This window comes from Paraburkholderia caribensis (genome assembly GCF_002902945.1).
Classification (GTDB): domain Bacteria; phylum Pseudomonadota; class Gammaproteobacteria; order Burkholderiales; family Burkholderiaceae; genus Paraburkholderia; species Paraburkholderia caribensis.
Genome location: NZ_CP026102.1, coordinates 399715 through 515057 on the forward strand (window position 1 = coordinate 399715; position 115343 = coordinate 515057).

Annotated in this window: 99 protein-coding genes, 1 tRNA gene and 5 pseudogenes (2 of these 105 only partly in view); 63 read left to right on the forward strand and 42 right to left on the reverse strand. The window is 61.0% G+C overall.

The genetic code is table 11. The features are described from left to right. The 4 genes from C2L66_RS18225 to C2L66_RS18240 form a co-directional block, all read left to right on the forward strand. Window positions 1–824, forward strand: the 3' portion of a protein-coding gene (locus C2L66_RS18225; protein ID WP_060604013.1) for an efflux transporter outer membrane subunit. 631 nt of this gene lie to the left of the window's left edge; the window shows 824 of its 1455 coding nt (coding positions 632–1455); the start codon falls outside the window, past its left edge; the stop codon is at window positions 822–824. A 76-nt stretch (window positions 825–900) separates the two neighbouring features. Next, entirely contained in the window at window positions 901–2085 is a 1185-nt protein-coding gene (locus C2L66_RS18230; RefSeq protein WP_054932834.1) for a thiolase family protein, read from the forward strand. Between the two features lie 123 nt (window positions 2086–2208). Next, on the forward strand, window positions 2209–3147 hold the full coding sequence (gene panE, locus C2L66_RS18235; protein ID WP_054932833.1) for a 2-dehydropantoate 2-reductase: 939 nt from the start codon (window positions 2209–2211) through the stop codon (window positions 3145–3147). A gap of 70 nt (window positions 3148–3217) precedes the next feature. Further along, the gene (locus C2L66_RS18240; RefSeq protein ID WP_054932832.1) at window positions 3218–3517 is read left to right on the forward strand and encodes a hypothetical protein; all 300 of its coding nucleotides are present in this window, start codon (window positions 3218–3220) and stop codon (window positions 3515–3517) included. Between the two features lie 879 nt (window positions 3518–4396). Here C2L66_RS18240 and C2L66_RS18245 read toward each other — a convergent pair. The 7 genes from C2L66_RS18245 to C2L66_RS18275 form a co-directional block, all read right to left on the reverse strand. Beyond that, a complete protein-coding gene (locus C2L66_RS18245) occupies window positions 4397–5908 on the reverse strand; it encodes an OprD family outer membrane porin (protein ID WP_060604011.1) in 1512 nt (503 codons plus the stop codon). 154 nt (window positions 5909–6062) lie between these two features. Continuing rightward, window positions 6063–7058: an ABC transporter ATP-binding protein gene (locus C2L66_RS18250; RefSeq protein ID WP_036000237.1), complete on the reverse strand. Its 996-nt coding sequence runs from the start codon at window positions 7056–7058 to the stop codon at window positions 6063–6065. Next, on the reverse strand, window positions 7055–8056 hold the full coding sequence (locus tag C2L66_RS18255; RefSeq protein WP_060604007.1) for an ABC transporter ATP-binding protein: 1002 nt from the start codon (window positions 8054–8056) through the stop codon (window positions 7055–7057). Before C2L66_RS18255 ends, C2L66_RS18250 begins: the two co-directional genes overlap by 4 nt. A 1-nt stretch (window position 8057) precedes the next feature. Further along, on the reverse strand, window positions 8058–8942 hold the full coding sequence (locus C2L66_RS18260) for an ABC transporter permease (RefSeq protein WP_167352373.1): 885 nt from the start codon (window positions 8940–8942) through the stop codon (window positions 8058–8060). An 11-nt stretch (window positions 8943–8953) separates the two neighbouring features. Beyond that, window positions 8954–9892: an ABC transporter permease subunit gene (locus C2L66_RS18265; protein WP_060604004.1), complete on the reverse strand. Its 939-nt coding sequence runs from the start codon at window positions 9890–9892 to the stop codon at window positions 8954–8956. An 18-nt stretch (window positions 9893–9910) separates the two neighbouring features. Beyond that, window positions 9911–11527: a peptide ABC transporter substrate-binding protein gene (locus tag C2L66_RS18270; protein WP_054932827.1), complete on the reverse strand. Its 1617-nt coding sequence runs from the start codon at window positions 11525–11527 to the stop codon at window positions 9911–9913. A gap of 207 nt (window positions 11528–11734) precedes the next feature. Beyond that, the gene (locus tag C2L66_RS18275) at window positions 11735–12304 is read right to left on the reverse strand and encodes a cupin domain-containing protein (RefSeq protein ID WP_007743723.1); all 570 of its coding nucleotides are present in this window, start codon (window positions 12302–12304) and stop codon (window positions 11735–11737) included. A 749-nt stretch (window positions 12305–13053) separates the two neighbouring features. Between C2L66_RS18275 and C2L66_RS18280 the strand changes: the two genes are divergently transcribed. The 7 genes from C2L66_RS18280 (at window position 13054) to C2L66_RS18310 (ending at window position 23523) form a co-directional block, all read left to right on the forward strand. After that, complete coding sequence (locus C2L66_RS18280; RefSeq protein ID WP_060604001.1) at window positions 13054–14562, forward strand: peptide MFS transporter; 1509 nt, start codon at window positions 13054–13056, stop codon at window positions 14560–14562. A gap of 956 nt (window positions 14563–15518) precedes the next feature. Continuing rightward, window positions 15519–16988, forward strand: a complete 1470-nt coding sequence (gene pdxR, locus C2L66_RS18285; protein WP_060603998.1) for a MocR-like pyridoxine biosynthesis transcription factor PdxR — start codon at window positions 15519–15521, stop codon at window positions 16986–16988. Between the two features lie 340 nt (window positions 16989–17328). After that, window positions 17329–17781 carry an HU family DNA-binding protein gene (locus C2L66_RS18290; protein WP_036000261.1) on the forward strand — a complete coding sequence of 151 codons (453 nt, stop codon included), beginning with the start codon at window positions 17329–17331 and terminating at the stop codon, window positions 17779–17781. A 1349-nt stretch (window positions 17782–19130) separates the two neighbouring features. Then, window positions 19131–20540: a circularly permuted type 2 ATP-grasp protein gene (locus C2L66_RS18295; RefSeq protein ID WP_054932819.1), complete on the forward strand. Its 1410-nt coding sequence runs from the start codon at window positions 19131–19133 to the stop codon at window positions 20538–20540. Window positions 20541–20671: 131 nt separating this feature from the next. Next, on the forward strand, window positions 20672–21622 hold the full coding sequence (locus tag C2L66_RS18300; RefSeq protein WP_036000265.1) for an alpha-E domain-containing protein: 951 nt from the start codon (window positions 20672–20674) through the stop codon (window positions 21620–21622). A gap of 13 nt (window positions 21623–21635) precedes the next feature. Then, window positions 21636–22442 carry a transglutaminase family protein gene (locus C2L66_RS18305; RefSeq protein WP_054932817.1) on the forward strand — a complete coding sequence of 269 codons (807 nt, stop codon included), beginning with the start codon at window positions 21636–21638 and terminating at the stop codon, window positions 22440–22442. 160 nt (window positions 22443–22602) lie between these two features. Continuing rightward, the gene (locus tag C2L66_RS18310) at window positions 22603–23523 is read left to right on the forward strand and encodes a proteasome-type protease (protein ID WP_060603995.1); all 921 of its coding nucleotides are present in this window, start codon (window positions 22603–22605) and stop codon (window positions 23521–23523) included. 138 nt (window positions 23524–23661) lie between these two features. Here C2L66_RS18310 and C2L66_RS18315 read toward each other — a convergent pair whose 3' ends face one another. Together C2L66_RS18315 and C2L66_RS18320 are read right to left on the reverse strand one after the other, a co-directional pair. Continuing rightward, complete coding sequence (locus C2L66_RS18315) at window positions 23662–24849, reverse strand: porin (protein WP_054932815.1); 1188 nt, start codon at window positions 24847–24849, stop codon at window positions 23662–23664. Window positions 24850–25245: 396 nt separating this feature from the next. After that, on the reverse strand, window positions 25246–26571 hold the full coding sequence (locus C2L66_RS18320) for a YihY/virulence factor BrkB family protein (RefSeq protein ID WP_060603992.1): 1326 nt from the start codon (window positions 26569–26571) through the stop codon (window positions 25246–25248). 296 nt (window positions 26572–26867) lie between these two features. On the opposite strand from C2L66_RS18320, the gene fdnG reads away from it, so the two are divergent. The 7 genes from fdnG to C2L66_RS40685 all read left to right on the forward strand — a co-directional run bounded on the left by fdnG (window position 26868) and on the right by C2L66_RS40685 (window position 36158). Continuing rightward, window positions 26868–29939: a formate dehydrogenase-N subunit alpha gene (gene fdnG, locus C2L66_RS18330; RefSeq protein WP_082670403.1), complete on the forward strand. Its 3072-nt coding sequence runs from the start codon at window positions 26868–26870 to the stop codon at window positions 29937–29939. Window positions 29940–29949: 10 nt separating this feature from the next. Continuing rightward, window positions 29950–30888 (forward strand): formate dehydrogenase subunit beta, encoded by a 939-nt coding sequence (fdxH, locus tag C2L66_RS18335; protein ID WP_054932811.1) that lies wholly within the window; start codon window positions 29950–29952, stop codon window positions 30886–30888. Then, on the forward strand, window positions 30885–31520 hold the full coding sequence (locus tag C2L66_RS18340; protein WP_054932810.1) for a formate dehydrogenase subunit gamma: 636 nt from the start codon (window positions 30885–30887) through the stop codon (window positions 31518–31520). Before fdxH ends, C2L66_RS18340 begins: the two co-directional genes overlap by 4 nt. 96 nt (window positions 31521–31616) lie before the next feature. Then, the gene (gene fdhE, locus C2L66_RS18345) at window positions 31617–32549 is read left to right on the forward strand and encodes a formate dehydrogenase accessory protein FdhE (protein WP_060603985.1); all 933 of its coding nucleotides are present in this window, start codon (window positions 31617–31619) and stop codon (window positions 32547–32549) included. A gap of 36 nt (window positions 32550–32585) precedes the next feature. Beyond that, entirely contained in the window at window positions 32586–34031 is a 1446-nt protein-coding gene (gene selA, locus C2L66_RS18350) for an L-seryl-tRNA(Sec) selenium transferase (RefSeq protein ID WP_060603982.1), read from the forward strand. Then, on the forward strand, window positions 34028–35968 hold the full coding sequence (gene selB, locus C2L66_RS18355; RefSeq protein ID WP_060603979.1) for a selenocysteine-specific translation elongation factor: 1941 nt from the start codon (window positions 34028–34030) through the stop codon (window positions 35966–35968). The genes selA and selB overlap by 4 nt, the downstream gene beginning before the upstream one ends. Window positions 35969–36065: 97 nt before the next feature. Then, a tRNA-Sec gene (locus C2L66_RS40685) sits at window positions 36066–36158 on the forward strand. 197 nt (window positions 36159–36355) lie between these two features. On the opposite strand, the gene C2L66_RS18360 is transcribed toward C2L66_RS40685, so the two are convergent. Continuing rightward, complete coding sequence (locus C2L66_RS18360; RefSeq protein ID WP_060603976.1) at window positions 36356–37261, reverse strand: LysR substrate-binding domain-containing protein; 906 nt, start codon at window positions 37259–37261, stop codon at window positions 36356–36358. A 97-nt stretch (window positions 37262–37358) separates the two neighbouring features. On the opposite strand from C2L66_RS18360, the gene phnA reads away from it, so the two are divergent. From phnA to C2L66_RS42365, 4 genes are all read left to right on the forward strand, one after another. Continuing rightward, window positions 37359–38591 carry a phosphonoacetate hydrolase gene (gene phnA, locus C2L66_RS18365; RefSeq protein WP_060603973.1) on the forward strand — a complete coding sequence of 411 codons (1233 nt, stop codon included), beginning with the start codon at window positions 37359–37361 and terminating at the stop codon, window positions 38589–38591. 48 nt (window positions 38592–38639) lie between these two features. After that, the gene (locus tag C2L66_RS18370) at window positions 38640–39929 is read left to right on the forward strand and encodes an MFS transporter (protein WP_060603970.1); all 1290 of its coding nucleotides are present in this window, start codon (window positions 38640–38642) and stop codon (window positions 39927–39929) included. A gap of 276 nt (window positions 39930–40205) precedes the next feature. Continuing rightward, the gene (locus C2L66_RS18375) at window positions 40206–40505 is read left to right on the forward strand and encodes a hypothetical protein (protein ID WP_060603967.1); all 300 of its coding nucleotides are present in this window, start codon (window positions 40206–40208) and stop codon (window positions 40503–40505) included. Window positions 40506–40593: 88 nt separating this feature from the next. Next, window positions 40594–40899: a DUF6881 domain-containing protein gene (locus C2L66_RS42365; protein ID WP_060603964.1), complete on the forward strand. Its 306-nt coding sequence runs from the start codon at window positions 40594–40596 to the stop codon at window positions 40897–40899. A gap of 691 nt (window positions 40900–41590) precedes the next feature. On the opposite strand, the gene C2L66_RS18385 is transcribed toward C2L66_RS42365, so the two are convergent. The 4 genes and pseudogenes from C2L66_RS18385 to C2L66_RS18400 all read right to left on the reverse strand — a co-directional run. Continuing rightward, window positions 41591–41950, reverse strand: a complete 360-nt coding sequence (locus C2L66_RS18385) for a hypothetical protein (protein ID WP_060603961.1) — start codon at window positions 41948–41950, stop codon at window positions 41591–41593. Window positions 41951–42270: 320 nt separating this feature from the next. Continuing rightward, complete coding sequence (locus C2L66_RS18390) at window positions 42271–42885, reverse strand: hypothetical protein (protein ID WP_148654594.1); 615 nt, start codon at window positions 42883–42885, stop codon at window positions 42271–42273. A gap of 20 nt (window positions 42886–42905) precedes the next feature. Next, a complete protein-coding gene (locus tag C2L66_RS18395; protein WP_060603955.1) occupies window positions 42906–45257 on the reverse strand; it encodes a peptidoglycan DD-metalloendopeptidase family protein in 2352 nt (783 codons plus the stop codon). Window positions 45258–45333: 76 nt separating this feature from the next. Further along, window positions 45334–47829 (reverse strand): annotated as a pseudogene (locus tag C2L66_RS18400) (type VI secretion system Vgr family protein); the annotation flags it as partial. A gap of 734 nt (window positions 47830–48563) precedes the next feature. On the opposite strand from C2L66_RS18400, the gene C2L66_RS18410 reads away from it, so the two are divergent. Then, complete coding sequence (locus C2L66_RS18410; protein WP_060606957.1) at window positions 48564–49256, forward strand: alpha/beta hydrolase family protein; 693 nt, start codon at window positions 48564–48566, stop codon at window positions 49254–49256. Window positions 49257–49881: 625 nt separating this feature from the next. On the opposite strand, the gene C2L66_RS18415 is transcribed toward C2L66_RS18410, so the two are convergent. Next, window positions 49882–50625, reverse strand: a complete 744-nt coding sequence (locus tag C2L66_RS18415) for an SDR family oxidoreductase (RefSeq protein WP_060606953.1) — start codon at window positions 50623–50625, stop codon at window positions 49882–49884. Window positions 50626–50772: 147 nt separating this feature from the next. Between C2L66_RS18415 and C2L66_RS18420 the strand changes: the two genes are divergently transcribed. The 3 genes from C2L66_RS18420 (at window position 50773) to C2L66_RS18430 (ending at window position 53826) form a co-directional block, all read left to right on the forward strand. Then, the gene (locus C2L66_RS18420; RefSeq protein WP_060603949.1) at window positions 50773–51657 is read left to right on the forward strand and encodes a LysR family transcriptional regulator; all 885 of its coding nucleotides are present in this window, start codon (window positions 50773–50775) and stop codon (window positions 51655–51657) included. Window positions 51658–51834: 177 nt separating this feature from the next. Beyond that, window positions 51835–52614: an MBL fold metallo-hydrolase gene (locus tag C2L66_RS18425; RefSeq protein ID WP_060603946.1), complete on the forward strand. Its 780-nt coding sequence runs from the start codon at window positions 51835–51837 to the stop codon at window positions 52612–52614. Between the two features lie 735 nt (window positions 52615–53349). Beyond that, on the forward strand, window positions 53350–53826 hold the full coding sequence (locus C2L66_RS18430) for a GNAT family N-acetyltransferase (protein ID WP_060603943.1): 477 nt from the start codon (window positions 53350–53352) through the stop codon (window positions 53824–53826). A 944-nt stretch (window positions 53827–54770) separates the two neighbouring features. Here C2L66_RS18430 and C2L66_RS18435 read toward each other — a convergent pair. Continuing rightward, window positions 54771–55370, reverse strand: coding sequence for a TetR/AcrR family transcriptional regulator (locus C2L66_RS18435; protein ID WP_054932798.1), 600 nt, complete (start codon window positions 55368–55370; stop codon window positions 54771–54773). A gap of 155 nt (window positions 55371–55525) precedes the next feature. On the opposite strand from C2L66_RS18435, the gene C2L66_RS18440 reads away from it, so the two are divergent. The 5 genes and pseudogenes from C2L66_RS18440 (at window position 55526) to C2L66_RS18460 (ending at window position 59752) form a co-directional block, all read left to right on the forward strand. After that, the gene (locus tag C2L66_RS18440) at window positions 55526–56179 is read left to right on the forward strand and encodes a peroxiredoxin-like family protein (protein WP_060603940.1); all 654 of its coding nucleotides are present in this window, start codon (window positions 55526–55528) and stop codon (window positions 56177–56179) included. A 3-nt stretch (window positions 56180–56182) separates the two neighbouring features. Then, the gene (locus C2L66_RS18445) at window positions 56183–57163 is read left to right on the forward strand and encodes a DMT family transporter (RefSeq protein WP_060603937.1); all 981 of its coding nucleotides are present in this window, start codon (window positions 56183–56185) and stop codon (window positions 57161–57163) included. Between the two features lie 10 nt (window positions 57164–57173). Beyond that, the gene (locus tag C2L66_RS18450) at window positions 57174–57878 is read left to right on the forward strand and encodes a glutathione S-transferase family protein (RefSeq protein ID WP_060603934.1); all 705 of its coding nucleotides are present in this window, start codon (window positions 57174–57176) and stop codon (window positions 57876–57878) included. Between the two features lie 29 nt (window positions 57879–57907). Next, window positions 57908–58245: pseudogene (locus tag C2L66_RS18455) on the forward strand (glutathione-dependent disulfide-bond oxidoreductase); the annotation flags it as partial. Between the two features lie 322 nt (window positions 58246–58567). Continuing rightward, window positions 58568–59752: an FUSC family protein gene (locus C2L66_RS18460; protein ID WP_233444995.1), complete on the forward strand. Its 1185-nt coding sequence runs from the start codon at window positions 58568–58570 to the stop codon at window positions 59750–59752. 241 nt (window positions 59753–59993) lie between these two features. Here C2L66_RS18460 and C2L66_RS18465 read toward each other — a convergent pair whose 3' ends face one another. The 16 genes from C2L66_RS18465 to C2L66_RS40690 all read right to left on the reverse strand — a co-directional run bounded on the left by C2L66_RS18465 (window position 59994) and on the right by C2L66_RS40690 (window position 75753). Then, window positions 59994–60416, reverse strand: a complete 423-nt coding sequence (locus C2L66_RS18465) for a hypothetical protein (protein ID WP_233444996.1) — start codon at window positions 60414–60416, stop codon at window positions 59994–59996. Window positions 60417–60832: 416 nt separating this feature from the next. Then, window positions 60833–61402 (reverse strand): phosphatase PAP2 family protein, encoded by a 570-nt coding sequence (locus C2L66_RS18470; protein ID WP_082670462.1) that lies wholly within the window; start codon window positions 61400–61402, stop codon window positions 60833–60835. A gap of 365 nt (window positions 61403–61767) precedes the next feature. Then, the gene (galU, locus tag C2L66_RS18475; protein WP_060603929.1) at window positions 61768–62673 is read right to left on the reverse strand and encodes a UTP--glucose-1-phosphate uridylyltransferase GalU; all 906 of its coding nucleotides are present in this window, start codon (window positions 62671–62673) and stop codon (window positions 61768–61770) included. 238 nt (window positions 62674–62911) lie between these two features. After that, a complete protein-coding gene (locus tag C2L66_RS18480; protein ID WP_233444997.1) occupies window positions 62912–64069 on the reverse strand; it encodes an O-antigen ligase family protein in 1158 nt (385 codons plus the stop codon). 108 nt (window positions 64070–64177) lie between these two features. Then, window positions 64178–64795 (reverse strand): acyltransferase, encoded by a 618-nt coding sequence (locus C2L66_RS18485; protein WP_060606941.1) that lies wholly within the window; start codon window positions 64793–64795, stop codon window positions 64178–64180. Window positions 64796–64803: 8 nt separating this feature from the next. Next, complete coding sequence (locus tag C2L66_RS18490) at window positions 64804–66177, reverse strand: oligosaccharide flippase family protein (RefSeq protein WP_060603924.1); 1374 nt, start codon at window positions 66175–66177, stop codon at window positions 64804–64806. Beyond that, entirely contained in the window at window positions 66174–67448 is a 1275-nt protein-coding gene (locus C2L66_RS18495; protein ID WP_060603921.1) for a capsular polysaccharide export protein, LipB/KpsS family, read from the reverse strand. The genes C2L66_RS18490 and C2L66_RS18495 overlap by 4 nt, the downstream gene beginning before the upstream one ends. Window positions 67449–67505: 57 nt before the next feature. Continuing rightward, complete coding sequence (locus C2L66_RS18500; RefSeq protein ID WP_233444998.1) at window positions 67506–68150, reverse strand: WecB/TagA/CpsF family glycosyltransferase; 645 nt, start codon at window positions 68148–68150, stop codon at window positions 67506–67508. A 173-nt stretch (window positions 68151–68323) separates the two neighbouring features. Then, entirely contained in the window at window positions 68324–69205 is an 882-nt protein-coding gene (locus tag C2L66_RS18505) for a glycosyltransferase family 2 protein (RefSeq protein ID WP_060603915.1), read from the reverse strand. A 28-nt stretch (window positions 69206–69233) separates the two neighbouring features. Beyond that, window positions 69234–70361, reverse strand: a complete 1128-nt coding sequence (locus tag C2L66_RS18510) for an NAD-dependent epimerase/dehydratase family protein (protein WP_060603913.1) — start codon at window positions 70359–70361, stop codon at window positions 69234–69236. Next, a complete protein-coding gene (gene rfbB, locus C2L66_RS18515) occupies window positions 70358–71383 on the reverse strand; it encodes a dTDP-glucose 4,6-dehydratase (RefSeq protein ID WP_060603912.1) in 1026 nt (341 codons plus the stop codon). The genes C2L66_RS18510 and rfbB overlap by 4 nt, the downstream gene beginning before the upstream one ends. Next, window positions 71383–72270: a dTDP-4-dehydrorhamnose reductase gene (rfbD, locus tag C2L66_RS18520; RefSeq protein ID WP_054932821.1), complete on the reverse strand. Its 888-nt coding sequence runs from the start codon at window positions 72268–72270 to the stop codon at window positions 71383–71385. Before rfbD ends, rfbB begins: the two co-directional genes overlap by 1 nt. 46 nt (window positions 72271–72316) lie before the next feature. Then, on the reverse strand, window positions 72317–72889 hold the full coding sequence (gene rfbC, locus C2L66_RS18525; protein ID WP_060603911.1) for a dTDP-4-dehydrorhamnose 3,5-epimerase: 573 nt from the start codon (window positions 72887–72889) through the stop codon (window positions 72317–72319). Continuing rightward, window positions 72886–73788 carry a glucose-1-phosphate thymidylyltransferase RfbA gene (gene rfbA / locus C2L66_RS18530; RefSeq protein WP_054932783.1) on the reverse strand — a complete coding sequence of 301 codons (903 nt, stop codon included), beginning with the start codon at window positions 73786–73788 and terminating at the stop codon, window positions 72886–72888. Before rfbA ends, rfbC begins: the two co-directional genes overlap by 4 nt. 60 nt (window positions 73789–73848) lie before the next feature. Then, entirely contained in the window at window positions 73849–75264 is a 1416-nt protein-coding gene (locus C2L66_RS18535) for an undecaprenyl-phosphate glucose phosphotransferase (protein ID WP_054932782.1), read from the reverse strand. Between the two features lie 129 nt (window positions 75265–75393). Further along, window positions 75394–75753 (reverse strand): hypothetical protein, encoded by a 360-nt coding sequence (locus C2L66_RS40690; protein WP_158512169.1) that lies wholly within the window; start codon window positions 75751–75753, stop codon window positions 75394–75396. Window positions 75754–75837: 84 nt separating this feature from the next. Here C2L66_RS40690 and C2L66_RS18540 point away from each other — a divergent pair, with 84 nt between their 5' ends. The 11 genes from C2L66_RS18540 (at window position 75838) to C2L66_RS18590 (ending at window position 87887) form a co-directional block, all read left to right on the forward strand. Continuing rightward, window positions 75838–76089, forward strand: coding sequence for a hypothetical protein (locus tag C2L66_RS18540; RefSeq protein WP_054932781.1), 252 nt, complete (start codon window positions 75838–75840; stop codon window positions 76087–76089). A gap of 3 nt (window positions 76090–76092) precedes the next feature. Continuing rightward, window positions 76093–76797 (forward strand): YjbF family lipoprotein, encoded by a 705-nt coding sequence (locus tag C2L66_RS18545; RefSeq protein WP_233444999.1) that lies wholly within the window; start codon window positions 76093–76095, stop codon window positions 76795–76797. Between the two features lie 103 nt (window positions 76798–76900). Beyond that, complete coding sequence (locus C2L66_RS18550) at window positions 76901–79720, forward strand: YjbH domain-containing protein (protein WP_233445000.1); 2820 nt, start codon at window positions 76901–76903, stop codon at window positions 79718–79720. Between the two features lie 68 nt (window positions 79721–79788). Continuing rightward, window positions 79789–80928, forward strand: coding sequence for a polysaccharide biosynthesis/export family protein (locus C2L66_RS18555; protein ID WP_233445001.1), 1140 nt, complete (start codon window positions 79789–79791; stop codon window positions 80926–80928). Window positions 80929–80931: 3 nt separating this feature from the next. Then, complete coding sequence (locus C2L66_RS18560; protein WP_054932778.1) at window positions 80932–81369, forward strand: low molecular weight protein-tyrosine-phosphatase; 438 nt, start codon at window positions 80932–80934, stop codon at window positions 81367–81369. Window positions 81370–81430: 61 nt separating this feature from the next. After that, a complete protein-coding gene (locus C2L66_RS18565; protein WP_054932777.1) occupies window positions 81431–83671 on the forward strand; it encodes a polysaccharide biosynthesis tyrosine autokinase in 2241 nt (746 codons plus the stop codon). A gap of 31 nt (window positions 83672–83702) precedes the next feature. Beyond that, window positions 83703–84701: a LamG domain-containing protein gene (locus C2L66_RS18570; protein ID WP_060603905.1), complete on the forward strand. Its 999-nt coding sequence runs from the start codon at window positions 83703–83705 to the stop codon at window positions 84699–84701. Window positions 84702–84765: 64 nt separating this feature from the next. Continuing rightward, on the forward strand, window positions 84766–85635 hold the full coding sequence (gene kdsA / locus C2L66_RS18575; protein WP_060603902.1) for a 3-deoxy-8-phosphooctulonate synthase: 870 nt from the start codon (window positions 84766–84768) through the stop codon (window positions 85633–85635). Next, window positions 85632–86180: a KdsC family phosphatase gene (locus C2L66_RS18580; protein ID WP_054932773.1), complete on the forward strand. Its 549-nt coding sequence runs from the start codon at window positions 85632–85634 to the stop codon at window positions 86178–86180. Before kdsA ends, C2L66_RS18580 begins: the two co-directional genes overlap by 4 nt. After that, window positions 86164–86955, forward strand: a complete 792-nt coding sequence (kdsB, locus tag C2L66_RS18585; protein WP_060603899.1) for a 3-deoxy-manno-octulosonate cytidylyltransferase — start codon at window positions 86164–86166, stop codon at window positions 86953–86955. The genes C2L66_RS18580 and kdsB overlap by 17 nt, the downstream gene beginning before the upstream one ends. Continuing rightward, window positions 86952–87887 (forward strand): KpsF/GutQ family sugar-phosphate isomerase, encoded by a 936-nt coding sequence (locus tag C2L66_RS18590; RefSeq protein WP_060603896.1) that lies wholly within the window; start codon window positions 86952–86954, stop codon window positions 87885–87887. Before kdsB ends, C2L66_RS18590 begins: the two co-directional genes overlap by 4 nt. Before the next feature lie 44 nt (window positions 87888–87931). Here C2L66_RS18590 and C2L66_RS18595 read toward each other — a convergent pair whose 3' ends face one another. Beyond that, complete coding sequence (locus C2L66_RS18595) at window positions 87932–88957, reverse strand: GlxA family transcriptional regulator (protein WP_054932770.1); 1026 nt, start codon at window positions 88955–88957, stop codon at window positions 87932–87934. Window positions 88958–89425: 468 nt separating this feature from the next. On the opposite strand from C2L66_RS18595, the gene C2L66_RS18600 reads away from it, so the two are divergent. Next, window positions 89426–90502 carry a hypothetical protein gene (locus tag C2L66_RS18600; RefSeq protein ID WP_233445002.1) on the forward strand — a complete coding sequence of 359 codons (1077 nt, stop codon included), beginning with the start codon at window positions 89426–89428 and terminating at the stop codon, window positions 90500–90502. 497 nt (window positions 90503–90999) lie between these two features. Here C2L66_RS18600 and C2L66_RS18605 read toward each other — a convergent pair whose 3' ends face one another. Continuing rightward, entirely contained in the window at window positions 91000–91290 is a 291-nt protein-coding gene (locus C2L66_RS18605; protein WP_060603890.1) for a hypothetical protein, read from the reverse strand. Between the two features lie 923 nt (window positions 91291–92213). Between C2L66_RS18605 and C2L66_RS18610 the strand changes: the two genes are divergently transcribed. After that, complete coding sequence (locus tag C2L66_RS18610; protein WP_060606935.1) at window positions 92214–92771, forward strand: hypothetical protein; 558 nt, start codon at window positions 92214–92216, stop codon at window positions 92769–92771. Between the two features lie 54 nt (window positions 92772–92825). On the opposite strand, the gene C2L66_RS18615 is transcribed toward C2L66_RS18610, so the two are convergent. Next, entirely contained in the window at window positions 92826–93767 is a 942-nt protein-coding gene (locus tag C2L66_RS18615; protein WP_060603888.1) for a LysR family transcriptional regulator, read from the reverse strand. Between the two features lie 388 nt (window positions 93768–94155). On the opposite strand from C2L66_RS18615, the gene C2L66_RS18620 reads away from it, so the two are divergent. The 3 genes from C2L66_RS18620 to C2L66_RS18630 are packed head-to-tail and all read left to right on the forward strand — an operon-like array spanning window position 94156 to window position 96975. Continuing rightward, window positions 94156–95592: an NAD-dependent succinate-semialdehyde dehydrogenase gene (locus C2L66_RS18620; RefSeq protein WP_060603885.1), complete on the forward strand. Its 1437-nt coding sequence runs from the start codon at window positions 94156–94158 to the stop codon at window positions 95590–95592. Between the two features lie 13 nt (window positions 95593–95605). Beyond that, complete coding sequence (locus tag C2L66_RS18625) at window positions 95606–95983, forward strand: carboxymuconolactone decarboxylase family protein (RefSeq protein WP_060603883.1); 378 nt, start codon at window positions 95606–95608, stop codon at window positions 95981–95983. Next, the gene (locus tag C2L66_RS18630) at window positions 95980–96975 is read left to right on the forward strand and encodes an NAD(P)H-quinone oxidoreductase (RefSeq protein ID WP_060603881.1); all 996 of its coding nucleotides are present in this window, start codon (window positions 95980–95982) and stop codon (window positions 96973–96975) included. The genes C2L66_RS18625 and C2L66_RS18630 overlap by 4 nt, the downstream gene beginning before the upstream one ends. A gap of 71 nt (window positions 96976–97046) precedes the next feature. Here the strand turns inward: C2L66_RS18630 and C2L66_RS18635 are convergent. Then, a pseudogene (locus tag C2L66_RS18635) lies at window positions 97047–97256 on the reverse strand (MurR/RpiR family transcriptional regulator); the annotation flags it as partial. A gap of 168 nt (window positions 97257–97424) precedes the next feature. Between C2L66_RS18635 and C2L66_RS42370 the strand changes: the two are divergent. Then, a pseudogene (locus C2L66_RS42370) lies at window positions 97425–97523 on the forward strand (hypothetical protein); the annotation flags it as partial. Between the two features lie 122 nt (window positions 97524–97645). Here the strand turns inward: C2L66_RS42370 and C2L66_RS18645 are convergent. After that, window positions 97646–98683, reverse strand: coding sequence for a hypothetical protein (locus C2L66_RS18645; protein WP_233445003.1), 1038 nt, complete (start codon window positions 98681–98683; stop codon window positions 97646–97648). On the opposite strand from C2L66_RS18645, the gene C2L66_RS18650 reads away from it, so the two are divergent. After that, window positions 98670–99386, forward strand: coding sequence for a hypothetical protein (locus C2L66_RS18650; protein WP_233445004.1), 717 nt, complete (start codon window positions 98670–98672; stop codon window positions 99384–99386). The genes C2L66_RS18645 and C2L66_RS18650 overlap by 14 nt on opposite strands. A 236-nt stretch (window positions 99387–99622) precedes the next feature. Beyond that, window positions 99623–100093, forward strand: a complete 471-nt coding sequence (locus tag C2L66_RS18655; protein ID WP_054932762.1) for a ribonuclease — start codon at window positions 99623–99625, stop codon at window positions 100091–100093. A 263-nt stretch (window positions 100094–100356) separates the two neighbouring features. Here C2L66_RS18655 and C2L66_RS41680 read toward each other — a convergent pair whose 3' ends face one another. After that, window positions 100357–100845, reverse strand: a complete 489-nt coding sequence (locus C2L66_RS41680) for a hypothetical protein (RefSeq protein ID WP_227245267.1) — start codon at window positions 100843–100845, stop codon at window positions 100357–100359. Window positions 100846–100960: 115 nt separating this feature from the next. On the opposite strand from C2L66_RS41680, the gene C2L66_RS18665 reads away from it, so the two are divergent. The 3 genes from C2L66_RS18665 (at window position 100961) to C2L66_RS18675 (ending at window position 103099) form a co-directional block, all read left to right on the forward strand. Beyond that, the gene (locus C2L66_RS18665; protein WP_060603873.1) at window positions 100961–101362 is read left to right on the forward strand and encodes a hypothetical protein; all 402 of its coding nucleotides are present in this window, start codon (window positions 100961–100963) and stop codon (window positions 101360–101362) included. Window positions 101363–101790: 428 nt separating this feature from the next. Then, entirely contained in the window at window positions 101791–101994 is a 204-nt protein-coding gene (locus C2L66_RS18670; protein WP_036000361.1) for a cold-shock protein, read from the forward strand. 400 nt (window positions 101995–102394) lie between these two features. Further along, window positions 102395–103099, forward strand: a complete 705-nt coding sequence (locus tag C2L66_RS18675; RefSeq protein WP_060603870.1) for a transcriptional regulator NanR — start codon at window positions 102395–102397, stop codon at window positions 103097–103099. A gap of 182 nt (window positions 103100–103281) precedes the next feature. On the opposite strand, the gene C2L66_RS40695 is transcribed toward C2L66_RS18675, so the two are convergent. The 3 genes from C2L66_RS40695 to C2L66_RS18685 form a co-directional block, all read right to left on the reverse strand. Beyond that, window positions 103282–103419 carry a hypothetical protein gene (locus C2L66_RS40695; protein ID WP_156516666.1) on the reverse strand — a complete coding sequence of 46 codons (138 nt, stop codon included), beginning with the start codon at window positions 103417–103419 and terminating at the stop codon, window positions 103282–103284. Window positions 103420–103533: 114 nt separating this feature from the next. After that, a complete protein-coding gene (locus C2L66_RS18680; protein ID WP_231950130.1) occupies window positions 103534–103794 on the reverse strand; it encodes a hypothetical protein in 261 nt (86 codons plus the stop codon). 324 nt (window positions 103795–104118) lie between these two features. After that, on the reverse strand, window positions 104119–104676 hold the full coding sequence (locus C2L66_RS18685) for an RDD family protein (RefSeq protein ID WP_224101935.1): 558 nt from the start codon (window positions 104674–104676) through the stop codon (window positions 104119–104121). Between the two features lie 186 nt (window positions 104677–104862). Between C2L66_RS18685 and ku the strand changes: the two genes are divergently transcribed. Both ku and C2L66_RS18695 read left to right on the forward strand, forming a co-directional pair. Further along, on the forward strand, window positions 104863–105798 hold the full coding sequence (gene ku / locus C2L66_RS18690) for a non-homologous end joining protein Ku (protein ID WP_054932757.1): 936 nt from the start codon (window positions 104863–104865) through the stop codon (window positions 105796–105798). Then, window positions 105795–106637 (forward strand): tetratricopeptide repeat protein, encoded by an 843-nt coding sequence (locus tag C2L66_RS18695; RefSeq protein WP_060603864.1) that lies wholly within the window; start codon window positions 105795–105797, stop codon window positions 106635–106637. Before ku ends, C2L66_RS18695 begins: the two co-directional genes overlap by 4 nt. A 140-nt stretch (window positions 106638–106777) precedes the next feature. Here C2L66_RS18695 and C2L66_RS18705 read toward each other — a convergent pair whose 3' ends face one another. Then, window positions 106778–107089 (reverse strand): hypothetical protein, encoded by a 312-nt coding sequence (locus tag C2L66_RS18705; RefSeq protein ID WP_036000452.1) that lies wholly within the window; start codon window positions 107087–107089, stop codon window positions 106778–106780. 516 nt (window positions 107090–107605) lie between these two features. Here C2L66_RS18705 and C2L66_RS18710 point away from each other — a divergent pair. From C2L66_RS18710 to C2L66_RS41690, 8 genes and pseudogenes are all read left to right on the forward strand, one after another. Further along, window positions 107606–108343, forward strand: a pseudogene (locus tag C2L66_RS18710) (MetQ/NlpA family ABC transporter substrate-binding protein); the annotation flags it as partial. A 69-nt stretch (window positions 108344–108412) separates the two neighbouring features. After that, complete coding sequence (locus tag C2L66_RS18715) at window positions 108413–109570, forward strand: methionine ABC transporter ATP-binding protein (protein ID WP_054932754.1); 1158 nt, start codon at window positions 108413–108415, stop codon at window positions 109568–109570. Beyond that, on the forward strand, window positions 109563–110219 hold the full coding sequence (locus C2L66_RS18720) for a methionine ABC transporter permease (RefSeq protein ID WP_060603861.1): 657 nt from the start codon (window positions 109563–109565) through the stop codon (window positions 110217–110219). Before C2L66_RS18715 ends, C2L66_RS18720 begins: the two co-directional genes overlap by 8 nt. Before the next feature lie 338 nt (window positions 110220–110557). Then, a complete protein-coding gene (locus C2L66_RS18725; protein WP_060603859.1) occupies window positions 110558–112255 on the forward strand; it encodes an ABC transporter substrate-binding protein in 1698 nt (565 codons plus the stop codon). Window position 112256: 1 nt separating this feature from the next. Continuing rightward, complete coding sequence (locus C2L66_RS18730) at window positions 112257–113186, forward strand: ABC transporter permease (protein WP_054932751.1); 930 nt, start codon at window positions 112257–112259, stop codon at window positions 113184–113186. Then, on the forward strand, window positions 113183–114043 hold the full coding sequence (locus C2L66_RS18735) for an ABC transporter permease (RefSeq protein ID WP_060603856.1): 861 nt from the start codon (window positions 113183–113185) through the stop codon (window positions 114041–114043). The genes C2L66_RS18730 and C2L66_RS18735 overlap by 4 nt, the downstream gene beginning before the upstream one ends. Next, the gene (locus C2L66_RS42285; RefSeq protein WP_269465719.1) at window positions 114040–114348 is read left to right on the forward strand and encodes an ATP-binding cassette domain-containing protein; all 309 of its coding nucleotides are present in this window, start codon (window positions 114040–114042) and stop codon (window positions 114346–114348) included. The genes C2L66_RS18735 and C2L66_RS42285 overlap by 4 nt, the downstream gene beginning before the upstream one ends. Further along, window positions 114348–115343: the 5' portion of an ATP-binding cassette domain-containing protein gene (locus C2L66_RS41690; protein WP_250636842.1), read on the forward strand. Its footprint extends 492 nt past the window's final position; the window shows 996 of its 1488 coding nt (coding positions 1–996); its start codon is at window positions 114348–114350; the stop codon falls past the right edge of the window. The genes C2L66_RS42285 and C2L66_RS41690 overlap by 1 nt, the downstream gene beginning before the upstream one ends.

Below are 115343 nucleotides of genomic sequence, written 5' to 3' on the forward strand. Positions count from 1 at the left end.
TCTCCACGCAACTCGACGTGGCGCGTGCGCAGAACCAGCTGCAGGATCTGCAGGCGCAGCTTCCGAAGATCCGGTCGGACATTCAGCACGACATGAGCCTGATTGCGGTGTACTCGGGACGCACGCCGGAAAGCGTCGACAGCCTGCTGCTCAGCGAGGCGCATCCGATTCCCGTGCCCGCGCAAAGCGTGCCGCAGACGCTGCCGTCCGAAGCGCTGCTGCGCCGCCCCGATGTGCGCACCGCGTACGCCACTGTCGAGCAGCGCGCGGCTGAAGTGGGCGTCGCGCGAGCGGACCGTTATCCGAAGTTCAATCTGAGCCTGAGCGACGGCATTCTCGCGTCGTCGTATCTCGGCATGCCGACCTTGACGGACAACCTCTTTAGCGCGGCGTTGAACGCGACGAGCCCGATCTTCAACGCGGGCCGCATTACCGCGCATATTGAGCAGAACGAGAGCCGCATGCGCGAATCGCAACTCGGCTTGCAGCAGACGATGCTGAACGCGCTGAAGGAAATCGAGGACACGCGCAGCGATCTCGTCAACGGCGGCGCGCAGGTAGAGAAGCTGGGCGGCGCGCTCGGTGCGTCGGGTCAGGCGTTGAAGCTTTCCACCGAGCTGTACAAGGGCGGCGCGTCGAGCTTCCTCGATGTGCTCGATGCGCAAGAGGCGTATCTGCGCGACGCGGAATCATTGAATCAGGCGAAGCGCGAGCATGCGCAGGCGGCTGTCGCGCTGTACCGGTCGCTTGGCGGCGGCTGGGATGTGCCTGCTACTAGCGATGTCGCGAAGGCGAAGGCATCGACGGATGTCGCGGCTAATTAAGGCGAAATGAAGCGGAATGAAAGTGCCTCGTTGGCGCGAGGCACGCAAGCGTAGTCCTTCAACCTGAGGAATAGCGATGAATGCTCGCGATATTGTGATTGCCCATCCCGTCCGCACGCCGATTGGCGCATTCGGCGGGTCGTTGAAAGAAGTGCCCGCCGTGCAGCTTGGCGCGGCTGTCGTGCGCGAGACGCTGCGGCGCGGCGGGATCGACGGGAAGGCGTTGTCGTCGGTGGTGATGGGCAACGTCGTGCAGGCGGGGAACAAGATGAACCCTGCGCGCCAGGCGGCGATTGGCGGCGGCGTGCCCGTGTCGGTGCCCGCGCTGACGGTGAACCGCGTGTGCGGATCGGGCGCGCAGGCGATCGTGTCGGCGGCGCAGGAGATCGCGCTCGGACTCGGCGACGTAGCCGTCGCAGGCGGCATGGAGAACATGGACCGTGCGCCGTATCTGCTCGAAAGCGGACGCTGGGGCAGCCGCATGGGTAACGCGCAGGTGTACGACAGCATGCTGCGCGACGGCCTCGTCGATGCGTTCTCGAACGAGCACTCCGGCTGGCACACGGAAGACCTCGTGAGCAAGGCCGAACTGACGCGCGCCGCACAGGACGAATGGGCGGCGCGTTCGCAGCAGCGCTTTGCCGCCGCGCAGGAGCGGGGCGTGTTCGATGCGGAACTGGTGGCGGTCGAGATCGCGGGGCGCAAGGGCGCGGTGCAGTTCGCGCGCGACGAACAGCCGCGTCCCGACACGACGATCGAGACGCTCGCGAAGCTGCGCCCCGCGTTTCGCCCCGATGGCACGATCACGGCGGGCAACGCGCCGGGCCTGAACAGCGGTGCGGCGGCGATGATCGTCGCGGGGCGCGACTATGCGGAGGCGCATGGCCTCGAAGCGTCCGCGCGTCTGGTTTCGTTCGGCATCGCCGCCGTCGAGCCGGGCATGTTCGGCCTCGGCCCGGTGCCCGCCGTGCAGATCGCGCTCGAACGCGCGGGCTGGAAACTCGGCGACGTCGAACGTGTGGAGATCAACGAGGCATTTGCTGCCGTGCCGCTTGCCGTCGCGCAGAAGCTGGGTCTTGCGCTCGACATCGTCAACGTCGAAGGCGGTGCGATTGCGCATGGCCATCCCATCGGCGCAACGGGCGCGGTGCTCACCACGCGCCTCATTCATTCGATGCGCCGCGATGGCCTCAAGCGCGGCATCGTGACGTTGTGCATCGGCGGCGGGCAGGGCATTGCGCTCGCGCTGGAAATTGTCTGACGCGGTTTTCGTGGTCGTTTTGATGCCCGCAGCGATGCACGCAAGCCCGCTGCGGGCATCGTCGATTTGCGACATACTGCATGCGCGTGGCGTAGGCCACGCAAATGGACCCATGGAGGAGCAATGCGAATTCTCGTAGTAGGCGCGGGTGCTGTCGGCGGGTACTTCGGCGGGCGTCTTGCACAGGCGGGCCGCGACGTCACGTTTCTGGTGCGCGAAAAGCGCGCTGAAGAACTGCGGCACTTCGGGCTGGTCATTAAAAGTCCGCGCGGCGACGTGACGTTGCGCGACGTGAAGACCGTGCTCGCGAATCAGATCGCGCAGCCTTACGATCTCGTGCTGTTGAGCTGCAAGGCGTATAACCTGGACGACGCGATTGAATCGTTCGAATCCGCTGTTGGCGAATCGACGATGATTCTGCCCGTGCTGAACGGCATGCGCCATATCGACGTGCTCAAGCAGCGATTCGGCGCGACGAAGGTATTGGGCGGGCAGTGCGTGATTGCCGCGACGCTGAATCGGGAGCGCGAAATCGTGCATCTGAACGACATGCATGCGATCGGCTTCGGCGAACTCGGCGGTGGACTGAGCGAGCGTGTGCAGGCGGTGGCGTCGGCGTTTGAAGGTGCGGGCTTCGATTCGACGGCGTCTGACAACATCCTTCAGCAGATGTGGGAGAAGTGGGTGTTCCTCGCGACGCTTGCGGCCAGCACCTGTTTGCATCGGGCCGCGATTGGCGACATTCTGAAGACCCCGGACGGGCGCCGTGTGATCGAAGGCATATTGGCCGAATGCAAGGCGGTGGCCGCGGCGAACGGTCATGCCATTGGCGAGGCGTCCAATGCGCGTGCGCAGACCATTCTGTTTGCGGATGGCTCGGCGTTGACTGCGTCGATGTTGCGGGATATCGAAGGGCAGTCGCGGATCGAAGCCGATCATATCGTTGGCGATCTGATTGCACGCGGCGGCGAGGCGCAGAAGGAGGGCGTGCTGTCGTTACTGCGTATCGCGTACAGCCATCTGAAAGCTTATGAGGCGAGGGCGGCGCGGTTATCCGCGTAACGACGCGCAGGGGCCGGAACACGACGAAGCTGAAGTAGAATCGACGGCACTGAATCACGCGAGGTGGACCATGCCCACTCCCCAGGGATCGGTGGCAGCGCTCTGCACGGCTTCCGCGACGACGTTCTCGATCGGTATTATCTTTCTTGGCTATTGGGGTCTCCAGGAAGGAGGAGACTGGACGCTTGCCGACAAGTTCGTTGCTGGGCTCGCGATTGTTGGGTTTGCGTTTCTCGGGCTCGTGCCGTGGGTGGCGACCAGTCCCGTCGAGCCTGATACGAATGATAAGAAAGTGCGCTCCGCGCGGGGGATGTTTCTGGTTGGGATGATTGCGGTTTGGTTGTCGATTGTTGTGTCGGTTGTGTTTTGATTTTTTCTTCTTTTTCTTCTTCTTTGTCTGCGACGGTGGGTTAGGTGTTCGGGTCTTTGCGCTGGCATCCGCCGATTTATGTTTTCGCTGGCATCCGCGATTCGTTAGCGCGCTTCAAGCGTCGCCCCTGTGCGGGGCGGCACCTACTTTTCTTTGCCGCCGCAAAGAAAAGTAGGCAAAAGAAAGCGGCTCACACCGCCAATTCTTGACGTTTGCCCACGGGCCCCCAACGTCCCCACCCTTCACATGGCAACGCCCTTGTCCGTGTGCGTTGCCAACGCGCTGAACGAGCGCCTCACCCACTTCAAACACCCGTACATGAGCCAGCGGCAGCGAAGGGTATGTGCCGCCCAGGTGGCAAACTGTGTGTAGGTTGTCGCGTCGTATGGCTTGGCGCTCTTACAGGGTGGGACGCGTGCGCTATTGGTCCGGAGTGAAGCGTGTGGAGCACCGAGGGCCTACACACAGTTTGCCACCTGGGCGGCCGTGGACTGGCTGGCACGGCGTGCTGCGACGCGGGTGTGTGAAGCGGGTGAGGCGCACCGCAAGAGCGTTGGCAACGAAGGTGGGTCACGTGGTTGTCGTGTGAAGCGTAAGACCCTTTGGGGGCCCTCAGGCAAGAATTAGCACTGGCGGTTTGAGCCGCTTTCTTTTGCCTACTTTTCTTTGCGGCGGCAAAGAAAAGTAGGTGCCGCCCCGCACAGGGGCGACGCGTGGAGCGCGCTAACGAAACGCGGATGCCAGTGGAAAGGCCAAAACACCGAACGGCGACGCGTGAAGCAGGCAAAACAAATCGGGGATGCCAGCGCAAACGCAAATCGGCGGATGCCACCGCAAAAAAACCAGAACCCCCACCCCAGCGTCGCAGACAAAAAAAACTCAGAACACCTTCACCGGCACATTCACAACCAGCCGATATTCCATATTATCCGGGTCGGAGTAGTGCGCCGTCGACTTGTGATACATCGCGATAAACGTAATCTTCGTATCCTTGAACCGCCCGCTTTGCAGCGTATAGCTCGGAATAAAGCCGATTTCATGATGCGTGCCGTGCACATACTCCCCATTCCTCGTATACGGCCCGATCGCATTTGACGCGGCGCCAGCGGAAGCATCCGCACCCCAGCCCGTCACGCCCCACAACATGGCCTTGAATCCAGGCAGCCCGGCATACTTGCCATCAAACGTATACCGCAACTGGAACGACTTTTCATGCGGCGCGTTGTAGTCCACATCCATCGAGTTCACGAGATAAATCCCGTTGGTCTCGTTAACATAGTCGAAGAACTGGTCGCCAAGAATCTGCTGAAACCCAAGCAACACCTGATGCGGACCATGCTGCCCCGACAGCGACAGGCTATACGCATTGTTGTTGATATGCCCTTGCAGCGCCGAACCCGTCTGATGCGTCGAGTAAACGTTCGCGAGCCCCGACCACTTGACCGTGTTCACATCGCCGATCGAATGCGAGATCGCCGCGTAAAACTGATTCCATACGTCTTCCGCCTGGTCCGCGTACAGCGTGACCGTGCCGTTGGGCGAATAGTCCCAGTTGCCGCCGAAGTAGGACAGACGCTTGAACGTCGTGCCGCCATACGATGTCGTCAGGTCGACGAGATTCGTGTGGCCCCGTGCGTCGACCTTCGTGAAGCTGCCCGCCTGTAGCGTGACGTTATGGATATCGTTGCTCACGGCCGACACGCCAAGGAACGTCGGCGGCAACGCGCGGTTGTCGTGCGGTTCCATGAACGGATTGTTGTCGACGATCTGCAAGCCGTACTTCACGACCGTCTCGGAGATGCGCCCCTTGATGTCGTACATGCCCGGATACGCCCACGCAAGCTGATCCGAACCGCCGCCGCCCTTCGCCACGTGCACCATGTTGCCCGCGCCATTGCCGCCGTCGAGCTTGAGCGCGGCAAACAGCGACGCGTCGAAGCCAAGTCCCACGGGCCCTTGCGTATAACCCGACTCGAAATTCGCCTGCATGCCCTGAACCCACGCGTGACGGTGCGGCCCGCCTTCGTTGTCGAACTGGTCGGCGTAGTTGCGGAACAGCAGGTTCAGATGGCTGTCGGCGATCAGGCCTTTGCTCTTCGCCTGACTCGACAATGGCTCGGGTGGCGTCACAGCCTGGTCGGCTTCGGCATTCACGAGGGCGTTGTTGGTTTCGGGCTGCACCTCCGCGACATTCGGTGTGTGCTTCAACTTCGGCTTGGCGGGCGTCGCGGGTGCCGCGGGCGAAGGCGCCGCCTGCGCTACGGCCGTGCTGGCAGCGGCGGGCGCCGCCGCGTCGTCAGCCAGCGCGGCCGTGGCGATCGTCAATGCGGGCAGGCCCACTGCCAGCAATGCGAACTTCGATGCTCCTGATGTGGATCTTTGGGTTGTCATTGCAATTCCATTTTTTCTAGTTGATGAAACAGCGGCGCGGCGGTCGGCCTTACCGCACTTTCTCGCCCGTTCCCGCCGTCGCGCGAACGAACGCCTCCCTCGGCGCAGCGGCTAGCTGCGTCGTGGAAAAAGTTTGCGTGAAGCTAAAGGGGTGTCAGGTCATGACGGCACGTATGCAGGCGACCTGCGTGTGACCGATGCCCGTTGCGCTCGTAACGGGCCGCTCGTTCGCGCAGGCATCGATGGCATCCGGGCAGCGCGTGCGGAACGCGCAGCCCGAAGGCGGCTTGAGCGGCGACGGAATCTCGCCGCGCAACAGCACATGCTTGCGCGCGCGCTCGGCAGCCGGGTCGGGCAGCGGCACGGCCGACAGCAGCGCCCGCGTGTACGGATGCTGCGGCTCGCGATACACGTCGCGCTTGTCGCCGAACTCCATCACGCGGCCCAGGTACATCACGAGCACGCGCTGGCTGATCGCCTTCACGACGGCCAGATCGTGCGCGACGAACAGCAGCGACAGCGACAGTTCGCGTTGCAGATCGCGCAGCAGATTGACGATCTGCGCCTGGATCGACACGTCGAGCGCGGAGACCGGCTCGTCGCAGATCACCAGCTGCGGCTCGCCGATCAACGCGCGCGCGATGCCCACGCGCTGACACTGGCCGCCCGAGAATTCATGCGGATAGCGGCGCAAATGATGGTGGCTCAAGCCGACGCGTTCGAGCATCGTCCGCACGCGTACGCGTATCTCCTCACGGCCGAGTTGCGGCTGATGTGTCTTCAGCGGCTCGGCGACGATCTGTTCGATCGTCATGCGCGGATCGAGCGATGCGAGCGGGTCCTGAAAAATCATCTGCACGTCGCGGCGAATCTGCGTGGTGTCGCGTGACGTGCCTTGCACCGACTCGCGTCCTTTCCATTGCACGCTGCCCGAAGTCACAGGCGTAAGGCCGATGATCGCGCGCGCGAGCGTCGACTTGCCGCAACCGGATTCTCCGACGAGACCCACCGTCTCGCCACGACGCACATCGAACGACACGCCGTCGACCGCGCGCAGCGTCGCTTTCTTCGACCACGGATAGCCGCCCTGCGCGATGCTGAAATGCACGCTGAGGTTGTCGACCTTGAGTAGGGTTTCCTGGGCGCTCATAGCACCTCCGCGATAGCCTGGACGGGACGATGGCACGCGCGCAGCGCATGGGCATCGCCTTCGATCGGTTCGAGCGACGGGCGCGTCGCGCGGCATCGCTCGTCGGCATACGTGCAGCGCGGCGCAAACGCGCAGCCTTGCGTCGCCATGCCCGGCAGCGGCGGATTGCCCGGAATGGTTTGCAGCGGCTGGTCGTCGTCGTCGGAAAGACGCGGCAGCGCGTTCAGGAGCCCGATCGTGTACGGATGCGTCGGCGCGGCGAAGAGCTGCTGCGCGGGCGCCTGTTCGACCGTTTGCCCCGCATACATCACCATCACGTCGTCGCACAGGCCGGCGACCACGCCCATGTCGTGCGTGATCAGGATGATCGCGGTGCCGCGTTCGCGGTTCAGCTCACGCAGCAGTTCGATGATTTGCGCCTGCACGGTGACGTCGAGCGCCGTGGTCGGTTCGTCGGCGATCAGGATTTCGGGCTCCGACAACAGCGACATCGCGATCATCACGCGCTGCCGCATGCCGCCCGAGAACTCGTGCGGATACATGCCGATACGGCGCGCCGCATCGGGAATACGCACGCGTTCAAGCGTTTCGATCGCGCGCTGCTTCGCCTCGCGGCGCGACAGCTTGCGATGCAGTTGCAGCGTCTCCGTCATCTGCCGCTCGATCGTCAGGAACGGATTGAGCGACGTCATCGGGTCCTGGAAGATCATGCCGATGCGGTCGCCGCGAATGCGGTTGAGCGCGGCGTCGTTCATCGTCAGCAGGTTCGCGCCGTTGTAGAGCGCTTCGCCGCTGACCTTGCCGTTCTTCGCGAGCAGGCCGAGCAGCGCCATCACGGTCTGGCTTTTGCCCGAGCCCGATTCGCCGACGATGCCGAGCGTCTTGCCCTTGTCGAGCGAGAAGGACACGCGCTGCACGGCGTCGACGGGCGCGCTGTCGCGGCGCGAGAAGCGCACGCTCAGGTCTTTGACTTCGAGTAACGACTGTTTGTGTGCCATCTCAGCGGTCCTTCGGATCGAGTGCATCGCGCAGGCCGTCGCCGACGAAGCTCACGGCATAAAGCGTCGCGCACAGCATGAGGGCAGGGCACAGCAGCAGCCACGGCGTCGATTCGAGCTTCTGCGCGCCGTCCTGGATCAGCACGCCCCAGCTCGTCATCGGTTCCTGCACGCCGAGGCCGAGAAACGACAGCACCGATTCCGTCAATACGATGCCCGGCACCGTGACCGTCGCATAGACGACCACCACGCCGATCAGGTTCGGCACGATGTGACGCGTGATGATCGAGCGCGAATCGACGCCGATCGCTTTCGCGGCGTCGATGAACTCGCGCGAGCGCAACGACAACGTTTGACCGCGCACGACGCGTGCCATATCGAGCCACGAAAAGGCGCTGATGGTCAGCACGACCAGATAGAACGCGCGCCCGAAGAGCGTCATCATCAGGATCGCGATCAGCATGTAGGGGATGGCATACATCATGTCGACGATGCGCATCATCACGGCATCGACGCGCCCGCCCAGATAGCCGGCCGTCGCGCCCCACGCGACGCCGATCAGTCCCGACACGAGCGTGCCGAGCAAACCGACTTCGAGCGACACGCGTCCGCCGACCAGCGTGCGCACCAGCAGGTCGCGGCCGAGTTCGTCGGTGCCGAACCAGTGCATGTTGGCGAACGTCGGCGCGAGGCTGATCGCGGACCAGTCGCTGTCGATCGCATTGTTCGGCGACAACAGCGGCCCCACGAAGCACGCGAGCATGATGACGGCGAGCAGCAGCAGCGCGGCGAACGCCGCGCGATTGCGCACGAAGCGGCGCGCTGCCGTCGCGAGCGGGCTGCGCGAAGGCGGCGCGTCGACGACGGTCAATGAAACAGGTGGCATTCTCATCGGGTTCAATAGCGGATACGCGGATCGAGCCATGCGTACGCAAGGTCGACGAGCAGGTTGAACAGGACAGCGACGGCCGTCGTCAGCACGACGAGACCGAGCACCAGCGTGTAGTCGCGGTTGATCGCGCCGTTGACGACGAGCTGGCCGATGCCGGGCAGCGCGAACACCGATTCGGTGACGACAGCCGCCGTGATCGACGAAATGCACACCGAGCCGAGCAGCGACACGACGGGCATCAGCGCCGGTTTCATTGCGTGGCGCAGCACGATGGTGCGCGCGGGCAGGCCCTTCGCCCGCGCGGTGCGGATGAAGTTGCCCGACAGCACTTCGATCATGCTGCCGCGCATCACGCGGGCAATCAGCGCGACGTTGATGATCACCAGCAACACGATGGGCAGCACCCGATAACGCCACTCGCCTTCGCCCCAGCCGCCCGCGGGCAGCCAGCCGTGGCCATCGGCCGTCTTCAGCAGAATGGCGAACACCCACACCAGCAACGGGCCGAGCACGAACGGCGGCACGACATTGCCGATATTGCCGAGCACCATCACCGCGTGATCGACCACGCTATCGCGGCGCACGGCAGCAATCGTGCCGAGCGCGACGCCGATCACCACGGCGATCGGCACCGACACGCCGCCGACGCCGAGACTCACGGGCAGCGCCTTCAACACGAGATCGGTGACGGACCAGTCGGTGTAGCGAAACGACAGGCCGAGGTCGCCGTGCAGCAGTGCCCATAAATAATGCAGATACTGCTGCCACAGCGGCTCGTCGAGGTGATAGCGGGCGTTCAGGTTCGCGAGTGTGGCCGCCGACAGATGCTTCTCGGTATCGAACGGGCCGCCTGGCGTGAGGTGCAGCAGCAGATAGCATGCGGTGATCACGGCGAGTATCGTCGGGATCGCCCACAGCGTGCGGCGCAACGTGTATGCAAGCATGGGTGCGGTTCCTGCTGTTTAGTGCTTGAGCAAGTACAGGTCTTGCGACGCGCGCATGTCGAGATAGTTGGTCGATGCGTAGCCGCCGACGTACGGCTTCACCAGACGCGCCGCCGAATACTGGAACAGCGGAATCATCGGGTAATCGCTCATCGCGAGGTCATGTGCCTGCGTGAGCAGGGCCGTGCGCTGCTTGTCGTCGGTCTGCTGGTTGGCCTGATCGATCAGCGCGTCGACCTTCGGGTTGCAGTAGTGCTGGTCGTTCTGCACGCTGCCGCAGCGAATCAGGTCGAAGTAGGACATCGCATCGTTGTAGTCGACGAACCAGCCGTCGCGCGACGCCTGCACCTTGCCGTCATGACGCTGCTTGAGCAGCACCTTGTACTCCACGTTCTCCAGCTTTGCGGTGACGCCGAGCTTGGTGCGCCATTCCGACGTGACGAAGAGGGCAACCTTCTTGTGCAGGTCGTTCGTGTTGTACGTGAAGGTGAACGTCAGCGGCTTCGCATCCGAATAGCCGGCTTCCTTCAGCAGGTTGCGCGCATATTCGACGCGCTTCGCCATCGGCCACGACGCCCACTCCGGCTTGAAGACGGCGGCGCCTTCCGTGCCCTTCGAGATCAGGCCGTACATCGGCAGTTCGCCGCTCGACGTGAGTTTCGAGGTCAGCAGTTCGCGATCGACCACCATCGACAGCGCCTGGCGCACGCGCTTGTCCTTGAAGGCGGGGTCGTCGTTGTTGAGGCTGTAGTAGTACGTTGCGATCTGCAAGCCCTTTTGCAACTGCGTGCCGAACTGCTTGTCCACCTGGTTGTAGATGCCCGACGGAATGGTGTACGTGTAATCGAACTGGCCGGCCTGATACATGCGCATCGCCGTTTCGTCGCTTTCGATCGGTAGATACGTGACCTTCGAGATCGCCACCTTCGGCGCGTTCCAGTAGTTGCTGCTCTTCGTGATCACGAGGCGGTTGTTCGGCTGCCAGTCGTTCAGCGCGAAGGCGCCGTTGCCGACGAAGTTCGCCGGACGCGTCCAGTCAGTGCCGAACTTCGTCACGACAGCTTTATCGACGGGGGCCATCGTCGCCATCGCCGTCAGTTGCGGGAAGAATGCGGCGGGCACGTCGGTCTTCACTTCGAGCGTGTAGGGATCGACGGCGCGCGCGCCGAGGCTCGTGACGGGCGCCTTGCCGGCAATGATTTCCTTTGCGTTCTTCACGAACTCGACCAGCACCGTGTACTTCGATCCCGTCTTCGGATCGACGACGCGCTGCCACGCATACACGAAGTCCGCTGCCGTGACGGGCTGGCCGTTGCTCCACTTCGCATCGTGACGCAGCTTGAAGACCCACGTGTCGGGCGCGGTGCGCGTCCACGACTGCGCGACGCCGGGCACGATCGCGCCCGTTGCGTCGATGCGCGTCAAGCCTTCGAACAGATCGAGGCCGATCGTGTTGCCCGTCCACGATTCGATGTGCGCTGGATCGAGCGATTCGGTTTCGGCGGGAACCTGACGGGTGATTTCCTGGCTCGCGGCGAGCGTGGCGCCCGCCGGGACCGTGACGGCCGATGCATATTGCTGAAACGTGAGGACGAGCGCGGCCAGCGCCGTCGTGTAAACGAACGGTGTTTTCATGGTTGGATTCGCAGAAAAAGTCGGGAGAGAAACGCAAGCGGCGCGGACGCCACTAACGGTTATCCGCGTGATGAAGGCCGAGGCGGCCCTTGTTCGGTGTACGGCATGCAGGATTCCTTACAATTATTATTACAGGCATCCTACAGCGGAATGTCATGCGCCCCCGGCTTGCGGAAGCGCTTCCAATCAGGATCGAATGCCTGCCTTCTAAAACAACCTCGGCGTACCTACCCACACGACGACCGATTCCTTGCGGGCCGTGTTGGCCCAGCTATGCGGCACCGTCGATTCGTAATGCGCGCTGTCTCCGGCGCGCAGCACGAAGGTCTTGCCTTCCAGCGTCAACGACACTTGCCCTTCGATGACGTAGATGAACTCTTCACCGGCATGTGTCGTGACTTCGGAACGCTTTTGCCCGGGTGGCATCCTCACAAGGATGGCTTCCAACTGACGGCCCCCCGACAGATTGGTCATCCGGGCAAACAGGTTCGCCGAGTCTGCGAAACCAAAAAACTTCAACTCGTTCGCTCGACACACCGAGCGTTCTTCGCTTGGTGTGTCGACGAAATACTGCACCTTCACTCCCAACGCATTCGCAATGCCTGCCAGCGACGTGATGGACGGCGACGCGAGACCGCGCTCGACCTGCGACAGGAACGGCTTCGAAATGCCTGCTGCTGTCGCTGTTTCGTCGAGCGTACGCTTCAGCCTTTGCCTCAGCGCGCGGATCTTGCTCCCCAGTGCAAGTGCCGTGTCTTTCTCAAGTGTCGTGACCATAACAAAACCAAATTAGTCCGTCAAAATTAGTTTGATATAAGCAAATGTTGTTTGATGACGTGCTGCTCTTTCCCCCTCAGCCTTGCGTGACTTGACAACTCCTCCATGCTGTTCACGCCGTTCCGATCTTTTCGAGAAAGCACTCTATGTTGCCAGATCGCAAAGATCACTTATCGGATTTGCTTTAGAAGACTCGTAGTCCGTTGAGATGGATCGGGTATGGGTGGCGCGCATGTCAGTGAATTCCCGAAGCGACAAGCCGCGCTTCGATACGCACAATCGCAACCTCGCGCGGGTCGGCCCAGCCGGGCTGATCCGCCTGCACGCCCGTTTGCAGCGATCCTGCGGCGGTGTTTTGATCGGTACGTCCTGACCGGACTGCCGCCGACGAATGAAGGTGAACATCGTGTCGATTTCTTTCGCAGTCTTTCCCCATTCATCCGGCATAGCGAGCGCGCGTCTGTCGATGCAGCCGCCGAAGCGGTCCGCTCGCGCGATGCTTTATCATTGAGCCTTTCGTCACGCGCTGTTCGCGATGACGGCTTCCCGCTGAAGTCCTGGTTGTTCCGTTTTCGACGCGGACCGCGCTGTCCGTTGCTCGTATCGCACCGAACCGTCGCCCGATGCCGCTTTGCGCATCGGTCACGGCAAGGGATCGACGTTCTCCAGTTTTTGCAGCTTGGCCACGTGGCAATGCGTCCGCTCGACGCAGGCGCGCGCGGCTGCTATCGCGTAAATAAGAGGAAAGCATGAAATCACCCGTATCCCAGACCCGGTCGTTTTCGACGGTCTTTCTCATTGAGATGTGGGAGCGCTTTGGCTACTACGGCATGGCGGCGCTGCTCGTGCTGTTCATGATCGACCGGCTCGGTTTTGACGACAGCCGCGCGACGCTCACGTGGGGCGCATTCGCGGCGCTGGTGTATGCGTCGCCGTCGATCGGCGGCTGGATTGGCGACAAGATTCTCGGCGCGCGCCGCTCGATGATTTTCGGCGCGCTGGTGCTGGCGGCCGGCTACCTGATGCTTGCGCTGCCGAGCGACAGTCTCGAGTTCATGTATGCGTCGCTGGGCGTGATCGTGGTCGGCAATGGGTTGTTCAAGTCGAACGCGGCGAATCTGGTGCGCCGTATTTACGAGGGCGACGATGCGCGCATCGACAGCGCGTTCACGATCTATTACATGGCGGTGAATATCGGCTCAACCGTGTCGATGCTGGCGACGCCCTGGATCAAGGATCACTGGGGCTGGCACACGGCGTTTGCCGTCTGCTGCGGGGGCATGTCGATCGCGGTGGTGAACTACTTCCTGATGTTCCGCACGTTGACGCACGTTGGCTCCGCGCCGGATGCCGAGCCGATCCGCTGGATGCGCGTGCTGGCTGTCGTGGTGGGTGGGATCGCGCTCGGCACGGCGACGACGTTCGTGCTGCAGCACAAGGCGATCGCCGTGGCCTGCGTGTACACGGCGGGCGTTGCGATTCTGGCGATCTTTGCGTACATGCTGCTCAACTGCGAGCGGTCGGAGCGTTCGGGCTTGCTGGCGGCGCTGATTTTGACGTTGCAGGTGATTCTGTTCTTTGTGTTCTATCAGCAGATGTCGACGTCGCTGACGTTGTTCGCGCTGCGCAATGTCGATCCGACGTTTTCGCTGTTCGGCGCGCATCTGTTTACGTGGAGTGCTGCGCAGTTTCAGGCGCTGAATCCGATCTGGATCATGTTGCTCAGTCCGCTTCTTGCCGTGTTGTATACGAAGCTCGCGAAGGGCGGGAAGGACGTGCCCGTTGCCGCGAAGTATGCGTTTGGTTTTGCGGTAGTGGCGGCGGGTTTTTTCGTTTATGCGTGGAGCGGCAGTTTTGCCGTCAACGGGCGGGTGTCGTCGTGGTGGATGGTCGGCGGTTATGGCCTGTACTCGCTCGGCGAACTGCTGGTGAGCGGGCTCGGGCTCGCGATGATCGCGCGGTATGTGCCGGCGCGGATGAGCGGTTTTATGATGGGCGCTTATTTTGTGGCGACGGGCGTGTCGCAGTATCTGGGTAGTGTGGTCGCCAATCTGGCGAAGATGCCGGGTGGGGATCTTGATCCTTTGATCTCTTTGCCGCTGTATACGAAGCTTTTTGCTGAGCTCGGGTGGCTGGCTGCGGGTGGGGCGGTTGTTGCTATCTTGTTGCTGCCGCTGATGGGGCGGCTTTCGCGGGCGCATCAGCAGTGCGCTGAGCAAGCCCGCAGTGATGCGGGTGTGGCGGTCTCGGCGCGGTAAGGTTTTTTTTGCCCCTCCGGGGCAGGGTGTGCATTTAGGAAGGCGTTGTGGGTTTGCGTTTGTCGTTGCGCTGGCGTCCGGGGTTTTGTGTCTTGGCGCTGGCATCCGCGGATTGTTAGTTTTCGCTGGCATCCGCGTTACGTTAGCGTGCTTCAGGCGTCGCCCCTGTGCGGGGCGGCACCTACTTTTCTTTGCCGCCGCAAAGAAAAGTAGGCAAAAGAAAGCGGCTCACACCGCCAGCGCTAATTCTTGCCTGAGGGCCCCCAAAGGGTCTTACACTTCACACGGCGATCACGTGACCCGCGTTCGTTGCCAACGCGCTGAATGCGCGCCTCACCCGCTTCACACACCTGCGTTTCAGCACGCCGCGCCGGACAGTCCACGGCCGCCCAGGTGGCAAACTGTGTGTCGGCTTTCGCGCCATACGCGCACCACTCCGGACCGATAGCGCATGCGTCCCACGCTGTAAGAGCGCCAAGCTATACGACGCGACAGCCTACACACAGTTTGCCACCTGGGCGGCACATGCCATTCGCTGCCGCTTGCCCGGCTACGGGTATTTGAAGCGGGTGAGGCGTTTGTTCGAAGCGTTGGCAACGGGCACCAACCAAGGCGCTGGTGTGTGAACGATGGGGACGTTGGGGGCCCGTGGGTAAACGTCAAGCACTGGCGGTGTGAGCCGCTTTCTTTTGCCTACTTTTCTTTGCGGCGGCAAAGAAAAGTAGGTGCCGCCCCGCACAGGGGCGACGCGTGAAGCGAGCTAACGTAGAGCGGATGCCAGCGCAAAGACCATAACACCGAACGGCAAAGCGTAAAGAACGCTAACAAAACGCGGATCCCATCGAAAAGCCAAAACGCGGATACCGGCACAAACAAAAACACTGAACCGGCGAACGCACGCTAAGCTAACAACAAACCCAAAGCGCCGCAGGCAAAAAGAAACCCAAAACCTCAAAATGGAAATCCACTTATCGGTAGAGGGCCGCCACGACCTGGCGGGACAAATCTACAGACAACTGCGTGCAGGGATAATCGAAGGCCGCCTGGCAGGCGGCACCCGACTGCCTTCGACCCGCGATCTCGCGCTGCAACTCGGCGTTTCCCGCAAAACGACCCTCGACGTCTTCGAGCGCCTGCTCGCCGAAGGCTTCCTGCATACGCGCCCCGGCTCGGGCACCTTCGTCGCCGGAGGTTTACAGCGACTGCCCGCCGAAAAGCCAGCGCACGCCCGTGCCGCCCATGAGGCGAAAACGGCACCCAGCTCCAGCGCCCGCGCGCAACCGGTATGGCACACCGTCCCCGAGGTACTCGGGCCGCAACCCACGCCCGGCACGCCGTACGACTTCATCGGCGGCGTTACCGACAAGTCCCATTTCCCTTTCGACGTCTGGCGCCGCTGCGTGAATCACGCGCTTCGCGTGCAGTCGCGTGGACGCGGCACGTATCGCGATGCCGCCGGCGAACAGGAGTTGCGGCTCGCGATTTCGCGCTATCTCGCGTTTAATCGGGCCGTCGCGAGCAACTGGGAGGACGTCATCGTGACGCAGGGCGCGCAGCATGCGCTCGACCTCATCGCGCGCGTGACGCTGCGTCCCGGCGACGTCGCGGCGATCGAAGACCCCGCCTATCCGCCCGCGCGCGCGTGCCTCACGGCAGTGGGCGCGAAGGTCGCGGCCGTGCCCGTCGATGCCGAAGGCCTCGTCGTGAGCAAGCTGCCGAATCACGCGCGGCTCGTCTACGTGACGCCGTCGCATCAGTTTCCGCTCGGCATGCCGATGAGTCTCGCGCGGCGCGTCGAACTGCTCGAATGGGCGCAACAGCGCGATGCCGTCATCATCGAAGACGACTACGACTGCGAATACCGCTTCGAAGGACGGCCGATGGAGCCGCTGAAGAGCCTCGACCGCACCGGCCTCGTTGCGTACGTGGGAACGTTTTCAAAGACGATATTTCCCGAACTGCGCGTCGGTTACATGGTGCCGCCCGCATCGTTGTTCGAGACGCTGCGCAAGGCGAGGCAGATCGGCGACTGGCATGGTTGCTCGTTGACGCAGACGGCGCTTTCCAGTTTCATGCTGAACGGTGACTTTGCCCGGCACCTGAAGCGGATGCACAAGCTTTACGCAGCGCGCCGGGCAAGTCTGCTTGTACATCTGCAGGGCGATCTCGCGCGCTGGTTCGAGCCCATCGTGCCGACGGCGGGTATCCATATGGCTGCGTTGCTGAAGGCGCCGCTCACGGAGGCGGCCGTGATCGAAGCGGCGCGCGCCGAATCGATTGCATTGCATGGGCTCGCGCCTTTCTATGTGCGCGCAACGCCGCAGCCAGGGCTCGTATTTGGCTATGGCGGCATCGAGGCCGGACAGATCGAGACCGCGCTTGCGACGCTCGCGAAGCTGATGCCGCGTGTCGAATCAAGGACTTGAGCGTGCGTTTACGGGGTCGCGCGTGCCGTGCTGTCAGTCGTCCCCGACGCTCGTGCGCTTAACGTACGCTCGATTTCGTCACTGATACGGGCGTCTTCCTGCCACCGGACGCGTTTGAAGATTCGTGCTGGACAGGTGCGGCGAAATCGCCAGGTGATCGTGTTTACCCCTTAAAAACAGGCTCGAAATGCGCGAGGTAGTCAGCGCCACGCAACAAACCGTAACCGTTATACACAAAAGATTCGCGCAGAAAGCGAAAGCGCTTGTAGAATCCGGCGTTGAAGCGTGTGCATATCGCGTGCGCTTCTCGCAATTACTGACCCTTAGAGGTAGGAGAAATATGGCGACTTCCGCAAAAAAGGTAGCCAAGAAGGCTGCTACGGTTCCGACGAAGAAGGTTGCTGCAAAGAAAGCTGCTGCTGCTCCCGCAAAGAAAGTCACGGCTAAGAAGGTCGCCGTGAAGGCGTCCGGCGTTCCCTCGCCGATCAAGGACACCTTCACGAAGGCCTCGCTGGCTGCACACGTTGCGGAGCGTGCGGGCGTCGAGCCGAAGTCGGCGAAGGCAGTTCTGGCTGCACTCGAAGACACGATCCTCGGTTCGGTTCACAAGAAGGGCGCTGGCGAATTCACGCTGTCGGGTCTTCTGAAGATCGTCGTTCAGACTGTTCCGGCGAAGAAGAAGCGCTTCGGCAAGGACCCGTTCACGGGTCAAGAGCGCTGGTTCCCGGCGAAGCCGGCGAGCGTGCGGGTCAAGGCACGTGCGTTGAAGAAGCTGAAGGACGCAGCAGCATAAGGTTTGATGGCGGCGTGAGCCGCTGTTGAGGCTCGCTGTTGAGGCTTTATCGCGGTCCCCACATGCGAAAGTGTGTGGGGATTTTTTTTTTGTCTGCGACGCTGTGGGTCAGGTTTTGCGGTTTGTGTTTTGCGTTTTGCGACTGCGCGGCGCGGGTGTTGGGGGTGGTTTGCTCGTGGTCGTGGTCGTGCTCGCATCCGCGATTTGCCTTCGCGCGTCATGCGTCCGCCGTGCGGTGTGTTCGTTTTGACGCTAGCATTCGCGGTTTGCGTTTGCCTTTGCGTTTTTGCTGGCATCCGCGATGCGTTATCTCGCTCCACGCGTCGCCCCTGTGCGGGGCGGCACCTACTTTTCTTTGCCGCCGCAAAGAAAAGTAGGCAAAAGAAAGCGGCTCACACCGCCAATTCTTGACGTCTGCCCACGGGCCCCCAACGTCCCCACACTTCATAGGCCAGTGCCCTGGCTAGTGTCCGTTGCCAGCGCTTCGAATCAGCGCCTCACCCGCTTCGAATACCCGTACATGAGCCAGCGGCAGCGAATGGTATGTGCCGCCCAGGTGGCAAACTGTGTGTAGGTTGTCGCGTCGTATGGCTTGGCGCTCTTACAGGGTGGGACGCATGAGCTATCGGTCTGGAGTGGTGCGCGTATGGCGCGAAAGCCTACACACAGTTTGCCACCTGGGCGGCCGTGGACTATTTGGCACGGCTTGGTGCGACGCGGGGGCATGAAGCGGGTGAGGCGCATCGCAAGAGCGTTGGCAACGAACGCGAACAGGAAAGTTGCCGTGTGAAGCGTAAGACCCTTTGGGGGCCCTCAGGCAGAAAAAAGAGCTGGCGGTGTGAGCCGCTTTCTTTTGCCTACTTTTCTTTGCGGCGGCAAAGAAAAGTAGGTGCCGCCCCGCACAGGGGCGACGCGTGGGGCACGCTAACGATTCGCGGATGCCAGCACACGCACAAGCAAACCAAAACGAACGCCTGCGCCGCGAAGGCGCCAACGGGGCTGCCATAGCAAAGACCAAAACACCAAACGGGCAACGCCCAAAGCGGGGGGAAGAGAAAAAAGCGCGGCAACCAGCGAACGGACAATCCCCCTCGCGCCGCGAGCCGAAACCAGAACCAAACCAAAACCCCACGCACCGTGTACGCAACAACACGCACCGTAGTAGCGCATCGTCCCCCTCCGCGCTACGATGACATCGACAACCGAGCGCCATCGCAGTGCGCGTTCCCAGTGCATCCACCGCGCGCAGCGCACAAATCCCGAATGGCATAACGCTTGCTTGATCGAGATTGAAAAACCGAATGCGCAGCGCATTCGCCTTCTATCCGACAAAAAGAGTGGGGCGTAACATGCGATGCTATGACGAGATGCGTCAGTTCGATGACGCCGTGCGGCCGCATTATCAGCGGTTCGAACGCTGGCTCGTGCAGCAGGGCAGCGAGGCAATCGAGAGAAAGCGGGCCGAAGCCGATCTGCTGTTTCGCCGCGTCGGTATCACGTTCGCCGTCAATGGCGATCTGTCAGGCACCGAGCGGCTCATCCCGTTCGATCTGATCCCGCGCATCATCCCGCGCGGCGAGTGGCAAACGCTCGAAGCCGGCCTCCGGCAGCGCGTCCAGGCACTCAACCTCTTTATCCACGACGTCTATCACGACCGTAACATCGTCCGCGCCGGCATCGTGCCCGCCGATCAGGTCTACACCAACGCGCAATACCGGCCGGAAATGCAGGGCGTCGACGTGCCGCTCGCCGTCTATGCGCACATCGCAGGCGTCGATGTCGTGCGGGCCGGCGAGAACGGCGAGTTCTACGTGCTCGAAGACAATCTGCGCGTGCCGTCGGGCGTGTCGTACATGCTCGAGAACCGCAAGATGATGATGCGGCTCTTCCCCGAACTGTTCGTGCAGAACCGCATCGCGCCCGTTGCGCACTATCCCGATCTGCTGCTCGACACGTTGCGCTCGGTGGCGCCCGAAGGCGTCGACGATCCCGTCGTCGTCGTGCTGACGCCCGGTATGTACAACTCCGCCTACTTCGAGCACACCTTCCTCGCCCAGCAGATGGGCGTCGAACTGGTGGAAGGCAAGGATCTCTTCGTCGACGACAACTACGTGTTCATGCGCACCACGCAAGGGCCGCGGCGCGTGGACGTCATATATCGGCGGGTCGACGACGACTTTCTCGATCCGCTCGCGTTCCGCCCGGATTCGGCGCTCGGCGTGCCGGGGCTGCTGACGGCGTATCGCGCGGGGCGCGTGGCGCTTGCGAACGCGATGGGCACAGGTATCGCCGACGACAAGTCGATCTATCCGTACGTGCCCGACATGATCGAGTTCTATCTGGGCGAAAAGCCGATCCTCAACAACGTGCCGACCTACCAGTGCCGCAAGCCGGACGACCTCGCCTACACGCTCGCGCATCTGCCCGAACTTGTCGTCAAGGAAGTACATGGCGCAGGCGGTTACGGGATGCTCGTCGGGCCGGCGTCGACGTCCGCGGAAATCGAGGCGTTCCGCCAGCGGCTGATCGAAAAGCCCGCCGGCTACATCGCGCAGCCGACGCTCGCGCTGTCCGCCTGCCCGACCTTCGTCGAAGCGGGTATCGCGCCGCGCCATATCGACCTGCGTCCGTTCGTCCTGTCGGGCAAGACGGTGACGATGTGCGCGGGCGGCCTCACGCGCGTCGCGTTGCAGGAGGGCTCGCTGGTCGTCAACTCGTCGCAGGGAGGCGGTACCAAAGACACCTGGATGGTCGACTGACCACGTCCGACCGATTTTCCGAAGCGCCCGCATCCCGCGATGCGGGCGCACAGCCGACAAACCACGGGCAACCCGGCGCGCTTCGCGTCACACGGCGACGAGAGCGCGTCCAATCAACACGGAAAGCCGACATGCTGAGCCGCACCGCCGATCATCTGTTCTGGATGGCCCGTTATATGGAGCGCGCCGAGAATACCGCGCGCATGCTCGACATCAACCTGAAGGCGCAACTGCTGCCGCAGACGCCCGAGCAGGAGGAGCGCACGCAGCGCTCGGTGTTGCGCATCTCCGAGCTTGAGCACGCGTTCGCGCAGCGCTACGACGAGCCGACCCGCGAGAACGTGCTCGATTTCATGGTGGCCGATCCGACCAACCCGTCGAGCATTCATTCGTGTCTGCAGGCAGCCCGCGAAAACGCGCGTGCGGTGCGCGGCACGTTGACGACGGAGTGGTGGGAAACGATCAACGATACCTGGCTCGAATTCAACGAGCGCACCGCGCACGGCGAGGTGGCGAACAACCTGTCGGCGCTGTTCGAATGGGTGAAGTTCCGCTCGCATCTGTCGCGCGGCGTGACGATCGGCACCGCGTTGCAGGACGACGCGTTCTTCTTCACGCAGCTCGGCACCTTTCTCGAACGAGCCGACAACACGGCGCGCATTCTCGACGTGCGCTTCGCCGACGCGGAGCCGAACTCGCGCGAGGCTGCCCGGCAACTCGAAGACTTCTATTACTGGACGTCCATTCTGAGTTCGGTGTCGGCGCTGGAGATCTATCGCAAGGTGTATCGCGATGTCGTGACGCCCGCGCGCGTCGTCGAACTGATGATCCTGAATTCGCAGATGCCGCGCTCGCTGCTGGCGTCTCTCGATGGCGTCTGCGAAAACCTCGCGATGCTGCGCACGCAGGGCTCGAATCAATGCGAGCGTTTTGCGGGCAAGCTGCGCGCCGAACTGCTTTACTCGGATATCCGGCAGATTTTCGAAACCGGTCTGCATGCGTGGCTCACGCAGTTTCTCGCCCGCGTGTTCGAACTCGGCAACATGGTCGCGCGCACGTACCTGATGCTGCCCGTTGCCTGATGGAGTGCCCTCAATGTTTCTCACGATCCGCCACGACACCTTCTACCGCTACGAATCGACGGTCCATTACTCGATCCAGCAATTGCGCCTCACGCCGTCGAGCGGCGCTTCACAGATCGTGCGGCGCTGGACGCTCGATGCGCCCGGCAAGCTCGATTCGACCTTCGACGCCTATGGCAACGTGCTGCACACGCTCGTGCTCAACAAGCAGCACGACGAGATACGCGTGCACGTGTCGGGCGAAGTCGACACGTTTGCGTTGATCGACGGCCGGCTCGGCGACGATGCGGGCGCGATTCCGCTCGAGCATTTCACCTGCGCGACACGCTTGACCGACTGCGACCCTGCGATTCGCGAACTGGCGGCGTCCGTGCCGTCGCTCGACAAGCCGGCTGCGCTGATTGCGCTGGCGGAGAAGATCATCGACCGGGTGCAGTTCGAGACGGGCGCGACAGGCGTGACGAGCACGGCGTCGCAGGCGCTCGCGCTCGGCAAGGGCGTTTGCCAGGACCACGCGCATCTGATGCTCGCGTGCTGCCGCGCGCGCGGCATTCCGGCGCGCTATGTGAGCGGCTATATCGAACCGGGCGACGTCGAGCATGCGGCGAGTCACGCGTGGGTCGATGTGTGGCTCGCGGGGACCGGCTGGATTTCCGTCGACGTCACGCACGCCGCGTTCGCCAGTGAGATGTATTGCCGGCTCGCGGCCGCGCGCGACTATGAAGCGGCGTCGCCCGTGCGCGGACGGCGCATCGGCGGACTGGAAGAAACGCTCGATGTGTCCGTTGCCGTGAAGGCCCAGGAACAGTCGCCGCAGTAAGAAGCGAGCCGCGAAACCTGGGGTCTTTTCGGGCACATATCGGCTGCAGCGTGCGAGGCGCGCGCATTACAATGGCAGCGTCCCGCGGCGCTGCCCGCGGCCTGTGCCATTTTCCGGCTCGCCCAACCGTTCGTACTGGGCAGCCGTCTGGATTCCTGTCATGACTTACTGTGTGGCGATGTGCGTCGATGAAGGGCTCGTGTTCCTGTCGGATACGCGGACCAATGCGGGCGTCGATCACATCAGCACCGCGCGCAAGATGTCGGTGTTCGAAGAGCCCGGCGAACGCATGCTGGTGCTGCTCGGCGCGGGCAACCTGTCGCTCACGCAGGCCGTGCTGCACGAGTTGTCCGAACCGTCCGGGCCTTCCGGTTCGTCAAAGCCCACGCTCTGGACCGTGCCGACCATGGCCGACGCCGCGCGCGTGGTCGGTCAGGCCGTGCGCGACGTGCACCTGCGCGAGGCGAACGCGCTGCAGGAATTCGGCGTCGACTTCAATTGCAGTTTCATTCTCGGCGGACAGATCCGTGAGAACGCGGAAAACGGCAACGGCGCCGGACAACCGCGGCCGCGTCTGTTCATGATCTACGCGGCGGGCAACTTCATCGAATCGTCGCGCGTGAACCCGTATTTTCAGATCGGCGAGTCGAAGTACGGCAAGCCGATCATCGACCGTGTTCTCGTGCCGTCCACGCCGCTCGACGAGGCCGCCAAGTGCGCGCTGATCTCGATGGACTCGACGCTGCGCTCGAACCTCTCGGTCGGGCTGCCGCTCGATCTGCTCGTCTATGAGAAAGATGCACTGAAGGTGACGCGCTTCGTGTCGATCGATCAGGACAACGCCTACTATCAGATGATCCATCGCACGTGGGGCGAACGGCTTCGGCAGGTGTTCGGCGAGATTCCCGATCCCGACTGGCAAGTCACGGGCGACGTGCCGCAGAACGGGCATGTCGGCGAGATGGTGCTGTACCGGCCGCCTGGCGAGTTGCATACGGACGCACAGCGCGGCACGCCGGGTGTCGACGAGCGGCCCGCCCAGACGCTCGCGCAAGCCGACAAGCCTAAAACACGCGGCTGATCACGCCGGCACGGCGCGCCCGCTTCGGGACGCAGCCACTTTTTCCACTGCAGCAATGAAAAAAGCCAGCGTTGGCTTGCGCCGCTGCTGGCTTCAGAGTACGGCTCGACGTCTCGAGCCGTGCGTCATATTGTTCTATTAGAACTTGTGACGGATACCCAGGCTGATGATTTCCTGGTTGCTCGAACCGGCCTGGTAGCCGTACGAACCAACCGATGCGCCTGCGTCGATGATTGCGCCACCGTTGCTCGCATCGCGCTGATGGCCGCTTGCGTGCTGGTATGCGCCAACCAGGTACAGGTCGGTGCGCTTCGACAGGTTGTAGTCGCCGCCCAGCGAAACCTGGTGGTAGTTCGCCGACGTGTCGCCAGCGGCGTGCGTGTAGATGTAGCCGAGGCCGATCAACATGGCCGGCGTGACCTGGTAGCCAGCGTACGCGCCTGCAACGTGGAACTTCTCTTGTTCGGCGAAGCCAGCACCCGAGAACGCATCCGGCTTGTATTGCGCGAAGCTGTAACGGATGTTGAACGTGAACGGACCCGTCACGTATTGCGCGGCTGCCGACGTGATGTCGATTGCCTTAGCCGTCGAGTAGAACTGGTTGACGTTCGAGCCGTCGAACGTGCCGTCCGACGTCACGCCCGTGCCCCACGTACCAGCGCGGCCAGCGATCGTGTTGGCGTTCGACATGTGGAAGTAGCCAGCTGCAACGCTGAACGGACCGCCCGCCCACGTTGCTGCGCCTGCCCACGACTGACCAGCGCCCGTTGCGCCAGCGACGCCGCCCAGAGCGTACATGCCTTCGAACTGGAAGCCGCTCCACACCGGCGAAACGTACTTGATGGCGTTGTTCGTACGCGAGCTGTTGTCGTTGTTGTCAACGTCGCCCGGCGTCGTGAACGTGCTGCCGAAGTAGTTGTCAGCCGTCAGCGGCTGAACCAGGTCGACCAGCGGGTCGTACTGGCGGCCAACCGTGAACGTACCGTATGCGTCGTGCGTCACACCGACATATGCCTGGCGGCCGAACAGCTTCGTGCCCGTGCCGTACGAACCCATCTTGCCGTTGTTCGGGTTGAAGCCGCTTTCCAGTTGGAAGATTGCCTTCAGGCCACCGCCGAGGTCTTCCGTACCCTTCACGCCCCAGCGGCTACCTTGCAGGTTGCCCGCTGCGAGCTGCCACAGGTTGTCGTTCGCCGGATTGGCGTTGTGAACATACTGGATCGAGTCATCGATCAAGCCATAGAGCGTCACGCTGCTTTGTGCATGTGCTGCGCCTGCAGCGCCGAGCAGTGCCAGCGAGAGCGTCGACAGTGCGATTCGTTTCATCCATTTCTCCACGCAGATGATTGGTTATCGTTGTTGCGAAACGGAGAATAGCGCAGTGTCTCGAAGTGTAAGAACTGAAAAAAATTAAGGTGTATCGAAAAACCGACAGCCCGGTAGAAGCCTTGTATCGCAAGCATGTCAACGATTGTTTCTGTTTCAGCAATATTGAATCTTTGATCGAGGATTATTGTTCTTTTTATGACAGTGATCGACGGCATCGGTACGATTTACGCCATCGGGCGCGTGTTTCGTGTAAGAAAGTTGTCTAGTCGGGTGCGGAAATTTCCGCTTCCACATTAAGCGGTCGTAAACGCCGCGAGCGCTCAGCTTGACGGTTCGGGTAGACAGTTTCGGCCGGATGTGATCGCCGCGGGCCGGTGCTGTTGAAGCGGACGCTTAACGGCTGGCGTTGCCGGAAGGCGGCGTTTCGGCATCGTTCGAAGCGTTGCGGCGCCGGGCGAATGCGGCCAGGGCCATCGCGGTGCTGGCCGCGATCAGCATCGACTCCCATGGATGCCGCCGGACGTAGCGGTCCGCCGCGACGGCCCTGCGTCTTGCTTCGACAATCGTCACGGCGGCGGCGTGGGTCGCCTGCGTTTCGGCCTTGACGACCGACTTGCCGATCGACACGGCCTTGCCGATGCCCGCGTCATGCTTCGCCAGCAGTCTCGTTGCAAGGGAGGGACGCGGTGCCGGCGGGGTGGCAGAGGCAGACGGCGGCGGGCCGCCTGTTGCGCCGCTTATCGGGCCGCGTCTTGCGTCAGTTGCAACCGTCGATGCCGCCAGCACGGACGCCAGCATCGCGCGGCTGCCAGGCGGCGTGGCGGGCGCGAGGCCCCAGGCGCCGCGCGGATCGTGCATGCGACCGCGCGCGGCGGAGAACTCCGCGCCGAGCAGCAGCACCACCGCCGAGAAGTACAGCCACATCAGCAGCACGGCGAGCGAGCCGGCCGCGCCGAACGAGTTGGCCATGCCGGCATGCGCGAGGTAGAGCGCGAAGAGCTTCTTGCCCGCCGAGAACAGCGCGGCCGCCACCGTCCCGCCGACCAGCGCGTCGCGCCAGCGCACGGGCGCATCGGGAAGAAACTTGAGCAGCGCGGCGAACGCGACCGCGAGCACCATCCAGCCGACGGCCAGTTGCAGCAGATTGCCGATCACCACGTACGGCGAGTCGCCCCAGATCCAGTTGCCGATAAACGTGATCGCCGTGTCGAGCACCAGCGACACGATCAGCAGGAACGCCACGCCGAGCACGAGGCCGAACGAGATCAGCCGCACGCGCACCAGCGCGAACACGCTCGACGCGCGCGGCGTCACCGACGGCCAGACAATATTGAGCGCGCTATTCAACGACGAGAAGGTCGCGGATGCGCCCACCGCCAGCAGCACGAACGAGATGATGGCCGCCACGCCGCCCGCGCCGCCGCTGCGATGCGCGTTCTGTACGATCGTCGTGACGGCGGCTGCGGCGTCGTTGCCGAGCACGCTATGCACCTGTCGGAACAATTCGCCGCGTGCGGCTTCCGCGCCGAAGAACCAGCCGGAGACGGCGATCACCATCACGAGCGTTGGCGCGAGCGAGAACGCCGCGTAGAACGCGATGCTCGCGGCCATGGCCGCGCAGCGGTTTTCGGAGAACTGCCGCAACGCGCCGACAGCCCACGACGCCTGCTTCTTCGCGACCGTTTGCAGCTTGTCGGCTGACAGTGAGTCGAGTTCCATTGCGGTCCTTCATGACGAGGGTTGATACGTCGCACGCACAATGCGCATACACAACGCATGGCATCGCGGATTCATCGCGCGTCGTGACGCGCGCCAGGGGCATACCGCTGACAATGGTATTACGCAAGCGTCATGCCCATCTCTCTATGCGAGTACAACAGAAGCGCGCAACGAGATTGTGCTACGTCGAGTCATCGAGCATGGATCGTGCTGCGCATCGTGTTTCCTCTGCTTACGAACGTCCGGAAACGACTTATACTTTTTTCACCTCCCCACAAATAGAACCAGAGGCGATCATGTTGCAAATGTCCCGCCGTCAGTTCCTGAAAGTGACGGCAAGCACGCTGGCCGGATCGAGTTTGGCCCTGATGGGCTTCTCACCGGAACCCGCGCTCGCCGAAGTCCGACAGTACAAACTGGCTCGTACCACCGAAACGCGCAACACGTGTCCTTATTGCTCCGTCGGCTGCGGCATCCTGATGTACGGCCTCGGCGACGGCGCGAAGAACGCGACCGCCAGCATCATCCACATTGAAGGCGACCCGGACCACCCGGTCAATCGCGGCACGCTGTGCCCGAAAGGGGCGAGCCTGATCGACTTCATCCATAGCCCGAGCCGTCTGAAGTATCCCGAGTATCGGGCTGCCGGTTCCGACCAGTGGCAACGCATCTCGTGGAACGACGCGCTCGACCGCATCGCGAAGCTGATGAAGGAAGACCGCGACGCGAATTTCGTCGAAAACACGCCCGACGGCAAGAAGGTCAACCGCTGGCTGACCACGGGCATGCTGGCGGCCTCGGCGGGCAGCAACGAGGTCGGCTATCTGACGCACAAGACTGTGCGCAGCATGGGGATGCTCGCGTTCGACAACCAGGCGCGTGTCTGACATGGCCCGACGGTGGCAGGTCTTGCCCCGACGTTTGGCCGTGGAGCGATGACGAACCATTGGGTCGACATCAAGAACGCGGACGTGATTCTGGTGATGGGCGGCAATGCAGCCGAGGCGCACCCGTGCGGTTTCAAATGGGTGACCGAGGCGAAGGCGCACAACAAGGCGAAGCTGATGGTCGTCGATCCGCGCTTTACGCGCACGGCTTCCATCGCGGACTTCTATGCGCCGATCCGCACGGGCACTGACATCGCGTTCCTGGGCGGCGTGATCAACTATCTGCTGACCAATGACAAGATCCAGCACGAGTACGTGAAGAACTACACGGACATGCCGTTTGTCGTCCGTGAAGACTTTGCGTTCAACGACGGTATCTTCTCTGGCTACGACGCGAACGCGCACAAGTACGCAGACAAATCGACGTGGGATTACGAGCGCGGCGACGACGGCTTCGTCAAGGTCGACATGACGCTGCAGAATCCGCGCTGCGTGTACAACCTGCTCAAGCAGCACTATTCGCGCTATACGCCCGAGATGGTCGAAAAGACCTGCGGCACGCCGAAAGACAAATTCCTGCACGTCTGCGAGACGCTCGCCACCACGGCGACGCCCGGCCGCGCGGGCACGATTCTCTATGCGCTCGGCTGGACGCATCATTCGATCGGCGCGCAGATGATCCGCACGGGCGCGATGGTGCAACTGCTGTTGGGCAATATCGGCATCGCGGGCGGCGGGATGAACGCATTGCGCGGCCACTCGAACATTCAGGGGTTGACGGACCTGGGCCTGATGTCGAATTTGCTGCCCGGCTACATGACGCTGCCGAACGAGCCGGAACAGGATTTCGACGCCTATATCAAGAAGCGCGCAGCGCAGCCGCTGCGGCCCAACCAGTTGAGCTACTGGAAGAATTACCGTGCCTTCCACGTGAGCATGATGAAGTCCTGGTGGGGCGACGCGGCGACGGCCGACAACAACTGGGGCTTCGACTATTTGCCGAAGCTCGACAAGCCGTACGATCTGCTGCAGACCATCGAGCTGATGTACCAGGGCAAGATGAACGGCTATATCTGCCAGGGCTTCAATCCGCTCGCGGCCGCGCCGAACAAGGCAAAGACGTCGGCGGGCCTGGCGAAGCTGAAGTGGCTCGTCATCATGGACCCGCTGGCGACGGAAACGTCCGAATTCTGGAAGAACCACGGCGAATACAACGACGTCGATGCATCGAAGATCCAGACGGAAGTGTTCCGGCTGCCGACCACCTGCTTCGCCGAAGAACGGGGTTCGCTCGTGAGTTCGAGCCGCGTGCTGCAATGGCACTGGCAGGGCGTGGAAGGCCCGGGCGAGGCGCGCAGCGATCTGGAAATCATGTCGGGCCTCTTCCTGCGCATGCGCCGCGCGTACAAGGAGCAGGGCGGCAAGTATCCCGATCCCATCGTCAACCTGAACTGGACGTATGCGCATCCCGACAGTCCGACGCCCGAAGAGATCGCGATGGAGTTCAGCGGCAAGGCGCTCGCGGACCTGCCCGATCCCAAAGATCCCGCCAAGGTGCTCGTCAAGAAGGGCGACCAGTTGGCCGGTTTCGCGCAACTGAAGGACGACGGCACGACGGCGAGCGGCTGCTGGATCTTCTGTGGCGCGTGGACCCAGAACGGCAACCAGATGGGCCGGCGCGACAACAGTGACCCGACGGGCATTGGCCAGACGCTCGGCTGGGCGTGGGCGTGGCCGGCGAACCGGCGGGTGCTGTACAACCGCGCGTCGTGCGACCTGAACGGCAAGCCGTTCGACCCGAAACGCAAGCTGATCGCGTGGAACGGCACGAGCTGGAGCGGGCCCGACATTCCCGACTACAAAATCGACGAGGCGCCTGAAAACGGCATGGGACCGTTCATCATGAATCCCGAAGGCGTCGCGCGTTTCTTCGCACGCGACGGGATGAACGAAGGGCCTTTCCCCGAGCACTACGAACCGTTCGAAACACCGCTCGGCTACAACACGTTCCATCCGGACAATCCGCTGGCGACGAACAATCCGGCTGCGCGCGTGTTCCCGGACGACCGCAAGGCGTTCGGCAAGGCGGCCAGTTTTCCGCATACGGCGACCACCTATCGTCTGACGGAACACTTCCACTTCTGGACCAAGCATGCGCGCCTGAACGCGATCATCCAGCCGCAGCAGTTCGTCGAAATCGGCGAGGACCTCGCCAGGCAGGTCGGCGTGGTGGCGGGCGACCGCGTGAAAGTGTCGAGCAATCGCGGGTACATCATCGCCGTGGCCGTCGTGACGAAACGGATCAAGCCGCTGATGATCGACGGCAAGAAGGTGCAGACGGTCGGCATTCCGTTGCATTGGGGTTTCAAGGGGCTCACCAAGCCGGGCTACATCACTAACACGTTGACGCCTGTCGTGGCCGACGCGAATTCGCAGACACCGGAATTCAAGTCGTTCCTCGTGAAGGTCGAGAAGGCATAGGGGAGGCGTCATGGCATTTCAATCGCTTGATATCAGACGCATCTCCGCCACGACCGTGCAGCCGACGTCGGTGCGCGAGCCCGTCACCGGGGAAGTCGCGAAGCTGATCGATGTGACCAAGTGCATCGGCTGCAAGGCGTGCCAGACGGCGTGCATGGAGTGGAACGACCTGCGCGACGAGGTCGGCATCACGACGGGCGTCTACGACAATCCGCGCGACCTCACCGAGCATTCATGGACGGTGATGCGCTTCACCGAGTACGAGAACCCGAAAGGCGATCTGGAGTGGCTGATCCGCAAGGACGGCTGCATGCACTGCGAAGATCCCGGTTGCCTGAAGGCGTGTCCGTCGCCGGGCGCGATCGTGCAGTACACGAACGGCATCGTGGATTTCCACGAGGAGAACTGCATTGGCTGCGGCTACTGCATTGCCGGCTGCCCGTTCAATATTCCGCGCTTATCGAAGGCCGATCATCGCGTCTACAAGTGCACGCTCTGCTCGGATCGCGTCGGCGTGGGCCAGGAGCCGGCGTGCGTGAAGACGTGCCCGACGGGCGCGATCGTGTTCGGCACCAAGGTCGACATGATCCAGCACGCGGAGGAGCGCATCGTCGACCTGAAGGAGCGCGGCTTCGAGCACGCCGGACTGTATAACCCGGCGGGCGTGGGCGGCACGCACGTGATGTACGTGCTGCATCACGCGGATCAGCCGTCGCTCTATCACGGCCTGCCCGACGATCCGCACATCAGTCCCTTCGTGAAGCTGTGGAAGGGCGTCGCCAAGCCGCTCGCCGTCGCGGTGATGGCGCTGACGGCGCTGGCGGGCTTCTTCCACTACACGCGCGTCGGTCCGAACGAAGTCAGCGACGAAGACGAAGACGCCGCCCGCAACGCCGCGCGCGATATCCGCGAACGGCGCGAGCACAAGCCCGAGGAGCCCGTCAAATGAAACATCATCGGCATGAGAACCCGGACCTGATCGTGCGCTATACGCCTAACGAGCGCACGAATCACTGGATCACGGCAATCACGTTCGTGCTGCTTGCGCTGTCGGGCCTCGCGATGTTTCATCCGTCGATGTTCTGGTTGTCCGCGCTGTTCGGCGGCGGACAATGGACGCGCATCCTGCATCCGTTCATCGGCCTCGTGATGTTCGTGTCGTTCATGATCCTTGCGCTGCGCTTCTGGCATCACAACTACCTCGATGCCGACGACCGGCAGTGGCTGCGCCAGATCGACGACGTGCTCACCAACCGCGAAGACAGGCTGCCCGAAGTCGGCAGATACAACGCTGGTCAAAAGCTGCTGTTCTTTGTGCTGGTGCTGTGCCTGGTGTTGTTGCTGCTAAGCGGCATCGTCATCTGGCGCGCGTATTTCGCGTTCTATTTCCCGATCGACGTGGTGCGCGTCGCGGCCGTGATTCACGCGCTGAGCGCGTTCGTGCTGATCTGCAGCATCATCGTGCATATCTACGCGGCGATATGGGTGAAGGGCTCGATGGGCGCGATGGTGCGCGGCACGGTGACGCTCGGCTGGGCGCGCAAGCATCATCCGAAGTGGTTTCGCGAGAGCATCAAGTGACGTGTGCGCGGCGCGCGCCTGGCCGGTAACGCGCGCTGCGTCTGCATATCTGCTACTGTTGACGCCATCCATGTTTCTGACTAGCAGGAAGCTGAATTGGTGCAACGCATCCTCGACCCCGGCCAGATCGAATCGATCGATCATTCCGCCATTCCGCGCCTGCGCATGCCGGATCGCGCGACGCTATTCTCGACGCGCGCCGCGCGTCTTCGCCAACTGGCGGGCGCAAGTCCGATCGGCGGCTATATCCGGCTGATGGCGGCGCTAGCCGACGCGCAGCAGCAAACGCTCGCGCCGATCAGTGCGACGCTGCCTTCCGCCGAATCCATCAGCCTCGCGCAGCAGCATTCGATGCCCATCGCGCCCGCGACCACGGCGGAGCGCGATCCGTTGTGGCGCGACGTATTGCAGCGTCTGCTCGATCGCGTGGAAGCGGCGGGGCTGGTGACGCCTATGCTCGCCCGTGTGATCGACGACCTGCGCGTAAAAAGCGCGGAAGAGCTCGACGCACTCGCCGACGCGATCCTCGCGTTGCGCTTCAACGAAGTCGAGCCGGCGTCCGCGCCGTTCGTGATGGCGGCACTGCAGGTGGTGTGGACGGACATCGCGAGCCGTATCGACCCGCGCGCCGTGCCGTATCTGGACACCCCCGGCGCGTGTCCCGTGTGCGGCGTGCCGCCCGTTGCGAGCATCGTGCGCGTCGGCGGGCAGTTTGAGGGCTATCGCTATGTGCAATGCGGCCTGTGCTCGACCGAATGGCATGTGGTGCGCGTCAAGTGTACGAATTGCGACTCGACGAAGGGCATCGCGTATCACGGCATCGACGGCGGCAGCGAAGCGCTGAAGGCCGAATCATGCGACGAGTGCCACACGTATCGCAAGATCGGCTATCAGGAGAAAGACTACGACTTCGAGCCGCTTGCCGACGACCTCTCGAGCCTCACGCTCGATCTGCTGATGAACGAAGCAGGCTACAAGCGCAGCAGTCCGAATCCGCTGTTGTGGCCGGAAGTGCCTTCGGAAGAGTGAACGGTCGTTGTAGCAAACCGCGCGGGGGACGCAAGCGTGAGCGAAGTGTCGGGAAACGAGTTGAACAGGGACATGCGCGCATTGCTCGCGCGAGTGCCCGCCGTCGAACGTGTGCTGTCGTCGGCACAGGTGCAGCCTTTGATCGGGGAATACGGCCGCACGCAGGTCGTCGACGCGATACGCACGGCCACCGATTCGCTCAGGCGCGACCTTCTCGCGGGCATGTCTTTCGATGAATCGTCCAGCTTCGAAGCGAAGCTGGTCGACGATGCATCGCGCACGCTCGCCGCGCGCGCACGGCCTCATTTACGCGCGGTGTTCAATCTCACGGGCACCGTTTTGCATACGAATCTCGGGCGCGCACTGCTGCCCGACGAAGCCGTGCGCGCCGTAGTCGAAGCGCTCACGCGGCCGATGAACCTCGAGTTCGATCTCGCCACGGGCAGCCGCGGTGATCGCGACGATCTGATCGACGAACTCATCTGCGAACTGACGGGCGCCGAGGCGGCGACGGTCGTCAACAACAACGCGGCGGCCGTGCTGCTGACGTTGTCGGCGCTCGCGTCGAAGAAGGAAGTGGTGGTGTCGCGCGGCGAACTGGTCGAGATCGGCGGCGCGTTCCGCATTCCCGACATCATGTCGCGCGCGGGCGCGAAGCTGCGCGAGATCGGCACGACGAACCGCACGCATCTGAAGGATTACGACGAAGCGATCAATGCACGCACTGCGCTGCTGATGAAGGTTCACTGCAGCAACTATGCGATTGAAGGCTTCACGAAAAGCGTGTCCGTCGATGAAGTCGCGCAACTCGCGCATGCGCGCGGCCTGCCGATGGCCGTCGATCTCGGCAGCGGCACGCTCGTCGATCTCGCGCAGTTCGGTTTGCCGACCGAGCCGACCGTGCGCGAGACGGTCGAAGCGGGCGCCGGTCTCGTGACCTTCAGCGGCGACAAGCTGCTCGGTGGGCCGCAGGCGGGCTTGATCGTGGGGCGCGCCGAGTTGATCCGCAAGATCAAGAAGCATCCGCTCAAGCGGGCGCTGCGCGTCGGCAAGCTGACGCTCGCGGCGCTCGAACCTGTGCTGCAGCTTTATCGCGCGCCCGAGCGGCTGCGCGAGCGGCTGACCACTTTGCGTCTCTTGACGCGTCCCGCCGCCGACATGCAGGAACAGGCGGCGCGTGTACAGACCGTGCTGCAACGCGCGCTCGGCGAAACGTACCGCGTGACGGCCGAGCCGATGATGAGTCAGATAGGCAGCGGCGCGTTGCCTGTCGATCAGTTGCCGAGCTTCGGTCTTGCGATACGCAATGCGGCGGGCAAGCGCGGCGGGCGCGCGCTGATGAAGCTCGAAGAAGCGCTGCGCGGATTGCCGCGACCGGTGCTCGGACGGATTGCCGACGACGCGCTGCGCCTCGATCTGCGCTGCCTCGAAGCCGCCGACGAAGCCGCGTTCATCGCGCAATGCGCGGAGTTGCGGATATGATCGTCGGCACGGCGGGCCATATCGACCACGGCAAAACGACGCTGGTGCGCGCGCTGACGGGGGTCGACACCGACCGGCTGAAAGAGGAGAAGGCGCGCGGCATTTCGATCGAACTCGGCTACGCCTACACGCCGCTCGACAACGGCGACGTACTCGGCATGATCGACGTGCCGGGCCACGAAAAGCTCGTGCATACGATGGCGGCGGGCGCGTGCGGCATCGACTATGCGCTGCTCGTGATCGCCGCCGACGACGGCATCATGCCGCAGACGCGCGAGCATCTGGCGATCCTGCAACTGCTTGGCGTCACGCGCGGCGCTCTCGCTCTGACCAAGACCGATCGCGCGGATGCTGCCCGCATCGCGCAGGTGCACGGCGAGATTCGCGCGTGGCTCGCGGCGACGCCGTTCGCCGATGCGCCCATCTTCGATACGAACGCGACCTCATCCGACGATCCCGGCGTGCGCGCGCTGTCGAATCACCTGCGCGATGTAGCCGTCGCATGGCACGCGCGGCGCGACGACGGACTGTTTCGTCTCGCCGTCGACCGTGTGTTCACGCTGGCTGGGCAGGGCACGATCGTGACGGGCACGGTGTTCGCCGGGCGGGTCGCGACGGGCGACACGTTGATGCTCGAACCGGCGCACCGTGCCGTGCGCGTGCGCAGCATTCATGCGCAAAACCGCGCGGCCGATGTCGGACGCGCGGGACAGCGCTGTGCACTCAATCTTGCCGGTGTCGACAAAGATGCGATTGCGCGTGGCGACTGGATCGTCGACGGGCGGCTTGCGAAACCCGGTGAGCGCTTCGACGTCGAGCTGACGCTGCTCGCGGACGCGGACATCACGTTGCAACACTGGGCGCCGCTGCATGTGCATATCGGTACGCTGCATCGTGTCGCGCATGTGGCGCTGCTCGAAGGCGACACGCTCGCGGCGGGTTGCAGCGCACGCGTGCAACTGGTGTTCGATGCACCCGTCTGCGCGTTACCGGGCGATCGCTTCATCGTGCGCAATGCGCAGGCGACGCGCACGGTCGGCGGCGGGCGCGTGCTCGATCCATTCGGGCCGCCGCGCAAACGCAGGACGGCGGAACGGCGCGCGTGGCTCGATGCGTTGCGGGCGTGGCTCGACGACGGCCGCATCGGCCCGCTGCTCGAAGAGGCGCCGCGCGGCGTGACGCGTTCGATGCTGACGCAACTGACGGGGCTGCCCGCCGACTCACTGCCGCTGCCTGCCGACGCCGACGAGATTGCGCTGCACGGCAGGGACGCGGGCGATGCCGTCGTCGTGTTGCGCACGCACTGGGCGCGGCTGAGATCGAATGTGATCGCGGCGCTCGATCAATATCATGAGCGCTCGCCCGACGAACTGGGACCGGATGCCGCGCGCTTACGGCGCATCGCGGCGCCGCTGGTGCCCGACGCGATGTGGCGCGCGCTGGTCGATTCGCTCGTGGCCGACGGTGTGGTCGCGAGGAGCGGGCCGTGGCTGCATTTGCCAGGTCATTCGATTGCGCTCGATTCGAACGAGCAAGGTCTCGCCGACAGCTTGCTGCCGCTGCTTCTGGAAGGCCGCTTCGATCCGCCATGGGTACGCGATCTCGCGAAGACGACGGGACGGGAAGAAGATGCCGTGCGTCAGGTGTTGCGCAAGCTCGCGCGGCAAGGCGACGTGCATCAGGTGGTTCGCGATCTGTTCTATCACCGCGACGTGGTGCATGAGCTTGCGCGGCTGGTTGCAGGGATTGCGAATGGGCATGGCGGCGCGTTGGGCGCATCGGGGTTTCGCGACGCGACCGGGCTGGGGCGCAAGCGCGCGATACAGATTCTGGAATTCTTCGATCGCATCGGCTATACGCGCTTTCAACGCGACGTTCACTGGCTGAGGCCGGATTCGCAGTTGCACGAGGCAATTGTGTGCGAAGCGGGTGCGTGATGTGGAGCCGCGCGGCTGTGCGCGCCACGGATGTGGTTGTTTTTAGCGCTCGCTATAATCGGTTGCCGAAAGTTTGTGGTTGAGGTGAGGCGTCAACGGAAGGCATTCGTATCTGGTGGTGCGGCTGGGCTTCAAACCCAGTAGGGGGTGTCAGCCACTCTCTGGTCGGTTCGACTCCGGCTGCCTTCCGCCCCAAGGGTTGTGGGACTTCAAAATAGGCGGTCACAGCGTCAAACGGGCTAGGGCCAGTTGCCTTGGAGAACGGCGACGAAAAAAATGATGGACCGCATGCGGCCATGTCCAGCCAGTCGCCGCGTGTTGCTTATGGCTGCTGGAGCGTCGGTTCGGCTCTCAACAAAAGCCAGTTGCATGTACACGAACGAAGGCTCATTTTTTTTTGCTGGACTGGTCGTCCTCGCCACTTGATCGTAGCCAATCGACGAAAGCCCTCATATGCACAGGCTTATCGGCATCCAGCGGTACCAACGCAAAGTAAGTCGCTCCCTTCGAAGTCAGATCGGGAAACGGTTTCTGTAGACGCCCTGCAGTGCAATCCGCATCGAGCGTTGGAAATGGTCCGATACCAAAACCGAGGCCGTCGACCACGGCCTGCAAGGTCACAAAAAAGTGATCGAATCTCAAGGTTCGACTGGCCCGAAGCGTCGGTTGACCGACGGCTTGGGTCCATCTCTCCCAATCCCTCGGACGCGATTCCGTGGTGAGCCATGTTTCTGCGGCAAGTTGTTCGACCGACGATATCGCGGTTTGCTCGATCAGCGCCGGGCTCGCGATCACCGTGTTGCGCTCCTCAAATAATGGCCATGCCTGATATTGCCCGTCTGCGGGCACTTCGCGACGAATCGCCAGATCGAAACTGCCGCGCAGTGCGGAATCGGTCGTCAGCGTCGTGGAGACGCGCACATCCACATCCGGGCAGATGGCCGCGAACAAGGGCAGACGAGGAATCAGCCAGCGCATCGCAACCGTCGCCGCCGCGCTGACCCGAATCACTTTACGGTGCCGGCTCTTGCCATAGCGTTCCGCCGCATCCGCGATGTGGTCGAAAGCCGCGCTCACTTCTCGCGCAAAGGCTCGTGCGTGCCCGGATGCGACCATGCTTTGCCCATCGCGCACGAACAGAGGCTGGCCGAGCCAGTCTTCAAGGATGGTGATATGACGGCTCACGGCGCCGTGCGTCAGGTTGAGCTCACGGGCGGCTGCTGAGTAGCTGCCCGCGCGCGCGGCGACTTCGAATACGCGCAGGGCGTTGAGTGGGGGAAGCTTCGAGCGCATGTGTGAGTTTATTTAACGCAATCCGGATAATTTTGTCGATTGTGTGAGTAGATTGATCATCATACGCTGACGTCACTTCATTCAGAAAGGTGTCCCCATGACCCAGCAGATCACCGTCAACTCTCGAACTTATCAATTGCCCTCTGCGCCGACGATCGTGGTGTGTGTCGACGGCTGCGAGCAGGAATACATAAATCAGGCGATCCTGGCCGGCAAAGCGCCGTTTCTGGCGAGCTTGCGTTCGCTCGGCACCGTGCTGGACGGGGACTGCGTCGTGCCGTCGTTCACCAACCCGAACAATCTGTCGATCGTCACGGGCGCGCCGCCGTCGGTACATGGCATTTGCGGCAATTTCTTTTTCGACGAGGAGACGCAGACGGAAGTCCTGATGAACGATGCCAAATACCTGCGCGCGCCCACCATTCTTGCGGAGATGGCTCGCGCGGGTCAGCGCGTCGTGGTCGTTACCGCGAAGGACAAGCTGCGCAGTCTGCTCGGACACCGGCTGGAAGGGATCTGCTTTTCGGCTGAAAAGGCCGACCAGGTGACCCTCGACGAGCACGGTATCGAGAACATCGTGGCGAGAGTCGGCATGCCTGTGCCCTCCGTGTACAGCGCAGAACTTTCGGAGTTCGTGTTTGCCGCCGGGCTTTCCATCTTGTGTGAAGAGCGCCCTGATCTGATGTACCTCTCTACAACGGATTACGTCCAGCATAAGCACGCGCCCGGCACGCCAGAAGCCAACGCTTTCTACGCGATGATGGACGATTATCTGGCGCGCTATCACGCCGAGGGTGCCGTGTTGGCCATCACGGCTGACCATGGCATGAATGCGAAGACCGATGCCATCGGCCGGCCAAATATCGTGTTTCTGCAAGATAGGCTCGATGTGCGATACGGCGCGCACGCGACGCGCGTGCTCCTGCCCATCACTGATCCGTATGTCGTGCATCACGGCGCGCTGGGCTCCTACGCTACGGTGTACCTGCGCGATCGAGGCGAACAGAAACAGTGCGACGTGGCGGCGTTTCTCGAGGCTATCGATGGCGTCGAGGCGGTACTGACCCGTGCACAGGCTAGCGAGCGATTCGAGTTGCCGCCCGACAGGATCGGTGAACTCGTGGTGCTCGGCGAAAGGCTCACGGTGCTCGGCAGCGCAGCCGAAAAACATGACCTGTCCGGGCTCACCGTGCCGCTGCGCTCCCACGGCGGCATGTCCGAACAGAAAGTGCCGCTCATCTTCAATCGCAAGCTCGGTGGCAGCGACGGCAGGCGGCGCTTGCGCAATTTCGATGTCATCGATCTCGCGCTCAATCACCTCGTCCGATAACGAAAAACGGTTAGCGCGGCAAAGACCGCGCGCCCCATGGAGACAGTAATGCCCACAGATACGCCTGATGCGTTGCAATACACGTCCATCAAAAGGAGCACGACGTTCGCGCAATATAAGTGGCGTGCGTTGATCGGCGTGACCTTTTGCTACCTGTTCTACTACACCGGCCGGCAGACGCTGGGTTTTGCCGTTGCCGGTATTCAGCACGACTTCGGTCTGTCGAAGTACGAGATTGGCTGGATCAGCGCGACCATGCTCTGGTGCTATGCCGGCGGCCAGTTCATCAACGGCAATCTGGGTGACAAGCTGGGTGGCAAGACGATGATGATCGCCGGGGCTGTCCTCTCACTTGCGGCGAACTGGCTATTTAGTTTCGGTCACACATTCCTGTTCTTTCTGGTGGCGTGGGGGCTCAACGGTTATTTTCAGTCGATGGGTTTCGCGCCTGGCAGCCGCCTGCTATCCAACTGGTGGGATCACAAACATCGCGGTTTTGTCTATGGCGTTTATGTGGGCTTCTCCGGATTCTCTTCGGTGCTCGCTTACGTTTTTCCGGTCATCATTCTGGGTACGATGCAACTCGGCTGGGTCTGGATATTCCGTCTCGCGCCGCTTTCCATGCTGCTGGGCGCACTGGTGTTGTTGCTATTTGTTTCTGAACGACCGGAGGCTCTGCATCTGCCGGCTGCTGAAAAATCGGAAGAGACAACCTCTCTGGCGGAGTCGGAGAATGAGTTGACGAGCGCGCAGCGATACGCGCTTGTGATGAAGAACTGGAGGCTCTACATCACGGGTCTTGCAATCGGTTTCCAGAACGCCGCACGGTACGCGTTGGTGGTCTGGGTGCCGGTCCATTTTCTCGGCATGGACTGGAAGACTTCATCGGCGCTGATCGACCCGAAATGGATCACGGTCGCGTTACCGGTAGGCATGGCGCTCGGCTCGCTGTCGAATAGCTGGATATCCGACGTATTGTTTCAAGGGCGCCGCTATATGGCGATCGTCTGGTACATGGTGCTGGCCTGCGCGACGGCAATCTTCATGATGTTCGTGCCGCACGGTAGTATGTTTGCGATCGTGCTTCTGTTTTTGTGCGGCTTTTTTGTCTTCGGGCCGGCGTCGTCTTTCTGGGCCTTGTGTCCTGATATTTTCGGGCGCCGCGCTGCGGGGACAGCAACAGGTGTGCTAAACACCATGTCGTACATGTTCGCTGGCATCGGCGAACCGGTTATCGGCCACATTATCGATGCCACCGGCCATACGTCGATCATCTTTCCGATTGTCGCAGGGCTTTGCGCAGCAAGCGCAGTGCTTTCGATGCTGATCAAGCGCTGAGGAATCGCGTCGCCCGAGCCTGGCTGGACTTCTCGATGCTTTTGCGTTGCTGCGAGTCGATTCGTGGACGGCTGTTCTTTCTCGGGAGCGGCCGTTTGGAGCGTGCTGACTCGAACGGCCGAGTTGGGTCGACTTCTGTCGAACGCAGTCGGGCCGACGGCAGCATCTGTGGTGGGCTCACCGTCGGACCGTATGCGGCCAGGAAGAGCCAATCGACATTACTCTATAGATCGCCGACAATTGCACCGATTAGGATGCTTCGAGTCAGGTCCACTGATGAACAAAGCGGTTTGGCGGCTGCTCATGGTAGCCATCGTCTCGTGGGGTATATGCTTCGTATATCCAACCAATGTTATCCACTTTGGATGGATCGGAACCCTCTTCGTATCGACTGCCGGTTTGATTGCGACGATATCGAGCTATCACACGGAAGATGTGGCCCATACGCGCGGCGGCACCATATACAAAGCAGAATCGCCTATCAAATTCCTGCTGACTTATGTTGCGCTCGGGGTACTACTCGTCGCCTTTTTGCTTATAAGCATTTTCGGCAGCGTGGGTCGATTTGGGGCGTAACGGTCAGGAGCGGCCGTTCGACACCACCACGTGAATCGTCGACAATTGACCGTGGTGAGACCCGTTTCGGCAACCACAGGGAGAAGAGATGGGAGAGGCGTGCCAATCTATATTCATCGATGTTGTTTGGAGGCACGATTTCGAGGCCGAGCCAATTCGACTGGTCTCGCAGCTTGACTATGAGCGCTATGAAGTTCGAAAACTAGAATTTTTCCGCGACGGGCGGGTTGGATATGCCGACGACCACCGGTCGGCGATGGGAACTAAGCTTGGAAAGTTGCCTGTCCCGCAATTAGCCGAAATCAATTCGGATTTCCAGTTCAGCGCTCGTGTCATTGAATCGATGCTTTTTGAACGTCTGTGGTCCCAGCATACATCCGGTACCGCGGGATAGGGCGGCAGTCGGCCAAATTCGACCGGTCGACGGCACCATTAAATCGTCGGCGATCGGACAAAACTATTCCGTCCCGCCTATGTACTGCCCTTACTGCTCCGCACAGCTGGTTGAATCGCGTGGACGCGAGCTCCAGTGCCCGGTGACCGGATCATTATTTAGCAATTCCGTTCGAGACCAATTCGAGCAGCTTGCGTTGAACGCCGCGGTTCTGCCGTCGGGGGAAACGCCGTTCAGGCTTGGAAAATGGTTTTGTCCCTGCTGTGGCAAGCAAACTGACGATGGACTTTGCGCAACGTGCGGCCGGGTGATTACAGGTCGGCTTGCGCGCGAGTTATTGGAATTAAATCCGCACCGACGAGGATAAAGCAATACTGACGATGATCCCGCGCTGGCTGATCGACTTTAATCTTCGTGGCAACTCGGCTTTGACCAGACAGTTTCCGCTTCGTAGAAAATTCGCGCGGATGGTGACGGACCTGCCTGTTGCCTTGATTCGCGATATCGACCGACCGCTTTGCAAAGAATCAAGAGACCGCAATGGTTCGCGAGCGCGCATTGACGACCGGCCGGTATCGGGAAGCGAAATACCAATGACCGTTTTGTGGCGATGAGTTCGAAGCACGGATGGACTCAGCCCGACCCGTAGCAGCCAGTCAGCTTCCTCCGAAGCAGCCGCCCGAGGCTAAACCTACGTCCAACTCGTCCAAGCTGAAAGATAGGTTCGTGACCGAATACCGAGAAATGGCTTAATTTGTTCCCAGCACGATAGCTTTACGGAGGCATTAAATAGTCCTTCAAGAAGACCGGTGGCGACCAGCTCCACCTGTCTCACTTCCTCGCTATTCATCGCCTCTTCGATCGCGTCAAAGATTTGCACTTTCTCCGGCGTTGACAATGAAGTGAACTCTCGCGCGAGAGTTCGGCCGAGTCCGCCGTACAACACCGTCGGTGGCACATCTTCGCCGTAATCCACGACCACGTCCGATGCAGCGGCGTAGAGACGTTCTGACCGCGCCAAGACGCCGAGCAAATTTCTCCAATTTTCCATTCTGCGCGCTTCGCACTGTGAGCCAAGGGATACCGGATTGTCGCCAATTTTTCATTCGCGGTCGAACGGCTGATCATGGCCGATCCCGGCAGTTCGAAGCTCGCCGATGATCGAGCGGCGCCGGGCCGCCCCCCGACTTCCGTAGCCGCCCCTCTCCGGCCATGCTCGCTCGAAACGTCAGGACGGCCGCTTTTAAAGGTACAGCGGCCGTCCCCAAAGTCGCGTCAGCATCTTGTGCCTGATTCACTCGTGCGGGTTGCGCTTCACTTCGCCAGCCCCAAGCCCTGAAGCACAATTAAACAAGCCGCCTCACCAGGTTTTCAATTGCCGCTGCTAAAGAGATTCTCGCAGCCGTCGCTTCTGACCACTCGCTTTCCTGTCTGCAGATCCCAAACTCCCGGGTGCGAGTAGATCGCGCATTCCATCGAGCCGTTCGCGCTGACGTATCGGCCGTCCTCAGAGATCCGGCCGGGAGCCGACTCCGAATAACCGAACCCTTCTTCCTGCAGTTTGCTCATACTCTTACCCCGGGTGTACTCGCCCGGAAAATTCCCGATCGGCCGGTTGCTGCCGAGTTTGGAAACGGTCGCTGCGTAGCTGATTGTGCCTGCCGTCACGACGTCGAGCGAAAGATAGAGCTTCTTCCGGAGATTGACGTCCACCACAAAGCCTACGTGTGGGGGAATGCTTGATGGCGACGCCTTTCCGTCTGTGCATTGCTGCACATCGGCAACAGCGACGTAGTCGGTATTGTTCAGCAGAACCACCTGCTGGTTCCAGTTGAACTTCGGATCGACGTCCTTGAGCTTGCGCGCGAGCACGCATTGCCTGCTCGCGCCGTCACTTCGTTTGAGCGCGATCGAGTTATTCGAGGCGTCGTACTGCACGGAAGCGAAATCGTCGGCATGCGCTGCCGTCCCAAGCGTGAGCATCAATGTAACCAGAATCCCTTTTCTCAATTGAGCACCTTCAATGCGTTCATTGTTTCCTCATAGCGTCGGAGTTCGTCGATATGCCCACCATTGATTGCATACGTCACTGCAGAGGATATCTGTTTGGCCGCAGCATTTTGCTCGGGGGTGACGGGCAACTTTCCGCTGCCCGCGTCGATCTCCGGTTTCACATTCGGTCGCTTGAACGTAATGTAGAACCCACCGCTGTCGATACAGTTGTATGGATTCATAATAATCCGGTCCGGATCGTTGATGGGCGCGGGCCGCAGTTTCATTTGCGCGGGCTGATGCCGCTTATATGCGGGATCGTCCCACCAATGATCGTCGAAATCCGAAGCTTTCAGCCAGCTGCGATAGACCCAATAGCCGGCGTAATTGGAACGTCCCGTCAACTGCTTGAAGCCGCGACCGCGAAACTCCTGCGCATCCGTGTCGCCGACGTTACCGTTACTCCAGCTATACGAGCCGGCAATGCGTCCACCTTTGCTATTGAACTTTTCTGAACTGTAATAGCTGTCGAATTCTGGCGTTTCGCGTCCGTACCAGTGGCCGAGGTCGGATTCCGACTGCTGCGACGCCGGGTTGATCTTACCGTTGGCCATGCTCGCTTCCTGCATGTTTGTCAGCGATCCCGACTCTACGGCACCTTGTCCGAAGAAATGAGCCTGCCGGATAGGATTGGTAATCACGTATTTCTGCATTACCTGATTCAATGCGACACGATATCGTTCCCGTGTAGCTTCCGGCGTCCGCTTGTAGATCTTTGCAAGCGTGCTCTTGTCGATCCACGCGCACTTTCTCATCCAGTCGATAAATTCGATGGGATGGAAATGCCACAACGTAGGCGGAAGCGATAGTTTCGCATCGGCCCACCATTGCAGCTTGTTCGCGTGGGCCTTGAACTGCGCGTATTGGTCCTGCGTCATCGCAGTGCGCGGGGTGTGGTCACCCCACGTCCCGTCTTTCAGCAGGAAACCATACGCTGCGTCGAAATTTTCCGCTTCCCATTCGGTCCTGAATTCGCATACCAGTCGCCGCATCTTTTTTCGGACGCCGTCGTCGCGCAAGCGTGATAGAGCCTGTTGATCGGTCATTGAATCATCGACGTTCTCCTTGAGCAACTTGAGAATAGTCTTCGCGTCGCATCGCCCATCTGGCATCGCCGACGTGCCTTTCCCACCTTCATGGACCAGTTTCCATCCAAGGAATTCAGGAAAATCTGCGTCAGACAACTTGACGATTATCTTGTCGTTCAGGTCGATATAGCCCTTCTTGCCGCTATCGAAGGCGATGTACTTCCAGTTGCCCGCCTTCGATGTTTGCAGTGCATCGGGACCGATGACGCGCCCCCACCGCAGAAGTTCATATGCCGCGCTGGCTGAAGCCGGATCGATCAGGTTGGCTATCTGATTCATGTTGTATTCGTAGCGCGCGTCCGGACAATCGGCATGATCGACAACGTCGCCGGTTTCATCGTAAGACGTGGTCCGGCACGCACCCCTTGAAAACGTGACCGTGACGTTGAGCAACCTGTCCGTCGTGCCGATCTTATTGCACGTCATCGAAGGTTCCGAAACGCCATAGGGTTGCGCCTTCGTCGTAGCAGCGTCCACATGCTGATGATGCTGACGTGCCTGCTTGAGCACGTCGGCGATCCGCTTGCGCTCGGCGTGGTCGTGCTTTGCCTTGTCGCTCTCCCACGCCCTGTGTTTGATCTTTGCCATTTCGGGCGATTGATCATAGACATCGATACCGGCTCGAACGATGAAATGGCTGTCGCCCCAGAGGTCGGGATCGCCCGCCTGGACGGTGCTGTCGAATACTTTGTAGGGTTTATCGCCGCGCTTGAACAACGCATCGATGCCCGCCTGATTCGTGAAGATTTCGAAATGGATCGCCTGAAAACCGCTGATCTCGCCGCCTCGTCCGACGACGGTCTTGCGATCGACAGTTTGCCCCTGTTTGACGGACACGGCCGAGAGATGCATATAGACAGACCAGAAGGCCAGACTGGCTTTTTCCCCTGTCTCCGCGTGATGCTCGATGACGACGCACCCATTGTCGGTCCAGTTGGTTGCCTGACCGTCCGCGCTTCCGTAGTTGAGCGGATCTTTGTCGTTCGTGTTCTTCGCTTCGGCTGCCCGCACGAACGCCACTGTTCCGTCTGCGATAGATCGGATGGGCTCCATGCCGTAACGCAGATGCACGCCTCCGTGCCAGCGCATGTTGGCGCTGAGCGGATAGGCGCCGGAGCCAAATGGTGGCTCGGGAAACAGCTGATTCGAATATGCAATGTCGCGGGTTAGATCGCCGATGTCAGCGTCGGCGGTAATGATGGGGTAGCTGATGAGCATGCGCGTACGATTGAAAAAGGGGTGTTCCGCGAAGCAGAGATCATTGCGAAAAGACAAACTTCCCCGGTAAGGTCAGATCGCCCCTTGGCAGCATCGGTAGCGGATAGTTCGTCGATTCGGGACCGGCAAAACTATGCTGCGCTCCTTTAATATCGATTTTCCCGGGGGCATGAATTTCGATGTTCCCATCTTTGATCCGCACATATGCGCCACCGGACGTGAGCAGGATCCCCTGTTTCGCCGCCGCCTCGATGTTCTCCGTTGCCGACAGCAGATTCAGGACGTTCTGTGCGGTTACTTCCACGTTATCCGAATGCGCCCGAATCTCGACTTTGCCTTTCGCCGCAAAGAGCTTCATCCCGGCGTTCTGCACGAAAAGACTAAGTTTCTCGCCGACGCTCGCGATCAGCGATTTGCCTGCGGCGAGATGCGTACCTTGCCCACTGACGAAGTTGACCTGCTCTTCAGCCGACAAGTGTAACGACTGCTGCGTCGCCATACCGATGCCCGAGGGGCTCGTGAACAGCATCAAAGGCTCCCTGAATGCGTTTGCAGTCCCGGTGCCGCCGCCCGCAGTCAACCCACTCATAGACGATCCTGAGATGCCTCTTTGCGTCGCATCGGCGAACGACTGCAAGGCATCCTGACCTGCCTTCAGACCCTCAGCCTGATGCGTTTCGCTTGCAGACGACATTGCATCGATCACGCTTTGCGCGTTCGCGAGTTGCTTCTGCGCGTCGCGCGCATCCATTTGATGATCGCCGACGCTCTTCGCGTACGTCGTTATGAGCAGACCTCTCGCCGCACGGACGGCACCGTAATCATCCGTGGCGAGATCGAATCCACTGCCCAGATAGGCGCCGCGGGTGTTGCCGCTCTGCGCGATCAGATAGCCCAGGTGCAGACTCGAATTTGCGCTCGTGCTGTAAAGCTGTACGCGATTCTGCCCTGTCGCGTCGTCCATCACCATCTGGTTGTAGCCGCTGCCGCCGAACTCCTTCGATCGGTAACCCGAGAGCAGACCGTTCGAATGCCATTGAGGCAATCTTGCACCGTTATAGACGCGTCCAACCACGATCGGCCGGTCGCAATCACCATCCAAATAGTCGATCAGCACTTCTTCGCCGACGCGCGGCAGATGCACGCCACCGTATCCACCGCCCGCGTCCGATTGCGCCACACGCACCCAGCACGAAGCCCGCTCATCGCTGCCATTGAGCCGCTCCCAGATGAAGCGCACCTTGATCCGGTTCAGTTCGTCGGTGTAGACCTCTTCGTTCTGCGGGCCAACGACAATCGCCGACTCGAGCTGCACGTCCGGCTTCTCATGTTCGAACGGGCTGCGATAAGGCACATTCGTGCGCTGAGCCTCGACGTCGACACGATAGAACCCGTCCGAGCCGTCGGCGCACATCACCTTGCACGTGCGCTCACCGTCGTAGGTCGCACGAACGGCCAATACCGCGTCTTGGAGGCTATGCGGAAACATCTGTCCGTCGCCGTCGACGGGCAGATTGTTCTCGATCGTCCACGTCGTCTCGATCACGGCGAATTCGCGCTGATTCGCCAGATCACGATCGTGGTCAGGATGACCGCTCAGAGTGAAACGCCGCCCCGCGTCGACATCTCGCATGCCACCGATGCCGTGAAACCGCTTGGCGCGCGACTCCCACTCTTCAATGCGGATGCGTGAAAGCGCGTCTCCGCGGTCCTGACCGCCGTATGTGTATGCGCCCGTGTATTCGTAGACTTCGGCCTGCGCTGGCAAGGTGCCCTGCGCGGGTATCGTCGGTGTGCTCGTGCCCTTGGGGTTGTATGCGGTAGACGGGCTCTTGTAGTCGAAGGTGCGCGTTGTCAACAGCGTGCTTTGCAGCGTTCGCGTGCCCGACCATTGGATGAGCGCATCTGTTTCACTGTTCGTTCCGGCGCGAGAGAACTGCACGTTCTGTGGCGACATCGCATCGAGAGCCGAGAGGTTGTCGGTGATCACCAGCGTATGCGATTTGCCGTCGCTTTCCTGCTGCCAGAAACCAAACAGACCTTCTGATTCGAGCAGCCGATGCACGAAGTTCCAATCGTATTCGTTCTGGCGGCAGTAGGAACGCGAAGGCAGTGGCTTCATAAGCGCGAACCGGAAGCGTCCCTGCGCCTGTGGATGCGCATTGAAGACGTCAGTGATGATCTCGTCCACGCTAGCATCCTGCCAGATGCGCTGATCACGCCGGAACCTGAGGAAGTGCATCCACGACGCGAAACCGATCTGATAACTCGAGAGCGCGCCGTCGGATCCGAGGCGGCGCGCCGTGTGCACGTAGCCGTTATGGGGCAAATAGGATTTGTCAGATTGCTGGATCCACAGCGTGACCGGCTGCGCGATCAGCCTCTTGAGTTCGATGCTAGATGACGTCGAAATCATATCGACCGTGAACTCGAAATGCCTTCCGATGCGCGAATGGCCAATCACCCGTTGCGGTAGCAAAACGTTGCTACCAAGCGGCGTCTCCAGCCTCAATACCCGGTCTTGGTGTGCGAGCCCATTCGTCATGGCCGCGGAAATGTCCTGCGCCCCCATAACGCCTCTTCCTGTTTAATTCATGGCCCTCGAATTCTACAAAAAAACAGATGAATAGACCATTATCAGATTTAAAGAGTGAAATCGATTTTAAAAATTTCAATTATGCGATTTGCATTTAACATTGAAACGCATGCTTTACCGATAAATTGCGACGCGAATTACATTAAATCGCAGGCGACATTCTCGATCAAGCGTCGCATTCTGGTATGAATGCGTTCCTGATGTGCGATGTTGTGCGATTACGGCCGCGCGATTGTTAAATTGCAAAGGCAGAACTATCAATCGCTAGCCATTTTTTTGCCGCGAACGTCTCTTGTCGCGAGCGGAACCGACGCTCAAGCGTCGGTGAACAGCAGCCGAGGAGTGATCGAAACTGGCCGGACCCAGAATCTTTTGCAGCCGGACATGCTCTTCCAGAGAGCCAGATAAATGAACTGCCCTTCGAGCACTTCCTTTGACGCTGATTGCAGTGTCGTAACAGCGCGCTGACAATGATGCAGGCGTGCCAATGCGCAGTTGTCTCCAAGCGCGGATCACATTGCGACCAGCAAATCGGGCTTGTGATCGTCAACCGACACATCGCGACCGCGGCGCCGTTCACGGTGGGCGCACGCTCCATGGATCGGTCTGCAAACTGTACCGGCCCCTTGCGGAAGGCCACCACAAACGCTCCCCGAGTCCTCATTGATGCAGAATCGGCGCAAAGGCCACAACGACACGAGCTGAATACGATGGACGACCCAGAATCGCTTTCCCTGGCACTGCCCGACGGCACTAAGGTCTCCGCGCTCCTCCGAGTGCCGGAGGACGCGCGAGCCCTGTATGTCTTCGCGCACGGTGCCGGCGCGGGCATGCAGCACGCCGGCATGTCGTCATTGGCCGACGCGCTTGCGGCGGCCAATGACGCCACATTGCGCTACCAGTTTCCGTACATGGAGCGGGGCTCCAGGCGGGTGGACTCGCCGGCCGTGGCACATGCTACCGTGCAGGCAGCCGTCGCAGAGGCCCGCCGGCGGCTGCCAGCCCTGCCGCTCTTCGCGGGCGGCAGGTCGTTCGGCGGCCGCATGACGTCCCAGGCCCAAGCCATCTCGCCGCTCGACGGCGCGCGTGGCCTCGCTTTCGTCGCGTTCCCGCTGCACCCGGCGGGCGCGCCCGGCGTGGAGCGGGCACACCACCTGGCGGACGTCACGGTGCCGATTCTTTTCCTGCAGGGCACGCGCGACAAGCTGGCCGAGCTTAACCTTCTGAGGTCGGTCGTCGAGACGCTGGCGCCACGCACCACGCTGCATGTAGTAGACGACGCAGATCATTCGTTCCACGTGCGCGCGTCCTCCGGCCGGACCGACGCGGAGGTCGTGCTTGAGCTGGCGCGGACGATGTCGGCGTGGTTCTTCGCCGAAGGAGAGTTCGTGCGCGTCACCTGAGCAAGCGCAGGAATGCTTGTAGTAGCGTCGGGACGGCGAGCCGGCGACCTCGCCGTGCTGGACTTGCCCGCTCAATCCCTTCGCTATCCGCAGATGGTCTGTCGCATAGCCACCATAAGCGACGCCTGTCGCGTCGGCGACGTTTTCCCAGTGCCGAGTGAGTGAATCTGTCAGATCTGCTTGCGGCGACCCGCCCCCGGAATCGCGGAGGGCATCTGCTTTGATTTGGCCGGCGCCGATCCGTGAGTGACAGTCCAGGGATGCGGCCGGAACCAGACTGGCGGAGCGTCGAACAACGTGCATTGGCCGGTCACTGCCCGACGCGGTCGCCCGAAACCGACCCAATTCGGTCGCATGGATTCATCGTGCTAAACGTCCGCTTTCGATTACATTCGGCCAAAGCTCCCGAGCCGAGGCAAATAAGATGGGCTCACCAATCCGACCGTGCATGGCGTTACGCCAACCGATGACTTTTCCACCTTTGCTTGGTTATCCGGAGCAAAAGCAAGTCTTCGCCAACGAGCGCTGCCGATGGCTATTATCAAAGAGTCGCCGTTGCAACTATCCGCATCTCGAACCAAGCGATGAAAGGCTCAAACCTCATTGCTTGATGGGCGATACTGAATCACAGTAATTGAGCGGTAGGACGTACGACGATTTCGTTGATGTCGACTTCAATCGGTTGCTCGATGGCGAAGGTAATGGCGCGCGCGACGGCAGTTGGAGAAATCGCTTTTGTGTAGATTTCCAGAATACGCGCGCTGTCGGTGCCGGTGGTTTTGTTCTGAATACCACTGTTCACCGCACCGGGCGTGATCGAGGTCACACGGATCGAATGGCTGGCCATCTCGGCGCGCAGGCCTTCCGAAAGCGCCCGAATCGCAAACTTGGATGCGGAATGCACGGCGCCACCCGGTGAGAACACCTTTAGTCCATGCACCGAGCCCAGGTTGATCACATGGCCAAAGCCTTGCCGCAAGAACACCGGCAGCGCAGCGGCGATCCCCCATAGGGTCCCCTTCAAGTTCAGATCGATCGTGGTTTCCCATTCCTCCGTGTTCACCTCGGCCATCGGACGGATCAACATGACACCCGCGCTGTTGATCAGTACGTCGAGCTTCCCAAAATCAGCGACGATGGTACTCACGACCATCTCCATGTCTTTCTTTCGCGTGACGTCAACGTCGTATCGCTTGGCTTCGCCGCCCTCGGCACGAATGTGTTGGACCAACAAATCCGCTTTGTTTTGATCTATGTCCGCAACCGCGACGATCGCGCCGTCCGCGGCTAATGCTTTCGCCGCGGCCGAGCCTATCCCGCCCGCGCCTCCTGCGATTAGAACGACCTTTCCTTTGATCCCTTCACGCATGACGTATCCTTTCACCTTTGAGGCGCTTTAAGCCGCTTTCGTTGAGCAAATGTCAAAGCTGCCGGCCGTGCATCGACGGACGCTCTTTAATCCAGGGGTGCATGCTAATCGGCATGTCGTCGTTGAACCATTCGCTAATATCCGACAATGGCTGATCAAATTCGCACATCGTTCGATTGGGAAGACATCCGCATTTTCGTGTCTCTGGCGCGTTATGGCAGCCTTTCAGCTACGGCCAGGGCGCTATCGCTTTCGCACGCGACCATTTCTCGGCGCATTCAGACGCTCGAGAAAGCGCTAGGTGAGAAATTGGTGGAGCGTCGCCCCGATGGTTATGTGCTAACCACGGCTGGCGTGCGCGCGCTTTCGCCAGCCAGCGAGATGGAAGTGGCGGCCGCACGACTCGGACGCGGCGGTCAGCCGCAGGAGCCGAGCGGGCTTGTGCGCGTCAATGCGCCGCCAAGTCTGGCGCAATGTTTTCTTGTCGAGAAACTGGCCGGTTTGACTGCAGCGTATCCGACATTGGATGTGGATCTTGCCACCGACTTTCGAGCGGTCAGCCTCGAGCGACGCGAAGCCGACATTGCGCTGCGGTTCGGGCGGCCAACAGACGGTGAAGTCATCGCAAAGCGGGCGGCAACGCCAGGTTTTGGTTTTTATGCCGTGGACGAATGGCGGCGACGTTTGGCAGCCGGCCAAAGCCCGACCTTCGTCGGCTTCGACGATGCGAACGCTCACTTGCCGGAAGCCAGTTGGCTTCGCGAAACCTATCCACGCGCCCGCGTTGCGTTCAAAAGCAATAGTCAGGTGATGCAGGCGGCAGCGGCCCGTGCCGGCGCAGGCATCGCCCTGTTGCCTCACTTTGTCGGGCGCGGTGAAGCAACCTTGGTGCATTGCGAGATGAAGGAAGCGCCGCCATCCAGGGAACTTTGGCTATTGATTCGGCGCGATGGCGTCACCAACCTCGCAATCAAAACGGTGGTCGATTTTCTGATGAACCTCCTTTCCAGCGAGCGTGCACTGATCGAATAGGTCTTGCTGCGCCACCGCGCGCATCTCCGTTGCCTGCAACTCTTTCACGCGCATGCCCGTTATGTCCTGAATGTACTTGTGCGAAATCGAGCATCCGCTGAACAAATGTGGGGAATGCCGCGCGGAAACCCAGACCGCCATAATCGCCGCATTCCCACTTCGACATTGGACGCTGTGATGACTGGTGCAACTATTACACTGATTGGCGGACCAACCGCTTTGATAGAGGTAGGTGGCTTTCGGCTTTTAACCGATCCGACCTTTGATCCGCCAGGTACTTACCAGCCATATCCCGGCAAGCCCGTGACGTTTCATAAAACCACCGGTCCCGCGCTCACGATCGGGGAAATCGGCCCATTGGACGCCGTATTGCTAAGCCACGACCATCACTTCGATAACCTTGACACAACGGGGCGCTTGATATTGCCGTCCGTGAAATCAACCTATACGACGCTCTCCGGGCAGGCCCGCTTGGGCGGTAATGCCTTGGGCCTGACACCCTTCGAAACAAAAACGTTCGAAGGTCCAGGCTCTAGACGTTTGCTGATTACCGGTACGCCTGCGCGACATGGCCCAGTGGGAATCGAGCCGTATTCGGGCGACGTCATCGGTTTTCTGCTGGGAGAAGAAGAAGAGGGCGACGCGGTCTATGTGACCGGCGACACAGTTTGGTATGAGGGCACTGCCGAGGTCGCCCGTCGGTATTCTCCAAAGGTGGTGATCGTCTTCGCCGGCGCGGCCGAGCCGCGTGGGCGCTTCCAGATGACGATGGACGGCAACGACGCACTGGCTGCCGCCCATGCTTTCCCCAATGCGAAGATCCTGGCGGTGCACAACGAAGGCTGGAAGCACAACACGGAAAGCGCTGACGAGCTGGCTTCGGCCTTTACCGCGCTTGGCGTCGGCGATCGCTTGTTGCGCCTGCTGCGCGGCGAGCCATTGAAGATCGAGTGGTGAGTAGTATCCCGGCGAATTGCGTTGAACGTCTAAGACGGTCCGTTAACCGAGCGGAGCAGACGTTCAATTGTTTTGTTAATTCGATGTCGAACGGCCGAAGATGGCCGGCTTGCGGCAGTGCCGGGGGCAATTAGCTTACCGAACAACGGCCATTGGGCCAGGGTGGACGAGGGCTCCGCTAGCCGAATTGGATGACGACCTCAACAGGCCGGTCACGGCCGATTGGGTGAGGTCGCCAGCGGCCGCATAGTGGCACTCCAGATAGCGACCTGAATTTTGCTGACGGATCGGTTTAAAGAAAGTTGTCTGAGCGGAGTGGGTCGACTAGGGAAGTTCGGCGATCAGTCCGGGCCGCCCGTTCGTCGTCAGCCCATGGATTTCCGGGTTCGGCCATTTCGAGGCATTCTCGTCGACCGCTTACATTGGTGACAATCGTCGGTCCCCGTTGACTGTAATCTCTTAGAGAGGCAATATGTCTGCATGAACTCCGACACTTTCAAATCCATGATGTGCACCATGACTGCCGAGGGCGAGTCGTGGGAATCGTGACGTTTATACATCACATATAGACTTCCTCAACGGCCCCGCCAGTCATGACGGGGCCGAGTCTTTTTTAGTCGCTCCTAATTGCATTGGCGCAGATAGGAGTGGTTGCATGCATTACAAGAAACGTCTTGCCGTCTATCGGGGCTCTGCCCGTGTGTCGACTTGTTTGTTCGAGCCGGGGAGCGCGGCATGGTGACGATACGAAAAGCGAATCGCCATGACATCTTCGACGCTTGGGATATCCGCAAAACCTCGGTGCATGCCGCGTGCGCCGAGTATTATCCCGAGGCGGCCCTTTCTGAATGGGTCGATGGAACGCTGACCGATAAATGGGCCAGCGTTGTCGAAAACGACTTTTACGTTGCCGTCGACGAAGAACTAGTCGTTGGCACGGGAATGCTTACGGTCGCAAACGGGCAAATCGACGCAATCTTTGTGCGGCCATCTCATATGGGACTGGGCATTGGACGCAAGATGCTGCAATTTCTCGAGGCGTTGGCCGGCGTGCATGGCGTTGCCGCAATGCGTCTCGATGCAACGCTAAACGCGGCAGCGTTCTATCGCCGTTGTGGTTGGACGGGAGACTCGGTATCGACCTACCGTAGCTCGCGTGGACTGGAATCGGCTTGCGTACCAATGACAAAGCATCTGACCGTGGGAGCGTAGGTCGCTACGCTCCGACGATTGCCAGCCCCATTCGGATCGTCCGTGGGTTGAGCCGAAGCTCCCTTTCAAGTGCATGCGGTGCGAATGCAATCCGGAATCGTGACCGCTTTGAGGTTTCGATCGGCTTGTTTGATGCACAACGCTCGAGTCGCGCGAAATTCGCAGACCGCCGTCTCTCCACAGGTTATGCGATGGCGCTGAATGAAGACCTTGTTGCGCCATTCTTGCGTGGATTTAGGAACTTCGAGCGATTCGCCGTAAGTGGCCGATGTATGGAAGCGGCTGTGAACTTCTAGAAGTGGCGTGCCTACGCAACCAGGCAGCGACGCCATTTCCCGCCACGGTCGTAACGCCCTTCAACGCAAGGGTTTCGGTCACCGATTGACAATCGAGTGAGGGTAATTCAGGTTGTTCTGCAGCGGGCTGCAGAAGTCGAGACCAGGCATGCCAGTCCGCGGAAGATGACGGCTATCCCTTCACGAAACTCGGCGTCAGACGGTATACCGCGAGCGGTGCGAGCGGTTGCCGGCAATAGCGGAAATCTGCTGCGGGATTCGCCGGCCATGCATGGGTGCCGGGCCCACCCAGCGCAGCGAGTTGCCTGGGAGTGCACCGCTTAGGTAGCTCACTACGGTACGTAGCGCAATGCCCCGCTCCCCGTTTGCAATCTCATCTGCACTCGACGGCGCAAGGGCACACCGAGATCGCGTCGGCCGGCATTCTGGACGTCGCAGTGTTCCATTCCGGTGCGGATGAATTGCGGCCCTTCGTTGCGGAGTTGCCGTTTGCTGTTGTTGCCGACCGGGCAAAAAGGTCTACGCAGAAATCGGTGTGGAAGCCTCGCCACGCGCATTGCTGAACTCTGGCGCCTGGTCTCCCATCGTGCGTGGCGTGGATTGCCTGCCCGAAGTACCTGCCTGAAAGCACTCATCTTTCATGGCACGTCAGTTCGGCGCATCCTCGGGCGGTACAAGCTGGGCGAGCGCTGGCGCAATCACCCCTTCCAGCAGCGCTTTTTCCGGACGAACGCGCGCCAGGACGCGAACACCCATCAGAACGCCAAGCAGGTGCCGGGCGAGGACTGCGGCCGGCTGTGATTGCGTAATGGTCCCGTCGGCCTGACCTGTTCTGATGCACCCGAGAAAAAAGCCTTCGATACGGGTAAGAACGCCGGCGATGATCTTCTGGAACTCAGCATCGTGCGGTGCCATCTCCAGGGCCGAGTTCACGAGCATACAACCCTTATGCTGGCGATCGTTCAACGAGCGGCGCAGGATCTCGTCGAAGAACGAGTGGATCGCCTCAAGGGGAGGGAGCGCTTCGCACCGCCGTATGCGGTTGCCTATGCTTTCGCTTACGTAGCGATCGAGCGCTGCCCGGAACAGGCCGCGCTTGTCTCCGTACGCGTTGTAAAGGCTTGCGGCGGTGAGACCTGTTTTCCCGGTGAGATCTTTCACCGACGTCGCCTCGTAGCCGTGCCTCCAGAAGCACTGGACCGTTGCGTCCAGCACTGCGTCTTCGTCAAATTCCCTTGGTCTCGCCATCTCTGTCACCTGGATCCATCATGGCGCAGCGAGCTTGCCAACTTCGCTGCGATGAGCGATTATAGAATGCGCGTTCTAAAACGAAAAGGGCGCGACCTGAATATAGCGGTGGGTGCATGGTGCCCCGTGGAGGCATCGCGTGGAGGAGAAGAGTCATGGGACTGCAGGCGCAACTGGACAGCTTCAGGGCGGAGTTCGCGCGCATTGCGCCATCCGGGCGCGTCGCGCTCTACGAGGCCAGGATCGACGAACTGCGTGCCACGTTCGCGCTGGACCAGGCAGTCGGAACTGGCGATGAAGCGCCGGACTTTTCGCTACCGGACGTACATGGCAATCGGATCTCGCTTTCGGCACTGTTGCAGCACGGACCCGTCGTGCTTACGTTTTATCGCGGCGGATGGTGTCCCTACTGCAATATCCAGTTGCGGGCTTATCAGGCGATCCTTCCTGAGATGGCCGCGCTGGGCGCCCGGCTGGTCGCGATCTCGCCGCAGCTGCCCGACGGTTCGCTGACCACTGCGCAGACAAACGCGCTAACCTTCGATATCCTGAGCGATGCAGGTAATTCCGTCGCGCGCCGCTTCGGACTGGTTTATGCACTGCCCGAGGATCTGCGTGAGGCACTGCGCTCGAACAACAAGGCGTTGCCAGCGATCAATGGCGACGGGAGCTGGGAATTGCCGGTTCCCGCCACCTATGTGATTGCTCCGGATGGGCGCATTGTGCTCGCCGGTATCGAGGCCGATTACCGCAAGCGGCTCGAACCGGATGCGATTCTCGCTGCCGTGAAAGCGCTTCTAGCGGCCTGATCGATGGCAAGCGGCAAGGTATCGGTTGCGGCGGCCGTCGACCCTGAGCAGGCGCAGCGAAAAGCCTCACGCATACGACTGTCGGGATTCGCCTGGGCAGCGCTCACGGTCATGATCTTCTCGGGCTGGTTTGTCGTGACACGGCTCGGTGTCACCCGCGAGCTTCGCATCTGGGACATTGCCGCGCTTAGGTTCGGCATTGGCGGCATGCTTCTCGCGCCGACTGTCGTGCGCCGGGGCTCCCGCCTGTCTGCCGCCGCCTGGGGCGAGGGTTTGATATTTGCGGTGTTGTGGGGCGTGCCTTTCGTACTGCTCGTCGCACTCGGGTTGAAGCTGACTTCGGCGGCTCAGGCCGCGTCTGTCGCACCGACGTTGATGCCAGTCTTCGCCGGCGTGTTCGGTTGGGGTTTCCTGCGTGAGCGGCAGGGAAGGTCACGCTGGATCGGCTATGCGGCGATCATTACAGGGCTCGTTTGCCTGGCGGGTGCCGGTGTAGCAGCCCATGGCAAACCCAATCCTTTTGGCATGTTCGCACTGACGGCCGCTGCCGCGATGTGGGCCATCTATACGCTGCTGTTTCGACGCAGCGGCCTGACACCGATCCAGTCCGCTGCGCTGATCTGCCTCTGGTCGATGGCGCTTTATCTTCCAGTCTATCTGTTCCTCGGCCTCAGCCGGTTCAGCCTTGCCTCCCCGGGCGAGATCGCCTTGCAGGGGATTTATCAAGGCGTGCTGATGAGTGGCGTCGCGCTCATCACCTATAACCGGGCCGTTTCCCTGCTCGGCTCTTCGGCTGCCACTGCTGTCATTGCGCTGCTTCCTGCTGTTGCCTCGGTTCTCGCCATACCCGTTCTCGGCGAAACGCCGTCGCTGGCTGAAGGTGTGTCGATCGTCATCATCGTTTTCGGTGTACTGCTCGCTTCCAGACCCGCGCCCGCGCGCATTGCAGCAGTGCCGCGTGCATCAACCCATTCGCAAACCTGAAGGTACCGCCATGATCCGCTTTTACTTCCACCCCACGCCAAATCCGGCCAAGATTGCCCTGTTTCTCGAGGAGACGGGTCTTCCCTACGAGATGGTCCCCATCGATACGAGCAAGGGCGAGCAGCACACGCCGCAATTCCGCGCGATCAACCCCAACGGCAAGGTGCCTGCCATCGTCGATACAGACGGGCCGGGCGGCAAGGAAGCGCGTGTGTTCGACTCCACGGCGATCCTGCTCTACCTGGCGGAGAAGACCGGCAAATTGCAGGGCGCACCGGAGGACAGACCCGAGCTGCTTTCGTGGCTCCTGTTCCTGGCATCCGGTCTGGGGCCATTCTCGGGCCAGGCAGTGCACTTCCAGTTCGCCGCGCCCGAAGGGCTCGACTATGCGGTGAACCGTTATCGACGTGAAGCCGAGCGCCACTACCAGGTTCTGAACGACCATCTGGAAGGGCGGACGTACATCGTGGGTGAAACGTACACAATCGCGGATATATCGGCATGGGGATGGCTCGATCGCGCTTCGCGTGTGCTCAAGGGGGCCGACGATCCGCTGGGGTCGTTTCCCAACCTCAAGCGGCTGTTCGAAACAGTCGATGCACGCCCAGCGGCGGCCCGCGCCAGAGCAGTCGGCAAGGACTACGAGTTCAAGAAGGTCAACGACGAGGAGACCCGTCGCGCGCTGTTCCCGTCCAACTATCCGCTGGTTGCCTGAATCGGCACTGAGCCGTTACGGAGAACTGCATGGCTGATTCTCTCGACGATATTCCCCCGAAGGTCTGACCTGGAACAAACCCAACGGTGGCATCTTTGCGAACATCAACCGACCGGTCGCCGGGCCGACGCATGAAAAGGTGCTGCCTGTCGGGCGCCATCCGCTGCAGCTTTATTCGCTGGGCACGCCCAATGGCGTAAAGGTCACGATCCTGCTGGAGGAACTGCTCGCAGCCGGCTATTCGGCGGCCGAGTATGACGCCTGGCTGATCAGGATCGGCGAGGGTGAGCAGTTTGGCAGCGGCTTCGTGGACATCAATCCGAACTCGAAGATCCCCGCGTTGCTGGATCGCAGTGGGCTGCAGCCGTGTTATCGACGAAGCGGAGCGAGCAGCGCGGGCCGTGCGTGAATCAGCCGAGGGCCTGACAGGCCGGTCGATCCGTGGAAGTATGGGTACGATTATGGGTATCTGACGGTTCGTCGCGGTGGGAGTCATACCTGGCGGGGTTTTCCGGGCGGGAGTTGTAGTCGGCTGCCTTCCGCCCCAAGGGTCGTGGACTTGGTGGCTTCAGAAATTGTGGAGTTCATCAATCAATGTTGTTTGCGACACGACAGCGACCGCGAGTGCCGCCGCCTCCCATCAAGGTAGTTGCGGCTTTGGCGGATACGGACGCGGCCGAGGCAGTACTATGCATGAGCCGTCACTTGTGGACGGCGCGCGTCCCGCCAGTGCATCCGCCGACACAATGTTCGACACGTTCCTGCTCGCGTTGCGCAATACGCTCGCCGCGTTCCGTGCGGAGCTGTCTTCGCGCGCCTTCCTGGCGCGACTGCGCCGTTGCACGGAAGCGGTGCTTGCGACGCTCCTTGCCATCTATGCAAGCCGATCATTGGGGCTGCCCGAAATCTGGTGGGCCGCGATCTGCGCGTTTTCGCTGACGGGCCTCACGCTCGGCGCCGCGCTCGATCTCGGCGTGCAGCAGATCGCCGGCACATTCGGCGGGACGGTCGCCGGGGTGCTGCTGTCGCGCTTCTGCGCGAACGACGTCGCACAGTTCGTGTTGCTCGTGGCGTGCCTGTCGGCCGCCGGGCTGTATCTGGCGACGAAGCGCTCAGCGGGCTACATGTGGATTCTGTCAACAGCGCTCGCACTCTACGTCGTGGCGACGACTCATGCGCAACCCGCTGCGGACCTGCGCAGCGTCGCGCAGGCGTTGTGGCTCAATGCGCTGGTCGGCACGACGGCTTACCTGGGCGTAACGCTGCCTGGTGCGGCGGTGATGTCGGTGCTCGATGCGCGCGACCCCGAAGCCAGCGCCGTCCGTCCCGCCGTCGCGCACGCGTTCACGGACCGGACTCTCGGTCGCGTGCCGCACACAATGATCGGTGCGATCACACTGTCGGTGCTGGCGTATCTCGCGTGGCGTTATCCCACCGACGGCTTCGCTCAGGCAATGACGACAGCCATCGTCGTGCTGATGGTTCCCGTCGATGCACAGGGCACGTGGTCGCTTTACCGCGTCGTACAGCGGATGTGCCACCGGCTGCTCGGCTGCGCGCTAGGCTGCGCCGTCGTGTTCGGCGTGCTGCCACTGACGGCGGGCAGCGTCGCGTACTGTCTGCTCGCCGTCAGCGTGTTCGTGTGGCTTTCATGCTATCTGCGCTTCGGGCACTCGGACATCAGCTATGCGGGCACGCAGTTCGGCGCGGTGGTCATCCTTGCGTTCGTGCATGACCGCTTGTGGCTCAGCGACGATGTCAGCCTCGCCTACCAGCGGCTGATAGGCATCGCAGCAGGCAACGTCGCGCTGGCCGTCGTACTGCTACTGGTGACGGCGGCCTGCGCCGTGTGGGCGCGCAAGCGTGCGTCATAGCGCTTTACACGTTGCCCCATGCGCCGGACCGTTCCTCGCTGTCCGTCGTTACGCGTGGACATCAACGGAAAAGCAGCGATCTGCTCACGCTCAATAACAAGGCGAGCCGTTGCGGTTCGCCTTGTGCAGCGCCTGTTCATATGTCAACCGGTGCGGCAGTGTCGTCTGTCAATGTGGTTAAACGCCGACCTCGCCGCCCATTCAACCGAACAGGCCACGGCGTGATGCGCCGCCCTTTCGCTCAGTTCAAGTCTCGCGGCTGTGCCGCTCCGCTTTCCTCGGCGAGGCGGCGCAGCGTTGCGTTGAGCGCGGCGCTGTATTGCGGATCGTCCCATCGGCGCTCCTGCACGCCAGACAACTCCTTTACCGCTGCTATCACTTCATCGCGCTGCGGGTGCGTACGCAGTATGAGCGCGGCCGTTGTGATCAGGAGATCCGTTCGCGCATGCGCCTCGGCCTTCACTTCGTCTGCGCGTTTTTCCACCTTTGCGCGCCACCAGTCCGCGAGCAGCGCGGCGCCTATGGCGCAGACTACGAGTAGTGTGAATACGAACTCCATGGCGATTCCGTTTATCCGGGTTACTCGGGGGGCGCATGAAGCCCGGGCGTGCACCATACGTGAATCCGAACGGCCGGCACGGCGCGCGCCAAAAGCGGTGCTCATATATCTCCGGTCAATGCTGTCCCGATTGCACCAGCCACTACTTGCCTGGCAGGGAGTTTAGGCAATCATGCGTGTCAGCGAGTGACAAAGTGCGGACGATATTCGTCATGACTCGTCCTGTCCCGTTACGCGACCGGTGAGACGGCCACGCTCGCGTAACCGTACCAGTCCGATAATCAATCAATGCGTCAGGTAGGCGGCCCGTGCAAATACAGGTTATCGGAAACTTTGATAAGATCGTCCAACCGGCGGCGGGCTCGCGTGGTCCGATTAAGCCTCCTTAACGAATCTCCCATTCTTGTCGACGGAGGCGCTGGGCATCAACGGCGCGCCGTATCGGCTACCTGCTAATACTTAGGTGGTTGCACCGCGGACAATTGAGCAGAAAGCCACGCATCACCCAGATGTATTTCATTTCAAGCTGTTCGGGCACAAAAATAGTGCGAGTGTTCGTCAATTAGCCGCTGAATCGGTACATGGTGTCCATACGCCAAAGACGTAATCAGAAATAAGGTCCCAGCAGCGGCGAGTGGCCGAAATAGTTTTGTCCGGGACCGTCCGAGTGTTCCAATAAAAAGTATCCCAACCGTTGCTCCCACGGTCCAGCCGGCAACGACTTCCGACACCGTATGGGCGTGATCGAGTACTCGCGCCATTGCCGTTAGCGCGCCGATGACAAGTCCAACACCAGACGCCTTCCACATACTCGCACCCGAGGCCTGGCATACAAGTGCAAGAAGAACCGTCCAGACCGAGGTGGCAAGCATCGTGTGTCCGCTAATAACGCGGAAGCCGATCGCGGAGATGCTGATGCCGCAACCTGCATATAGAATCTTCGTTGCTCCCACTAGTGCGGCTCCAATGCTCAGCAGGAACACCCACCTACGCGCCAACATCGGATCGCAGAGCCGAAGCCAGACCGCGCACGCCATCGCGAGAGGTAAGGTCAACGCGGCGTCGCCGACATTGCTGATTGCATTCCACAGTGAGGTTTCCAATCACAGGCCCCGTGTTGTTCCGCTTTTTCGACTGCGCACAGTGGTTGACATCCGTTGGGCTCGAGATCGGTAACGAGCGTTTTCATCGATCGAGCGGATTCAGGAAAAAAAGCCCTTCATGACATGTCATGAAGGGCCGAAGTCGAACCTGCGATGGACGGGGGGGTCACGCAGGCCAGTGTCTCGAAGGACAGAGACATGCCAATGAGAGAAGGTCCTTCTACGACCATCTATGAGTCTAACGGAACTAAAGGTGCCACCAGATCTAGTCGGCATTCACCGCTAAGGTTTTGTCGGAAATAATCAATTGAATTCAGTCATCGAAACAAACTGATCTGCATTCTGGTTGCCGTCTAAGAATCAATGTGATCTATGAATGAATTGCCTGGCGTACCGACCCGAGACCTCAAATACTGATCGAACTCCCCCGCAACTTCGGGGTGACGTAACGCGAATTCAACTGTTGCTTTCAAGTATCCTAGCTTGCTGCCACAATCAAAGCGCTTTCCGTCATACTTGTACGCTAGAACCTGCTCATCTTTAAGCAAATTCTGCAACGCATCTGTGAGCTGGATTTCTCCGCCTGCGCCTGGCTGCAATGCGTGCAAATGCTCGAAAATCTTAGGTTTCAGGATATAGCGACCAACCACACCATAGTTCGACGGAGCAACAGCAGGAACTGGTTTTTCCACAATTCCGGACAATTTAAAGATATTGTCTTCCCATTGTTTTCCGTCGATTACGCCGTATGAGCCAGACATCTGGCGATCGATCTCTTCGACTCCAATCACCGAAGTATGGTAGTGGTCGAATACGCGAATCATCTGTCGCAGAACCGGTGGTTGGCCGAGCAGGAGATCGTCGGCTAACATCACCACGAAGGGACTATCGCCAATTAGCTTCTCCGCACATAACACGGCGTGCCCGAGGCCGAGCGCCTCCGCCTGCCGGACGTAAAAGCAGTCTATGTGACGGGGCTTGATACTTCTAACAAGCGAGAGCAGCTTCTCCTTACCGCGTGCCTCGAGTTCGGCTTCGATCTCGTACGACTTGTCAAAGTGATCTTCGATGGCCCGCTTGCTCCGGCCAGTGACAAAAATCATTTCCGTAATGCCCGAATCGATGGCCTCTTCGACAGCATACTGGATCAAGGGCTTGTCTACGATGGGCAGCATCTCTTTGGGGCTTGCCTTTGTCGCAGGCAGGAACCGGGTGCCGAGACCGGCAACGGGAAATACGGCCTTTGTTACTTTCAACATATGAGTCAAGCTCCGTTGAACGATGAAGATCTAAACATCAGGGATGTAAGCGCGTGATTGATGAACCTTCCGCTCGCACGGTGGGCAGCGAATACTCGACGGAGTGCCTCAGAGGGCCTCGCGCGAGCGACCAGAATCGATATTGCGTAGTTCTTCATTCGACCGTTCTTTCATTTCGCCTGCCGAAATTGTCTTGTCTGTCGGCGCCGATATTCCTGAGATGTACATGCACAGCTTCTTACACGGAGGGCAAAGCCGGAGACATATCGCCTTCACGTTTGACGACGGTCGGTTCGTTCGTGAATGAGACGTCGATCGGCGCGGGACGGTCCCTGTACGCCAGCAGCATGAACATAAAGATGGACACGCCGAGTGGTTCGATCATTAGCAAGCCACACCATGCAGCGAAGACGATCGGCGCGACACTTCCAAAGTCACGCCTGACACGCCGCCACAAAACGGCGCAATAGATTAGCCCAACGGGTATGCCGTATTTGTACACGAGCCATGTCAGCGAATTCGAAATCCCGCTGTCCTCTATCTTGACGTATCCGAATTCGTCGAGAGCGAGCGCGTTGTACGCGTCCATGTCTCCGCTCGGTCTGCCGAGCCACAGGCTGTCCGACGCGGCGCGCAAACCCAATGTCAGATCGTTGATGCGCACGAGAATGCTGGCGTCGTCGTTGACATTGCGCCCGAACAGCACGGTGAATGCGTCGCCGACAAAGCTGGGAAGAGAAATGGCCGCAACCACGAACACGACAACCAAGGTGGCAAGGAGCTTCGCGACTTTCGGCTGCCGCGAATAGATGTAGAGATAGCACGCTAACGGTAAAAGAATAGAGAGGGCACCCATCGATTGCGTCGTTATTGCTGCGAGCAGGAACACGATTCCGCGCCGCCTGCGAAACATCAACGCGTTGTAAATATAAGCGAGCGTCAGCATGACGCCATACACCCCGGCCTCCCAGAAGAAGCCCTGATTCCGATAGTGCGCAAAGCGTTCGATATCCGTGGCGCGAACGTAAAGCAGGCCGAACACCGTGCTGTATTCACCGTCGATGTGCCGCGCGATACCGGGTGCAACGTACGCAATCGGATAGAGGACCAGCGATATTAGAGCGGTGTAGTACATCACATCGACGAACAGTTCCCTGAAATCGAGGCGAGAGCGCTTGAAATGAATGCAGGCGATCATCGCGATCAGACCTTTGAGAATCACAAAAAACTCCTTATCGTCGACCGAAAGATCCTGCGCGTAGCTGGAAATAAAGACGATACCGAGCAAAATCACAAACATGCCGCTAATCGAGCGTGGAAATCGGGTAGAACCGAGAAACCCGCAAAGAAGGATGATCGATATCGCCGCAATAAGAGGTGCGTTGCCGACGCGCACGACGACTATCCAGCCGCCACTCGCCAGCAATATCGCAGTCAAAAGCAGGGCATTGGCGCCGCGGCGTCCAAAATGGATTTTCATTGGTAGCTGCTTCTAGAGCGGGGGTTAGCGATCGGTCTGCACAGCGGGCAATGAGTCCCTGACGCGTACCCAGTCCTTCGCATTCGGGTTCCAGCGTCGTATGATCCTGGCGGGGGAGCCCACGGCTATGCAGCAATCCGGAACGTCCGATGTCACAACCGAGTTGGCACCGACGACACTGTTGCGTCCAATCGTGCAACCGATCAATGCGACGTTTTCACCTATCCATGCGCCGGCCCTAATGCGGACGGGGGCGCGCGGCGTCAATCGCTGATGCTTGATCGGCGTCTGCGTGTCCTGATAGCCGTGAACATAGTCGGCAATGTATACGCGATCGGCGATCAGTACGTCAGCTTCGATGACGATCGATTGCGTTGCAATGATGTGACAGTGATTGCCGATATAGACACCTGACTGGATATCGAGTGCCGGCTCGCGGTTAAAGCATCGAATTGTCTCTATCCAGGCGCCGTTGTTGATGAAAACGCCTGAACCGATCGAGATGTTCTGGGATCCGCTGATCCTCAACGGACGGAGGATCCGCGCACCTCGCCCGAAGTTGGCAAAGAACAGGGGAAACAGCGTTGATTGGAGGCAGGTGCGGATCCGATTGCGAATCTTGAACCAGATGCCGAGGTCCATGGTCAGCCTCATGATCGTTGTCCATCGTTGCGGGCGAGCCAGTTCTTGAACTGCAGCGCATACAATCCGACGGGCGGAAAGACCGATATGCCGAGTCTGCGGCGTGCAACGACGCCTTCCACGATCTTCTCGCCCGCGAGGGAAAGTGACGTGGCGATCGCCGCTCCTACAGGTCCGATGAGGGGAAGGAGGACAGCACACAGGAAGATGCAGCACGCGGCGGCCCCGGACATCGCGTTGCGGATGGTTTTTTCGCGGCCGTGTACGACGAGCAAGGGCCTGACCGAGCCGCTCGCGACGATCACCAGTTGACCCAATGTCAAAAACACGAGCGCGCCATAGCCTTCGCCGAATTCGCCGCCGAAGAGCTTCAGGATCTCGGGACCGAACAACAGGATCAGAATGAACGCACCAGCAGCAACGACGAACAGCAGCGACGAGATGCGCTGAACCATTTCTTCTATTTCATCGCGTGTCTTGACGCCTCGCATGACTGCGATACGCGGGCCCACGAGAGCATCGATTGGCGGTATGAGAAAGCCGGACAACGTCAGTGCGACCCGTTGCGCGATCGAGTACGCACCGACTGCACCCGGCGAAGCCGACATGCCTACCGCGAAGACTGCGACCCAGAGCAAGGCCATCTGACCGACATTGCCAATCAGGAGCGGCGCAGCAGCGCTCAGCAGAGGCGGATGTGGAACAGCATATTGTGCGCTGCCCTGGACCTTGTGAGCGATAAAGCGGTGCCATTGCGCGTAGGCAAGTGCCGCATTGAAAACGCTGGCTGCGAGATAGATCTGTGCACCTTGAACTCCTGTTTGAGGATGGACAAGAAGCATCAGCGGCAACGAAATGAGGGGAATCCACAGGCTGAGTATGGCGATACTGGCTTCCGGGCGATGAATGATCTGCAGGAAAGGCACATGCAGCAGCGCAAAAGCGAGCGGAACGATCGAGGCTGCAAACCACGGCATGACATCGCGAAGGGCTTCCTGATGGAAGACGTCACGCGCGAGAGGGTCGTTGACCAGTAGCAGCAGAGCGGCAATCGCGATGCTGGCACACAGGCACAACCTCACCGTGCGATGGTAGATACTACGCAGCGCGTGCCATTGGTCGTCGCGCACGAGTGGACCACCCTCGCGAATGACGATCTGTTCCAGACCGAGCCGTCCAATCGTCGAGAGCAGCGTGGCCGCGCCCAGGCCGATCATGTAAAGGCCCGTCTGTGCGGCCCCGAGATATCTGCCGAGATAGACCACGAACGCAAGATTGGCGACGGCGCCGAGCACCCGCGACACGAAGCTCGACGCGATGCGCCGGACCACGGGATTGCGCTGGATGGAGACAGCGATGTTTGCAATGCGCGCCAGCGTCATGCCACCGCCGGCAGTGAAGCAAGAACGCGCTGCGCAATCGACCGCGTGAACGACAGGTCGATGTCCGTAAAGTGCCCTCTGATGAAATACTTTTCAATGAGCGGCCCGAGCAGTTCCGCGGGCTTTGGGCACCCCGTCTCATTCTGAGCGACGAGCAGTGCACGCAATTCGTCCTGAGACCTCGCGGTCAGGATGCCCGGAAGATGGTCGTAGAACGATTCTCCAAGCACGATGACGCGATGCTCCCTTGCAAACGCATCGAGCCCCGTCATCGAATTGACGGTGACCGTGATGCGACACCGATCGAGATCTTGCGAAAGCGGCGCAGTGCTCAAGATGACGTTGCCGGATGCCGCAACAAGGTCATAGAAAGCGGGCGAGTACTTGCGGCGGTACAGCGGATGTTCGCGGACCACGATCGTCCATGACGGATCGGCGCTTGCAAGCACGATTTGCAACAGCCCAACGTCGTCGAGCCGTAGTGGGTTGTGGTAGATATTGTTCGCGTCTTCGGGTACCTGCATGGCCACGAGGACCGTCTTGCGAGCATCCATGTTGTCGGGCGCTTTGGAACCGAGCGCCGCATAGCGCGCGCGCGAACACTTGCGGAGCCGGTATGGCAACAAATCAGGCGGCACGAAGCCGGTGATGGCGCCCTGGCCGAGAGCGAGACGGTCGAGCAAGGTGTAGAGCCTGTTACCCCATCGCGTTGCATTCGTGACCGGATTGAACGGCGTTGCCGATGCCTGCAGGCCAGCGAGTTCGTGCCGGAACGAACAATTCGCATTGACCCCTTGCCGATCGAGAACGGTAGTGCGATACGGTCCTTGTTCGAAGTACCAGGTCGCGGCTTTCGTGCGCTTCAATGCGCGCATCAGCGATTCGGCGGGCAAGCGCGTGTCGCCGCTGACAATCGCCACGTCCGGATCGAATCGCGTGACGAGCGCTTCGCAAAGCGCCATCATCTTGCGGCCCTGGCGTCGGAGCTTCTTTTCCTGCGGGTGTTCAAGGTTCGGGGCGGACGCATGGAAGCGGATCAGCGCTTGCAGCTCTTCGTTCGATAGGTCCGTCTCCGCGCTCGAGCTCGCATGGGCGCGCCAGGAAAGTGCGACGACCTCCCGGCCGTGCAGCTTGAAATAGGCCCACGCGCCGGGAAACACGGCGAGATGCAGAAACTTTGCATCCGGTTCGTACTGCTTCCACGCGTCTTCAATCGCGCAGAAGAAGCGCGCCATCGAGTGATAATAAACAAGCGTGACGATCTTTCTCATTGGTCTTTGCCGGATGCGATGATGTTTGCCTGGTGTTCCGCGTCGGTCATCGCCATGTCAGATGAGCGCTTGTTGTTCCTGCCGCACACGCCTGAACGAACGCGATATTCGTAGTGCGCGAAACAGGAAAACCGAGTTGCCCAGGACGTAGCGGCGAAACAGCCGTTTCGGTTCTTGTGCCAGGCGGAACAGCCATTCGAGATGAAGCGACTGAACGACATTGGGCGCGCGAGTGACGCGGCCCGAGATGAAATCAAGGATGGCTCCGCCATTGATGATCAGGCACGGCCAGTTCACGGCGTCTTTCAGTGCAAGCGCGATACGCTCCTGCTTGGGCATTCCCATCGCCAGAATCACGACATCCGGTTTGCCCGAAAGAACGGCGTTCACATAACAATGGTCGGGCAGAAATCCGTCGAGCTTGAGTGCGATCGATACGCCGGAAGAAGCGAGCTTGTCAGCGGCGATCGATAGATAGGGATCTCGAGTACCCATCAGCGCAACGCGGCCCGACGACTGATTCAACATCTTCGGAATCAGGTCGGTCCCGTTCATGTTGATGCCGGGATGGACGCCGAGCAGCGACAAGAGAATCGAGACCCCGACGCCGTCGCGAAGCAGCACATCAGATTCCACCAGACTCCTGCGGTAATTGGTCTCCTGCCACGCGAGATTGAAAGCATGCGCATTCAGGAACGACACGACGACCGGTCGTTGCACCTGCCGCATCGATTCGAGAATGCGCTCATATTCCCACTCGCTTTTCACGAGTGTCAGTTTCCTGATCACGCTGCTTCCACGCATGTGATATCGATACGCCATCTCTCCCCCAGTTCTCCAGTTGAGTGCGGGCGAACGCCGCCCGCGCTCTGCGATCAGGTTTGCGGCAACGACCGGGTCATCTGCAGCGCGTCGCGCATCGCGCGCATTTCGACCTTGTTGCGCACCAAAAAATGGAATCCACCCAAGGCCAGCGCCGACGTGAGCACCGCCAGGTTACGGCGACGGATGCCCCAGTAGAGCCAGTTCCGTGTCATGAAGTAGCGGGAGAACTCCGACTTCGCACCGCCCGTCGACGAACTGATCTTGTGCCAGAGATGAATTCGCGGCGTGAAGTAAATGCGGATGCCGGCCTGAGTCAGCTCATGGCAAAAGACCGTGTCGTCGTAGTAGACGAACAGTTCTTCCCACATCCTGATGCCTGAATCTCGCAGCGGCCAGCTCTTGACGATCAGCGAGCAGGTTGGCGCATAGTCCACGCGATAAAGCGCGTCGCGTGTCAGCCGATCCCGTTTGTTGTGTCCAAAATGTCGGCAGCCTCCCTTGAGATAGCTGAGCTTGCCACCCGCATACCAGACCTTTTCGGCCGGCGTGTAATAGAACATCTTTGGCGCGAGCGCATCCACTTCCGGGTGATTCGCGAGCACGTCGACCTGCCGATGCAGGAAGTCCGGATTGACTTCGATGTCGTTGTTCAGAAACAGGATATGCGTGTAAGACGGGTCACCGAGAAAGAAATCGATGCCCTGGTTATTCCCCGCCGCAACCCCCGCGTTGTCCCGATTACGAACGAAAGTAAACGGTACGGTCAGTCCCTTGCGGATCTCGTGCTCGCAATGGAAGTTGGCGACGTCATTCTCGACGAACAGAATATGGAACTCGCGGAACGTTTGCGCATTCATGCTTTTGATGAAGCCATCGATGACGCTGTCCGACTTGAACAGAACCGTCACGATGCCGATTTTCGTAGACCTCACGGCTCGACTCGCTTTTCAGGTTACGGGATTAATTCATCAAACCGCGTGCGCGCATTTCGGAGACGGAGCGTTCGTAACCCGCGTCTTCGATCGTCTGCGATCGCACCCATTCGCCGAAGCGCTCTGCGCCCTCGCGAAACGAAACGCTTGCCTGGAAGGCGAGTTCGTCGCGAATCTTCGTCACGTCCGCGAAGTTGTGGCGAATGTCACCCAGCCGGAAATCGCCTGTGATGTTCAATTCACCGGCGGCACCGTAGATCTGCTTCAAGGTCGCGGCAACTTCGAGCACGCTGGTCGCGACGCCGGAACCGACGTTGTATGCGGCTTGCTGGATGTGCTGGGCATCTAGCGCGAGAATGATGGACTCGACCACGTCATCGATGTAGACGAAGTCACGCGTTTCCTTGCCGTCTTCAAAGATGTTGACGTCTTTTCCCTGGAGCAGCAGAGTCGAGAAGATCGACAGGATGCCTGTGTACGGATTGCGCAGTGACTGCCCAGGTCCATAGACGTTCTGGAAGCGCAGCGCCGCGGCGCCGATGCCCATGCCGGCGCATACCATGAGCACCAGTTGCTCCTGTACGAGCTTCGTGATGCCGTAGACGGAGCTCGGATGGGTTTTCGACGTTTCGTCGGTGGCGACAACTGTGAGCGATTCGCCCGTGTGCGGATCGAGGCACTCGAAGCGGCCGTTGCGCATATCGTGCGCACTGCGGGTGGCGGGGTAGACGTAGCCTTGAGGGCCGAGATACTTGCCTTCCCCATATATCGACCGCGACGACGCGACCACTACCCGTTGAACGGTGTTTCCGGGCCGCGCCAGATGATCAAGAAGCACCGACGTGCCGCGTATGTTGGTCTCCACATAGCGGTCGACCTGGTACATCGATTGTCCCGTCCCCGTCTCGGCTGCGAGATGAACGACGGCATCCTGGCCGTCGAGCGCGCGGTCCCAATCGCTCGTGTTGCGTACATCGCCCTGGATGAAACGCACCTGACCCGGCAGGCTCTGGAACAGCGGAGATTCGCCCGGGTTCGATCCGTGAATCTGCGGCGAAAGATTGTCGAGCACGGTAACGGCATCGCCCCGTGCAACCAGTGCGTTAGCAAGTGCGCTGCCGATAAAGCCCGCGCCTCCCGTGATGAGTATTTTCATTGTGTCCACCCCAGTTGCCAGTCGATCGTCTTTGCGAGGCCGCTCTCGAAGTCCTCGGCGGGACCCCAGTCAAGCGCATCGGTGATCTTTGCGTTGTTGATCGCGTAGCGCCGGTCATGGCCCGCGCGGTCGTTGACGAACTCGATCAGCCGTTCGTGCGGCGCGCGTCCCGGAATCCGTTCGTCGAACAGCCGGCAGATCAAGGCGACGACATCGTTGTTACGCCACTCGTTGCAGCCGCCGATGTTGTATGTTTCGCCGAGCTGTCCGTGCGTGAGCACACGGTGAAGCGCGCGGCAGTGATCGTCGACGTAGAGCCAGTCGCGAATGTTCTGACCGTCGCCATACACGGGTATAGGCTTGCCTTCGAGGCAATTTCGGATCACCGTCGGAATGAACTTTTCGCCGTGCTGGCGCGGCCCGTAGTTGTTCGAGCAGTTGGTCGTGACGACGGGCAAACCGTAGGTGTGGAAATACGCTCGCACCAGATGGTCTGAGGCCGCCTTGCTGGCGGAGTACGGCGAATTGGGCGTATAGGGCGTGGTCTCAGCGAATGGCGGATCGTTCGGGCTCAGCGAGCCGAACACTTCGTCGGTCGAGATGTGATGAAAGCGCCGCGTGCGCGCAACCTCCAGCGGGTCGCGTTCCTGGGGGCTGAGCCACGCGGCCCGTGCGGCTTCGAGCAGCGTGAAGGTGCCGTTGACGTTGGTGCGCACGAATTCGCCGGGATGCGTAATCGAGCGGTCGACATGGCTCTGCGCGGCGAAGTGCACGACGGTGTCGATCTGATGCTCGTCGAAGAGTTGCGTGACGAGCGATGAATCGCAGATGTCGCCGTGCACGAAGACGTGCCTGTCCGGCGCGGGCAGATCGGACAGGTTGTCGAGTGTGCCCGCATACGTCAGCAGATCGAGGTTGACGATGTGCACGGCAGGGTCCGACCGCAGCATGTGGTGCACGAAGTTGGATCCGATGAAGCCGGCGCCGCCGGTCACGAGCAGGGTTGTAGGCGTATAGCGCATCAGTGGGCAGCCCAGTGGTCAAGTACTTCGATAAGGCCGTCTTTCCATGGGCGTGCGTCGAAGCCGAGCAGCGCTCGCGTCGTACCCATGTCGAGTGCGGAGTTTTTCGGTCGGGGCGCGGGCAGCGGGTACTCTTCTGTCGCAATGGGCCGCAACACGGGCATCTCGTCGATCATTCCGCGCGCTGCGGCATAAGCGAGCGTCGCGCTGGCGAGTCCGTGCCATGTCGTGACGGGCGAGCCCGTGTAGTGATAGGTGCCCCAGGGAATCGAGGTGTTGCGGCCTGCGCGAAGGTGCCGGTCAGCGAGCGCTAGCAGCACCTCGGCGATCGCGCCGGCATGCGTCGGCGCGCCGAACTGGTCGGCGACGATGCTGAGTTCGCTCCGCTCGCGCGCGAGACGCAGCATGGTCTTCACGAAATTGTTGCCGTGCGCGCCGAATACCCACGAGACGCGCAGAATCACGTGTTGTCGCAACCGCGCACGGATCGCTTCTTCGCCTGCCCATTTGCTCTTTCCATAGGTGCCGGCAGGTGTGCCGGGATCGTCCGGTGCGTATGCCTCGGGGTGCGAGCCGTCGAACACGTAGTCCGTGGACAGATGAAGCAGCGGCGTGCGCGTGCGGGCGAGTGCACTGGACAGCACCGCGACGGCATCGCAATTGACGGCGAAGGCTGCTTCGGCATCGCTCTCTGCACGATCGACAGCGGTATAGGCGGCCGCGTTGATGACGATGCGCACATCGTGCTCACGCAACGCTTCCATTACGGCGTCGCGATCCGTGATGTCGAGCGAGTGCCGGTCAAGCCCGACGACCTGGCGGTCGCCTGCGCGCAGCACGAGTTCGCGGCCTACCTGGCCGCCTGCGCCGAGTACGAGAATCGTCATCGTGCGCCTCCTGTCGGCGCGCACACACCGCATAGCCTCTCGCGCTTCATATCGTGACCTCACGCGAGGCAGCCAGCCTCAGCGGTTCGAGTTCCTTCAGGAGCGGAAGAACGCGATCCTTGCCGGACAGGGTCGCGGCGTCGGCGGGCAGCGGCCACTTGATACCGATGTCCGCGTCGTTCCAGCGCACGCCCGCATCGGATTGCGGGTCGTAGAACGTCGTGCATTTGTAGGCGAAGTCGGCGTCCTCGGACAGCACGCAAAAGCCGTGTGCGAAGCCGGGAGGAATCCACAGCATGCGGTGACGCACGTCGTCGAGCGTGACGCCGACCCAGTGGCCGTAGGTGGGTGAACTCTCGCGGACATCGACGGCGACGTCGAATACGGTGCCGCGGGCGGCGCGCACGAGCTTGCCTTGCGGATTGCGCCGTTGGAAGTGAAGGCCGCGCAGCACGCCGCGCCGCGAGCGCGACTGATTGTCCTGTACGAACTTCACGTTCACGCCTGCCGTCGCAAGCCATGTTTCGCGGAAGGTTTCGACGAAGAAGCCGCGCTCGTCGCCGAATACGCTCGGCTCGAGTATCAGCACTCCGGGAATATCGGTTTCGATGATGTTCAAAGCGCGATCTCCTGCTGCAGCAGGTTGATGAGATACTGGCCATAGCCATTCTTCAGAAGCGGCGATGCGAGGCGCTCGACGTCCTCGCCGCCGATCCATCCGCGTCGCCAGGCGATCTCTTCCGGACACGCGATCTGCAGCCCCTGACGCGCCTGCATCAGATGGACGAAGTTGGCGGCGTCGAGCAGCGATTCGTGCGTGCCCGTATCCAGCCACGTGTAGCCGCGACCCATCAGCTCGACGCTGAGCCGGCCCTGGGCGAGATACGCGCGGTTCAGGTCGGTGATTTCAAGCTCGCCGCGAGCCGATGGCCGGATCTCGCGCGCCATCCGCACGACATCGCAGTCGTAAAAATAGAGGCCCGTCACGGCGTAATTGCTGCGAGGCTCGCGCGGCTTCTCTTCGAGGCTGGTCGCGTTGCCGTTGTCGTCGAGCGTGACCACGCCGTACCGCTGGGGATCGCTTACGTAGTAGCCGAAGATGCTCGCGCCTTCCTGTCTCGCGCCGGCACGCTCGAGCAAGGCGGTGAGGCCGGTCCCGTAGAAGATGTTGTCGCCGAGGATCAGCGCGGACGGACTGTCGCCCAGAAACTTCTCGCCGATAAGGAATGCCTGTGCGAGGCCATCGGGCTGCGGCTGGACCGCGTACGAAAGACTCAAGCCCCAGCTGGAACCGTCGCCGAGGAGCGTGGAGAACGCTGCGCTGTCCTGCGGCGTCGTGATGATGAGGATGTCTCTGATCCCGGCGAGCATCAGCGTCGAGAGCGGGTAATAGATCATCGGTTTGTCGTAGACAGGCATCAACTGCTTGCTGACTGAGCGTGTCAGTGGATGCAGGCGCGAACCGGTTCCTCCGGCGAGGATCAGGCCCTTGCGGGTGACGCGGTGCGTGACGGTCATGGCAATCTCATGCGTGAGAGAGGAGAGAACACTTGATGTAGCGGCGAGGCAGGTGTTGCGTCAGTAGGCATGCAGCCCCCTGAAGCCGCGGAATATCGTCATCAGCACGATCTTCAGGTCGAGGCCGAACGTCCAGTTCTCGATGTAGTTGAGATCGAGGGCGACGCGGCCCTGCATCTTGTCGATGTGATCCGTCTCGCCGCGATAGCCGTTGATCTGTGCCCAGCCGGTAATGCCCGGCTTGATGCGGTACCGGCACATGTAGCCGTGCACGAGATCCTTGTATTGCTCATCGTGCTGAAGCGCATGCGGGCGCGGCCCGACAACCGACATTTCGCCCCGCAGCACGTTGATGAACTGCGGCAGCTCGTCGAGACTCGTGCGGCGCAGGAACGCGCCGACGGGCGTGACGCGCGGGTCGTGACGCCTCGCCTGGGTGAGCTTGCCCGGCTCTTCGTGATGCACGACCATGGTCCGGAACTTGTAGATCTGAAACTCGCTGCCGTTTATGCCCTTGCGCCATTGCCGGAAAAACACCGGCCCCGGCGATGACAGCTTCACCATGATCGCGATCGCCACCATTAGAGGCAGGATGGCGATGAGCACCAGCGCGGCGAAGAACCGGTCGAATACTTCTTTGGGCACGAACCGGTGATCGGCAGGCGGGGAGGCCAGCAGATTGATGGCTGGCACGCCAAGCACTTCGTCGACGGCATGGTTGAAAAGCGCCGGGCCTTGCACGTTCGGGATGAAGCGGATGTTGACGAACTCGTGCTTGAACTCATGCAGGATCGCTTCGATGCGCGCTTCTTCGCGGAAGGTCACGAGCCACAGTTCGTCGATCACGCCGTCGCGCACCGTGGCTGCGAGAGATTCGAGCGACGTGATGACGGGTACGCCGCAGGAAAACTGCGCGGCCTCAGGGGTATCGTCGAAGACGCACACGCACTTGAAGCCACCCGCCGGAGTACGTTGCAGCTTCTCGACCAGCTGCATGCCGAATGCGTTCGCACCGACGATTGCGACGGACTTCATCTTCACGCGCGAGCGCGACTTCGTGACGTGCAACAGGCGATGGTTGGCCGAGCGCACCGTGATCAGTAGAGCGAGCGTGACGGCGAACCATGCGCCGCACCAGAGCCGGGAAATCGAAAATGCTTGTTGAACCGCAAGCATAAACGCAATGCCAACGATGAAAACCGTTGTCCAGCCTACGGTTATGCGCATTGCAACATGCCATAACGAATCGCGATCCGACGCTTTATAAATGCCGAGTGCGGGAAAGAGAATGCCACTCATCGCCGTATTGAATGCGACAAGCACGACAATTGGCTGTGTCCATGAAGCTGAAATATCAAAACGCATAGAAAATGCGATTGCAGCACCAATGAGAACGATGCAGGAGTCGAGTGCACGCGAAAAGAAACCAAGGCGGTAAACGACGGAATTGCTTTCCAGAAAGCGAGCCGCTTGCATGACGTTTCCCCAATGGTTACTGATTTCGGAATTAACGAAAAACACCTGATCTGACTGCCACGAAAAGCATCAACCGGCTTGCTGCGCCGCCCCTGCCGTCAATTTGGGCAGGGTCACGGGCCGCGACAATCAGGTGGTCGGCGCGGCGGCGGAGGTGACGGCACAGTTGAAGAATTCAGGACGTGCATTTCCCATTAAATTTAATACGCGAGAAATAATGTTCGTTCTGGCATCAGAAGCCGTTTTAACTCTTTTGCGTCGCATCATATCCAGGTAAAAAGCGGGAAAACCCGTACTGACGTCAAACGGCAAGATATTGACGCCGTAAGTCAATGCAATTGCCCGGTGCATACGTGCGAGCTGTATTTGCGCGACAAGGGTATTTCCTTTTTTCGTCAAAACATTGCCGTTTTTGGCCGCAAGCATCGATTGCACTGCAGCAAATGTACTATTCGGCTCATTGCGAGAGCGTTGCAGCTGCAATCGCAATTACCCGGCTTCTTTAAGTGAATTCAAAGCCGCCGGTATTTAACTTTTTGCAGCGGCTTTTGCCGCCGCCCAATGAGGTGGTGTATGAAAACGCTTCTTATGCTGGTTTCGGCAGCAGCGCTTGCGTTGCCTTCACTGTCATACGCGCAGGGCGAGGAGGGTGCCGCCGCTGCTGTGTCCGCTGCGACGGCGGGCGGCATCAGTGGAACTGCACTCGTCGTGGCGGGCGTCGTCGCAACGGCGGCCGTTGTTGCCGCTGTCGCGAGTGGCGGCGGCAATGGCACGTCCTCGACGGGAACGACGGGGACGACGGGTACCACTGGCACGACGCCCTGATCCTTGCGCTTTCTCGAAATTGCGGGTCATGCCCGCTTCCGCCCCTACGCCCAGCGTTATCCGGTGACGCTCGCCCGCAGTCTGGCCTGCGCATCGATCATCTTGCTGTGCGCCTGTACCCAGCCCATGCGCGCGATATCGGACAGCTACGCCTTCCTTCGTCAAACCAGCGAAGCACAAATCGAGCGCACGGTTCTCGCGAAAGATCAGCGGTATCTGAAGGTCTCCTCGCGAGGACGCACGGCGCTTCTCGTGCTTGGTTACATCGAGCGTGATCCGCAGGGAGACGTCGAAGTGTGGTACTCAGGCGCGCGCGAAGTGTTGCGCATTCAGAATGGCCGCCTTGTCGGCGCGACGGGTCTGTCGACGGAATGGGCGAACGTACGGCTGGCGTCGCCGCCGGACTGGCTAGCAGTTGCGGGCGTGACATCGTATGTGCGCCGACGCGATGTGATGCCGGGCTACGATTTCGATGAATACGACAAGGTGACGGTGCAGCCGATCAGCATGCCTTCGGACACTCGCTACACGGGCCCGGGCGCCGCGCAGTTGCGCTGGTACGTCGAGCGCTCGCAGGGGCGCATTGCGTTGCGCGACGCGCGCTACGCAGTCGCGCAGAAAGCGGGCAAGGCTATCGTCGTGTACGGCGAACAATGTCTCGACCCAGGGCTATGCATCAGCTGGCAGCGCTGGCCCGCCGAAGCTTGACGTGATGGCCAGCGGAGTCAAGGACGCGCTCGAGCGCGGAAGAAGCTATGCGTTCTATTGCTTGCTATCGTGTACAAGCGTGCCCGCATTCGGAGCGCACGCTGTGACCATCAGCACACCGGTGCGGCTCGGCGACTGGCTGGCCGACAGGCTCGCCACGCCGCAAGCGCGCGAGCGTGATATCTACGTCACGGGCATCCAGTGGCAGTCGGCGCGCGAGCGCACCTTGCAGCAAGGTGCAAGGCAGACGCTGCTTGACCAGATCGGCTATCTGTCAGGACCGGACGTGCCGCCTCAGGCAGAGCGCGAGGGACTCGCCGCACTCGTTGCATCGCGACGGGCGACCGGCCGCGTCGTGCTCAAGCGCGCCGACCCACGCTGGCTGCAAGCCAACCCGAGCGACGATCCGATTCTGGACGCAGGCGATGCAGTCGCCATTCCGGAGCGGCCATCGAGTGTCACGGTGATCCGCGGCGACGGCTCGCTTTGCGCTGTGCCGTACGTCGCGCAAGCCGAGGCGTTGTACTACATCCGCGCCTGCAATCCCGATGCAGCCCCCGATTGGGCGTGGATCGCACAGCCGGACGGCGTCGTGCAGAAGGCGGCCGTTGCGCTGTGGAATCGCGCGCCGCAAGATCCGCCCGCACCCGGCGCATGGATCTGGGCGCCCAATCGCGACTCTGGCTGGCCCGAGTCGCTCTCAATCCGCCTCGCCGCTTTCTTCGCGACGCAGGGCCCCTCCGGACTGGACGATGAGGGACACGGCGTCGCGCCCGAGCAGCCTGCGCCCGCGGCGGCAGTGCCGCAAGCTGCGCAGTTCCGCGCGCGCGACCTGCCCGTCACGGCCAGCGATTGGGGCACGGCAGGGCTGTTGCAAACGCCTACCGCACGCATGAACGAGGCGGGCGAAGCGTCGGTGGGCGTCTCGGTCACGTCGCCTTATACGCGGTACAACGTGATGCTGCAGCCGCTCGACTGGCTCGAGTTCGGCTTCCGCTATACCGACATCAGCTCGCAACGATATGGCCCTGCAACGCTGAGCGGCACGCAGAGCTACAAGGACAAGAGCATCGACTTCAAGGTTCGCCTGCTGAAGGAAACGGCCATCAGGCCGGCGCTCGCATTCGGCATGCGCGATGTCGGCGGGACGGGCCTGTTCTCCGGCGAGTATTTCGTTGCGAGCAAGCGCACCGGGGATTTCGACTGGAGTCTCGGCGTGGGCTGGGGCTATCTCGGCGCACGCGGCGATATTCCGAACCCGCTGTCCGTGTTCAGCGACAGCTTCAGGAACCGGCCTGCGTCGGACGTGAATGTGTCGAACTCCGGAACGTTCTCGCGCGGGTATTTTCGCGGCTCGATATCGTTGTTCGGCGGTGTGCAATATCAGACGCCGTGGACACCGCTCATCCTGAAGCTCGAGTACGACGGCAACAATTACCAGAATGAACCGTTTCACCAGCGGTTTACTACGCGGTCGAGCTTCAATATCGGCGCGGTGTATCGCGTGACCTCGAATATCGATGTCACGGCCGCGTTGGAACGGGGCAACCGCGCGATGCTCGGCGTGACGCTGCATGGCAAGCTGAGCAACATCGGCACGCCGAAGGTCAGCGATCCGCCGCCGATACCGGTTGCCATGCCGTCTTCGGCCGCGTCTTCGTCTGCTGTGCCGGCGCCGGCTCCGGCCGCCAATGGGTACGACTGGAGCGCGACCGCGCGGAACCTCGAACAGCAAACCGGCTTTACGGTGCAGAACGTCTATCGCGACGGCGCGCAACTCATCGTCGTGTTCGATCAGGTCGATGCGTTCTATCTCGAGGACAAGATCGATCGCATCGTGACCGTGCTGAACCGGGATGCGCCCCCGGACGTGCGTGCGTTCCGTATCACGCTGCGTTCGCGCGGGCTGCCCGTCACCGGTTACGCCGTGATTCGCGACACGTGGGTGACGAATCACACGCGTGCATTGCCGCCCATCGACAGACAGCAGGCCGTGTACACGTCGCCCCCCGCGATCGTGCCGGACGAAGACATGCACCGCGCCGACGTCTACGAGGGCTCGCAGAAGCGCTTCTACGTCTCCGTGGGGCCTGCATACCAGCAGACCCTCGGCGGGCCGAACGGGTTCGTGCTCTATCAGATATCGGCCAATGCCTATACGGAAGCGCGTCTACGGCGCGATACGTGGCTTGCGGGCGATTTCAACCTCGGACTCGTCGACAACTACGACAAGTTCACCTACACGGCTCCGAGCAATTTGCCGCGCGTGCGCACGTATCTGCGCGAGTACCTGACGACGTCCCGCTTCACGATGCCGCTGCTGCAACTCACGCACGTGGGTGCGATCGGCCGCGACCAATACTACAGCGTGTATGGCGGATACCTCGAAAGCATGTTCGCCGGCGTTGGCGCGGAGTGGCTCTATCGCCCGTGGGGCAGTTCGCTGGCGCTCGGTGTAGACGTGAACCGCGTGCGGCAGCGAGGTTTCAGGCAGGACTTCTCGTTGCGCGACTACTCCGTCACGACGGGCAACGTGACGCTCTATTGGGACACCGGCTGGAACGGCGTACGAGTCGATCTGAGCGTCGGACAGTACCTCGCGAAGGATCGCGGTGCGACCCTCGACATTAGCCGCGTGTTCCGCAATGGCGTGACTATCGGCGCGTATGCGACGAAGACCAATGTGACGGGCGCGCAGTTCGGCGAAGGCAGTTTCGACAAGGGCATCTACGTGACGATTCCGTTCGATGCGCTGTTCACCCGTTCGACGGGAGGCGTCGCGGCAATCCGCTGGTCGCCGCTCACGCGCGACGGCGGCGCGAAGCTGGCGCGTCAATTCACGCTGTACGACATCACGGACAAAAGCAATCCGCGCAACTTGTGGTTCGCGCCGCCTTCGGCAGCGCAGACGGGTCCCGAGTAGCGCGCTTTGCGTCCGCTTGCGGATGGCTGTATGCGATGGCCGCACTCTTCAATCTGTTGACTATGACAATGATCGATTCATCCAAAGTGGCTGTTGTCCTTTTTCTCGCGCTGGTGCTAGGCGGCTGTGCGTTCGCGCCCGGCATGAATTTCGATGCATCGCGGCCGGTCGACCCGGGAGACCCGAACTCGTTTCCGATCGTCACGCCGATCACCGTTGCGCTGATCCAGCGCAATCAGCTCGACAGCCGCGAACGGGTCAAAACAGACAACACCTATGCATCGCTCGTCGGCGAGCCGCAGCCATACCGGATCGGACCGCACGACGTCCTGTCGATCATTGTCTGGGACCATCCGGAACTGGTGATGCCGAATCTCACGTACGACCTCGGGAGCGGCATGGCGGGCAGCGCGGGCATGGCCTCGCAGGCCCTACCGGGCTTCGTGGTGGACGACCGGGGTTACGTGCAATTCCCCTATGTGAAACAGCTGCGCGCCGCGGGGCTGAGCGAACAGCAACTGCAGCGTGCCTTGACCGGGAAGCTTGCCGCCGTGCTTCCCGATCCGCAGGTCAGCGTGAGGGTGGTCGGCTATCGCAGCCAGAAAGTCTATGTCGACGGCGAGGTCCGCAGTCCGGGCGTCAAGCCGATCACCGACGTTCCCAGCACACTGGCGGAACTGCTGAATCAGGCAAGCGGCATTGCGCCGACGGGCGACCCGTCGCGCATCGAGCTGACGCGCGGCTCGGCGACCTATGCAATCAGTCTGCCGGAGATGCGTGCGAAGGGGTTGAGCCTCAACGATATCGTCGTGAAGAACGGCGACGTGGTGCGGGTGCCGCTGCTCGCCGAGCATCGCGTGATCGTGATGGGAGAAGTGGGCAAGCAGACCCCCGTGCCATTTCGCACTGACGGGCGTCTGTCGCTGAGCGACGCGCTCGGCGATGCCGGCGGCGTCAGCCAGGTGACGGGCGATGCGAGCGAGATATACGTGATACGCCGCGATGCCGACGCCGCGCTGCCCGTCGTCTATCACCTCGACAGCAAGTCGCCGTCGGCGATGTCGCTAGCGAGCGGCTTCCAGCTGCGCGCCGACGACGTCGTTTATGTGGGCGCGCCCGGCGTGATCCGCTGGGACCGCTTCATCACACCGCTCGTAGGCAGCACGACGGGGGCCTATTACCTGCAGCGCACTGCACGAGGCAATTGACGCATGATCCGTTCGATCCTGACCGTTTGTATCGGCAACATCTGCCGCAGCCCGATGGCTGCGGGTCTGCTGCGTGCCCGCCTGCCGAAGTACCAGATTCTGTCGGCCGGGCTCGGCGCGCTTTCCGGCATGCCGCCCGATCAGCTCGCTCGCGAGCTGATGCATGAGCGCGGCATCGATATCGACGCGCACCGGGCAATTCAGCTCGGCGCGCTGCATTGCTCCAGCGCGGACATGATTCTCGTGATGGACACCGAACAGAAGCGAACCATCGAGCAACGCTATCGCTCGACGCGCGGCAAGGTCTTTCGGCTGGGCGAGTTTCAGGGCCTCGACATCTTCGATCCCTATCGCGGCACGCGCGCGGATTTCGAGCGTTGCCTCGAGCTGATCGCGCTCGGTGTCGACGAATGGGCGGAGCGCATCAAGCTCACCGCCTGAGTTGCGGTGGGGCTTTCACGTTTCCTGTGTATTGGCGCATTGCTTACCTTGGCGCAATTGAATGAACGTAATGACACGTCCTCCCTCACGTCCTGTCGATGACGAAGAGCAGTTCGATCTCGTCACGATTCTGGATGTCATCATCGAAAGCCGCTGGCTGATCGGCATCGTCGCCTGTGCGTGTCTCACGCTCGGGTTGCTGTACGCGTTCATCGCCGAACCCGTCTATCAGACGGACATCATGATCCAGGTCGAGGAGAGTCCCGATACGTCCGCGGCCAAGAGCATGCTGGGCGACGTGTCGTCGCTCTTCGACGTGAAATCGACGGCTGCCGCGGAGAGTCAGATTCTGGCGTCGCGCCTCGTCGTGACGCGAGCGGTAGAAAAGCTGCTGCTTTATATCGATGCCAGTCCGCGCCGCTTTCCGCTGATCGGCAGTTGGCTGGCGCGCGACAGAAGCGAGCTGTCCACTCCCGGCTTGCTCGGCTTCGGCGGGTACGGTTGGGGTGCCGAGCGTATCAGCGTGTCGCGCTTCGATGTTCCGCAGGCGCTGGAGGGCAAGCGGTTTCGCGTGACGGTCATCGACTCGACCCACTATCGCCTGACGGGCAGCGACCTCGACGATGCGTTCGTCGGTCAGCCCGGCCGGCTCGAGACCATTCCGTCCGCACACGGCAAGCTGACGCTCGTCGTGGACTCGTTGCAGGGGAAGCCGGGTGCGCAGTTCAACCTGCGGCGCTATTCGAAGGTCAAGACGATCTCGAACCTGCAGGACAAGCTCGACGTGCAGGAGAAGGTCAAGCAGTCCGGCATCCTGATCGCGAGCCTGCAGGACAAGAGTCCGCAACGCGTCGCCAGCGTTCTCAACGCGATCGCCGAGCAGTACGTCTTTCAGAACGTCGAGCGCAAATCGGCCGAAGCGGCACAGTCGCTCAAGTTTCTCGACACGCAGTTGCCCGTGATCAAATCGCGGCTCCAGGAGGCGCAAGCGCGCTATACGGCGATGCGCGATCAGCGCGGCTCCATCGATCTCACCGAGGAGGCGAAGCTCGCGCTTGCCCAGGCCGCCGACGCGAAAACGCGCCTGCTCGAGTTGCAGCAGCGGCGCGACGAGCTGATCCGTCGCTTCAGCCCCGCACATCCCGCGATCCGCACGATCGACGCCCAGATGGCGAACCTGCGCCGTTTCAACGACGAAGGCGCGGCGCGGCTCAAGGCGCTGCCCGACGCGCAGCAGGACATCGTGCGGCTGATGCTCGAAGTCCAGGTGAACACGGACCTCTACACGTCGTTGCTGAATAACTTCCAGCAGTTGCAACTGGTGAAGGCGGGCAAGACGGGCAACGTGCGGCTCGTGGATCAGGCGGACATCCCGGAAGACCCTGTCAAGCCGAAGCGGGTGCTCGTCATTGCCGGGGCAGCGCTGGTCGGGCTGTTTCTCGGCGTGGTCGTTGCCTTCGTGAGGAACATGCTGTTTCGCGGCATCAGCGATCCCAACGAAATCGAGCGACGCAGCGGACTGCACGTCTATTCGACCATCCCGCTCAGCGAATTGCAGGCCGATCTTTACCGGCGCATCCGGGCCAAGGAACCCGGCGTCAAGTTGTTGGCAGTCGATGCACCCGACGACCCGACCATCGAGAGCTTCAGAAGCCTGCGCACCGCGCTTCAGTTCACGATGTTCAACGCAAGGAACAATGTCGTGCTGATTACGGGGCCTGCGCCGTCGGTGGGCAAATCGTTCGTCTCGGCGAACTTCTCGGCCGTGCTGACGACGGCAGGCAAGCGCGTGCTTCTAATCGACGCCGACTTGCGCAAAGGCTACCTGCATCAGTATTTCGGCTTCGAGCGGGGCATTGGTCTCTCCGAGATCATCTCGGGGCAACATACGCTCGAAGCGGCGCTGCATAGCGATGTCGTGCCGAATCTGGACCTCATCACCACGGGCGCGCAGCCGCGCAACCCCGCTGAACTGTTGCTCAGCGAGCGCCTGACGACATTGATCCGCGAGGTGTCCGCTACCTATGACATCGTCGTGATCGACACGGCGCCCGTGCTGGCTGCCGCGGACGCCGGCATCCTCGCACCGGCCGCGGGAACGGTGTTCTTCGTCGCGCGAGCGACGGTGACGAAGATGGGCGAATTGACGGAATCGATGAAACGTCTCGGCCAGAACGGCGTTGCAGTGACGGGCGTGCTTTTCAACGGCCTGAATCTGAAGCATGCGAGATATGGATATGGCTCGAAGTACGGTGCCTATCGTTACGCGGCCTATGCGTATGAAAGCGACACGAAGAAGTAGCGGCGAGCGCTCCGCGATTGCGCGCAGCTGGATGACACGCGTTGTGTTGGCATGCGTGCTCGCGTCGGCAGGGGTAGCCGCTGCGCAATCGGCCAATACGCGTGAAGACGTCGTACCTCCGGCTGCAAGTAGCGCGGGCTACGTGGTCCACACGTTTCGCAGCCGCTTCACGGCGGGCGCTGTGGACTGGCAGGACGAGCGTAACGCGAATTTCCAATGGTTTCGCGGGCGCTTCTTCGGTTATCCACCCCTTGATCGCGCGGCCGTATCACGGGCCGAGCGGGAAGAGGGTGTCGTGCTGGGCGACAGCCGCCGCGCCAATTACGGCATCGCGACAGCCGCCCCGGCAAAGGACGGCGCGGGCTGGGTAGGGGTCGCATTTGGTGGCGGCGCGTATATCGAGGCGCAACTCAGGTTCGATCCCGCGGCTTCGCGCGATGCGCCGCAGCAAGGCTGGCCAGCGTTCTGGGCAATGGCGATCGAGCATCTGGCGGCGCTCCCGGCCGAGCAATGGCCCGGCCAGCCGCAGGGCTATCAGCGCTTCATCGAAGTGGACATTTTCGAATACGACCTCACTCGCTTTGGTCTTCCGGAGGCGTGGTATGGCAGTGCGCTGCACGACTGGTACGGACACTATCAGCACACGTGTACGACGGGCTATTGCGATCACTCGACTGCGATGCCGGACGTGCGCATGAAACCGCCACCAGCAACCGACTTTAACCGCTTTCACAAATACGGTTTCCTGTGGATTCCGGCGACGGCGCATACACCCGGCCGTGCGCAGTTCTTCTTTGACGGCAAGCCCATCGGCAAGCCAGCCAGTTGGGACCATCTCACGGATCGCACGCCTGAACTCGAGATGCGGTCGGCGGGGTTTAGCGTGCTGGACAGAAATCATCTCGTGCTGATTCTCGGCAGCGGCCGCGCTCAGCCGATGACTGTGCGCGCCGTCGACGTATGGCAGGCATCGGACGCGGCCAATCTGGTTTGCGGCGTGGCTGCCTCCAGGGGCTGCGGGAAAAACTGAATCATCCGTCCGGGCTTCCATGGGAGAGCGGACTGAATCACGCGTTTGATACGGGAGATACAACATGACGACTGCTAGTCAGGCAAAGATCGTAATTGCGAACACCGTGACGGTGTCCAATCAGGAGCCGTTCGTACTGTTCGGGGGCATCAACGTCCTCGAAGACCTGGATTCGACCCTCGCCGCGTGCGCGCGGTATGTCGATGTCACGCGGCGTCTGAACATTCCGTTTGTGTTCAAGGCTTCATTTGACAAGGCCAATCGCTCATCCATTCACTCTTATCGTGGAGTCGGGCTCGACGAAGGGCTTCGGATCTTCGAGGCAGTCAAGCGCGAATTCGGTGTTCCCGTGCTGACGGACGTTCACGAGATCGGACAGGCAAAGCCTGTCGCAGAGATTGTCGATGTATTGCAGGTGCCCGCGTTTCTCGCGCGCCAGACTGACCTCGTCGTTGCCATTGCGCAGACGGGGCGAGTCGTCAACATCAAGAAGCCGCAGTTCATGAGTCCCGCGCAGATCAGGAACGTGGTGAACAAGTGTGATGAAGCGGGCAACAGGAACGTAATTCTTTGCGAGCGTGGCAGTTCGTTCGGCTACGACAATCTCGTCGTCGACATGCTGGGTTTTCGCACCATGCGTGAAGTGTCCGACAACCGCCCCGTGATTTTCGACGTCACGCACAGCCTGCAATGCCGCGATCCATTTGGCGACGCGTCCGGGGGACGTCGCAAACAGGTATTCGAACTCGCGCGTGCCGGTATTGCGGCGGGTGTCGCTGGATTGTTCCTCGAGTCACATGAGAATCCCGATCAGGCACGTTGCGACGGACCGAGCGCGTTGCCGCTCGACCTGCTCGAAACGTTCCTGACGCAAATGAAGACATTGGACGATCTCGTGAAGTCCTTTGTCGCCGTCGAAGAAGACCGGCTGTGAGTCCGCAATATCGCGGGGCAATCCGGCTGGTGCTGTTCGACGTGGACGGCGTGCTGACGGACGGTTCGATCTATCTGGACGGAGAAGGCGAGTGTATGAAGCAGTTCAACGTGAAGGACGGCATCGCGGTCGCGCTGCTGCGCTCGCACGGCATTGCGACAGGGATCCTGTCGGCGAAGTCGAGTCCCGCATTGACGCTGCGTGCCAGTCAACTGAAGTTTGACGTCGTCGTGACCGGGTGCGATCGCAAGCTGGAGGCATACGAGCAAATCAAGACCGAGCGCGGCCTGCAGGATGCACAGATCGCATTCGTCGGGGACGATGTTATCGACCTTGCCGTCATGCGCGTTGCCGGATACGCATGCGCGCCGGCCGACGCGCATCCGCTCGTACTCCGCTCGGCAGCGTATGTCGCGCAATGCAATGGTGGTCACGGTGTCGCGCGCGACGTCGCCGAGCATCTGCTCGTCAAGGGAGGGCTTTCGCGCGACGCCGCCTATGCCCCTCTCATCGAATCATGGAGCCGACATGACCTCACCCAATAGCGCGTCACGCTTGCATGTCGTGATACCTGCGCGATACGGATCGACGCGACTGCCCGCGAAGCCGCTCATCGAACTGGCCGGCGTGCCGATGATCGTTCGCGTATATCGGCGCGTCAGGGAAGCGTTGGGTGCCGACACGCAGATCATCGTCGCGACCGACGACAGCCGTATCGCAACCGTGCTTGCCGACAGAGGGATTCCATCGCTCATCACCGATGTGCGACATCAGTCTGGCACCGACCGGACTGCAGAAGTCGCACAGCGGCTGGGCTGGCACCCGAACGACATCGTCATCAACGTTCAGGGTGATGAGCCGCTTATTCCACCGGCGTTGCTGAAAGAGTTCGTTAATTTCTGCGCCAACGATCCCGCGTTGCGCATGGGTACCATCGCTTCGCACGTCACGGAGCGTGCGCATCTGCACGATCCAAATGTGGTGAAGGTTGTCCTCAATGCACGTGGCGACGCCGCGCTTTTCTCCCGATCGGCCGTCCCTCACTTTCGCGATCTGGCTCCCGACCAATGGCCTTTGTCGGGCTTTCTGCGCCATATCGGCATCTACGCGTATCGACGCGAAGTCATCGACATCTTGACGCGGGAACCCGTGTGCCTGCTCGAACAGTCGGAAAAGCTCGAGCAATTGCGTGCGATCTGGCTCGGCATTCCGATCAGGGTCATGACGTGGGCCGAAGCGCCGCCACATGGCGTCGACACCTGGGACGACGTGCAACGCGTAACCGATCATCTACTTGCGAATAGCGAAGGTTCCTCATGAACAATCCATGGTTTGTTGCATCGGCGGCGCGCGTTTTCGAGGTCGAGGCGCGTGCCGTCGCTGCGCTGGTGGCGCGGCTCGACGACAATTATTCGGAGGCTGTACGGACGATTATCGACTCGACGGGCCGGGTGATCGTGTGCGGAATGGGCAAGTCTGGCATCGTCGGACGCAAGATTGCGGCGACCCTGTCGAGCACGGGCACGCCGGCGTTCTTTATGCATCCCGCGGAGGCGTACCACGGCGACCTGGGCATGGTGCAGCATAGCGACGTTTTTATTGCTATCTCGAACTCGGGCGAAACGAATGAGGTGATTCAGCTCCTGCCGTTTCTCAGGCAGAACGGCAACAAGATGATCGCTTTTACAGGCAACCCATCTTCAACGTTGGCGAAAGCTGCACACTGTCATCTCGACATAGGCGTGGAGACGGAAGCGTGTCCGTTACAGCTCGCGCCCACCGCTTCGACGACGGCCACGCTTGCGATGGGCGACGCGCTCGCCGTGACGCTGATGGAGGCCCGCGATTTCAAGCCAGAGAACTTCGCCCGGTTTCACCCCGGAGGTTCGCTCGGCCGACGGCTGCTGCGCATGGTCGAAGACGAGATGGTCAGCGACAATCTGCCCTTCATCGACGGGGCTGCCAAGGTCATGGAAGTTCTGTCCGTGATGACGAAGAGCAAGCTCGGTCTCGCAATCGTCAGAAACGAGGCGGGTGACGGGCTCATCACGGATGGCGACGTTCGCCGCCTGCTTGAAGAGCACGAAGAGACAGCGTTCGAGAAGTCCGCTACGGAGTTCATGTCCCGCGATCCCGTCGTGGTGCAAGTCGGGACCAGGGTGGAAGATGCGCTCGTGCTGCTGGAGCGGCATAGGATCACGTCGCTACTGGTTGTCGATCACTCGGGAATCGTCGGAGTATTCAAGAAGTAACGCCGGAAAGCGGGCCCGCGGTCGCCGCGGTGCCCCGCCGTCGCTCATTGATTGTCGAACTCGGTTCGCGCGAAAGCGCGGTAGTCGCTCGCCGAGACTGCGAGGCGACGTTTGAAAATCTTGGCGAGGCGAATACCATTGCCCATGCCGCATCGCCTTGCAATCTTGTCGATCGGCAAGGTGGTGGTGATGAGAAGCCTGCATGCGATGTCCAGCCGTACTCGCAGCAGATACTCCGAAGGCGGCATTCCTATTTCTGCCTTGAAATGCCGCAGGAACGTCCGATCGCCCATGGAAACGCTGCGTGCCATGTCGTGCGCGGTAATAGGGCGTGCGCAGTTCTCCTCGATCCAGCGAGCGGCGTCCTTCATGGTCGATGCGATGTTTGCGTTAGGCGCATCCCCGAGAAGCGGTGCAAGCCAGCGGCCAGAGAAGGGCATGAGTTGTTCTGCAATGCCTTCTGCCGTTTCATAGTCGAAGTCCGTTTTAACAAGCGAGAGCGCGGTAAGCATCAACGAGCCGGCGTTGATATCGAGCTGGAGATTATTCTCCGAAGCGGTGCTCAGGCGGGTGCCCGCGGGTCTGATCGGTACGATCATTCCGCGTGCGCCTGGAAGTTGCGCTCCTTTGAGAAGAAGTGCTCCATTTCCCGAGGCTTGCACGACCTTGACTGTCTGGAATACCCGCTTGAGCCAGTCTGTGGTCCGTTTGTCGTTGGCTGCCGCTGATGCTCCTTCTCCGTCAGCAATGAAAAGCACATCATATGAAGCGGGTTCCGTCGCGTCCAATGATTCGGTTTCCACAGTGATCGAGTTCGTGCAACGAATCTGGCCGCCCTTGCTTGACAGCAACGACACGGCATACGGGTGAGCCGTTTGTTCGTGCCAGGCCACCGCCACAGAATTGGCAAGGCTGAATATTTCAACGACCAGTCCGATGTCCAGGAATGAGCAGTTCTCGAACAGCAAAAGCCCTATGCGCTTGTCCCGCTTTTTCGCTGTGCGGAAGCCGGTTTGCGGAATCGAGACCGTGCGCGGCTGAAATACCCCGGAGCGTGCTTCTTGGTTCATTATTGTTCTCATTGAAGGTGCATTGCAGCAATTCTATCCAGGTGAAAAAAGAATCAATCCATGCATGACGACAAAGGACATAACTTTGTCAGAAATAGATAAATGCATTTCCATATAATCTGTTGTACGCGAATTCATTTGCTTGACATGTTGGCGGCTCATAGCTTTCTAAGAAGCCCGCTGATTAAACGATTTCAGCGATATTAAAGTGAATGAGAGCGGATGGTCGACGGTGTCGCTTTGCGAACTGGACACGGAATATTCGACAAGACAAGAGGTTGCACCGCCTGGTCGGTTAATTTCTTTAGGCCGTTCCGCAAACGTTTCACTGGGCGAATGCGATTTGAATTGATCAATGCAATGCGTTGCGCATGAGAACGCTATGTGACTTTTTCAACGACGGTCGATAAAGATATTCCAGAATATTGAATGTTGCAACGACGATTAACAGACGGTAACGAGGGGAAATTGGCATCGGAATTTTTTTTCGTAATTCCCGTCGTCGAGCGCGGCACGCTGGAATTAGTGATGGACAGCGTGAGAGGGATTCGCACGCTTTCTGGCATTGCGATTAAAATCATTGCGCCGTTCAACGATGCATTTTTTAGGTGCTATTCGCCAGTTGAGGATCTTGAGGCGGTCGACCTGGTCGACGTCGAGAATATCGGGTGCAATTCATTCGGATCCGACGCTGCGAATACTCCGCTGCTCGCGGCGTTGACGTGCGCCGCGGCCGTCGCCAAGGAAGGCTGTGCGCGCGTACTTATCTTTGTCGGACTCGAGTCGTGCGCGGACACACTCGCTGACTATGAATTTCTGCTGAGGCGGCGCCTTGCCCCGGCACGCGTGTTCGTGCTCGATCCTCAGCGCGCGACATTGACACGATTGCTCTCCACTGAAATGGCGGATGCGTGCGCCCTGCATCCGGCGTCAACGATCAGGCTTTTGCCACCGCAACAAGAACGCGTCGAGCGTGAGGCGCGCGAGGGATCGAGAGCTGCGTTCGGTCTGACGGAGACTGATTTTGCCGTCCTTATTCCGTACGATACGGACGTCCGTGAAGCATCGAGTCGCACTGCGCGGTTCATACGTGCATTGTCGAAAGCACAGAATACGCATTTTCTGGCCGGTACTAACGTGCTGCAATCCGGGCCATCCGTCGGCGTGCCGCCTGTAGATGCGGACATCAAGGTAACGTGTGTCTCTGCTGAGCTCAACGGTGCGAACCTGATCGACGCAGTGGACATGATCTTGAGTGTCGGGATCGAAAAGGGTATATCGGGTGGCTTCGTCGACGCGGTCGCTGAAAATTTCCTCGCAGTCCGCAACAGTCACACCGATAGATTTGCGGTTCTCGCAGACAGCGAGGCGGCCGACGCGATCGACGATTTCATTGAAGCAATTGACATGTTGCCGCCCAATGCAGATCGACTGGCCGAGATGTTGCGATGTGCGCTTGTTAGAGATCTTCAGACGCGAGCGAGTCTTGGCTTCGGGAGAAGCTTGTTTCGGGCGATAACGCTACATCCCGGAGCGCATGCGTAACCGGTGGACGCGCGCAATGGGTCAGTGATGCATTTTTGGGCTCTGTTTCGTGTTGTGGTGCTCAAGCTCACGAACGGCTCCTTCGTCATGCAGCGCCAGCGTCATTCCGACCAGGATCGGAACTGGTATGGTCCGTCTCTTCGTTTGTTTCGGTAGTCGGTCAACAGAGAAAAGCGGCCAGTAGCGGGATCTATGTAGCTGGCAAATGCAAATAGTGCTGAGATACCGATCAAGCAGACAACGAGAACCAGGTCGATCATCACACCTCCCAGTGAAAGCGTGACGCAGTGTAACGTCTACCCAACTCGCATTTTGCTAGTCGGCAGATATCGCAAACATTCTGTCGCCCCCGGACAAACCTGCGCCGAGCGTTCGGATGCGGCGGTGTCTAATTGCCCCTCTCATACCGACAGGAAACGCAGGGTGTTTTTACAGTGCCGTATCCGCGACGTCGGCTGAGTTCTGGCGCATCGGACGAGGCCGACGCGACAAGCGCCTCAGCGCATTTCCCGCTCGCGGACGCCGTTCGCGAAATGGCGTCTAAGCAGATTCGCTTCGCGGCGCGCAGATATCACCCAAGGATCAAGGCGTGATGAGCCCAGTGCAGATTCAAGAACGGCTTCGAACTCGCGCTCAAAAGACGCTAGAGCTGATGACGGATCGGCGTGCGTGCGCACGAGCGCATGTATCGCGACGGACATCACAGCTAGTTGACCGATGAGGTTTTGACATGCGATCTCTAGGCTCAGAACGCGCTCGTGCAATTCGTCAGGGACTTTGTCGATCACCGGGGTTTTCCTGGATGAACCTTGTTTGACTATGCGCCGATGCTGATGGAATAGCACATGGGGCAACGGATGTAGTACGGGCGGAGTGCAGATTCGCGATTGCCTTTGAGAAGGGCGAAACCGCAGCGCGAGCATCCATAGGTCGTATCGCCGTTTCCGGAAGCCAAAGCACTGTCTCCGGAAAAAAGCGGTTTAAAGCCGTGTCGTGTGAGACGGCCTGCAGGTTTGAGCTTGATACGTCGCATTCGAATTTCCTCTTCTGAAAACGAATGATTCCGGCGTCTTAGAACTTCACAGACCAGGATCTCCGCGGAAGTTCGGAACGTAGCGCGACATCAAGCGTTCTGGACTGATGGTCTCCGCCTAACCATATATCTGGACGTGGTCAGTTTCCGTCAATGGCCGCAGGTGGCAGCCTGATCGATCGATGAAAGGAAAGCCGGCCGAGTAAGCGAAAAAGTGGCCGCACCGAGAAATCCAGTGCGGCTCTGCCCAATGGAACCCCCGTTTTGGTTCCAGTTACCGCTTCCGAGATCATGAAAAAGACCGCGCCAGCATGGGCCGGCGCGGCACAAACAACAATCAAGACCAGATGTTCCACGGGGTTGGAACGGGAGAATTCTAGGGCATCGCCGCCGTCGGCTTTCGTCAGAATGTTTCCCGGATACGCCAAGGTTGCGCACGTCGCGCGCCTCGCACAGCGGCACTCGGCTGGGTCATGCCCACAGTTGCTCCTTCGGCCTGTGAGTCTCCTATTCTGCGACGCAATCTTGAGAATGTGAGCGCTACATGTAGAAGGTGCCCCGACACTGCGAATCGTGCGTATGCAACCTTTTCGTTCATGTGCGAAGAAGGCGAAGTGTGCCGCACGGGACAATCTTTTCGCGGTTCTTTCCTTCCCTCTCGATTTCATGGAGTATGCAATGACCTCGATTCGCGCAGACCTCGTCCTTTCGCAAAGTGCATTCAGCCATGTCGTTGACGTCCCGTTTGATGCGATAGATATCGCAAGCTGGCTCTTCGCACTTCCGGACGCGGAATATCAGCGCTGTGCTCCTCCCGATCATATTGCAGCTGGCGCCACGTGGACGGACGACGGTCGGCGCATGTCGATCAATGTCGAGCAGATTGGCACCGGCCTCGTTGTACAGCACTACGTCGGCGAAATCACGGAAAAGGACTACTGCCGGATGGTCTCGCTTTCGGACGTTTTCACGCCACACGGTCGCACAAAGGTCCAGGTAATCTGGGAGCTGAGTGCGAAGCAATTGGCCGATGGAAAGACGGAGTATACGAACAGCGTTATTTCGCATCCGACCGACGACTTCCTCGCCTTTATCGAGAAAATGGGTGTTTCTTTCGAACAGGCCGCGCGCGATCGCCAGAGCGCGTCGGGCGATCATAACCGGCGAGAGACCCCCCTCTTTGCTGAGAGCATTGCCCGCGCAGCACGTGCGAGGTTGGCTGCAAACAATTGCTGATTGTCGGCAAGCGGGAGAGCGCTCAATGCAGTGAGCCGCTCTCCACCGACGCGGTCATACCTGTTCAATACCGATGCCGAGTTCCGCCGCGTAGGCATTCAGTTCGCCGCCGACATCCACCTTCAGTACGTCGATGAAGCGCTTGATCTTGGCATCGACGAATCGACGCGATGAATATACCGCGTACACATTGCGCTCATACGTGTGATATTGCGGCAGAACTCGCACGAGTGAGCCATTACGCAGATCGTCGATTGCCGAGAAGGCAGCGATCAGCCCGATTCCTGCGCCGTCTTTAAGCGTGGTCGACATTGCATCCATGTCATTCACGCCGAAGTGCGGCCCGGTCGGGCGGTGGACGACGCGACCCCCCGCGCTTTCCAGGCACCACTCGTCGGGCGAGTAATCGACTGTGCCAAGAAGTACGCATGTGTGTTCCGCCAGATCTTCCGGACCTTCGGGCGCAGGATGCTGTGCAAGATAAGCGGGCGACGCTGCGAGAATGCAATGGCTGACGCCGATCTTCTGGCTCACATACGCCGAATCTGGCAGCGTACGAGCAATCACAACCGCGACGTCAAGCTGCTCTTCGAGCAGGTTGGGCATTCTCTGCGACAGGAGAAGATCGACCGATACGTCGGGATAGGCACGCCGATACGCGAGCGCGGCACGCGCAACGAGGCGGCGTCCTATACCCGGAACCGTATGGACGCGCAGTTTGCCGCGTGGCTCCAGCTGGGCGTCACGCGCCTCGGCTTCCGCCTGCTCTATGTCCGCGAGGATCGCGATACTGCGTTCATAAAAACGTCGTCCCGCGTCGGTTATCAGAAGTCGCCGTGTGGAACGCTGAAGCAACCTCGTATCGAGGTTCTGTTCGAGTACCGACACCGCACGTGAAATGTTACCTACCGTCGTGTCGAGGTGGTTGGCGACAGCCGTGAAGCTGCCCATTTCGACCACCTTCGCGAAAATCGACATGTTGTAAACCTTGTCCATTGCACGTCCTCGTTTTCGATTGTTCTCGTCGAATCGCCGCGTTTCCGCTCGCGCCGGCTGGCGATGATAGTGCAGACTCCCGTTTCCCGCAGACACGGGCCCGGTCGGCTACGCACGAGCGTTCGCCTCCAGTCGCCCTCGCGAGCGACGGGAATTTTCTCTCTACAGACAAGATTGATTCTTTCTGACTCCACTAAATCATCCTCCGTGTTGCGCCTAGACTTGGTTCCGGCGTCAGGAACTTGTCATACGGAATTGGCGACTTGACCGCGACCTGAGAACGCGACGCACTGTACAGACAGCATCAATAGATATCGCCAGTCGGATCAGTGACGAACGCTGTTTACTTCGGTATCCGAATCTGAATTTCACATGGGAGCTTGTTGCAATGGGCATCACCTACGGAGCACTGCATCTTTTTATCGACGGAGAATGGATCGACGCAAGCGAGCGGGAAACGGCACCCGTCATCAATCCCGCAACGCGACGCGAGCTGGGCCGCGTGCCGCTCGCGACGGCGGCCGATCTGGACCATGCGCTGAAAGTTGCGCAACGTTCCTTCGACGTTTGGCGCAATACGGTGCCGGCCGAACGCGCCCGCATCCTGAAACGCAGCGCGGAGCTGATGCGTGAGCGCGCCGAACACATCGCCACCCTGATGACGCTCGAAGAGGGCAAGCCGCTGACCGAGAGCCGCGACGAAGTCCTGCGTGCCGCCGAGTATTTCGAATGGTTCGCGGAAGAGGCACGCCGCATAGATGGCCGTGTGGTGCCGTCCAATCGTCCCGGCGTGCAACAACTCGTGAAGAAGCAGGCGATCGGCCCCGTTGCTGCCTTTACACCATGGAATTTCCCCGCGATCACGCCGGCGCGCAAGCTCTCCGCGGCACTCGCCGCAGGTTGCAGCGTCATCATCAAACCGGGTGAGGAGAGTCCCGCGACGGCGCTCGCGCTGGCGCGCGCACTGGACGACGCCGGGTTGCCCAAGGGCGTGCTGCAGGTCGTATTCGGCGTGCCCGATGAAGTATCGAAGCATCTGATCGCTTCTCCTGTCATCCGCAAGGTGACTTTCACGGGCTCGGTGCCGATCGGCCGCCTGCTGTCGGCGCGCGCGGCCGAGGGCGTCAAGCCGATCACGCTCGAACTCGGCGGCCACGGGCCCGTCCTCGTCTTCAACGATGCGGATGTCGAAAAGGCCGCTATCGAAGGCGCGGCGAACCGTTTTCGCGGTACCGGCCAGATCTGCATCTCGTCGACACGCTTTCTGATCCAGCGTGACGTCTACGACGAGTTTGTCGCGCATTTCGTCGGCGCTACCAAAGCGCTCAAGGTCGGCGACGGCATGGACCCGAGCACGCAGGTCGGCCCGCTGGCGAATCCACGCCAGCTTGCCAAGATGGAAGAGCTCGTCGCCGATGCCGTGGCGCGCGGCGCGAAGGTGCTGGCCGGCGGGAAGCGGATCGAGGGCGACGGCTATTTCTTCGAGCCCACCGTGCTCGCGGACGTGCCGATGGACGCACGCGTGATGCACGAGGAACCCTTCGGGCCGATCGCCGTGCTGATGCGCTTTAACGCGCTCGCCGATGGACTTGCCGAGGCCAACAGGCTGCCGTATGGCCTTTCCGCGTACGCGTTCACGAACAACGCGCGTACGGCCATCGACGTGGCCGATGGTCTGGAAGCCGGCATGATCGGCATCAACCAGTACCGCATTGTTTCGACCGAACTGCCGTTCGGCGGCGTGAAGGAAAGCGGCCACGGTTCGGAAGGGGGAGCCGAGGGCATCGAGTATTACCTGACGCGCAAATTCATCAGCCAGGCTTAACAGGAGCACCGATATGTCTCGAGCAGATTTCAGCAGCCCGCGCGAAGCCGCGCGCGCCTTCACGCCGGCGCTCTCGGCGTTCGTCGACGACACGCTCTACCCGCGCATCTGGAACGACCCGGCACTTTCGCCACGAGACCGAAGCCTCGTGACCGTCGCCGCGCTGATCACGGGCGGGCATCTCGACGAGTTGCCGTCGCACTTGCGTCGTGCCGTGACGAACGGTGTCACGCGGGAGGAACTGTCGGCGGCAATCACGCACCTCGCGTTCTACGCAGGGTTCCCGGCAGCCATCTCGGCGTCGGCGGTTGCGCAGGCAACGCTCGGCGCGAATGTTCAAACGGCGGATAGTGCCGCCGGTTCATCAGCCACGCAGGAGGGTTTGAAATGAAAGCCATCACATTCGAGGAGTTCGGCGCGGCCGAGGTTCTCCAGCTCGCCGATGTTCCGGCGCCCGAAGTCCGCCCCGACGATCTGCTGGTGCGCGTCCACGCTGCAGGCGTCAACCGCGCGGATCTCACGCATCGTCGTGGAGGTTACGGCCGGCCCAACTTCGGCGACTCCACGATCATGGGGCTCGAAATTGCTGGCGAAGTGATCGAAACGGGCGGTGCCGTGCAGGGCTACAAGGTCGGCGATCGCGTCATGGGTGTGGTCGGAGGCGGTGCGTATGCAGAGGTGGCGCGTATCGACTGGAGAATGGCAATGCCGATTCCAGCCGCCCTCGACTACGTTCATGCCGCTGCGATACCGGAGGTTTTCGTGACTGCGCACGAGGCGCTGATACATCTCGGACGCCTGCAGCGCGGCGATTCGGTGCTCATTCACGCAGCCGCGGGAGGCGTGGGCTCGGCGGCGGTGCAGCTCGCTTATGCAACGGGTGCAACGGTGTTTGCGACTGCGGAAGGCTCGAAGCTCGAACGCGTCGTACAGCTCGGCGCGGACCATGCGATCGACTACAAGACGCAGGACTTCGCGGAAGTCGTCGCCGGCAAAACAGATAAACGCGGTGTGGATGTGGTTATCGACTTCGTCGGCGCACCGTATTTCGCGCGGAACGTAGCGTCGCTCGCAAACGGAGGGCGGCTGGTGCAGGTCGGCATTCTGGGCGGAGGCGGTGACGTGAGCGTCGGCCTCGAACAGATCCTGTACCGTCATCTGCAGATCATCGGCACGGTGATGAAGTCGCGCGCGCAGACCGAGAAACATGCAATGGTGCGGCGCTTTCGCGAGCATTGGCTCGAACGCTTCGCCGGCGGTGCAAGCCTGGAACCCGTCGTCGACAGCACGTTTGCGCTGGAAAACGCGGCTGACGCGCATCGCCGGATGGAATCGGCGGCGAACGTAGGGAAGATCATCCTGACGATGCGCGAGCGTACCTGAGGTTCGAGCTTGTGACTGAGGGAGCCCCCCGTCTGGAGGTTTGAGGCGTTAGTCGACGTCCGCGAAACGCCTTATGTTTCGATACCCAGCGCCGTAATCAGCCGTTCGCGCCTTTCGAGCGCCTGCAGTGAGCGCTTGCCGAGATGCGTGGCCACCAGGTTGAGCAGGCCTTCACAGAACACCAGGTATGCGCCCATGCTGTTGCTGAAGAAACTGCTTTCGTGTGGGATCAAAAATGCGTGGGTCGCAGGCGGCACAAGCGGCGAGGCGAGCGTGTCCGTCGCGACCGATTTTCACCACGAGTTCGCGCAAGCCGTCGACGGTGCGCGGCGGCGACGCTGAAGGTGGCGTGCCGCCGTGACCAGTCCTGCTTTGCGGTGTCTGCTTGCTTGTGGCCATCGCGTTCTGAGGAGCGCGCCATGCAGACCGCAATCCTGGGCGCTGGCGCCATGGGCTCGTTCTTCGGTGGCCGCCTCGCGCTGGCCGGTCATGTGGTGAGTCTGCTCGATATCGACGAGGCTCATATGGCATCGATTCGCAACATCCTGATGCGCTTCTTTACCGTGCCGAATGCGAAGGACGCGCGCAAGTCCGTGTTCTGGGCAACGACATGCCTGGATTTTCAACAGTCGACACATCTTTCACAATCGCTTAAGGCGTTGATCGGGCATTACGCCTGCACGTCGATCAGCACGCCAAGCGGCCGCCACTGGACTCCCTTCGTCTCGTCGGATAATCCGTCGAGTACCGCAGCCAGCGAGACTTTCGCGTTTGCACTCTGCGCGAGCGTCACGACATGATCGTTTAATGCCTGATTCAATTGTCCAATTGCGGATGTCATCGGGTCGTCCGGCTGCGTGTTAGCGCTGGAAAAGTTTTCGGAATCGTCGATATCGAAATCCCATTCGTCCGTAGACGTATCGTCGATGCTTGCCACGTTAGTGGACATCTTCGCCAGATCGGCAATCTGAGCGCCGAGATCTCGATAACCATTGACTGCCGAACTGGATGGCTGGATATCGGTCACGACGGAAAGCGCGTCGTTCGAGTCTTTGCTCGATATGCTCGCGCCATTGGCCAAGGCGATTGACTGCTGCAATTCGAGTGCCTGATACAGCGCCGCGATCAGTGATGCGCTCGACGCACTCACGCGCCTCGGTAACGACAAGGCGTCGGCGTTGTCGTTGAAACTGTCGCTGGTGGTCAAGCCCGTCGATGCATCGATGCCGAGTCGCGTCAACGTACGCTTGAGTGCTGCCATCAGTGCATCGTTGCTGCGGTCGGCCGTGCTGGCCGTCGACGATGCATCCTTTGATTGAGGAGGCTCGGGCGGTGGCGGTGTGGTGACAGACGAGTTCATGTTGATCGGATCAGGCGACATGGGACAGACGCTTCCTTTATTCAGCGCTTGGAGAGACGGTCGAAAATCGAATGCACGGTAGCGACGTACAATCGGGTTATCGGGACCGTCGCGCGAGACTTGATGCTTTGTAATTGCACGAAAGGAAACCTGCCGTATGCGTGATCGGGTGGGTCGGCCGCGAACGGCCGATGTCGTTTCTCCTCTTTTGGCTAGTTGGTAACATTCGGCATCGTGACGTGAATCGCGTCGATAGTCCGTAGACGTCATGTCAGGCGACAACTGAAAATAACCGATGAAACGCAAACGAAACTTCTCTCGCACGATCTCATTCGTGATTTTGCTCATCGCTTCATCTGCCCATGCCGGGTGGTATGAGATCAGGAACTATGCGGGGACGATTGGCAGCCTTCCTGTTCATGTGTCATTGCAGACCTACGATGACATCAACCGCAATGAGCCTGGTCAGTGGCGCGTAGATGGCAGTTACTACTACGATGCCCATCGCATTCCCATTCCATTGCAAGGTAAGCGCCAACCCAATGGAGAGATGCAGTTATGCGAAGCAGTAGAGCCTGTTTCGTTTGGCGATTCGCCAGCGGTGCCTGCCGCTTCGCCCACGCACCCTGTTACTTGTCCTATTGCGCTGAAAGTGAGTGATACGAACGCATCGGGGGAATGGCGGGTTGGAACAAGAGTCCTGCCGATCTCGCTGCATCAAGTCGGCAGTCTCAACGACACCGGTCCTCAAACACCTCGGGTGTCCGGTATTGTCGAAATACCGATGTGGCATCACACGAAGAACCATCTGTTGCTCGGTGTGTACCAGTCTTCGGCGGATTGTTCGTTGTCGATGGTGCGGCTGCGTCTTATCAATATCAAAAGTGGACAAGTCGACAAGGATCTGAAATTCGACTGCGGTGCGGGCGTCGTGGCGACTCCCATCTATGCCAACGTCTATCGTGCAGACAACCCGCGCCACGTGACGGTCATATTTCAGGGTGGATATCACGGCATGGGCGACGACCGGGATGTACCCGTTGAGCCATGAGTTTTTCGGAAAACATAAGCTGTCGACGTCATTGGCTCTGCTTGCGCAATCATCCCTGGAAGCTTAAGCGCCTTGTTTCATTGGACGGCTTCTCGAACGCCATGAAGCGCGCATCAGCCTGGTCGCCGGGTAAAAAACGCCTATTTCCGGCCGGACATTGCTTCACTTTGCCATTAGCGATACCCTGAAATCGTTCATGAACGTCGAATGCCAGTCAACGCGGAGACAATCATTTCGTGAAGCGAGCATGGGCTTTCCCCTGCATCCTCGGCTTGAGCGTGATCCTGGGCGGATGCGGCAAGGGCGGATCGGGAAATGGTACTCAGGAACCGGGCGCATCCGCGAGTGAGGCGCAGGTTCAGCCTGGGCAAGCCGCGAGCGGCTCAAGCGCCGCATCGGGCGCGCAGGCGCCGAGCGCGCCTGCCGTCGTCACCAAGGCGCAGTTGCCGGCCGAAGCAGGCGAAACCCTGCGTTTGATCAAAGCGGGCGGCCCTTTCCCTTTTGGCGAGGACGGTGTTCTGTTCCGCAACAGCGCGGCATTGCTGCCGCAGCATCCACGCGGCTATTACCACGCATACACAGTTCGCACGCCTGGCTCAGCGGATCGCGGACTACGCCGTATCGTATGTGGTGGACCGCGCAAGCAGATCAGTGACTGCTACTACACCGACGACTACTACGCCAGTTTCAAACGCATTGCAGATTAGCGTGCGCCAATTGATTACGCCCCGAGCCTCTTATAAGGCAGGCTCGGTGCGTTATGTTTTCAGAGACCGTGCCGAAACGGCCTGATCAGTAGCAGGAGTAATCGAGACACGACCCGTCACAGACCAGCCTGAACATAGCGCGCATCTTCCGTTAACGCCGATACGCGCCTGCGCTGGGCTGCACTGATTTCCGTCTGACGAGGTTCATAGTCGAGGGCCTCTGCCGAGGCCTTCGACTACATTGCACCCGTCACTGCCGACAGCTAGTGCCCGTGTGCTTGCCGCAATTCGGCGGCTGTTTTCATTCGTTGACTGGCTGGGCCGACGTGAAACCCTGCGGCGATGACAAAGAGAACTCCAGCGACAGGCCAGACATAGATGGCAGTGGCGACGCCAAGCCAACATGCTTCGTGAGCTGGGTAGGCGTGGAGAGCCCAGAAAAAGAAGGCAACTGGCAACATCAGCAGGAACAGAGCCGACCGATTAAGAAAAGCTCCGACTGCCGCTTTCTTGTGTTTCTCAGATTGCATGCCTGTCTCCATGAGGAATGGCACTGAGGCATAGCGTCGCACAGCAGTGATTTCGCGAATACTTGGTGAAATCCCTACCGTATGCCAATTCGCCAGGCCGCCTGTCAGCGTGCAGCGCAACAATACGTCCACCGGTTCACGCGGACTGTGCACCAGATCGCCGCTTCGTTTTGCTTCATTTTCGTCGAGATGATTTGGAGTCCGGATGAATACGATGGGCACCGGTAAGCGGGGAGAAAATCCAGTCGCGATGTATTATTCCACCGTGGATACGCTGCTCCCTGGATGATGATTTCCTCGGGCACGTGTTCCGAGCATCCATGACGGGGAGTACATCATGGCAAGTGAATGGAAACGCCGGATGAGCTTGTTTGCCCAGCGTTTCTGGCAGCCCACCAGCGCCTGTATGACCTGCATGCCGGGGAGCTGGGGCAACATCTTGAGCCTTGTACATTGGGCGATTGCAGTCCAGACCGGACTGCTCACCGGAATTCTCGCGGTGCTGTTGACCTTCACGCCAGCCGCGAAACTCTACTCACATCGATATGGGAATGCGCTGATCGTCGGCTGTCTGACGACTTTGGGCGACGCATACTCGCATGCCAGTCACTACCGCCTTCCCGTTGTCGAGCACGTGGCGACGGGCGTCGTGTCCGGTCTGTTCGCGCTGGCCGCCTCATATCTTCTTGAAGACCGGGGCCGGCGAATCCGGGCCGCCTGGGCACGGGTTTTCGGATAGCTTGCGTCGACTGTCGGAGCCGTCCAGGTCCAGCCACCTTCGCAAGGATCGCGCTCCCGTCCGGACGAGGCGGGCAACAGGATAAATACGGGCGTTCGCTGAAAACTGACGACGCCGGTGACAAAATCCCCGATCGAACCCGTACCTCTGGCGTCGAACGGCCGCTTTGGGTAAATCTGAGGATCTGTTCACGATTGCCTTGCGTCTGACGGTGCGGCCCGCCTCGGTACACGGCATGAAGGGTCTCCGGACGGGAGCCGACGCCCTTTTATGCGTTCGAGATGACGCGCCGCGAGCAAGTTTCCAGTGTGAAAGCCCGCTCAGGCGCAAATGCTGATTGTGAGGAACCACGACTCCATGTTAAAAAGTGCATCGCACGGCTGGCGCGGCGCCAGCGACGCGCAACATCAATTTTGGGAATCTAGCAAATGGCAACAGGTACGGTGAAGTGGTTCAACGATGCAAAGGGTTTTGGTTTCATCACGCCGGACGGCGGTGGTGAAGACCTGTTCGCACATTTTTCGGAAATCCAGTCGAGCGGCTTCAAATCGCTCCAGGAAAACCAGAAAGTGACGTTTGAAGTGAAGCAAGGCCCGAAGGGCAAGCAAGCAGCGAACATCCAGCCGCAGTAAGGCGTTTCCGGCATCAGAAAATGACCCTTCGGGGTCATTTTTTTTGTCCTTGCGAAGCCAGAGTCCGGACGAAGCAGCCGCCGGAACGCCAATCCCGCCATTCCCGCCATTCCCGCCAACGCGCTGAACCGGCGACACGAACGCTCGCCCCACCGAAGCCTGTTCAATCTGATCCCACCTGCGCGACACCAGGCGAAAACCCTGGCTCGGTTCTCCTTATCGACTGTAACGCTGCTGGTGTGATGACATCATAACACCACAAGTGATGATGTGGATTGTGACGACGAGCACCAACGGCCGTCGGCTGGTTTCACGGTAATCCAGTGGCCATTTCTTTCTTCGCAAGAACCCACCGGTATATGGTATTGTCATTACACCAGAAGCTTGTCGCTGAAATGTAATGGGCGAGATCATCCCGCGTCGGAAGCTGTACCAGGAAGTGGTGGACCGTCTGATGGAGCGTATCCGCTCGGGCGAAATAGCGCCCGACGCGCAACTGCCGTCAGAGCGGGAACTGATGGAAATCTATGGCGTCGGCCGGCCTGCCGTGCGCGAGGCGCTGCAGACGCTCGAACGCTCGGGCATCGTCGAGATCGTGCATGGGGAGCGCGCGCGCGTCGTCGTGCCGACGGCCGACCGGCTGATCGGGCAAATTGCCAGCGGCGCGATGCATTTGCTGCGCACCGACCCGCAGATGCTCGAGCATCTCAAGCACGCGCGCCTCTTTCTCGAAACGGGCACCGCGCGCATGGCCGCCGAGCGCGCGACCGAAGAAGACGTGGCGCGACTGCAATTGAGCGTCGCGCAACACCGGGCGTCGATGGTCAATCTGGAAGAGTTTGTCGAGCGCGACATGGCGTTTCACCGCGAGATCGCGAGGATCAGCGGCAATCCGATTTTCCCGTCGATCGTCGAGTCGCTGTTCCGCTGGGCGGGCGAATATTATCGGCCGCTCGTGCGGGCGCCCGGCGCGGAAGAACTGACCTTGGCGGAGCATCAGCGCATCGTCGAAGCCATCGCGGCGCGTGACGGCGATGCCGCTGCGGAAGCCATGCACGCGCATCTGTCGCGCGCCAACCAGCTGTACCGCAAATTGAGCCAATAACGGCGGTACGGCCTGCAGCGAGGCAGTCAGACAAGGCGCGGGTATGCGGCTGCCGCGCGAATGGTTCGCGCAGTCGATGCGCCACTGAGCCGTTTCAGCCCTTGCCCGCCGTGTACAACGGCTCTCACTTCGTTCGCAAGCGCCGCCTAGACGGGGCCGCCCGCAAAACCGTCGCGATAGTCTCAGTGCGGGCGACGATGCGATTCGGCCATGATCTCGCACACTTCCAGATGGGTGCGCCATGCGTCGACGAAAAATTCGCGCACACGGGCGAAGAAACCGCCTTTCGCAGGCGTCGAGGTAGCAGTCGCGTAGCTCATTGCAAACTCCATTCAGGGTTATTGCCTAGGTATTAACCCTATAGTACACCCTCTATGGTGCATTGCAAAATAAAAATGCACGCGTACTGACACCACTTTGCGACGCAACTGCGACTACTGACGGGGCGTTGCGCCGTCGGCACCTTCACCGGATGTCATGCCGGGCATATCGGCTGTGCTCCCGGTCGCCTTTCGCGGCGTATCGCCGGGAGTCCGGTTCCATGGGCTCGTCACCGGCTCGCCGTGATACGTCATCCCGGCCGTCGCTGCGCCGTGAGCGCCGCCGCTGCCGTTTCCGCCGTTGCCGTTCCCGCCGGCTTGCGCGAACGTTGCCGCGCATCCGCACAGCGCGGCGACGCACGCTTGTACCAACATGACTTTCCGCGTTGCGTTTCTCATCACATGACTCCTGGGCGTGCCGGCGAACATTTGCATGTCGCCGGATTCAATGTGCCGCTGAACAGGATGCCTGCCTGGCGGCGACGTGCAAGCGCTCAGCGCTTTTCGCTTTCGATGCCCGTTGTGTGCCGCAGGCGCCCGACCACCGCCCGGCCGCGCCTTGGTCCCGTCGCGGGCATCGTTCTGATCTCGTATACGACGACCAGAATGCAATGGATGCAAAACGACTGCCCATCCCGGCAGGGGAAATTGACGTGAAGATGGGATTCCGACTCGTTACGCTCCGAGTATGAGAGTGGCTCAAGTCGCGGCGTGGTCGCGCGTTTCGTCCTCGACCACAGTCGTATTGGCTATCCGGTCATGCAACGCTTGCTTCCGCTCGTTGAACAGCACCCATAGAAATCCGGCGCCGCACGTCGCGAAGCTCAGGAGATATCCGAACGTGCGCAGGCCGGCTTGTCGCACGGTCATCGCGCGTCCGGTATCGGCGTCCACGATTCGAAGCCGCAACGCGCGTTTGCCTGGTGACGTGCCCCATACAGCCCACATCACGCCCGTCAACAGGATGGGAAGGCATTGCCCGATTGCCAGCCAGAACACGATGCTTCCAGCGTACGACTCGGGTGCCGCCAGGATGTCCTCTGTCGAAGGTCCGAGCGGGACGAACAGCACGACGGCTGTCCACCAGATTGAATCGATAGTCAGCGCGGCCGCGCGCCGCGAGTACGAGGCATATCGCATCGGAAGGAGGTGTGGGGGCGAACTCGGGCTCGATATGCGAAGGCTGTCGAGATTGTCCAGGCTATTCGCCAGTATGCCGGAGTGCGCGATACCGCCACCGCCGGACCCATGGCTCATGCGGGGCCGCGCCATTGAATGGGCAAGCGGCTGGTTGGTCGTAGAATAGGCACATCAAGTGCTCAACTGCTCGACGACCGGGCGCGGCACGATATCCAGTCAAGGCCGCGTCCACCCGCCCGGGCCGACAAGCCGGATATTCGTAGCATCCGTGCGACCGCATCCGGTGGCCACCAGGAGGATGTCATGGCAGCGCGTTCAATCGCATCTCTCACGCTTTCCTTCGGCCTCGTCTCCATTCCCGTGAAGCTGTATTCGGCAACCGAGACTGCGTCAGGAATCGGCTTCAATCTGCTGACGCCAGAGGGCGATCGCGTGAAGCAACAGTATATTTCCGAGGCCACGGGCGAAGTCGTGGCGCGGGTGGATATGAAGAAGGGCTACGAGTTCGAGAAGGGCCAGTTCGTCGTCTTCGCACCCGAAGAGCTCAAAGCCCTGGAAGAAGGTGCCTCGCACGTTGTAGAGATTGTCTCGTTCGTCCCGGAAAAATCAGTCGACCCGCTCTACTACGACAAGGCCTACTTCATCGCGCCCGACAAGCGCGGCGGCAAGCCATACTGCCTCCTGCAGCAGGCCATGCGAGAAAGCGAGCGCTGCGCCTTGGCCAAATGGTCGTACAAGGGCAAGACCCGTATCGTTCAGATCCGCCCGGCCGATGAAGGCATGGTGTTCCAGCAGTTATTGTTCGCAGACGAAGTGCGCGCACTGGCCGACTTGCACATCGAGCAGATCGCCGTGACGGATGCCGAGTTGCAACTCGCGCTGCAGATAATCGACCAGGTTTCAGAAGATGCTTATGATCCGTCGGCATACGAAGACGAGGAAAAGAAGCGGATTCTGGAAGCCATAGACCGCAAGATCGCCGGTAAGCAGATCGTCTCGCCAGAGGCGTCTGCCGAAGACACGGGCGCGCAGGTAATCGATCTCATGGAGGCGCTGCGCGCGAGCCTCAGCGCCAACAAGACGAAGAAAGCCGGGCAAGCGAAGACGCCTGCGTCGAAGAAAGTTGCGCCTGTCGATGTCGCGGTGCTGGCGAGCAAGCCCCGTCGGCCCGCCAGGCGAGCCGCATCCGCGCCTGAAGTCAAAGAAGCGCCGCCGGCAAAGGTTCGAGCTCGAAAGTGAGCAGGCGCAATCAATCACACGACTACTCGCTGCGCAGCCTTCAATCTTTGCTGGGCGTTTCGCGACGCGTGCTTTCCGGGCTAATCGAGGCCGGATTCGTCGAGCCTTCTCGCGGTCCGCGCAACGAGTTGCGATTTACGTTTCAGGACGTCGTGGTGTTGCGCACAGCATTCCAGTTGCAAGCAGCAAAAATCACATCGCGCAAGATTTTGCGCGCGCTTGCCAGGCTGAAGGCCGAACTTCCTGACGAGCTTCCTCTTTCCGGCATTCGTATCACGGCCGTCGGTGACACCATTGCGGTCAAGACGGGGCAATCTCAATGGGACGCGGCCTCAGGGCAGCATCTGCTCGATTTCGAGGTCGCCCCGCTCGGGGGCGAGGTTGCCTTTCTTGACGCCGCGCCCCGCACACTGCGAAGCAAAGAGCAGCAGGCCGAGGAATGGTTCGCGCTGGCCGAGCAGCTTGCCAGTTCAGATGTCGTCGGCGCCGAGCAGGCGTACCGCAAGGTGCTCGAACTGGCCGACGCACCGCACTACCACGCCTACACCAATCTTGGCGTGCTGCTTTGCGAGACCGAAACGCGCTGCGAAGAAGCGCTGGCCGTATTCGAGCGCGGGCTAGCGCATTTTCCGGACGATGCGCTGCTGCATTTCAACCGCGCTGTCGCGCTGGAGGAACTCAAACGCTACGCGCCGGCGATGGAAGCCTATGAGCGATGCCTCCAGCTCGACCCCGCCCATGCCGACGCGCATTTCAATCTTGCCCGCCTGAGTGAGATACGCGGCGACAGACAGGGACTCTTGCGGCATCTCAGCGCGTATCGCCGGCTCATCGGTTGATGGTGACTGCCATGCTCCGTCGCGCTTGTCCGAATGGTTACAGCTTGCTGGACTGTTCCTCTACCGCATCGCGCGTCGCGTCCCAGTAAGGCTGTTGCCGGTAGTATTGGTGGACGGACGCACAATGCGGGGCTGCCAAATCAGCTCCGCTTTCCTTTGAGCGTGAAGGGCGCCAACAGCGACTCGATGTCGAGTCGATGCCCTTGAAGAAGCAGCAATCGCGCATGGAGCACGGTGTTTTCAAGCACGAGCTTTGCGGTGCTCAGCAGATACAACGCATGAATATCGGAGACGGACATGCCCGTCTCCACGTTGTGGTGACGTTCAACGAGCGAACTGACAATCAGGCGGCGGAGTTCTTGCTCTCCAAACGGCAGGTCTGCGTAGTCGATGGGATCTTCTGCTTCAACTTCTCTAAGCATGTCGACAAGCGTTTCGGTGCTCACTTCCATGAGTCCTCCCCGGGACGAAGATCAAAGCTGGCGTGGCCATCAAACGTCATCCTGCGTCCACAGATTACTCATTCCATTAATGGTAGTCCAGCGGCGGCGTCGACGGTTGATTGTCGAATAGAGAACTTATATATCGCGTTTCGCGATTTCCATTTGCCAATCGCTTGGTAGACCGCTTTTTTGCGCCCCTCTATGATCGTTTGACCTCATCTGGAGAGAGGCGATGATTTACCCCAACACCCGTCCCATTTCCCACTGTCGGCGCTGATCCAGCGCGGCGGTCGTCCGCGCGCGGCGCTCAGCGCCGGCGGACACACAGTCTATCCGTGCATCGCGATTCCATCGAAGCGTGACCCGACACGCCCGTATTCGCACGTGCCCGGAACCGGAACATCCCCTTGTCGAGAGTAGAGCATGAGTCAATTTTTGTCTGCATTAAAGCGTGTCTTCCTTGCGCGGAACAGGCTGGCGATCCACGCCATCCTCGTTGCGTTCGCGTTCAATGGCGCTGGCGTTTTTGCTGCCGACACGCCGACCCTGAAGATCGGCACGGCAACCAGCCCGCAAATCGAAGCCTTGAAGATCGCGGCTCAGGAGGCCCGACAGCAAGGCCTCGACGTCAAGATCATCGAATTCACGGATTGGAACACGCCGAATGCGGCACTCGCCAACAAGGACATCGACGTCAACTACTTCCAGCACATTCCGTTCCTCGAAAACGCGAAGAAGCAGGGCGGCTACGACTTCGTGCCGATCGCGCCCGGCACCATCATGAAGATCGGTTTGTATTCGAAGAAGGTCAAGCGCTTTGAAGATCTCAAGGACGGTGCGACGGTTGCGATTGCGAACGACCCCGTCAACGGCGGTCGCGGACTGTTGCTGCTGCAACGCGCCGGACTCATCAAGCTGAAACCGGGCGTCGACTATCGCGCGACCACGCTGGATATCGTCGATAACCCGAAGCATCTGAAGATCGTTGCGCTCGAAGCGTCACAGTTGGCGCGGTCGCTCGACGACGTCGATCTCGCGCAGGGCTATCCGAGCTTCATCAAACTCGCGGGCACGACCGACCCGAATAGCGCATTGCTCTTCGACGGCCTCGAAAACAAGAACTTCGCCATTCAATGGGTGGTGCGTCCGGAAAGTGTCAATGACCCACGCATCCGCAAGTTCATTTCGATCTATCAGCATTCGCCTGCCGTGCGCGCCGCGCTCGACAAGGCGTTCGGCAATCTGTACGCCGTTGCCTGGTGATGCCACGTTCAATGCGGGCCGTGCGCGCTGCGCTCGCATGAACCAGCCGCCTGAAAAGGAACCGACGACATGACCCATCTGCTCGACGTAGCGGGTTTCATCGAAGAAAGCCCGGCGCTTGCCGTCAAGCCGGCGCCGCAGGACGACACCGCGCCCGCCGTCGTCTTCGACGATGCAGGCAAGGTATTTTCCACGCCACACGGCGAGCATGCAGTCGCGTTGGCGAAGGTGCGACTGGATGTCCGCCGTGGCGAAATATTCGGCATTATCGGCCGCAGCGGCGCGGGTAAATCGACATTGCTGCGTCTCGTCAATGGACTCGAAAAGCCGACCTCGGGCGCGGTGCGCGTGAACGGCGTGAGCGTCGGCGAACTCGACGAGCGCGGGCTCGTTGCGTTGCGGCGGCGCATCGGCATGGTTTTCCAGCACTTCAATCTGTTGTCGGCGAAAACCGTGTACGACAACATCGCGTTGCCGCTCAGGATCGCGGGCGTGCCCAAGGCGGCCATCGAGAGCAAGGTCTCGGCGCTGCTCGAACTCGTCGGCCTGTCGGCCAAACGCAATGCGTATCCGGCGAGTCTTTCGGGCGGACAGAAGCAACGCGTCGGCATTGCACGCGCGCTGGTGCACGATCCCGACATTCTGCTGTGCGACGAAGCGACCTCCGCGCTCGACCCGGAAACGACGCAGTCCATTCTCGCGCTGCTGCGCGATATCAACCGGCGTCTCGGCCTCACGGTCATCCTCATCACGCACGAGATGGCCGTGATACGCGAGGTGTGCGATACCGTTGCCGTGATCGAACAGGGTGCCGTCGTCGAAACGGGGGCCGTGTGGCGCGTGTTCGGCGCGCCGCAACACGACGCGACGCGCGCGCTGTTGCGCACGCTGGTGCACGATCTTCCCGACGATCTCGCCGCACGCCTCAAGCCCGCGAGCGCCGATGCATTGCCGCGCGACGCCACCGATATTCTGCTCGACGTGCGTTACACGGGCGCCAACGGTCACGATCCGGACCTCGCGGCGCTGAGCGCGGCGTTGACCGTGGACGGCGGCCGCGTCAGCTTCCTGCACGGCGGCATCGATCGCATTCAGGGTCATGCACAGGGACGGCTCGTGGTGGCGGCGCAATTGGCCGGTCCCGGGCCGTTCGCGAGCCACATCGCCGCGTTGATCGAACGTGCGCGGCGACACGCGGATCACGTGGAGGTACTCGGCTATGTCTGAACTCTGGCTTTCGGAACTGACGGGCGCGATTCGCGACACGGTGCTGATGGTCGGCATTTCGGCCGTCGTCGCGCTGATCGTCGGCATTCCGCTCGCGCTGGTGCTGGTCACGACCACGCGCGGCGGCATCTATGAACGGCGCGCGGTGAATTCGACACTCGGCGCGCTGGTCAATGCATTTCGGTCGACGCCCTTCATCATTCTGCTCGTCGCGCTGTTGCCGCTCACGCGCGTGCTGGTCGGCACGACGATCGGCGTATGGGCCGCGATCGTGCCGCTTTCCATCGCGGCGATTCCGTTTTTTGCGCGCGTCGCGGAAGTGAGCCTGCGCGAGGTGGATCGCGGTCTCGTCGAAGCGGCCCAGGCGATGGGCGCGCAGCGCCGCCACATCATCTGGCATGTGTTGCTGCCGGAAGCACTGCCGGGCATTCTGGGCGGCTTCACGATCACGGTTGTCGCGATGATCGGCTCGTCGGCGATGGCGGGCGCCGTCGCCGCGGGCGGGCTCGGCGATCTGGCGATCCGCTACGGCTACCAGCGTTTCGACACGACTGTGATGGTGACGGTCATCGTGTTGCTGATCGCGATCGTCACGGCCGTACAGTTTGCCGGCGACCGCCTGGTCCGCCGGCTTGCGCAACGCGCATGAAGACGACGACTCAACGGATCTGAGCGTCTGTGCGGCCAGGCATTTCGACGCGGCTACGTTGGTGGCCATTCGCAGTGCCGCGTTGGACGCTTTCACCCGCAGCGTGCCGGTTAGGATATCTCGCGCTTTGCAATTGAGTGGCGCTGCTAAGCGAATGGCTATTCTCATCAAATAGAGAACATCGCGGACAGGGTCGGCGCGATATTGGCGTAAATCAACACCCAAGCGAGCGCGCGTTGCTCCTTGCTTGCGTGCCAGCTATCGATAGCAAGATTGATTCGTTGGAGAACGCGAAAGTCTTTACTTACGCTGTGGGATTACTCTCCCAACTCCGACCGATGATTCACGACGCTTCCACCCGCACACGCACGTTCGACCTGAAGAAAACCGCTTTCGCCTTACTCGGCACCCTGGCCGCCAGCGCTTTACTCGCGATCAGCGGCTGCAGCAAATCGGACGCCGACACGACAACACAACGCGCCCAATCATTGAAGCCTGTCGCGGGCGGCACGCTGACATGGGGCGTGACGACCGAACCGGCGTGTTTCGATCCGCATCGCGCGTCACAGCAGAACGCCTTCTGGGTCATCCGCAACTACATCGATTCGCTGATCAGCAAGAAGACGGACGGCACCTACGCGCCCTGGCTCGCAAAATCGTGGACCGTGGCCGACGACGGCAAGAGCTACACGTTCAACTTGCGCGACGACGTGCATTTCACCGACGGCACGCCGTTCGATGCGAACGCCGTGAAAGCCAACTTCGATTACATCCTGAAGAACGTCAGTACGACGTCGGCATCGGCTTCGTTGCTGGTGCACTTCGATCATGTCGAAGTGGTGTCGCCGTATGTCGCGCGTCTCGTGATGGAACAGCCGGATTCCACCACGCTGGAATCGCTGTCGAGCGTGAAGCTCGGCTTCATCTCGCCCAAGGCGCTCGCGGAAAACAAGGATCTGTGCGGCGGCGGTCCCGGCATCGTCGGCACGGGGCCGTTCGTGTTCAGTGCCTACCAGCGCGGACAATCGGCGACCTTCACGCGCAACGCCGACTACAAATGGGCGCCGGAGAACGCGCAGCATCAAGGGCAAGCCTGGCTCGAACAGGTGACGTACCGCTTTCTTCCCGAGGCTGCCGTGCGCACGGGCGCGCTCAGTTCGGGTCAGGTCGATCTGATCGAAGGCGTGCAGCCGACGGACGCCGCCGTATTCGACAAGGTGGATGGCTTCCAGTACCTGACGGGTCCGTCCGCGACGACCTCCTTCACGCTGAACATCAACTACACGGTCGCGCCCGCGATCGATGTCAACGTGCGTCGTGCGCTGCGCGACGGCTTCGATCTCGATGCGATCGTCAAGAGCGTCTATCTCGGCACGGTGCAGCGCGCATGGTCGAACATCGGGCCCGACAATCCCGACTACAACGCCGAGCTCAAGCATTCGTGGGGCAACGACATCAAGCAGGCCAACCGTCTGCTGGACGAAGCAGGGTGGACGACGCGCGACAGCGAGGGCTTTCGCACGAAGGACGGCAAGCGGCTGTCGATCGAAGTCGGCTACCCGCAGCCCTATGTGCGCGATAGTCGCGACGTGCTGATCCGCGCCATCCAGTCGGCGCTGCGGCAGAACATCGGCCTCGATCTCGGGCTGCGCATCACCACGGCGGGCGACTTCGCGAACCAGAAGGCGACGGGCAACTGGACCATCTACCCGAACACCGACAATCCGTCGGATGTCGCGATGGAACTGTGGGACATGCTCGGCGACCAGGGCTTCCTCTATAACGCGATCAAGACGCCCGACGCGACCATCGTCGATACGATCAACCGGGCGCGGCTGCTGCCCATCGGCGACGAGCGGCGCAAGCTGCTCGCGTTCGTGCAGAAGCGTGCGGTCGACGAAGCGTTCATCGTGCCGCTGTTCGCGCCCGCTTACCATCTCGCGGCGAAGTCGACGGTCCACGGCGTGGGCTTCGAGCCGCAGCTCGACGGACCGGCGAGTGCGTACGACATCTGGGTCGACAGGCAGGGAGGCTGATGTGCTGAAGCAGATCGTCACGCGCGTGTTGACGGGCGTACTGGTGATGTGGCTTGCGGCGACCACGGCCTTCCTCGCGATCCATGCGCTGCCGGGCCGGATCGAGGACGTGCTGGCGGGCGACCTCGCGTATCCGGGCCTGCGCGAGGCGATCGCCGCGCAGTGGGGCCTCGATCACAGTCTGCCGTGGCAATACGGAGAGTTCCTGCTGCGTCTCGCGCGCGGCGATCTCGGCACGTCGTTCGTCATGCAGCAGCCGGTGCTCGCCGTGCTCGGCAGCCAGTTGTGGCCGACCATCCAGCTCGCGTGCGCGGCGGGCGTGCTCGCCATCGTGCTTGCGCTAGTCGTCGCGACCTCGACGGCGGGTGTCGCGGCGGGACGCGGCGCGTGGGCAAGCCGCCTCGCGTCGGCGCTGGAACTGCTGTTCACGTCGTCGCCCGTGTTCTGGCTCGGGCTGTTGCTGCTGATCGCGTTCTCGTTTCACTGGCGGCTGTTTCCGGTGTCGGGCGCGGCCGGCTGGCGCTCGCTCGTGCTGCCCGCCGTCACGCTCGCGCTGCCGACGGCAGGCGTGCTGTCGCAGGTCATGCGCGAGGCGCTGGAGTCCGTCTTCGAACGGCCCTTCGTGACGACGGTGCGAGCGCGCGGCGTATCCGGCTTCGCGCTGCGCACGCGGCATGTGTTGCGGCATGCGTTGTTGCCCGTCGTCACGCTGGGCGGCTGGCTGATCGGCGGGCTGCTGGGCGGCGCCGTGATCACCGAGAAGATGTTCGGCCGTCCCGGCGTAGGCAGCGTGACGCTGACGGCGGTGACGTCGCAGGACGTGCCCGTCGTGCTCGCCGTCGTGCTGCTGGCCGCCTTCGTGCATGTCGCGATCTCGACGCTGCTCGACGTGCTGTATCTGTTCATCGATCCGAGGCTGCGCACATCATGAGCGATCTCTCATCTGTCGCCGTCGCATTGCAGCGGCAGTCACGGCTTGCGGCGCGGCTGCCGGCAGCCGTGCTGGTGTCGGCGGCGTTTCTCGTCGCGCTCGCTTTGGCGATGGCCTTTCCGCACGTCGTCACGCCTTACGATCCGCTCGTCAGCGATGTCGCGCACGCGATGCAGGCGCCCAGCCTCGATCACTGGTTCGGGACCGACCGCATCGGCCGCGACGTGTTTGCGCGCGTCGTGTATGGCGCCCGCTATTCACTGCTGATCGGGCTCGCCAGCATGATCGTCAGTCTGCTGATCGGTCTCGTGGTCGGCATGACGGCGGGGCTCGGGCGGCGCGCCGTCGACGAGAGCGCGTCGCGCGTGTTCGACGTGCTGTCGGCCTTTCCTCCCGTTCTGCTGTCGCTGTTCGTCGTGACCTTTCTCGGTCAGGGCATCGTCAACATCGCGGTGGCCGTCGGCATTGCGGGCATTCCCAAGTTCGGCCGCGTGCTGCGTGCGCAGACGCTGGTGGTGCGCCGCGCCGATTACGTGACGCATGCCGTCGTGTGGGGCCTGTCTCGCCGCCAGGTGTTTCTGCGCCACATCCTGCCGAACGTGCTGGCGGCCGTGCCCGTCATCGCGACCATCGATATCGGCAGCGCGATCATCGCCGTCTCCGGTCTCAGCTTCCTCGGTCTCGGCCCGCAGCCGCCGACGCCCGAATGGGGCGTGATGCTCGCCGAAGGCCGCGACGTGCTGCGCGTCGCGTGGTGGCCGAGCGTGTTTCCCGGCATGGCGATCACGCTGACGGTGGTGGCGTTTTCCGTGATCGGCAAACATCTGTCCCGCGTCTATGGAGTCAAAGCGCGATGAAGCACGATTTCTCCACCGCGCGCACGCTCGTCGACGTGCGCGGACTCGAGATCGGTTTTGCCGATGCGAACGACGGCCAGCCGCTGGTGCGCGGCGTCGATCTGACGATTCGCGCGGGCGAATGCGTGGCGCTGGTCGGCGAGTCGGGCTCGGGGAAGAGCTTGACGGCACGCAGCCTGATCGGCCTTGCCGGCCACGGCGCCCGAATCGCCGCGCGGCAGTTCGTGATCGACGGACGACACGCATTGCAGTTCCGCGAACGCGACTGGCGCGGCGTGCGCGCGGCGGCTTCGCGGGCCTCGTGATGCAAGATGCGCTGGTGTCGCTCGATCCGTTGCGCACGGTCGGCGCCGAGATCGAAGAGACGCTTGCCTTGCACTCGCCGTCCGGCTCGCGCAAGGCACGCCGGGCGCGCGTGCACGAGACGATGCGCGACGTCGGCATGCCCGAGCCGGAGCGCCGCGCCCAGCAGTATGCGCACGAGCTGTCGGGTGGCTTGCGGCAACGGGCGTTGATCGCGTCGGCGATCGTTGCGGGCCCCGCACTGGTGATCGCCGACGAGCCGACCACCGCGCTCGACGTGACCGTGCAGGCCCAGATTCTCGACGTGCTCGCCGCGCGCCTGCGCGAGGGCGTCGGCATGTTGCTGGTCTCGCACGATCTGGCCGTCGTGGCGGAGGTGGCGGACCGCGTGCTGGTCATGCATCGCGGCGAGGTCGTCGAAAGCGGGGCGACGCACGACGTGTTGACGAATCCCGCGCATGCCTACACGCGCCGGCTGATCGCCGCGCAGCCGGCCGCGCATTCGCGCGGGCAGCGGCTGACGTCGGCGCGTTTCGACGCGGGCGCGCACAGCGCGTCGCAGGGGCGTGCCGATGCTGCGTCGCTGATCGTGCGCGACCCGTTGCCGCCACGGCAAAGCACGGCGCGCGAGACGCTGTTGCAGGTCGAAGCGCTGGGCAAGCGCTATGGGCGGCGCGGTGCGCGCTACGGGACGGCGGGCGGTGCAGCGGACGCGGGCGATTTCGTCGCGCTCGACGACGTGTCGTTCGACGTGCAGCGCGGCGAAGTGGTCGGCATCGTCGGCGAATCGGGTTCGGGCAAGAGCACCTGCGCGAAGCTCGTGTTGGGACTCGCGACGCCGTCGGCGGGCCAGGTGCGCTTTCTCGGCGCGCACTGGAACGGCGAGGGCGCGCGCGAACCGGCGCGCCGCGCGCTGCGCTCGAAGCTGCAGTACATTCCGCAAGACCCGCTCAGTTCGTTCGATCCACGCTACTGCGTGCGGCAACTGCTGGAGGAA

Bases quoted from the DNA above. Each gene is read 5' to 3' on its own strand.
- C2L66_RS18615 (WP_060603888.1), bottom strand. From the start codon at position 93,767: ATGGACAAGGTTTACAACATGTCGATTTTCGCGAAGGTGGTCGAAATG.
- C2L66_RS18275 (WP_007743723.1), bottom strand. From the start codon at position 12,304: ATGGTCACGACACTTGAGAAAGACACGGCACTTGCACTGGGGAGCAAG.
- C2L66_RS18570 (WP_060603905.1), top strand. From the start codon at position 83,703: ATGACACGCGTTGTGTTGGCATGCGTGCTCGCGTCGGCAGGGGTAGCC.
- C2L66_RS18630 (WP_060603881.1), top strand. From the start codon at position 95,980: ATGAAAGCCATCACATTCGAGGAGTTCGGCGCGGCCGAGGTTCTCCAG.
- C2L66_RS18495 (WP_060603921.1), bottom strand. From the start codon at position 67,448: ATGAGAAAGATCGTCACGCTTGTTTATTATCACTCGATGGCGCGCTTC.
- C2L66_RS18680 (WP_231950130.1), bottom strand. From the start codon at position 103,794: ATGTTGGTACAAGCGTGCGTCGCCGCGCTGTGCGGATGCGCGGCAACG.
- C2L66_RS18675 (WP_060603870.1), top strand. From the start codon at position 102,395: ATGGGCGAGATCATCCCGCGTCGGAAGCTGTACCAGGAAGTGGTGGAC.
- C2L66_RS18315 (WP_054932815.1), bottom strand. From the start codon at position 24,849: ATGAAACGAATCGCACTGTCGACGCTCTCGCTGGCACTGCTCGGCGCT.
- C2L66_RS18255 (WP_060604007.1), bottom strand. From the start codon at position 8,056: ATGGCACACAAACAGTCGTTACTCGAAGTCAAAGACCTGAGCGTGCGC.
- C2L66_RS18270 (WP_054932827.1), bottom strand. From the start codon at position 11,527: ATGAAAACACCGTTCGTTTACACGACGGCGCTGGCCGCGCTCGTCCTC.
- kdsA (WP_060603902.1), top strand. From the start codon at position 84,766: ATGACGACTGCTAGTCAGGCAAAGATCGTAATTGCGAACACCGTGACG.
- C2L66_RS18610 (WP_060606935.1), top strand. From the start codon at position 92,214: ATGACCTCGATTCGCGCAGACCTCGTCCTTTCGCAAAGTGCATTCAGC.
- C2L66_RS18420 (WP_060603949.1), top strand. From the start codon at position 50,773: ATGGCTGATCAAATTCGCACATCGTTCGATTGGGAAGACATCCGCATT.
- phnA (WP_060603973.1), top strand. From the start codon at position 37,359: ATGACCCAGCAGATCACCGTCAACTCTCGAACTTATCAATTGCCCTCT.
- C2L66_RS18565 (WP_054932777.1), top strand. From the start codon at position 81,431: ATGAACGTAATGACACGTCCTCCCTCACGTCCTGTCGATGACGAAGAG.
- rfbA (WP_054932783.1), bottom strand. From the start codon at position 73,788: ATGACCGTCACGCACCGCGTCACCCGCAAGGGCCTGATCCTCGCCGGA.
- C2L66_RS18385 (WP_060603961.1), bottom strand. From the start codon at position 41,950: ATGGAAAATTGGAGAAATTTGCTCGGCGTCTTGGCGCGGTCAGAACGT.
- C2L66_RS18395 (WP_060603955.1), bottom strand. From the start codon at position 45,257: ATGCTCATCAGCTACCCCATCATTACCGCCGACGCTGACATCGGCGAT.
- C2L66_RS18485 (WP_060606941.1), bottom strand. From the start codon at position 64,795: ATGGACCTCGGCATCTGGTTCAAGATTCGCAATCGGATCCGCACCTGC.
- C2L66_RS18445 (WP_060603937.1), top strand. From the start codon at position 56,183: ATGGCAAGCGGCAAGGTATCGGTTGCGGCGGCCGTCGACCCTGAGCAG.
- C2L66_RS18430 (WP_060603943.1), top strand. From the start codon at position 53,350: ATGGTGACGATACGAAAAGCGAATCGCCATGACATCTTCGACGCTTGG.
- C2L66_RS18340 (WP_054932810.1), top strand. From the start codon at position 30,885: ATGAAACATCATCGGCATGAGAACCCGGACCTGATCGTGCGCTATACG.
- C2L66_RS18230 (WP_054932834.1), top strand. From the start codon at position 901: ATGAATGCTCGCGATATTGTGATTGCCCATCCCGTCCGCACGCCGATT.
- selB (WP_060603979.1), top strand. From the start codon at position 34,028: ATGATCGTCGGCACGGCGGGCCATATCGACCACGGCAAAACGACGCTG.
- C2L66_RS40695 (WP_156516666.1), bottom strand. From the start codon at position 103,419: ATGAGCTACGCGACTGCTACCTCGACGCCTGCGAAAGGCGGTTTCTTC.
- pdxR (WP_060603998.1), top strand. From the start codon at position 15,519: ATGGAAATCCACTTATCGGTAGAGGGCCGCCACGACCTGGCGGGACAA.
- rfbB (WP_060603912.1), bottom strand. From the start codon at position 71,383: ATGCGCTATACGCCTACAACCCTGCTCGTGACCGGCGGCGCCGGCTTC.
- C2L66_RS18735 (WP_060603856.1), top strand. From the start codon at position 113,183: ATGAGCGATCTCTCATCTGTCGCCGTCGCATTGCAGCGGCAGTCACGG.
- C2L66_RS18725 (WP_060603859.1), top strand. From the start codon at position 110,558: ATGATTCACGACGCTTCCACCCGCACACGCACGTTCGACCTGAAGAAA.
- C2L66_RS18370 (WP_060603970.1), top strand. From the start codon at position 38,640: ATGCCCACAGATACGCCTGATGCGTTGCAATACACGTCCATCAAAAGG.
- C2L66_RS18320 (WP_060603992.1), bottom strand. From the start codon at position 26,571: ATGGAACTCGACTCACTGTCAGCCGACAAGCTGCAAACGGTCGCGAAG.
- C2L66_RS18460 (WP_233444995.1), top strand. From the start codon at position 58,568: ATGCATGAGCCGTCACTTGTGGACGGCGCGCGTCCCGCCAGTGCATCC.
- C2L66_RS18595 (WP_054932770.1), bottom strand. From the start codon at position 88,957: ATGAACCAAGAAGCACGCTCCGGGGTATTTCAGCCGCGCACGGTCTCG.
- C2L66_RS18645 (WP_233445003.1), bottom strand. From the start codon at position 98,683: ATGAGCAAAATCACGAATGAGATCGTGCGAGAGAAGTTTCGTTTGCGT.
- C2L66_RS18245 (WP_060604011.1), bottom strand. From the start codon at position 5,908: ATGACAACCCAAAGATCCACATCAGGAGCATCGAAGTTCGCATTGCTG.
- C2L66_RS18280 (WP_060604001.1), top strand. From the start codon at position 13,054: ATGAAATCACCCGTATCCCAGACCCGGTCGTTTTCGACGGTCTTTCTC.
- C2L66_RS42285 (WP_269465719.1), top strand. From the start codon at position 114,040: ATGAAGCACGATTTCTCCACCGCGCGCACGCTCGTCGACGTGCGCGGA.
- C2L66_RS18670 (WP_036000361.1), top strand. From the start codon at position 101,791: ATGGCAACAGGTACGGTGAAGTGGTTCAACGATGCAAAGGGTTTTGGT.
- C2L66_RS18290 (WP_036000261.1), top strand. From the start codon at position 17,329: ATGGCGACTTCCGCAAAAAAGGTAGCCAAGAAGGCTGCTACGGTTCCG.
- C2L66_RS18360 (WP_060603976.1), bottom strand. From the start codon at position 37,261: ATGCGCTCGAAGCTTCCCCCACTCAACGCCCTGCGCGTATTCGAAGTC.
- C2L66_RS18720 (WP_060603861.1), top strand. From the start codon at position 109,563: ATGTCTGAACTCTGGCTTTCGGAACTGACGGGCGCGATTCGCGACACG.
- C2L66_RS18490 (WP_060603924.1), bottom strand. From the start codon at position 66,177: ATGACGCTGGCGCGCATTGCAAACATCGCTGTCTCCATCCAGCGCAAT.
- panE (WP_054932833.1), top strand. From the start codon at position 2,209: ATGCGAATTCTCGTAGTAGGCGCGGGTGCTGTCGGCGGGTACTTCGGC.
- C2L66_RS18265 (WP_060604004.1), bottom strand. From the start codon at position 9,892: ATGCTTGCATACACGTTGCGCCGCACGCTGTGGGCGATCCCGACGATA.
- C2L66_RS18560 (WP_054932778.1), top strand. From the start codon at position 80,932: ATGATCCGTTCGATCCTGACCGTTTGTATCGGCAACATCTGCCGCAGC.
- C2L66_RS18685 (WP_224101935.1), bottom strand. From the start codon at position 104,676: ATGAGCCATGGGTCCGGCGGTGGCGGTATCGCGCACTCCGGCATACTG.
- kdsB (WP_060603899.1), top strand. From the start codon at position 86,164: ATGACCTCACCCAATAGCGCGTCACGCTTGCATGTCGTGATACCTGCG.
- C2L66_RS18310 (WP_060603995.1), top strand. From the start codon at position 22,603: ATGACTTACTGTGTGGCGATGTGCGTCGATGAAGGGCTCGTGTTCCTG.
- C2L66_RS18540 (WP_054932781.1), top strand. From the start codon at position 75,838: ATGAAAACGCTTCTTATGCTGGTTTCGGCAGCAGCGCTTGCGTTGCCT.
- C2L66_RS18510 (WP_060603913.1), bottom strand. From the start codon at position 70,361: ATGAAAATACTCATCACGGGAGGCGCGGGCTTTATCGGCAGCGCACTT.
- C2L66_RS18625 (WP_060603883.1), top strand. From the start codon at position 95,606: ATGTCTCGAGCAGATTTCAGCAGCCCGCGCGAAGCCGCGCGCGCCTTC.
- C2L66_RS18375 (WP_060603967.1), top strand. From the start codon at position 40,206: ATGAACAAAGCGGTTTGGCGGCTGCTCATGGTAGCCATCGTCTCGTGG.
- C2L66_RS18620 (WP_060603885.1), top strand. From the start codon at position 94,156: ATGGGCATCACCTACGGAGCACTGCATCTTTTTATCGACGGAGAATGG.
- C2L66_RS18260 (WP_167352373.1), bottom strand. From the start codon at position 8,942: ATGCCACCTGTTTCATTGACCGTCGTCGACGCGCCGCCTTCGCGCAGC.
- C2L66_RS18705 (WP_036000452.1), bottom strand. From the start codon at position 107,089: ATGGAAGTGAGCACCGAAACGCTTGTCGACATGCTTAGAGAAGTTGAA.
- C2L66_RS42365 (WP_060603964.1), top strand. From the start codon at position 40,594: ATGGGAGAGGCGTGCCAATCTATATTCATCGATGTTGTTTGGAGGCAC.
- C2L66_RS18440 (WP_060603940.1), top strand. From the start codon at position 55,526: ATGGGACTGCAGGCGCAACTGGACAGCTTCAGGGCGGAGTTCGCGCGC.
- C2L66_RS18465 (WP_233444996.1), bottom strand. From the start codon at position 60,416: ATGAGCACCGCTTTTGGCGCGCGCCGTGCCGGCCGTTCGGATTCACGT.
- C2L66_RS18410 (WP_060606957.1), top strand. From the start codon at position 48,564: ATGGACGACCCAGAATCGCTTTCCCTGGCACTGCCCGACGGCACTAAG.
- C2L66_RS18435 (WP_054932798.1), bottom strand. From the start codon at position 55,370: ATGGCGAGACCAAGGGAATTTGACGAAGACGCAGTGCTGGACGCAACG.
- C2L66_RS18665 (WP_060603873.1), top strand. From the start codon at position 100,961: ATGGCAAGTGAATGGAAACGCCGGATGAGCTTGTTTGCCCAGCGTTTC.
- C2L66_RS18535 (WP_054932782.1), bottom strand. From the start codon at position 75,264: ATGCAAGCGGCTCGCTTTCTGGAAAGCAATTCCGTCGTTTACCGCCTT.
- C2L66_RS18240 (WP_054932832.1), top strand. From the start codon at position 3,218: ATGCCCACTCCCCAGGGATCGGTGGCAGCGCTCTGCACGGCTTCCGCG.
- C2L66_RS18555 (WP_233445001.1), top strand. From the start codon at position 79,789: ATGATCGATTCATCCAAAGTGGCTGTTGTCCTTTTTCTCGCGCTGGTG.
- galU (WP_060603929.1), bottom strand. From the start codon at position 62,673: ATGTTGAAAGTAACAAAGGCCGTATTTCCCGTTGCCGGTCTCGGCACC.
- C2L66_RS18250 (WP_036000237.1), bottom strand. From the start codon at position 7,058: ATGAGCGCCCAGGAAACCCTACTCAAGGTCGACAACCTCAGCGTGCAT.
- C2L66_RS18715 (WP_054932754.1), top strand. From the start codon at position 108,413: ATGACCCATCTGCTCGACGTAGCGGGTTTCATCGAAGAAAGCCCGGCG.
- ku (WP_054932757.1), top strand. From the start codon at position 104,863: ATGGCAGCGCGTTCAATCGCATCTCTCACGCTTTCCTTCGGCCTCGTC.
- C2L66_RS18590 (WP_060603896.1), top strand. From the start codon at position 86,952: ATGAACAATCCATGGTTTGTTGCATCGGCGGCGCGCGTTTTCGAGGTC.
- rfbD (WP_054932821.1), bottom strand. From the start codon at position 72,270: ATGACGATTCTCGTACTCGGCGCAGGCGGCCAGGTAGGCCGCGAACTC.
- C2L66_RS18295 (WP_054932819.1), top strand. From the start codon at position 19,131: ATGCGATGCTATGACGAGATGCGTCAGTTCGATGACGCCGTGCGGCCG.
- C2L66_RS18415 (WP_060606953.1), bottom strand. From the start codon at position 50,625: ATGCGTGAAGGGATCAAAGGAAAGGTCGTTCTAATCGCAGGAGGCGCG.
- C2L66_RS18450 (WP_060603934.1), top strand. From the start codon at position 57,174: ATGATCCGCTTTTACTTCCACCCCACGCCAAATCCGGCCAAGATTGCC.
- fdxH (WP_054932811.1), top strand. From the start codon at position 29,950: ATGGCATTTCAATCGCTTGATATCAGACGCATCTCCGCCACGACCGTG.
- C2L66_RS18300 (WP_036000265.1), top strand. From the start codon at position 20,672: ATGCTGAGCCGCACCGCCGATCATCTGTTCTGGATGGCCCGTTATATG.
- C2L66_RS18425 (WP_060603946.1), top strand. From the start codon at position 51,835: ATGACTGGTGCAACTATTACACTGATTGGCGGACCAACCGCTTTGATA.
- C2L66_RS18305 (WP_054932817.1), top strand. From the start codon at position 21,636: ATGTTTCTCACGATCCGCCACGACACCTTCTACCGCTACGAATCGACG.